The 107,819-nt window shown below is 71.5% G+C and carries 96 protein-coding genes (1 of these 96 only partly in view); 47 read left to right on the top strand and 49 right to left on the bottom strand.

Translation table 11 applies throughout. From position 1 onward, the window contains the following. On the top strand, positions 1-962 hold a 962-nt coding region (locus tag Mam01_RS24605), incomplete at its 5' end, for an alpha/beta fold hydrolase (protein WP_204287565.1). A gap of 30 nt (positions 963-992) precedes the next feature. On the opposite strand, the gene Mam01_RS24600 is transcribed toward Mam01_RS24605, so the two are convergent. Further along, a complete protein-coding gene (locus tag Mam01_RS24600; protein WP_204287564.1) occupies positions 993-1,661 on the bottom strand; it encodes a winged helix-turn-helix transcriptional regulator in 669 nt (222 codons plus the stop codon). Positions 1,662-1,740: 79 nt separating this feature from the next. On the opposite strand from Mam01_RS24600, the gene Mam01_RS24595 reads away from it, so the two are divergent. The 3 genes from Mam01_RS24595 (at position 1,741) to Mam01_RS36890 (ending at position 6,616) form a co-directional block, all read left to right on the top strand. Continuing rightward, complete coding sequence (locus Mam01_RS24595; protein WP_204287563.1) at positions 1,741-3,219, top strand: MFS transporter; 1,479 nt, start codon at positions 1,741-1,743, stop codon at positions 3,217-3,219. 21 nt (positions 3,220-3,240) lie between these two features. Next, entirely contained in the window at positions 3,241-4,923 is a 1,683-nt protein-coding gene (locus tag Mam01_RS24590; protein ID WP_204287562.1) for an MBL fold metallo-hydrolase, read from the top strand. A gap of 292 nt (positions 4,924-5,215) precedes the next feature. After that, a complete protein-coding gene (locus Mam01_RS36890) occupies positions 5,216-6,616 on the top strand; it encodes a lectin (protein WP_239101574.1) in 1,401 nt (466 codons plus the stop codon). Positions 6,617-6,698: 82 nt separating this feature from the next. Here the strand turns inward: Mam01_RS36890 and Mam01_RS24580 are convergent, their stop codons facing one another. Next, positions 6,699-8,033, bottom strand: coding sequence for an aminotransferase-like domain-containing protein (locus Mam01_RS24580; protein ID WP_204287561.1), 1,335 nt, complete (start codon positions 8,031-8,033; stop codon positions 6,699-6,701). Positions 8,034-8,141: 108 nt separating this feature from the next. Here Mam01_RS24580 and Mam01_RS24575 point away from each other — a divergent pair, with 108 nt between their 5' ends. After that, positions 8,142-8,915 (top strand): enoyl-CoA hydratase-related protein, encoded by a 774-nt coding sequence (locus Mam01_RS24575; protein ID WP_204287560.1) that lies wholly within the window; start codon positions 8,142-8,144, stop codon positions 8,913-8,915. Positions 8,916-9,122: 207 nt separating this feature from the next. On the opposite strand, the gene Mam01_RS24570 is transcribed toward Mam01_RS24575, so the two are convergent. The 8 genes from Mam01_RS24570 to Mam01_RS24535 form a co-directional block, all read right to left on the bottom strand. Next, positions 9,123-9,548: an ester cyclase gene (locus tag Mam01_RS24570; protein WP_204287559.1), complete on the bottom strand. Its 426-nt coding sequence runs from the start codon at positions 9,546-9,548 to the stop codon at positions 9,123-9,125. A gap of 46 nt (positions 9,549-9,594) precedes the next feature. Next, complete coding sequence (locus tag Mam01_RS24565) at positions 9,595-10,422, bottom strand: SDR family NAD(P)-dependent oxidoreductase (RefSeq protein WP_204287558.1); 828 nt, start codon at positions 10,420-10,422, stop codon at positions 9,595-9,597. Then, positions 10,419-12,365 (bottom strand): dipeptide ABC transporter ATP-binding protein, encoded by a 1,947-nt coding sequence (locus Mam01_RS24560; protein WP_204287557.1) that lies wholly within the window; start codon positions 12,363-12,365, stop codon positions 10,419-10,421. The genes Mam01_RS24565 and Mam01_RS24560 overlap by 4 nt, the downstream gene beginning before the upstream one ends. Continuing rightward, a complete protein-coding gene (locus Mam01_RS24555) occupies positions 12,362-13,252 on the bottom strand; it encodes an ABC transporter permease (RefSeq protein WP_239101573.1) in 891 nt (296 codons plus the stop codon). Before Mam01_RS24555 ends, Mam01_RS24560 begins: the two co-directional genes overlap by 4 nt. Next, the gene (locus tag Mam01_RS24550) at positions 13,249-14,184 is read right to left on the bottom strand and encodes an ABC transporter permease (RefSeq protein ID WP_239101572.1); all 936 of its coding nucleotides are present in this window, start codon (positions 14,182-14,184) and stop codon (positions 13,249-13,251) included. The genes Mam01_RS24555 and Mam01_RS24550 overlap by 4 nt, the downstream gene beginning before the upstream one ends. Before the next feature lie 4 nt (positions 14,185-14,188). Then, complete coding sequence (locus tag Mam01_RS24545; RefSeq protein ID WP_204287556.1) at positions 14,189-15,901, bottom strand: ABC transporter substrate-binding protein; 1,713 nt, start codon at positions 15,899-15,901, stop codon at positions 14,189-14,191. A gap of 216 nt (positions 15,902-16,117) precedes the next feature. After that, positions 16,118-17,020 (bottom strand): LysR family transcriptional regulator, encoded by a 903-nt coding sequence (locus Mam01_RS24540; protein WP_204287555.1) that lies wholly within the window; start codon positions 17,018-17,020, stop codon positions 16,118-16,120. A 24-nt stretch (positions 17,021-17,044) separates the two neighbouring features. Next, positions 17,045-17,776 (bottom strand): alpha/beta hydrolase, encoded by a 732-nt coding sequence (locus tag Mam01_RS24535; RefSeq protein ID WP_204287554.1) that lies wholly within the window; start codon positions 17,774-17,776, stop codon positions 17,045-17,047. Positions 17,777-17,970: 194 nt separating this feature from the next. Here Mam01_RS24535 and Mam01_RS24530 point away from each other — a divergent pair, with 194 nt between their 5' ends. Further along, positions 17,971-18,642 (top strand): HAD hydrolase-like protein, encoded by a 672-nt coding sequence (locus Mam01_RS24530; RefSeq protein WP_204287553.1) that lies wholly within the window; start codon positions 17,971-17,973, stop codon positions 18,640-18,642. Positions 18,643-18,675: 33 nt separating this feature from the next. Continuing rightward, complete coding sequence (gene cpt, locus Mam01_RS24525) at positions 18,676-19,218, top strand: chloramphenicol phosphotransferase CPT (RefSeq protein WP_239101571.1); 543 nt, start codon at positions 18,676-18,678, stop codon at positions 19,216-19,218. Between the two features lie 94 nt (positions 19,219-19,312). Here cpt and Mam01_RS24520 read toward each other — a convergent pair whose 3' ends face one another. Further along, positions 19,313-19,786 (bottom strand): MarR family winged helix-turn-helix transcriptional regulator, encoded by a 474-nt coding sequence (locus Mam01_RS24520; protein ID WP_204287552.1) that lies wholly within the window; start codon positions 19,784-19,786, stop codon positions 19,313-19,315. Positions 19,787-19,894: 108 nt separating this feature from the next. On the opposite strand from Mam01_RS24520, the gene Mam01_RS24515 reads away from it, so the two are divergent. Beyond that, positions 19,895-20,977: an epoxide hydrolase family protein gene (locus Mam01_RS24515; RefSeq protein WP_204287551.1), complete on the top strand. Its 1,083-nt coding sequence runs from the start codon at positions 19,895-19,897 to the stop codon at positions 20,975-20,977. Positions 20,978-20,982: 5 nt separating this feature from the next. Here Mam01_RS24515 and glpK read toward each other — a convergent pair whose 3' ends face one another. Both glpK and Mam01_RS24505 read right to left on the bottom strand, forming a co-directional pair. Further along, positions 20,983-22,500: a glycerol kinase GlpK gene (gene glpK / locus Mam01_RS24510; RefSeq protein WP_204287550.1), complete on the bottom strand. Its 1,518-nt coding sequence runs from the start codon at positions 22,498-22,500 to the stop codon at positions 20,983-20,985. Positions 22,501-22,514: 14 nt separating this feature from the next. Beyond that, positions 22,515-22,715 (bottom strand): hypothetical protein, encoded by a 201-nt coding sequence (locus tag Mam01_RS24505; protein ID WP_150934992.1) that lies wholly within the window; start codon positions 22,713-22,715, stop codon positions 22,515-22,517. Positions 22,716-22,964: 249 nt separating this feature from the next. Here Mam01_RS24505 and Mam01_RS24500 point away from each other — a divergent pair, with 249 nt between their 5' ends. The 6 genes from Mam01_RS24500 (at position 22,965) to Mam01_RS24475 (ending at position 28,759) form a co-directional block, all read left to right on the top strand. Then, positions 22,965-24,188 (top strand): PP2C family protein-serine/threonine phosphatase, encoded by a 1,224-nt coding sequence (locus Mam01_RS24500; protein WP_204287580.1) that lies wholly within the window; start codon positions 22,965-22,967, stop codon positions 24,186-24,188. Between the two features lie 108 nt (positions 24,189-24,296). After that, on the top strand, positions 24,297-25,184 hold the full coding sequence (locus Mam01_RS24495; RefSeq protein WP_204287549.1) for a sulfotransferase family protein: 888 nt from the start codon (positions 24,297-24,299) through the stop codon (positions 25,182-25,184). After that, positions 25,181-26,350, top strand: coding sequence for a glycosyltransferase family 4 protein (locus Mam01_RS24490; protein WP_204287548.1), 1,170 nt, complete (start codon positions 25,181-25,183; stop codon positions 26,348-26,350). The genes Mam01_RS24495 and Mam01_RS24490 overlap by 4 nt, the downstream gene beginning before the upstream one ends. Positions 26,351-26,392: 42 nt before the next feature. Next, on the top strand, positions 26,393-27,097 hold the full coding sequence (locus Mam01_RS24485) for a hypothetical protein (RefSeq protein ID WP_239101570.1): 705 nt from the start codon (positions 26,393-26,395) through the stop codon (positions 27,095-27,097). Further along, positions 27,094-28,077 (top strand): nucleotidyl transferase AbiEii/AbiGii toxin family protein, encoded by a 984-nt coding sequence (locus Mam01_RS24480; protein ID WP_204287547.1) that lies wholly within the window; start codon positions 27,094-27,096, stop codon positions 28,075-28,077. The genes Mam01_RS24485 and Mam01_RS24480 overlap by 4 nt, the downstream gene beginning before the upstream one ends. Before the next feature lie 91 nt (positions 28,078-28,168). Next, positions 28,169-28,759, top strand: a complete 591-nt coding sequence (locus tag Mam01_RS24475; RefSeq protein WP_204287546.1) for a DUF4291 domain-containing protein — start codon at positions 28,169-28,171, stop codon at positions 28,757-28,759. A 37-nt stretch (positions 28,760-28,796) separates the two neighbouring features. On the opposite strand, the gene Mam01_RS24470 is transcribed toward Mam01_RS24475, so the two are convergent. Further along, positions 28,797-29,333: an NUDIX hydrolase family protein gene (locus Mam01_RS24470; RefSeq protein WP_263641841.1), complete on the bottom strand. Its 537-nt coding sequence runs from the start codon at positions 29,331-29,333 to the stop codon at positions 28,797-28,799. A gap of 106 nt (positions 29,334-29,439) precedes the next feature. On the opposite strand from Mam01_RS24470, the gene Mam01_RS24465 reads away from it, so the two are divergent. Further along, complete coding sequence (locus Mam01_RS24465; RefSeq protein ID WP_204287545.1) at positions 29,440-32,127, top strand: hypothetical protein; 2,688 nt, start codon at positions 29,440-29,442, stop codon at positions 32,125-32,127. A gap of 4 nt (positions 32,128-32,131) precedes the next feature. Here Mam01_RS24465 and Mam01_RS24460 read toward each other — a convergent pair whose 3' ends face one another. After that, positions 32,132-33,109, bottom strand: a complete 978-nt coding sequence (locus Mam01_RS24460) for a patatin-like phospholipase family protein (protein WP_204287544.1) — start codon at positions 33,107-33,109, stop codon at positions 32,132-32,134. 300 nt (positions 33,110-33,409) lie between these two features. Between Mam01_RS24460 and Mam01_RS24455 the strand changes: the two genes are divergently transcribed. Both Mam01_RS24455 and Mam01_RS24450 read left to right on the top strand, forming a co-directional pair. Next, positions 33,410-34,867 carry a hypothetical protein gene (locus Mam01_RS24455; RefSeq protein WP_204287543.1) on the top strand — a complete coding sequence of 486 codons (1,458 nt, stop codon included), beginning with the start codon at positions 33,410-33,412 and terminating at the stop codon, positions 34,865-34,867. Between the two features lie 85 nt (positions 34,868-34,952). Next, positions 34,953-35,543, top strand: a complete 591-nt coding sequence (locus Mam01_RS24450; protein WP_204287542.1) for a GNAT family N-acetyltransferase — start codon at positions 34,953-34,955, stop codon at positions 35,541-35,543. A gap of 27 nt (positions 35,544-35,570) precedes the next feature. On the opposite strand, the gene Mam01_RS24445 is transcribed toward Mam01_RS24450, so the two are convergent. The 3 genes from Mam01_RS24445 to Mam01_RS24435 are packed head-to-tail and all read right to left on the bottom strand — an operon-like array spanning position 35,571 to position 39,043. Next, positions 35,571-36,782, bottom strand: coding sequence for an acyl-CoA dehydrogenase family protein (locus Mam01_RS24445; RefSeq protein WP_204287541.1), 1,212 nt, complete (start codon positions 36,780-36,782; stop codon positions 35,571-35,573). 56 nt (positions 36,783-36,838) lie between these two features. After that, the gene (locus Mam01_RS24440; RefSeq protein WP_204287540.1) at positions 36,839-37,804 is read right to left on the bottom strand and encodes a glucosyl-3-phosphoglycerate synthase; all 966 of its coding nucleotides are present in this window, start codon (positions 37,802-37,804) and stop codon (positions 36,839-36,841) included. A gap of 33 nt (positions 37,805-37,837) precedes the next feature. Then, positions 37,838-39,043 (bottom strand): MFS transporter, encoded by a 1,206-nt coding sequence (locus tag Mam01_RS24435; RefSeq protein ID WP_204287539.1) that lies wholly within the window; start codon positions 39,041-39,043, stop codon positions 37,838-37,840. A 144-nt stretch (positions 39,044-39,187) separates the two neighbouring features. Here Mam01_RS24435 and Mam01_RS24430 point away from each other — a divergent pair, with 144 nt between their 5' ends. After that, a complete protein-coding gene (locus Mam01_RS24430) occupies positions 39,188-39,787 on the top strand; it encodes a TetR/AcrR family transcriptional regulator (protein ID WP_204287538.1) in 600 nt (199 codons plus the stop codon). 28 nt (positions 39,788-39,815) lie between these two features. Here Mam01_RS24430 and Mam01_RS24425 read toward each other — a convergent pair whose 3' ends face one another. Next, complete coding sequence (locus Mam01_RS24425; RefSeq protein WP_204287537.1) at positions 39,816-40,616, bottom strand: inositol monophosphatase family protein; 801 nt, start codon at positions 40,614-40,616, stop codon at positions 39,816-39,818. A gap of 17 nt (positions 40,617-40,633) precedes the next feature. Beyond that, positions 40,634-42,106: a helix-turn-helix transcriptional regulator gene (locus Mam01_RS24420; protein ID WP_239101569.1), complete on the bottom strand. Its 1,473-nt coding sequence runs from the start codon at positions 42,104-42,106 to the stop codon at positions 40,634-40,636. Positions 42,107-42,350: 244 nt separating this feature from the next. On the opposite strand from Mam01_RS24420, the gene aceA reads away from it, so the two are divergent. After that, positions 42,351-43,643, top strand: coding sequence for an isocitrate lyase (aceA, locus tag Mam01_RS24415; protein WP_204287536.1), 1,293 nt, complete (start codon positions 42,351-42,353; stop codon positions 43,641-43,643). Positions 43,644-43,834: 191 nt separating this feature from the next. Here the strand turns inward: aceA and Mam01_RS24410 are convergent, their stop codons facing one another. Together Mam01_RS24410 and Mam01_RS24405 are read right to left on the bottom strand one after the other, a co-directional pair. Continuing rightward, a complete protein-coding gene (locus tag Mam01_RS24410) occupies positions 43,835-44,635 on the bottom strand; it encodes an ABC transporter ATP-binding protein (protein ID WP_204287535.1) in 801 nt (266 codons plus the stop codon). A gap of 62 nt (positions 44,636-44,697) precedes the next feature. Continuing rightward, entirely contained in the window at positions 44,698-46,401 is a 1,704-nt protein-coding gene (locus Mam01_RS24405) for a serine/threonine-protein kinase (RefSeq protein WP_204287534.1), read from the bottom strand. 346 nt (positions 46,402-46,747) lie between these two features. Between Mam01_RS24405 and Mam01_RS24400 the strand changes: the two genes are divergently transcribed. The 4 genes from Mam01_RS24400 to Mam01_RS24385 are packed head-to-tail and all read left to right on the top strand — an operon-like array spanning position 46,748 to position 53,538. Continuing rightward, the gene (locus Mam01_RS24400) at positions 46,748-48,250 is read left to right on the top strand and encodes a DUF3375 domain-containing protein (RefSeq protein ID WP_204287533.1); all 1,503 of its coding nucleotides are present in this window, start codon (positions 46,748-46,750) and stop codon (positions 48,248-48,250) included. Then, a complete protein-coding gene (locus Mam01_RS24395) occupies positions 48,243-48,914 on the top strand; it encodes a DUF4194 domain-containing protein (protein WP_204287532.1) in 672 nt (223 codons plus the stop codon). Before Mam01_RS24400 ends, Mam01_RS24395 begins: the two co-directional genes overlap by 8 nt. 2 nt (positions 48,915-48,916) lie before the next feature. Then, on the top strand, positions 48,917-52,255 hold the full coding sequence (locus Mam01_RS24390) for an ATP-binding protein (RefSeq protein ID WP_239101577.1): 3,339 nt from the start codon (positions 48,917-48,919) through the stop codon (positions 52,253-52,255). Next, positions 52,252-53,538 (top strand): DUF3322 and DUF2220 domain-containing protein, encoded by a 1,287-nt coding sequence (locus Mam01_RS24385; RefSeq protein ID WP_204287530.1) that lies wholly within the window; start codon positions 52,252-52,254, stop codon positions 53,536-53,538. The genes Mam01_RS24390 and Mam01_RS24385 overlap by 4 nt, the downstream gene beginning before the upstream one ends. Here the strand turns inward: Mam01_RS24385 and Mam01_RS24380 are convergent. Together Mam01_RS24380 and Mam01_RS24375 are read right to left on the bottom strand one after the other, a co-directional pair. Next, complete coding sequence (locus Mam01_RS24380; RefSeq protein ID WP_204287529.1) at positions 53,483-54,832, bottom strand: penicillin-binding protein; 1,350 nt, start codon at positions 54,830-54,832, stop codon at positions 53,483-53,485. The genes Mam01_RS24385 and Mam01_RS24380 overlap by 56 nt on opposite strands. Before the next feature lie 145 nt (positions 54,833-54,977). Further along, positions 54,978-55,871, bottom strand: a complete 894-nt coding sequence (locus Mam01_RS24375) for an alpha/beta hydrolase (protein ID WP_239101568.1) — start codon at positions 55,869-55,871, stop codon at positions 54,978-54,980. A gap of 310 nt (positions 55,872-56,181) precedes the next feature. Between Mam01_RS24375 and Mam01_RS24370 the strand changes: the two genes are divergently transcribed. Genes Mam01_RS24370 through Mam01_RS24360 form a run of 3 tightly spaced genes read left to right on the top strand, consistent with a single transcriptional unit; the run spans position 56,182 to position 58,593 of the window. Further along, on the top strand, positions 56,182-56,976 hold the full coding sequence (locus tag Mam01_RS24370) for an ABC transporter permease (protein WP_204287527.1): 795 nt from the start codon (positions 56,182-56,184) through the stop codon (positions 56,974-56,976). A 6-nt stretch (positions 56,977-56,982) separates the two neighbouring features. After that, positions 56,983-57,771: an ABC transporter permease gene (locus Mam01_RS24365; RefSeq protein ID WP_204287526.1), complete on the top strand. Its 789-nt coding sequence runs from the start codon at positions 56,983-56,985 to the stop codon at positions 57,769-57,771. A gap of 21 nt (positions 57,772-57,792) precedes the next feature. Further along, positions 57,793-58,593 (top strand): ABC transporter ATP-binding protein, encoded by an 801-nt coding sequence (locus tag Mam01_RS24360; protein WP_204287525.1) that lies wholly within the window; start codon positions 57,793-57,795, stop codon positions 58,591-58,593. Here the strand turns inward: Mam01_RS24360 and Mam01_RS24355 are convergent. The 4 genes from Mam01_RS24355 to Mam01_RS24340 all read right to left on the bottom strand — a co-directional run bounded on the left by Mam01_RS24355 (position 58,523) and on the right by Mam01_RS24340 (position 62,454). Then, positions 58,523-58,993 (bottom strand): hypothetical protein, encoded by a 471-nt coding sequence (locus Mam01_RS24355; RefSeq protein ID WP_150934971.1) that lies wholly within the window; start codon positions 58,991-58,993, stop codon positions 58,523-58,525. The genes Mam01_RS24360 and Mam01_RS24355 overlap by 71 nt on opposite strands. A 134-nt stretch (positions 58,994-59,127) precedes the next feature. Next, positions 59,128-60,297, bottom strand: coding sequence for an ABC transporter permease (locus Mam01_RS36885; RefSeq protein WP_239101567.1), 1,170 nt, complete (start codon positions 60,295-60,297; stop codon positions 59,128-59,130). Beyond that, positions 60,284-61,288, bottom strand: coding sequence for an ABC transporter ATP-binding protein (locus Mam01_RS24345; RefSeq protein ID WP_204287524.1), 1,005 nt, complete (start codon positions 61,286-61,288; stop codon positions 60,284-60,286). The genes Mam01_RS36885 and Mam01_RS24345 overlap by 14 nt, the downstream gene beginning before the upstream one ends. Next, complete coding sequence (locus Mam01_RS24340; protein WP_204287523.1) at positions 61,285-62,454, bottom strand: LolA family protein; 1,170 nt, start codon at positions 62,452-62,454, stop codon at positions 61,285-61,287. The genes Mam01_RS24345 and Mam01_RS24340 overlap by 4 nt, the downstream gene beginning before the upstream one ends. 135 nt (positions 62,455-62,589) lie before the next feature. Here Mam01_RS24340 and Mam01_RS24335 point away from each other — a divergent pair, with 135 nt between their 5' ends. The 3 genes from Mam01_RS24335 to Mam01_RS24325 are packed head-to-tail and all read left to right on the top strand — an operon-like array spanning position 62,590 to position 66,324. Beyond that, positions 62,590-63,264 carry a response regulator transcription factor gene (locus Mam01_RS24335; protein ID WP_150934969.1) on the top strand — a complete coding sequence of 225 codons (675 nt, stop codon included), beginning with the start codon at positions 62,590-62,592 and terminating at the stop codon, positions 63,262-63,264. 2 nt (positions 63,265-63,266) lie between these two features. After that, complete coding sequence (locus Mam01_RS24330; RefSeq protein ID WP_204287522.1) at positions 63,267-64,808, top strand: sensor histidine kinase; 1,542 nt, start codon at positions 63,267-63,269, stop codon at positions 64,806-64,808. A gap of 34 nt (positions 64,809-64,842) precedes the next feature. Next, positions 64,843-66,324, top strand: coding sequence for a pyridoxal phosphate-dependent decarboxylase family protein (locus Mam01_RS24325; RefSeq protein ID WP_204287521.1), 1,482 nt, complete (start codon positions 64,843-64,845; stop codon positions 66,322-66,324). 40 nt (positions 66,325-66,364) lie between these two features. On the opposite strand, the gene folP is transcribed toward Mam01_RS24325, so the two are convergent. Both folP and Mam01_RS24315 read right to left on the bottom strand, forming a co-directional pair. Then, complete coding sequence (gene folP, locus Mam01_RS24320) at positions 66,365-67,246, bottom strand: dihydropteroate synthase (RefSeq protein WP_204287520.1); 882 nt, start codon at positions 67,244-67,246, stop codon at positions 66,365-66,367. Positions 67,247-67,362: 116 nt separating this feature from the next. Then, a complete protein-coding gene (locus Mam01_RS24315; protein WP_150934966.1) occupies positions 67,363-68,232 on the bottom strand; it encodes a LysR family transcriptional regulator in 870 nt (289 codons plus the stop codon). A gap of 1,522 nt (positions 68,233-69,754) precedes the next feature. Between Mam01_RS24315 and Mam01_RS24310 the strand changes: the two genes are divergently transcribed. The 5 genes from Mam01_RS24310 (at position 69,755) to Mam01_RS24290 (ending at position 75,327) form a co-directional block, all read left to right on the top strand. Beyond that, entirely contained in the window at positions 69,755-70,702 is a 948-nt protein-coding gene (locus tag Mam01_RS24310; protein ID WP_239101566.1) for a neutral zinc metallopeptidase, read from the top strand. Between the two features lie 743 nt (positions 70,703-71,445). Then, positions 71,446-72,891, top strand: coding sequence for an LCP family protein (locus Mam01_RS24305; RefSeq protein ID WP_239101576.1), 1,446 nt, complete (start codon positions 71,446-71,448; stop codon positions 72,889-72,891). A 104-nt stretch (positions 72,892-72,995) separates the two neighbouring features. Beyond that, positions 72,996-74,357, top strand: a complete 1,362-nt coding sequence (locus Mam01_RS24300) for a S8 family peptidase (RefSeq protein WP_204287518.1) — start codon at positions 72,996-72,998, stop codon at positions 74,355-74,357. An 86-nt stretch (positions 74,358-74,443) separates the two neighbouring features. Beyond that, the gene (locus tag Mam01_RS24295; RefSeq protein WP_239101565.1) at positions 74,444-74,716 is read left to right on the top strand and encodes a hypothetical protein; all 273 of its coding nucleotides are present in this window, start codon (positions 74,444-74,446) and stop codon (positions 74,714-74,716) included. Beyond that, positions 74,713-75,327: a P-loop nucleotide/nucleoside kinase family protein gene (locus tag Mam01_RS24290; protein ID WP_204287517.1), complete on the top strand. Its 615-nt coding sequence runs from the start codon at positions 74,713-74,715 to the stop codon at positions 75,325-75,327. The genes Mam01_RS24295 and Mam01_RS24290 overlap by 4 nt, the downstream gene beginning before the upstream one ends. On the opposite strand, the gene Mam01_RS24285 is transcribed toward Mam01_RS24290, so the two are convergent. Next, positions 75,310-75,906, bottom strand: coding sequence for a TetR/AcrR family transcriptional regulator (locus Mam01_RS24285; RefSeq protein WP_239101564.1), 597 nt, complete (start codon positions 75,904-75,906; stop codon positions 75,310-75,312). The two genes, Mam01_RS24290 and Mam01_RS24285, sit on opposite strands and share 18 nt — an antisense overlap. Positions 75,907-76,015: 109 nt before the next feature. Here Mam01_RS24285 and Mam01_RS24280 point away from each other — a divergent pair, with 109 nt between their 5' ends. Continuing rightward, positions 76,016-76,984: a zinc-binding dehydrogenase gene (locus Mam01_RS24280; RefSeq protein ID WP_239101563.1), complete on the top strand. Its 969-nt coding sequence runs from the start codon at positions 76,016-76,018 to the stop codon at positions 76,982-76,984. Positions 76,985-77,024: 40 nt separating this feature from the next. Here Mam01_RS24280 and Mam01_RS24275 read toward each other — a convergent pair whose 3' ends face one another. Beyond that, positions 77,025-77,621 (bottom strand): HD domain-containing protein, encoded by a 597-nt coding sequence (locus Mam01_RS24275; RefSeq protein ID WP_204287515.1) that lies wholly within the window; start codon positions 77,619-77,621, stop codon positions 77,025-77,027. A gap of 613 nt (positions 77,622-78,234) precedes the next feature. Between Mam01_RS24275 and Mam01_RS24270 the strand changes: the two genes are divergently transcribed. From Mam01_RS24270 to Mam01_RS37410, 4 genes are all read left to right on the top strand, one after another. Then, positions 78,235-80,127: a hypothetical protein gene (locus Mam01_RS24270; RefSeq protein WP_204287514.1), complete on the top strand. Its 1,893-nt coding sequence runs from the start codon at positions 78,235-78,237 to the stop codon at positions 80,125-80,127. A gap of 161 nt (positions 80,128-80,288) precedes the next feature. After that, positions 80,289-80,711, top strand: coding sequence for a hypothetical protein (locus Mam01_RS24265; RefSeq protein WP_204287513.1), 423 nt, complete (start codon positions 80,289-80,291; stop codon positions 80,709-80,711). Positions 80,712-80,782: 71 nt separating this feature from the next. After that, entirely contained in the window at positions 80,783-81,019 is a 237-nt protein-coding gene (locus Mam01_RS24260; RefSeq protein WP_204287512.1) for a hypothetical protein, read from the top strand. Between the two features lie 23 nt (positions 81,020-81,042). Next, positions 81,043-81,177, top strand: coding sequence for a hypothetical protein (locus tag Mam01_RS37410; RefSeq protein WP_275409073.1), 135 nt, complete (start codon positions 81,043-81,045; stop codon positions 81,175-81,177). 35 nt (positions 81,178-81,212) lie between these two features. Here Mam01_RS37410 and Mam01_RS24255 read toward each other — a convergent pair whose 3' ends face one another. Next, positions 81,213-82,001, bottom strand: a complete 789-nt coding sequence (locus Mam01_RS24255) for an ion transporter (RefSeq protein ID WP_204287511.1) — start codon at positions 81,999-82,001, stop codon at positions 81,213-81,215. A gap of 196 nt (positions 82,002-82,197) precedes the next feature. On the opposite strand from Mam01_RS24255, the gene Mam01_RS24250 reads away from it, so the two are divergent. Beyond that, complete coding sequence (locus Mam01_RS24250; protein ID WP_204287510.1) at positions 82,198-82,947, top strand: hypothetical protein; 750 nt, start codon at positions 82,198-82,200, stop codon at positions 82,945-82,947. A gap of 82 nt (positions 82,948-83,029) precedes the next feature. On the opposite strand, the gene Mam01_RS24245 is transcribed toward Mam01_RS24250, so the two are convergent. Together Mam01_RS24245 and Mam01_RS24240 are read right to left on the bottom strand one after the other, a co-directional pair. Continuing rightward, complete coding sequence (locus Mam01_RS24245) at positions 83,030-84,475, bottom strand: PQQ-dependent sugar dehydrogenase (protein ID WP_204287509.1); 1,446 nt, start codon at positions 84,473-84,475, stop codon at positions 83,030-83,032. A 442-nt stretch (positions 84,476-84,917) separates the two neighbouring features. Then, positions 84,918-86,069, bottom strand: a complete 1,152-nt coding sequence (locus Mam01_RS24240; protein WP_204287508.1) for an ROK family transcriptional regulator — start codon at positions 86,067-86,069, stop codon at positions 84,918-84,920. 232 nt (positions 86,070-86,301) lie between these two features. Between Mam01_RS24240 and edd the strand changes: the two genes are divergently transcribed. Genes edd through eda form a run of 3 tightly spaced genes read left to right on the top strand, consistent with a single transcriptional unit; the run spans position 86,302 to position 89,815 of the window. Beyond that, complete coding sequence (gene edd / locus Mam01_RS24235; protein ID WP_204287507.1) at positions 86,302-88,155, top strand: phosphogluconate dehydratase; 1,854 nt, start codon at positions 86,302-86,304, stop codon at positions 88,153-88,155. Beyond that, positions 88,152-89,198: a glucokinase gene (locus Mam01_RS24230; protein WP_204287506.1), complete on the top strand. Its 1,047-nt coding sequence runs from the start codon at positions 88,152-88,154 to the stop codon at positions 89,196-89,198. The genes edd and Mam01_RS24230 overlap by 4 nt, the downstream gene beginning before the upstream one ends. After that, on the top strand, positions 89,198-89,815 hold the full coding sequence (eda, locus tag Mam01_RS24225) for a bifunctional 4-hydroxy-2-oxoglutarate aldolase/2-dehydro-3-deoxy-phosphogluconate aldolase (protein WP_111697242.1): 618 nt from the start codon (positions 89,198-89,200) through the stop codon (positions 89,813-89,815). Before Mam01_RS24230 ends, eda begins: the two co-directional genes overlap by 1 nt. A 377-nt stretch (positions 89,816-90,192) precedes the next feature. Here the strand turns inward: eda and Mam01_RS24220 are convergent, their stop codons facing one another. Both Mam01_RS24220 and Mam01_RS24215 read right to left on the bottom strand, forming a co-directional pair. Further along, the gene (locus tag Mam01_RS24220; protein ID WP_204287505.1) at positions 90,193-90,570 is read right to left on the bottom strand and encodes a GntR family transcriptional regulator; all 378 of its coding nucleotides are present in this window, start codon (positions 90,568-90,570) and stop codon (positions 90,193-90,195) included. Then, positions 90,567-91,400, bottom strand: a complete 834-nt coding sequence (locus Mam01_RS24215; RefSeq protein ID WP_204287504.1) for a hypothetical protein — start codon at positions 91,398-91,400, stop codon at positions 90,567-90,569. The genes Mam01_RS24220 and Mam01_RS24215 overlap by 4 nt, the downstream gene beginning before the upstream one ends. A gap of 315 nt (positions 91,401-91,715) precedes the next feature. Here Mam01_RS24215 and Mam01_RS24210 point away from each other — a divergent pair, with 315 nt between their 5' ends. Then, on the top strand, positions 91,716-92,861 hold the full coding sequence (locus Mam01_RS24210) for a hypothetical protein (RefSeq protein WP_204287503.1): 1,146 nt from the start codon (positions 91,716-91,718) through the stop codon (positions 92,859-92,861). Positions 92,862-93,013: 152 nt separating this feature from the next. On the opposite strand, the gene Mam01_RS24205 is transcribed toward Mam01_RS24210, so the two are convergent. Beyond that, the gene (locus Mam01_RS24205; protein WP_204287502.1) at positions 93,014-93,979 is read right to left on the bottom strand and encodes a ketopantoate reductase family protein; all 966 of its coding nucleotides are present in this window, start codon (positions 93,977-93,979) and stop codon (positions 93,014-93,016) included. A gap of 90 nt (positions 93,980-94,069) precedes the next feature. Between Mam01_RS24205 and Mam01_RS24200 the strand changes: the two genes are divergently transcribed. Continuing rightward, positions 94,070-94,639, top strand: coding sequence for a TetR/AcrR family transcriptional regulator (locus Mam01_RS24200; RefSeq protein ID WP_204287501.1), 570 nt, complete (start codon positions 94,070-94,072; stop codon positions 94,637-94,639). A 47-nt stretch (positions 94,640-94,686) separates the two neighbouring features. Here Mam01_RS24200 and ligA read toward each other — a convergent pair whose 3' ends face one another. The 3 genes from ligA to Mam01_RS24185 all read right to left on the bottom strand — a co-directional run bounded on the left by ligA (position 94,687) and on the right by Mam01_RS24185 (position 97,962). After that, positions 94,687-96,774, bottom strand: a complete 2,088-nt coding sequence (ligA, locus tag Mam01_RS24195; RefSeq protein ID WP_204287500.1) for an NAD-dependent DNA ligase LigA — start codon at positions 96,772-96,774, stop codon at positions 94,687-94,689. Between the two features lie 269 nt (positions 96,775-97,043). Beyond that, positions 97,044-97,472 carry a hypothetical protein gene (locus Mam01_RS24190; protein WP_204287499.1) on the bottom strand — a complete coding sequence of 143 codons (429 nt, stop codon included), beginning with the start codon at positions 97,470-97,472 and terminating at the stop codon, positions 97,044-97,046. 313 nt (positions 97,473-97,785) lie between these two features. After that, the gene (locus tag Mam01_RS24185; RefSeq protein WP_191910213.1) at positions 97,786-97,962 is read right to left on the bottom strand and encodes a hypothetical protein; all 177 of its coding nucleotides are present in this window, start codon (positions 97,960-97,962) and stop codon (positions 97,786-97,788) included. 705 nt (positions 97,963-98,667) lie between these two features. Between Mam01_RS24185 and Mam01_RS24180 the strand changes: the two genes are divergently transcribed. Beyond that, entirely contained in the window at positions 98,668-99,489 is an 822-nt protein-coding gene (locus Mam01_RS24180) for a site-specific integrase (RefSeq protein WP_239101562.1), read from the top strand. 121 nt (positions 99,490-99,610) lie between these two features. On the opposite strand, the gene Mam01_RS37720 is transcribed toward Mam01_RS24180, so the two are convergent. From Mam01_RS37720 to Mam01_RS24150, 6 genes are all read right to left on the bottom strand, one after another. Beyond that, entirely contained in the window at positions 99,611-99,745 is a 135-nt protein-coding gene (locus Mam01_RS37720) for an IS3 family transposase (protein ID WP_373868721.1), read from the bottom strand. A gap of 336 nt (positions 99,746-100,081) precedes the next feature. Beyond that, positions 100,082-100,621, bottom strand: a complete 540-nt coding sequence (locus Mam01_RS24170; protein ID WP_204287496.1) for a hypothetical protein — start codon at positions 100,619-100,621, stop codon at positions 100,082-100,084. Continuing rightward, positions 100,618-101,340: a hypothetical protein gene (locus Mam01_RS24165; protein ID WP_204287495.1), complete on the bottom strand. Its 723-nt coding sequence runs from the start codon at positions 101,338-101,340 to the stop codon at positions 100,618-100,620. The genes Mam01_RS24170 and Mam01_RS24165 overlap by 4 nt, the downstream gene beginning before the upstream one ends. A gap of 11 nt (positions 101,341-101,351) precedes the next feature. Beyond that, entirely contained in the window at positions 101,352-102,500 is a 1,149-nt protein-coding gene (locus Mam01_RS24160) for an RHS repeat-associated core domain-containing protein (protein WP_486348220.1), read from the bottom strand. A gap of 254 nt (positions 102,501-102,754) precedes the next feature. Next, the gene (locus tag Mam01_RS24155) at positions 102,755-104,128 is read right to left on the bottom strand and encodes an IS1380 family transposase (RefSeq protein ID WP_204287493.1); all 1,374 of its coding nucleotides are present in this window, start codon (positions 104,126-104,128) and stop codon (positions 102,755-102,757) included. A 480-nt stretch (positions 104,129-104,608) separates the two neighbouring features. Next, positions 104,609-105,520, bottom strand: coding sequence for a carbohydrate kinase family protein (locus tag Mam01_RS24150; RefSeq protein WP_239101561.1), 912 nt, complete (start codon positions 105,518-105,520; stop codon positions 104,609-104,611). Positions 105,521-106,099: 579 nt separating this feature from the next. Here Mam01_RS24150 and Mam01_RS24145 point away from each other — a divergent pair. Next, a complete protein-coding gene (locus tag Mam01_RS24145) occupies positions 106,100-106,513 on the top strand; it encodes a helix-turn-helix domain-containing protein (RefSeq protein WP_239101560.1) in 414 nt (137 codons plus the stop codon). Positions 106,514-106,621: 108 nt separating this feature from the next. On the opposite strand, the gene Mam01_RS24140 is transcribed toward Mam01_RS24145, so the two are convergent. Together Mam01_RS24140 and Mam01_RS24135 are read right to left on the bottom strand one after the other, a co-directional pair. Beyond that, positions 106,622-106,828, bottom strand: coding sequence for a cold-shock protein (locus Mam01_RS24140; RefSeq protein WP_061253952.1), 207 nt, complete (start codon positions 106,826-106,828; stop codon positions 106,622-106,624). Positions 106,829-107,118: 290 nt separating this feature from the next. Next, positions 107,119-107,819 carry the 3' portion of a LacI family DNA-binding transcriptional regulator gene (locus tag Mam01_RS24135; protein ID WP_204287492.1) on the bottom strand. 322 nt of this gene lie beyond the right edge of the window, so the window shows 701 of its 1,023 coding nt (coding positions 323-1,023); its start codon lies off the right edge, out of view — the gene reads right to left on this strand; its stop codon occupies positions 107,119-107,121.

Raw genomic sequence — 107,819 nt, 5'->3', positions numbered from 1 at the left:
CCCCCGAGGCCATCGCGGCGTACCTCGACCGTGAGCTGCCCGGCTCGGCCGAAGGCCCCGCCGGTGCGTCACGCCGTACCGGGACGGCTCCCACAGGCGGGCTCGCCGCGCTGCACCGCCGCATGCACGAGACGGGCAAGCACGACGAGGCGGCGGGGCTGCTGGTCGCGGCGTCGCACGTACGCGAGCACTTCGCCGCGCCGGACAGGGAGCGGTACGCGCTGCCCCCGGTGAGGCTCGCGACCGGGCCCGGCCGGGTCTCCGTGGTCTGCTTCCCCGCGCTCAGCGCGATCTCCGGGCCGCACGAGTACTCCCGGTTCGGGCAGGCGTTCCGCGACGACCGGAACGTGTACGTCGTGCCGTCGCCGGGGTTCACCGACGGGGAGGACGACCTGCTGCCCGACTCACTGGAGACGCTGATCCAGATGAACGTCGAGGGCCTGCGCCGATGCGTGGCCGCCGACGAGCCGTTCGTCGTCGTCGGCCGCTCCATGGGCGGCGCCGTGGCGCACGCCGTGACCCTCGCCCTGGAGGAGCAGGGCCTGCGGCCGGCCGGGCTGGCACTGATCGACAGCTACCCGATCGACGCCTCCGCCCAGGAGGGCATGGAGTGGTGGCAGGGCGCCATGATCGGCGGCATGCTCGACCGCATCGACCGCTTCGACATGACGCTGCACGACACCAGGCTGACGACGATGGGCGCCTACAACCGGTTGTTCATCGGCTGGGGGCCGAAGCCCCTGGACACGCCGATCCTGCTGCTCCGGGCCGTGGAGCCGCTGCGCGGCACCACCGTCGACCCGGCCGACCCCGCGCGCTGGCAGGCGTACTGGCCGGTGTCGCACGAGACGGCCGACATCCCCGGCGACCACTTCACCACGCTGGAGGAGCACGCGGGCACGACCGCGGAGGCCATCCGCACCTGGATCGGCGCACTCCACCTCGAGGAACCCGCGGGGTGAGCCGTCCTCCGGCCGCCGTGACAGGTCAGATCAGGCGGAGGCGATCCCGTCCGCGCCGGCGGCCCTTCCCGCGCGGGGCAGGACACGCTGGACGGCTTCGCGGGAGCCGGCGACCCGCAGGCCCTGCTTCTCGGCGTCATCGAGGGGGACGCTGCCGCTGAAGAGGGCGAGGATGCGCGGTGGCGGGCCGGTGATCGTCGCGTCGGCGGCTGGGTCGGCTCCCAGGCGGAGCGAGACCCGGCCGGCGTCGACGTCGATCACCGCCGTCTCGTCCCCGGCGCGGATCTGGATCGAGGACGCGCGCTGGTCGGGTTCGTGGTCGGCGAGGAACATCCGCACGGGCAGGCGCAGCCATTGCCCGCGAAAGGCGTCCTCGGGCCGGTGGTCGCGCATCAGGGGCACGCCCCAGCGGCCGAGCGCGTCGATCACCGACGCCAGATCGGCGCCGCGATCGGTGAGCCGGAACAAGGTGGTGGCGACCGGAGGCGGGGCGTCCTCACGGTTCACGAGACCGGCGCTCTCCATCTCACGCAGGCGGTCCGCGAGCAGGTTGGTGGCGATTCCCGGCAATCCGGAGCGCAGGTCGGTGTAGCGGGACGGACCGCGGGCCAGAAGCTCCCGCACGATCAGCAGCGTCCACCGATCGCCGACGACGTCGAGGGCTTTGGCCACGGAGCAGTACTGACCATAGGAGCGCACGACCACAGCCTAGCACCCGAGGTTGAGACAATCACGCACTTGCTTGACTTTCTTGTCTAAGCACTTTAGAAGTACGTCTATGCCTAATCTCGACAGGCGGGCGGCCACCGCGGACGTGGTTCCGTCCTCAGGCCCGCCCCCCTTCACCCCGCCTCCGGGCGCCGGTCACCCACGTGCCGTCTTCGCCGTGCTGGCGCTGGCGGTGTTCGTCTCCACGCTCGACGTGTTCATCGTCAACATCGCCGTTCCGGCGATCCAGGCGGACTTCACGCACTCCACCGTGGCCGACGTGTCCTGGGTCCTGAACGCCTACGCGATCGTCTTCGCCGCTCTGCTCGTGCCCGCCGGCAAACTCGGCGACGTCGTCGGCCGCCGCCGGGTCTTCACCTCCGGCCTGATCGCGTTCGGCCTTGGTTCGGCCCTGTGCGCGGCCGCACCGTCCCTCGGGTTCCTCATCGCCGCCCGCATCCTGCAGGGAGCCGGAGCCGCCGCGGTCACCCCGGCCTCACTCGGCCTTCTGCTGCCCTCCATCCCACCGCAACGCCGGGCGGCCGCGATCGGCGCCTGGTCCGCCCTGGGAGCGGTCGGCGCCGCCTCGGGCCCGTCGCTGGGCGGGCTCCTCACCCAGGTCAGCTGGCACTGGATCTTCATCGTCAACGTTCCCCTGACCGCGATCGTGCTCGCCGGCGCATACCGCGTGCTGCCCGAGATCCGCGACCCCGCCCGGCCGCCGCTGCCCGACGGCCTCGGCACCCTCGTCCTGATCGCCGCCGTCTCCCTCGCCAATCTCGGCCTCGTCCAAGGGCACTCGTGGAACTGGGACGGACGGGTGATCGGCTGCTTCGCCGCCGCCGCCGTGCTCGCGGTCGTGTTCGTGGCGCGCTCCCGGCGTCACCGCGCCCCGGTCCTGGAGTTGAGCATCGTGCGCGTACCGGCGTTCGCGCTGTCCAGTCTGTCGGCGGCCCTGTTCTCGGCCGCGTTCTCGGCGATGCTGCTCGCCAACGTGCTCTTCCTCACCGGGACCTGGCACTACTCGATCCTGCGGGCCGGGCTGGCCCTGACTCCCGGACCCGTCGCGGCCGCGGTGTGCGCGCCGTTCGCCGGCAGGCTCGCGCAGCGCGTCGGGCCCGGTCTCGTCGGCGGTGTGGGCGCCCTGTTGTTCGGAACCGGATCGGTGATGTGGGTCGCGTTCATCGGAGCGGAGCCCGCCTACTGGTCCCTGTTCTTCCCCGCCATGCTCATCGGCGGTAGCGGAGTGGGCCTCGCCCTGCCCGCGTTCACGATCGCCGCCACCTCCACCCTCGCGCCACAGACGCTGGCCACCGGAATCGGCGCGCAGACCATGTTCCGTCAGATCGGCTCGGCCCTCGGCGTCGCCGCCTTCGTCGCCGTCTTCGGCACCCCCACCGCGTCCGCCGTGATCGGCGCCCACGACGACGTCCGATGGTTCATGATCGCCACGGCGGCCGGCGCCGCCCTCGCCCTCACCCTCATCCGCCACCGACGGCCCGGCGCGACCGCCGCGCCGGACTCGGCCGGCCCGCACCCGGCGCGCTGACAACACCACAGGAGAAGAGACATGAACGACGAGATCGCGGCGCTCTCCCGGGTGGCCACGTGGCCGAACGCCGACCGGCGCACCAGGATCGTGCTGGCGAACCAGTTAACGGCCGCCGGGCTCGACACGGAAGGGTACGAGTTCTTCTCGGACCTGTCGTCCCGGACACCGGGCGACGGGCTCCTGCTGGCACTCGCCGGCGCCTTCCAGTCCCGTCTGGACGGCCAGGCCGAGGCGGCGATCGCCAAGCTCGACACCGCCACCTCCCTGGACCTCGGGCTGCCCCACTACTACCGCGGAATCTCCCTGGCCGGCCTGCCCGGATGCGCGGGCCGCGCGGAGACCGTGGTCACGGACCTGGAGTTCGTCCTCATGGTCAAGGACCAGTTCCCGCCGGGCTTCATGCGGCCCGTCCACGCCGCGCTGTCACGCGCGTACGACCTGCTCGGCCGCACCGAGGAGGCCGCACGGGCACGCGGCCGCGCCGGTCACCCGATCACCGACCACCTGATCACCGACCACTGGGCGAGTCCCGAAGACGGGTTCCGATTCGTCCCCCGGCGCATGGTCGAACACGCACCGGGCGTCCACGTGGCGCAGGGCTACGACTTCGCCGATATCGGCTTCGTCGTCACCGGCACCGGGGTGGTCGCCGTCGACGCCGGGAGCACACCCGAGCACGCGTCCGCGGCCCTCCGCGAACTTCGCAAGATCACCGATCTGCCCCTCACGCACGTGATCCTCACGCATGCCCACTGGGACCATGTCGGCGGACTCGACGCCCTCACGGCCGGCGGCGCCGAGGTGATCGCCCAGGCGAACTTCCCTCACGAACTCGCGCTCCAGAACTCCGGCCCGCCGCCGCTCGGCTACTACCTCCCGCGCGGGCACGACCGCCGCTCCCAGGTCGAGCCCGATCGGCTCGTGCAGGACGTGGAGAAGCTGACGATCGGCGGCGTGGACTTCACCCTCATCCCGATTCCGGGCGGAGAGACCGAGGACGGGCTGGTCATTCACCTTCCGAGCCTGGAAGTGGCCTTCACCGGCGACATGTGCATGCCCTATCTCGGCGCGCCGACCCTCGCGGAAGGCTCCCCGCAGGGCCTGTTCCGAGCCATGCGGGAGGTCATGGACCTGCGACCGCGCACGCTCATCCACGGGCATCCCGCGCTGACCGAGAACTACACGATCGAGGCGTTCCCCGGACTGCTGGCGGCACTGCGCGACCTGGAGCGGGTCATCACGGCCGGAATCTCGGACGGTCTGACGCTCGCCGAGATCCTCCGGCTCAACCACCTGCCGGAAAGCCTCAAGGACCATCCCGTCTCGGTCATGCCCTATCTGGTCACCCGCGACAACTTCATCCAGCGCGTGCACCGCCAGCGGACCGGATACTGGCACCGGAGCGGTGAGGGCGTCGAGCGCTTCACGTCCGCCGAACTGTCGGCCGCGCTGGATCTGCTGGGCGGCAGGAGCGCCGCCGCCTTCGCCACGGCAGGACTGGAGCTCGCACGGCGCGGCGAGCACCCGCTGGCCCTGCACATCGTCGACCTCGGCCTGGTCAGCCACCCTGGCGCTCCCGAGCTCGTCGGCCTGCGGCAGAGCCTGCTGCAGTCGATGGTCGCGCGTAACCAGCTGCTCAACCCCTTCAAGTTCATGCACTACGCCTCGCTCGCCGGCCTCGAGCTGGAACCGGCCGACTGATCCCGGCGCTCGGGGCGCCGGGCGTGAAAGTTTCCGCCGCCCCGGCCGGGGTGGACGGCCGGGGACGAGGTCACCGGGGGTGGACGGGCCGGTGCGGCGGGCCGGACGTTGCCTCCGTCCCCGGACCGCGCCTATGGTCCAGGACGCCCGAAGCCGAAGATCGACGCTCCGCCCTCCGTGGCCACGCGACGCCGGCACCTCGCCTGGTTCCGCGCCGCGGCTCCTCACGGGCCTGGCCGGTGAGCGGCGCCTGTCTCGGCCCCGCCCGTCCCGTCCACCGAGGTGAGGACCTATGAGACGCATGCGCGCGTGGTTCACGGCGCTCGGCACGGCCGTCCTGACGATCGCCGGGCTGGTCGTGCCCGCTCCGGTCTTCGCCGCCCCCGCGACGCTTCGCCCCGGTGTGCTCTGGTACGACACGGCGGGCAACCGGCTGCAGGCGCGCGGCGCCGGCCTCTTCAAGGTCGGTTCGACGTACTACATGGTCGGCGAGGACAAGAGCGCGGGCGCGACGTTCACGGCCGTCGCCTGCTACTCCTCGACCGACCTGGCCACCTGGACCCGGCAGGGCAACGCGCTCAGCCGGCAGAGCAGCGGCGACCTCGCCGCCGGGCGCATCGTGGAACGGCCGAAGGTGATCTACAACTCGTCGACCGGCCAGTACGTGATGTGGGTGCACATCGACAACTCCTCCTACAGCGACGCGCGGGCCGGGGTGGCCACCAGCCCGACGCCGTGCGGGCCGTACACCTACCGCGGCTCCTCGCGCCCGCTCGGGTTCGAGAGCCGGGATCTGGGCCTGTTCAAGGACGACGACGGCACGGCGTACCTGCTGACCGAGGACCGTGCCCACGGCCTGCGCGTCGACCGGCTGTCCGCCGACTACACCCAGGCGGTGAGCACGACGGCGGTGCTCGCCGACCTGGAGTCGCCGGCGATGGTCAAGGTGAACGGGCGGTACTTCCTGTTCGCCTCGCATCTGACGGGCTGGTCCACCAACGACAACGCGTACGCCACGGCGACATCCCTGTCCGGGCCGTGGAGCGGCTTCACCACGTTCGCCCCCAACGGCAGCCGCACGTTCGACTCCCAGACCTCCTCCGTCGTGCCGGTGTCGGGGACGTCGGGCACCACGTACGTGTACGTCGGCGACCGGTGGAACCCCAACGACCTCAACAGCTCGACGCCCGTCTGGCTGCCGCTCACGATCAGCGGCTCCACCGCCTCGATGAGCGCGTTCTACGACTCCTGGACCATCGACACGGCCACGGGCACCTGGGCGGCCACGCAGGCTCCGCCGCAGCAGAGCTTCACGCTGGTCGGCGCCCAGTCGGGGCGCTGCCTCGACGTCGCCGGCGGCGCCGCGAACAACGGCTCCACCATCCAGATCTACGACTGCAACGGCGGCGCGGGCCAGAAGTGGTCCCTGACCTCCTCCGGGGAACTCCGCACGTTCGGCGGGACGAAGTGCCTCGACGTGTTCGACCAGCGGACCACCGCGGGCGCCCCGGTGGGCATCTGGGACTGCAACGGCGGTGCCAACCAGCGGTGGACGGTCAACTCCTCCGGCACCGTCGTCGGCGTCCAGTCGGGCCTGTGCCTGGACGTGAACGGCAACCAGACGGCCAACGGCACCAAGGTGCAGCTGTGGACGTGCAACGGCGGCGCGAACCAGCGGTGGACCCGCACCTGAGACCCGCACCTGAGCTCCCTGTAACCCCGCGCCTGAGCCCGGAGCCGGAGACCCGGCCCGGGCCCGGACGCGGGCGGGCGCCTCACGGCGGGATCGCCTCGATCGCGGATCTCAGGCGGCGCAACGCGGGCCCGAGGTCGTCCAGGGGTGGCGTGGCCAACGCCAGCCGGATCGCGGGCGGACGCCAGGCTCCGGTGGCGAACGCGTCGGCGGTCGACACGAGGATCCCCTCCTCCGCGAGCACGGCCGCCACGTGGTCGGGACGCTGGTGTGGCTCCAGGCCGAGCCAGACGATGTACGACCCCGGGTGGGCGACGACGTCCATGCCGCCGAGCGCCGCCTGGGCGATCTCCTGCCGGGTGGCGGCGTCCCGCCGTCGGGCCTCCTCCAACCGGGTGACCGTGCCGTCCGCGATCCAGCCGGTGGCGAGCGCGGTGACGATCCCCGGCGCGCTCCACGCGGCCGAGCGCAGGCTCCTGGTGACGGCCCCGGCGAGCCGTCCGGGCACCACGGCGAAGCCGAACCGGAGCCCGGCCGCCACGTTCTTCGACAGGCCGGCGACGTAGCAGGTGCGTTCGGGGGCGAGTGCCCGCAGCGGAGGAGGCGGCGCGGCGTCGAGGAACGCGTACGTGCCGTCCTCGACGATCAGGCAGCCGGCGGCGCGGGCGATCTCGACGACGCGGGCGCGGGCCTCCCGGTCGAGGACCCAGCCGAGCGGGTTGTGCAGGGTGGGCATCGTGTAAATCGCGCGGACGGGCCGCGTGCGGCACAGCCGGTCGAGCACGGCGAGGTCGGGGCCCGCCGGGGTCACGGGCACGGGCGCGAGGTCGAGGCCGTACGCCGCGGCGAGGAGCCTGATGCCGGGATAGCTCAGCGCGTCGACGGCCAGCACGTCGCCGGGCCGGGTGAGCGCGCGCAGCACGGCGTCGAGCGCCTGCTGGGTCCCGCCCGTCAGCAGCACGTCGTCCGGCGCGGCGTCGATCCCGCGGCCGAGCAGGTAGGTGGCCACGACCGCGCGGTCGTGGCGGCGACCGCCCGCGGGGTGCTGGCGGAGCAGTGACTCGACGTCTCCCGACGCGGCGAGGGTCCGCAGGGCCACGCGCAGCGCGCCCGCCTGGTCCGGGTCCAGCGGCTGGTTGAACGACAGGTCGGCGACGCGCGGCACCGGCAGGGCGCGCGACGGTTCCGGCCCGTCGTAGCCGGACCGGTGCCGGACGAACGTCCCCCGCCCCGGCTCACCCACGACCAGCCCCATCGCCGCCAGTTCGGCGTAGACCCGGGTGGCCGTGCCCAGCGCGATCCGCCGTTCACGCGCGAGATTGCGATGCGCCGGGAGCCGGGCTCCCGGCGGGAGCGCGCCGGAGCGGATCGCCGCCGCGAACTCGTCGGCGATCCCCTTGTAGGACGGTGGCCGCATGTGGGTTGAGCCCTGTATCTGGGACGATTTCTGGATCGTCCCAGATTACGGTTCCTAGGCTCGGTGCGACCACCTCCCCCCGCGTATGGAGCGAACGGAGCCCCGGCCATGACCATCCACGTGGAGCGGAACGACCACCTGGCGACGATCACGATCAACCGGGAGCCCAAGCTCAACGCGCTCGACTATCCGGCCGTCGACGCGCTGCTCGCCGCGCTCGACCGCCTTGACGCCGACGACGCGGTCCGCGCGGTCGTGCTGACCGGCGCCGGCCGCAGGGCGTTCAGCGCGGGGGCGGACATCCCCTCCCTCGCGGCCAGCGTCGCGGGCGGGACCGAGCGCGCCCTGCGTGAGATCGTCCGCCGGGGTCACGCGCTGACCCGGCGGATCGAGGAGTTCCCCAAACCGGTGATCGTCGCGGTCAACGGGCTCGCCTACGGCGCCGGCTGCGAGATCGTCGAGGCCGCCCCGCTCGCACTCGCCGCCGATCACGCGACGTTCGCCAAGCCAGAGATCACCCTCGGTTTCCCCCCGCCGTTCGGCGGCTCCCAGCGGCTGCCGCGCCACGTGGGCCGCAAGCGCGGCCTGGAGATGATCCTGACCGGCGACCCGATCCCCGCCGCCAGGGCCGCCGAGATCGGCCTGGTCAACGCCGTCGTGCCCGCCGCCGACCTGCTCGGCGCCGCGCGGGACCTGGCCGGCCGGATCACCCGGCACGCGCCGACGGCCGTCGCGGCCTGCCTCCGGTCGGTCACCCGGGGGATCAACCTGCCGATCGACGAGGGACTGGCGGTCGAGGCGGCCTGCTTCGCCGCCACCGTGCCCACCGACGGCGTGCGGGACGGCCTGCGCCGATTCCTCGACCGCCCCGGCCGCGCCTGACGGCCGGCTCACCGGCCGCCCGAGCCGACCGGCCGAGTCGGCGGAGAGGGCCGACGAAGAGCGACGGCGGAGAGGGCCGGCGGAAGGACCGGTGGAGAGAGCGACGGCGGAGACGGACGCGTCCGGCGCCCCACCTTCACAGCGCCCACTCGGCGCCCCTCCCTGCGCCCATCCCCGCGCCCATCCCCACGGTCCTTCCCGAGTGCCTCAGGCGCTGAGCTGCTGCAGGATGCCCAGGCGGTCGGGCAGCACCTCGTACTCCACGATCCTGCCGTCGCGGAACCGGATCGTGCTGATGCTCTGGCCGCTGAAGCGGCGCCCGCTCGGCGGCGCGCCGAACACCTCGCCGCGCTGCACGCCCTCGATGGTCCAGTAGACGACGACGCGGTCACCTTCGGCGACGGTGTCCGTCACGGTCGCGGTCACCCCCTCGACCGCCGCCCGCAGCCAGGTGATGTGCTGGACGAACCCGGCCCGGCCGAGGTTGCCCCCGGCGGGCACCGCGCCGTCCGTCGCCTCGTCGGCGACGATCTCGTCCAGGACGTCGAGCCGTCCCTGCGAGACGACCTCCTCGTAGAAGCGCCTGGCCACCGTACGGTTGATCTCGGTGGCGGTGGTCTCGGTAGTGCTCATCGGCGGTCTCCTTCTCTTGTCGATGCTTCCTGTTGGTACGTGCGGGTCACGGGCGTACGGGCGGCAGCGGGAGGACGCCGAGGCTCGCGTCGAGGCCGCCGTCGACGACCAGGGCGGTCCCGGTGACGTACGACGCGGCGGGCGAGGTCAGGAACCAGACGGCCTCGGCCTGCTCGCGGGGCTCGGCGAACCGCTGGAGCGGAATGCGGCGCTCGATCTCGGCGGTGAGCACGGGGTCCCGGCGGACACCCGCGTTGATCCGCGTCCAGGTCAGCCCGGGAGCGAGGGCGTTGACCCGGATGCCGTCGGGCGCGTGGTCGATGGCCGCGGCGCGGACGAGGTTGATCAGCGCGCCCTTCGACGCGTTGTACGCCCAGTTGCCGGGGTCGGCGCGCAGCCCGGCCACGGACGCGGTCACCACGACCGCCCCGCCCTCGGCGGCGCGCAGCGCGGGCACGGCGGCCCTGATGCCCAGGATCGGCCCGCGGAGGTTGACGGCGAATATCCGTTCGGCGGCCTCCACCGCCCCCGGGGACTCCCACGGCCGGGTGCCGCCGATGCCGGCGTTGAGCACGACCGCGTCGAGCCGGCCGAACTCGCGGACCGCCAACTCCACCGCGGCGTGGTTGGACTCCTCCCGCGACACGTCACCCGCCAGCGTCAGCACGCTGTCGAGCGCGGCGAGCTCCTTGAGCGCGTATTCGTCGTGGTCCACGGCGAGCACGGCGACGCCGCGCTCCGCGTACAGTTCGGCGGTCGCCCGGCCGATGCCCGACCCCGCGCCTGTCACGATGACGGCGCGCGGGCCGGAGCCGGGCGAGGCCGCGGCTGAGGAGGCGGCCGAGGAGCCGGGTGAGGAGTTGGGTGAGGTCATGGGTGGCCCTCCAGGGTGACGGCGGCGTGCGGGCGTTCTCCCGCCGTGCGTCCCGGGTCGATCCGCGGGACGGCGGCGAGCAGTTCTGCGGTGTAGGCGGCGCGCGGGGCGCGGAAGACGTCGGCGACGGCACCGGTCTCGACCAGCCTGCCGTCCTTCATCACCGCCACGCGGTCGCAGACCTGGCGGACGACACCCAGGTCGTGCGAGATGAACAGCAGCGCCACCCCGGCCTCGCGCCGCAGCCGGGCGAGCAGGGCCAGGATCTGCGCCTGCACGGTGACGTCGAGCGCGGACACCGGCTCGTCGCAGACGAGCACCTCGGGGCCCGGGGCGAGCGCGCGGGCGATCGCGACCCGCTGGCGCTGGCCACCGCTCAGCCGGGCGGGCACGCGGTCGAGCAGGGCCGGGTCGAGCCCGACCTGGCCGAGCAGCGCGGCGGCCCGCTCGCGCCTGCGGCGGCGCGGCATCCTTCCCGGCACCGCCTCGCCGACGACCCGCTCGACCGTGAAGCGCGGGTCGAACGAGCTCAGCGGGTCCTGGTCGACGAGCTGGATCCGGGAGCGCCGCGAGCGCCGGTCGCGTTCGCGCAGCCCGCTCCACGGCTCTCCGTCGAGCAGCACCGTCCCCGTGTCGGGGACGATCTCGGCCAGCACGATCCGCGCCGTGGTGCTCTTGCCCGACCCCGACTCGCCGACCAGGCCGAGCGCCTCCCCCGCGCGCAGGTCGAACGACACGTCGCCGACCGCCGTACGCCGCGATCCGTCCGGGGAGCGGTAGCGCTTGGTGATCCCCCGCACCGAGACGACGGCGCGGTTCTTCACCCGGACCGGCGCCACCGGCGTTTCGAAGGCGGCGGCGGGCCGCTCCCGCCCGGGGTGGAAGCAGCGGACCATGTGGTCCTCCCCCTCCGGCCCGCCCTCCCCGTACGACACCGGGGGCGGCGGCTCGGAGCGGCAGCGGTCGTCGGCGAGCGCGCAGCGCGGGGCGTACGGGCAGCCGGTGGTGGCGGCGGGCCCGGTCCGGACGATCGGCAGCCCGCGCACCGGCCCGCCCGGCCCGCCCGGGCCGCCTCGGGCATCCGAGGCGTCCGGGCCGTGCGGCGCCTCCGGCCCGTCCGTGGCATCGGGGGCATCCGGGTCGTCCAGGCCGGGCACGGCGGCGAGCAGGTCGGCGGTGTAGGGGTGGGCGGGAGACGACAGCAGGGCCGCCGCCGGCCCCCGCTCCACGACCTCGCCCGCGAACATGACGGCGACCTGGTCGGCGAGGCGGGCGACGACCGCGAGGTCGTGGCTGATGAGCAGCAGCGCCGTGCCCCGCCGCCGCCGCTCCTCCAGCAGGCCGAGCACCTGCGCCTGCACGGTGACGTCGAGTGCCGTGGTGGGCTCGTCCGCGACCAGCAGGGCGGGCCCGGCGGCGATCGCCGAGGCGATCAGCGCCCGCTGCCGCAGCCCGCCGGACAGCTCGTGCGGATACTGCAGGAACCTCACCCGCGGGTCGGGCACCCCGACCTCGGTGAGCAGCCGGATCACCTGGTCGTCGAGGTCGTCGCGGCGCGCCAGGCCGTGCACCTCAAGGGCCTCCGCCACCTCCAGGCCGACCCGGCGGAGCGGGTCGAGCGAGGTCAGCGCGTCCTGCAGGACGTAGCCGATGCGGCGGCCGCGCAGCCGCCGCCACTGGCCGCCGCCCAGCGTGCGCAGATCGCGCCCCTCGAAGGCCAGCGTCCGCGCGGTCACCCGGGCGCCCGCGCCGGCGAGACCGAGCAGCGCCCGGGCCGTGACGCTCTTGCCCGACCCCGACTCGCCCACCACCGCGAGGCACTCCCCCGCGCGCAGGGACAGGTCGACGTCCCGTACGGCTCGTACGACGCCGTGCCGGGTGGCGAAGGCGACCGAGAGGCCCGCCACCTCCAGCAGGGGCGCGGAGGGGTGGTCGCCGCTCATCGGGCCTCCCGTCCTTCGTAGCGGTCCTGCAGGGCGCGCCCGGCGACGGTGGCGGACATCACGGTCAGCGTGATGGCCGCTCCCGGGAACAGGGCGAGGGTCCAGCTCACGTCGAGGTAGTCGCGGGACTGCGCGAGCATCGCGCCCCACTCGGGTGCCGGGGGCTGCGGGCCCAGCCCGAGGAAGCTCAGCGACGCCCCGGCGATGAGCGCGGTGCCGACGTTGACCGTGGCCAGGATCAGCAGGGGCGCGACGACGTTCGGCGCGATGTGCCGCAGCAGGATCCGCGCCGGGGCCAGCCCGAGGCCGACCGCCGCCCGCACGTACGACGAGCCGCGCACGACGAGCGCCTGCGCGCGTACGACCCGGGCGAACCCCGGCGCGAGGGCGACGGTGATGGCCAGGGCGGCGTTGCGGGTGCCGGGCCCGAGGACGGCCACGACGAGCAGCGCCATCAGGACGGCCGGGAACGACAGCAGCACGTCGGCCAGCCGCATGGCCGCCTCGCCGGCGACGCGGCCGCCCAGCGCGGCGAGCAGCCCCCAGGCGGCGCCCGCGACTCCGGCGAGCAGGGTGGAGCCCACGCCGACGAGGAGCGACGGCCGCGCGCCGAAGACCAGCCGGGCGAGCACGTCGCGGCCGAGCTGGTCGGTGCCGAGCGGGTGCCCCGCCGTCGGCCCGCGCAGCGCGAGCGCCGGGTTCACCTGGTCGGGCGCGTGGGCGAAGGCGCTTGGAAAGGCCGCGGCGAGGCAGACGAGTGCGAAGAACGCGACGGCCAGCGCGACGCCCGGCCGCGGCAGTCCCACCCGCGTCAGGCACGCCCGGGTGGCCGGCAGCCGCGCCGGCTCGTACGGCCCGCCGGTCACGGCGTCCGGGGCCGCGCTCACGCCGCCGCCCCGATCCGCGGGTCGGCGAGCCCGTAGAGCAGGTCGACGGCGATGTTGATCAGGGAGAAGACGAGCGCGGAGAGCACCACCACCCCCGTCACGACCGGGAAGTCCCGGCCACGCACGGCCGCCACCACGACGTGGCCGAGGCCCTGACGGGCGAAGACCGTCTCCACGACCACGGTCCCGGCGAGCAGTTCCCCGAGCACCCAGCCGGAGAGCGTCAGCACCGGCAGGGCGGCGTGACGCAGCGCGTGGCGCACGCGGATGCGGTGCTCGGTCGCGCCGCGCGCCCGCGCGGTCAGCGCGAACGGCTGGTCGAGGGCGCGTTCCAGCCCTTCCCTGGTGACCTGGGCCAGCACTCCGGCGATGGGCAGCGCGAGCGCGGCGCACGGCAGCACCAGCGCGGCCGGGCCGTCGTCGCCGATCACGGGGAACCAGCCCAGATGGAAGGAGAAGGCGGCCAGCAGCAGGATGCCGATCCAGAAGTTCGGCGTCGAGATCGAGCAGAACTCCACGGCCCGCGACAGCGCCCGCAGGCGCGGCCGGCCGGCCGTGAGCGTGGCGAGCGCCACCGCGAGGCCGAAGCCGAGGGCGGCCGCCCCCGCCGCGAGCGCCAGGGTGGCGCCGATCTGCTCGCCGATCACCCGGCTCACCGGCCGGCCCAGCTGGTAGGAGCCGCCGAGATCGGCGCGCAGGAGCCGGCCGAGGAACCGGGCGTACTGCACGACGATCGGCTCGCGCAGGCCGTACTCGTCGCGGATGGCGTCGAGCACCTGAGGTGTGGCGTTGGCCTGGACCCCGCCCGCGATGACGCGGGCGGGGTCGCCGGGCACCAGCCGCATCCCGGCGAAGGCGAACGTGGCGGCGCCCCACAGCACGAACAGGGTCAGCGCCAGCCTGCGGGTCAACCGGCGGGCGAGCGGCGGCACGGGATCAGGCCCCCAGCCACACGCCGTGGAAGACCGGATAGGTCTGGGCGTCGAAGGCGACGCCGCGCGCCTTGGCGGAGAAGGCGGTGAGCTGCACCGGCGTGTAGAGCGGCAGCACGTACGCCTGCCGGAGCACCTCGTGCTGGACGGCGGCGTAGTCCTTGGCGGCGGTGGCCGGATCGGACGTCTCCGCCGCCTCCTCCACCCACGTGTCGATCTGCGGCGAGTCCACCAGCGCGACGTTGCCGCCGGCCTTGGCGTACGTGTTGCCCGAGGCGAACGCGAAGCGCAGCACGTCGGGCGTGGGCCGGGCGAAGCTGACGTCGACGAGGTCGTATTCGCCGCCGATGAGGTATTTGCTGACGAACGCGCCGGTGTCCACGGCCGGTCGCTCGATCTTGATGCCGGCGAGTTTGGCCTGTGCCTGGATGCCCTCGGCGAGCACGTCGCGCTGTTCCTTGTTGCCCTCCGCCCAGTAGGGCCAGGTGAGGGCGAGGGTCCTGCCGTCCTTGACGCGGTAGCCGTCGGAGCCCTTCTTCCAGCCCGCCTCGTCGAGCAGCCGCTCCGCCGCGGCGAGGTCGTAGGAGGCCAGTTCGCTCTCGGCCGTCGCGTCGTAGGCCGCCGTCGTGCGGCTCAGCGGGTTGCGCGCGACGGGGAACTGGCCGAAGTAGATGTTCTTCACCAGCTCGTCGACGTTCACCGCGGCCGACAGGGCGCGCCGCACGCGCACGTCCTTCAGCGGCCCGCGGGTCTGGTTCAGATAGAGGTTGTAGTTCAGGCCCGGCGTCTCCTGCGCGGTGAAGTCGAATCCGCCGAGCGACCGCAGTTTTCCGGCGTCGACCGGCGGGACACCCGCGATCGCCTGGACCTGCCCGCTGGTGAGCGCGCCGTACCGGGTGGCGTCCTCGGGGACGAACTCGAACACGAGGCTGTCGAGGTAGGCAGCCCCCTGGTGGGACGCGCCGGCGGGCGGCGAGCCGTACGCGGCGTTCCTGCGCAGCGTGACCCGCTTGTCCTTCTCCCAGGAGACGTAGGAGAAGGGGCCGGTGCCGACCGGGCGGTAGTCGGCGACCGGCTTCGCCAGCGCCGCCGGGCTCTGGATGCCGAGGTACGGCACCGAGAGGGCCTGCAGGAACGGGGTGAACGGCCGCTTCAGCGTCACCTCGACGACGTGGTCGTTCACCACCCGCGACTTCTCGTACGGTGCGATCAGCGAGGCGGCGTACGCCGACTTGGTCGCCGGGTCCACCACGTGGTCGAGCGTCGCCTTCACCGCCTCGGCGGTGAACGGCGTGCCGTCGTGGAAGGTGACGCCGTCCCTGAGGGTGAACGTGTAGGTCCGTCCGTCGCCGGACACGGCCCACTTCGTGGCGAGCCAGGGCCCGAAGGTGGCGGGACCGGTCTGCACGACCAGGGAGTCGAAGACGTTGCGGTCGATCAGGCCGGTCACCGCGGTGGCCGCCACCGCCGGGTCGAGCGACACCTGCGTGCCGGCGAGCGCGTAGGTGAGGGTGCCGCCGGCCACCGGGCCGGCCGCGCCGGCCCGTCCGGCGGACGGCTCGTCCCGGCCTCCCGTCGTGACGACCAGGACCAGGACGACGGTCGCGGCCGCGACCAGGGCGGCCGCCACGAGCGCCGGACGCCTGGACCGCAGGCTGCCCCGCCGCCCGGCCGGTTCGTCGTCCACTTGGGTGGCGGTGTCGTCGCTCACTGACATCGGTGACGCCTTTTCTGTCGCGATGGAAAAAGAAGAGAGCGGGGCACGCGGGCACGCCGAAATGGCCGGAACCCGGCGGAACCGGCGGATCGATTGGCGAATTTCCGTCCCGCGGACCAGGAGAATTCAGGACATCGACGGAATCACACCATGCCAAAACGCGACGGTCAACTTATTGCGCCATTGTCGCGGACCCATTCGCGATACCGATCGGAATCAATTCGAATTCCCTATCGCAACCTGCGCGGCGAGCGCGCCGGGGAATTCCGCGACCGAGGAGAAGAATTCACGTAGAGCCGCGCAGGCGCTCGACTCGATCGCCGGATCGAGCCCCCGCCTGCTCAGCAGGCGCAGCCCGACCGGGTCCTGCGCGGGCAGCGGAGCGATCTCCTCCAGGCCCTTCGGCACGCCGAACGCGGTGGGCAGCAGGGCGATGCCGAGCCGGGCGCGGGCCGCCGCCAGCACCCCCTCCAGGTTGACCGCCTCGGTGGTGATCCGCACCGGCCAGCCGAGCCCCTCCAGCACGCTCACGGCCTGCCGCCGCAGGGCACAGGGCTCCTGGAAGGCCACCAGCGGCACCGGCCGGTCCGGCGGCGGGAGATACCAGCCCGGCGCGGCGAGCCAGCGCAGCGGCAGCGTGGCGACCTGCCTGCCGCCGACGTCGGGCACGACGCCGAGGATGAGCGCCATGTCCAGCGTCCCCTTCTGGGTCGCCTCGGCCAGAGGGGTGCTGCGGTCCAGCCGGAAGACGACGTCCCGCGTGGGAAGCGCCGCCATCAGGGCGCCGAGGAGGTCGGGCAGCGTCTGGTAGCCCGCGTGCTCGACGGCGCCGACGGTCAGCTCCGCCGACCGCTCGGCCCCCAGCCGGCAGAGGGCCTCGTCGTGGACGGCGAGCAGCCGCCGCGCCTCCACGAGCAGCGTCTCGCCCGCCATGGTGAAGCGGGTGGACCTGCCGGTCTTCTCCACCAGCGGTTGCCCGACGACGCGTTCCAGCGATCGGACGTGCTGGCTCACGGTCGGCTGGCTGGTCCGCAGCGCGGACGCGGCCCGGCCGAAGCCACCGCAGTCGGCGATGGCCACGAACGTTCGCAGTTGCACGAGATCGAGCAGTGCTCCCATACCCGCGATAATAACCCCTATTACCTACATGAATAAGGGTTCATCGAGGGTAGGGTTACGCCACCATCGGACGGCGGCCGCGGCGACCTCGGGCGGGACCCGGTGCCCGCCGCGGAACTCCTCGTACGTCACGTCGTATCCGCCGTCCCGCAGCTCGGGGACGAGCCGCCTGCTGCAGCGGTCGATCGGCAGCACCCGGTCGGAGGTGCCGTGCGAGACGAAGACGCGGGGCCGCCCGTGCCGGATCATCGGCGCCATGAAGCCGGGAGAGAACGCCAGCACGGCGTGGAACAGGTCGCCGTTGGCCAGCCCCAGCGACAGCGCGTAGGAGGCGCCGTCGGAGAACCCGGCGACGGCCACGCCGCCGAGCTCGACGGCCACGCGGCCGAACGCCTCCTCCAGGGTCGCGTCGATCCTCGACACGTCCGCGCCGTACCCGCCGACGATCACGTCCCAGGTGGCCGAGACGGCCTGCGGCGCGAGCAGCGGCACCCCGAGACGGGCGGCCTCGGGGGCCAGCCACTCCAGCGCCTGCTCCGCCGTGCCGCCGGCGCCGTGCAGCACCACGGCGAGCGGGGCCGGCCCGGCGCCGAGGCCGGGCGGCACGTGCAGCAGGGCGCGGCCGTCGAGCCGGTGGGTCCCGGGCTCGGGAGGCGACGCCGCCCGCGGCACGGCCACGGGACGGGCGGACAGCCGGCCGTGCCGCACGCCCTCCTCGGGCTCCGCGTGGGGACGGCTCCGCTCCGGCGTGGTCATCGGCCTCACCTCCCGCTCACCGGTGTACCCCGGGTCGCGGTGATCACCTCCGCGATCGGCGCGCCACGGGACCAGGTCGCGCGCGGCGGCCGGCACCCGCGCGAAGCGGACGGACGACCGGCTGGAATAGTACCCACCTGCACACTCTCACCCGCTCCACCACCTCCACGACCACCGCGAACGGACGGCCTCACGTGACCGATGCCCGCTTCTGCCTCTTCGATCTCGACGGGACGCTGACCGACCCCGAGACCGGCATCGTCGCCTCGCTGCGGCACGCCCTGTCGGCCGTCGGGTTCCCGGAGGTGGACCACGGACGGCTCCGCGACCTGATCGGCCCTCCCCTCCAGGACGGCCTCTCGATGCTCGGCGTGCCGGAGGAGCGTCTCGACGACGCGATCCACGCGTACCGTGAGCGCTTCGCCGAGACCGGGATGTACGAGAACGAGGTCATCGCGGGCGTCCCCGCCGTACTGGAGGCCCTCGTCGCCGAGGGCTGGACCCTGGCGGTGGCGACGTCGAAACCGGCCGTCTTCGCGGCGAAGATCATCGCCCACTTCGGCCTCGACGGCTTCTTCGCGTACGTCGCCGGGGCGACGCTCGACGGGTCGCGGCGGCACAAGGCGGACGTCGTCCGCCACGCGCTCGACATCCTCGGCGCCCCTCCGGACGCGGCCGTCATGGTCGGCGACCGCGTGGAGGACGTCGCCGGAGCCGCCGCGTGCGGCGTACGGACCGTCGCCGTGACATGGGGGTTCGGCGACCCGGCGGAGTTCACCGGCCCGGAGGTCATCGCCGTCGTGGAGACGCCCGGGCAGCTTCTCGAAGCGCTGACGCGTACGGCGCCCACCCCTCCGGCGGGCTGAACGCCACCGCCGCGTGCCTCTATCGTGTACGGCGTGACGACACAGGTGATCGTTCTCAACGGCGGTTCCAGCGCGGGCAAGTCCGAGATCGCCCGGCACCTGCAGGACGTCCTGCCGCGGCCGTGGCTCACCTTCGGGGTCGACTCACTGATCGAGGCGATGCCCCGAGCCATGCGGGCGTCGGACTCGGGAGTCGAGTTCGCCCCCGACGGCGGGGTGAGCGTCGGGCCCGACTTCATGGCGCTGCAGACGGCGTGGATGAAGGGGATCGCCACGATGGCCCATGCCGGAGCGGGGGTGATCGTCGACGACGTCTTCCTCGGCGGAGCGGCGACGCAGCAGCGGTGGCGGAGCGTCCTCGACGGCCTCGACGTCCTGTGGGTCGGCGTCCGGTGCGACGCCGCGACCGCCGCCGAGCGCGAGAGGGCCCGGGGAGACCGGGTCCCGGGAATGGCCCTGACGCAGGCGGCGATCGTCCACGAAGGCGTGGTCTACGACCTGGAAGTGGACACCACCCACACCGAGTCGCTGGTCTGCGCGAAGACCATCGCCGCCCGCGTGCGGCAGGCCGGCTGACCCGTCCGGGCACCGCCGTCCCCCGGGCACCCGTGCCCCTCCTCGGGGGCCCTCTCCTCGCCGTCCCTCTCGCGGGCCCTCTCGCGGGCACCGGTCAGTGCGGCGGCTCGCCGGGGGCGCCGGTTCGCCGGTTGTGGTGATCCAGCAGCGTCGACAGCAGCTCGGTCAGCCGGTGCCGCTCCTCGGGTGACAGCGGAGCCAGCAGCTCGTCCTGGCATTCGGCCAGCCGCTTCTCCAGCCGCCGCAGCTGCCGCCTGCCCTCCGGGGTCAGCGTGATGATGTTGCGCCGCCGGTCCGAGGGATCCGGGGCGCGCTCGACCAGGTCGCGATCGGCGAGCTCGTTGAGCGTCGCGACCATGTCGCTGAGGTGGATGCCGCTACGGCGGCCCAGCGCGGCCTGACTCGCCGGGCCGAGCTCCTCCAGCGCCGCCAGCACGCGGTAGTGGTAGCCGCGGGCGCCGACGGACGAGAACCCCTCGCCCACCAGGCGCTGCGCGTGACCGGCGGTCTGGCCGAGCAGCCAGCTGGGCAGGCCCTCCCAGCGGGCGGGCTTCTCCTCCGTCTCCATGCGACGAGTCTAACCGTTTGGCACCCTAACGATCGCCTGCTATCGTTCGTGGAGTAAACGTTAGTGACTCAAACGTTTACCTATCCAACGATCCTTGGAGCCGAGACCATGATCGAGCCGTTCCGCATCGACATTCCCCAGGCAGACCTCGACGACCTGGCCGACCGGCTCGCCCGCACCCGGTGGCCCGACGAGATCGCCGGCGCCGGGTGGGACTATGGCTTCCCGCTGGCGCGGCTCAAGGAGCTCGCCGAACACTGGCGGATCGGGTACGACTGGCGCGAGCACGAGGCGGAGCTCAACAAGCTCCCCCACTTCACCACCGAGATCGAGGGCCAGAACATCCACTTCGTCCACGTCCGCTCCGCGAAGCCGGACGCGCTGGCGCTGATCCTCACCCACGGCTGGCCCGGCTCGTTCCTGGAGTTCCTCGACGTCATCGAGCCGCTCTCGCACGATTTCCATCTGGTGATCCCGTCCATCCCCGGATACGGCTTCTCCGGGCCGACCCACGAGCGCGGCTGGGACGTCGTCCGGGTCGCCCGGGCCTGGGCCGAGCTGATGCGCCGTCTCGGATACGAGCGCTACGGCGCGCAGGGCGGCGACTTCGGCGCCGGCATCTCCCTGGCGCTCGGCGCGGTGGCGCCCGAGCGGGTCGCCGGGGTGCACGTCAACTACCTGCCGACCCGGCCGGCGCCGGACGCCGGGCTGGAGCTGTCCGAATCGGACGAGGCCCGGCTCGACAAGGTCAGGCGGCTGATGGCGAACCGCCCGCCGTACCAGGCCCTGCAGGCCCTCACCCCCCAGACCATCGGCTACGCGCTGACCGACTCGCCGGTCGGCCAGCTGGTCTGGATCGCCGAGCGCTTCGCGCAGTGGGCCGACCCCCGCTCACCCGTCAGCGACGACCGGATGCTCACCGACGTCTCGCTCTACTGGCTGACCGCCACCGCGGCCTCCTCCGCGCGGCTGCACCACGAGACCGCGCGGGGGATCGGGCCGTGCCCGGTGCCGGTCGGCGTGGCGGTGTTCGCGCACGACATCACGCAGTCCGTACGGCCGTTGGCCGAGCGGCTGTACGACATCAGGCACTGGTCGGAGTTCGACCGCGGCGGCCACTTCGCCGCGATGGAGGTGCCGGATCTGCTCGCCGGGGACGTCCGGGACTTCTTCCTCACCCACCTTGGGTAGGGCGATCAGTCGACGTCGACCCAGTCGAGCGTCCGCTGGACGGCCTTGCGCCATCCGGCATAGCCGCGCTCGCGCCGCTCCTCGCTCCAGGTCGGCTCCCAGCGGCGGTCCTCGTGCCAGTTGCGCCGGAGGTCGCCGGTGGACTTCCAGAAGCCCACGGCGAGCCCGGCGGCGTACGCCGCGCCGAGCGCGGTGGTCTCGGCGACGACCGGCCGGGAGACCGGTACGCCCAGGATGTCGGCCTGGAGCTGCATGCACAGCTCGTTGGCCGTCACCCCGCCGTCCACCCGCAGCACGTCGAGGACGACGCCGGAGTCCTGCTCCATCGCGGTGACGACGTCCCTGGTCTGGTAGCAGATCGCTTCGAGGGTGGCGCGGGCCAGGTGGGCGTTGGTGTTGTAGCGGGACAGGCCGACGATCGCGCCCCGGGCGTCGGAGCGCCAGTACGGCGCGAACAGGCCGGAGAACGCGGGCACGAAGTAGACGCCGCCGTTGTCCTCGACCTGCCGGGCGAGGGCCTCGCTCTGCGCCGCGCCGGAGATGATGCCGAGCTGGTCGCGCAGCCACTGCACGGCGGAGCCGGTGACCGCGATCGACCCCTCCAGGGCGTACACCGGCTTGGCCGAGCCGAACTGGTAGCAGACCGTGGTGAGCAGGCCGTGCCCGGAGCGGACGAGCTCCGTGCCGGTGTTGAGCAGCAGGAAGTTGCCGGTGCCGTAGGTGTTCTTGGCCATGCCGGGCTCGAAGCACACCTGGCCGACGGTGGCGGCCTGCTGGTCGCCGAGGTCGCCGGCGAGCGGCACCTCGCCGCCGAGCGAGCCGCCCGCGCGGGTCACGCCGTACAGGCCGGGGTTGGAGGACGGCCGGATCTCGGGGAGCATCCGCCGGGGCACGCCGAAGAACGACAGCAGCTCGTCGTCCCAGTCGAGCGTCTCCAGGTCCATCAGCATCGTGCGGCTCGCGTTGGTGGGATCGGTCACGTGGACGCCGCCGTCCACGCCGCCGGTCAGGTTCCACAGCAGCCAGGTGTCGGTGGTGCCGAAGACCGCGTCGCCCCGCTCGGCGGCCTCGCGGACGCCGGGGACGTTCTCCAGGATCCACTGGATCTTGCCGCCGGAGAAGTAGGTGGCGGGCGGCAGTCCGGCCTTTCGCCGGATCACCTCGCCCTTGCCCTCCCGTTCCAGCGCCGCGGCGATGCGGTCGGTGCGGGTGTCCTGCCAGACGATGGCGTTGTAGTAGGGGCGGCCGGTGCGCCGGTCCCAGACGACGGTCGTCTCACGCTGGTTGGTGACGCCGAGCGCCGCGAGGTCGGACGCCCGCAGGCCCGCCGTACGCATGGCCGTCTCGGCGACCGCGCGGGTGCGCTCCCAGATCTCGGTCGGGTTGTGCTCGACCCAGCCCGCCTGCGGCAGGATCTGCTGGTGCTCCAGCTGGTGGCGGGCCACCTCGTTGCCGGAACGATCGAAGATCATGAAGCGGGTGCTGGTCGTCCCCTGGTCGACCGCGCCGACGTAGTCAGCCATGTCAGCGCCGGGCCTCAGGCGGTCGGGCCGATTTCCGGCTCGGCCTCGGGCATCGCCGACTCGTCACCGGTCGGCGGCGGCGTCTCGGCGGCCGGCGTCTCGATGTCGGTCCTGTCGCCGATCAGCTTCTCCAGCCCTCCGTCGTCCGGCTCCGGCGTCAGCGGCTCCGGTGAGGTGCCTCTCGCGTCCCGCGCTCCGGATCTTTCGGCAACCACGTCCGCGTCTCCTCCCACGTGTCCTCTCCGCTGTCCGCGCTGATCGCGCATGACCGCTCACCTGCCCCCGTTGTACGGTCCTCATTCACCTTCTCACAGACCCGTACGGAGCGTGCGTGCGCGACGGCCCACGGGCCCCGCCCGTGCCGGAGCGTCACCTTTTCGCAAAATTCCCAAACCGACCGGCTCGGGACCGGATGAGGGGCAGCATCGAAGGTAGGGACTGAAGGACCCCTGGGGGTGAGCGGAATGGAGCAGGGCATCCCCCCTCCGACCCAGAAACACGATCTGCTGGGCGCGCTGACGAACATGCTGGAAGAGAGCCACCTGACGGCCTTCGAAGGCATTCCGGCGCTCATCGACGCCCACAAACACCTTGCGGGCTTCGACGGCATCTCCGTCTACCTGTGCGACCTGCAGCAGAGTGTGCTGCGCAGGCTGCGGGGGCCGGGCGAGGAGGAGCCCCAGCCGGAGGAACTGAAGATCGACACCACGCTCGCCGGCCGCGCCCTGCAGGAGGTGCGCACGCTGCGGAGCGAGAACCCGGTCCAGTGGTGGGTCCCGATGCTGGACGGCACCGAGCGCCTGGGCGTCCTGCACATGAAGCCCGACGCCGAGGACGACGATCTCCGCGACCGGATGCGGCACATGGCCTCCCTCATCGCCCTGATCGTTGTGAGCAAGCGCTCGTTCAGCGACGACCACGCGCGGCTCGTGCGGAGCCGGCCGATGCACGTGGCGGCCGAGATGCAGTGGAACCTGATGCCGCCGCTCACCTTCGCCACGCCGGCGGTGACGATCGGCGCGGTCCTCGAACCGGCGTACGAGATCGGCGGGGACGCGTTCGACTACTCCACCTCCGGGAACGTGGCGCACGTCGCGGTCTTCGACGCGATGGGACACGACGTGTCGGCCGGGCTGACCGCCAACCTGGCCGTCGCGGCCTGCCGCAACAACCGGCGGCAGGGCCTCGGCCTGGCGCGGACCAGCGAGGCGGTCGAGCGGATCCTGATCGACGAGTTCGGGCGGGGCGACCGCTTCGTCACCGGGATCATCGGCGACCTCGACCTGGGCACCGGCCTGTTCAGCTGGGTCAACCGTGGCCACCACGCGCCGGTGCTGATCCGCGGGGGCCGGTGGATCTCCACCCTGAAGTGCCCGCCCGCCCACCCGATGGGCCTCGATCTCGGCCTTCCCGTCACGCTCTGCCGGGAACAGCTCGAGCCCGGCGACCGGCTTCTGCTCTACACCGACGGCATCACCGAGATGCGCAACCCCGACAGCGGCGAGTTCGGCCTGGGCCGGTTCGTCGAGTTCATGATCAAACAGAACGCCGCGGGGCTGCCGGTGCCCGAGACCCTGCGGCGGCTGATCCGCACCGTGATGGACTACCACGACCACCGGCTGCACGACGACGCGACCGTACTGCTCGTCGAATGGCACGGCGCGGCCCACGAGCGGCTCAATCCCTGAGCCACCGCTCCCCCGTTGCGGCCGGGACATGACGGCGCGGGAGATCCGAGCCGGCCAGGGGGTGGACTCTCAGGGAATTCCCCGGATCCATGGGTAATCTCGCAGGCCATGACATGGCAGCGGAGGATCAACGGCGCACTCGTCAAGTTCACCGGAGTCCAGCTCACCCGTGCCCGGCCCACCGCGACGCCGTCTTCGGAGGGGCAGGCCCCGGCCCCCGCGGCGGAGGAACTGGTGCGCCCGCCGGCCGACCCTCGGGCGGACCGGCTGCTGGTGGCGCCGGTGTTCGTCATGTCTCCCGTACGGTCGGGCTCCACGCTGCTGCGGTCGATGCTGAACGCCCACCCCGAGCTGCACGCCCCGCACGAGCTGCACGTCAGGAGGCTGACAGTGGGGTTCGGCACGGCGCTCTCCCGCAAGGCCATGGAGGCGCTCGGCCACAACCAGGCCGACCTCGAGCACATGCTGTGGGACCGGGTGCTCCACCGCGAACTGGTCCGCAGCGGCAAGCGGACGATCGTGGACAAGACCCCGGCCAACGCCTTCGCCCACGCCCGGATCGCCGCCTGCTGGCCCGACGCCCGGTACATCTTCCTGCTGCGTCATCCCGCCTCCATCGCGGCCTCCTGGTACGAGGCCGACCCCGTCAAGCGCACCCGCGAGGAGGCCGCGTCCGACGCGCTGCGCTACATGAAGGCGGTGCAGCGGGCCAGGAAGGCGCTCACCGGCCTGACCGTCCGGTACGAGGACCTCACCGCCGAGCCGGAGAGGACGACCCGCGCGATCTGCGACTTCCTCGGCGTCCCCTGGGAGCCCGGCATGCTCGCGTACGGCGAGCAGGAGGTCGTGCGGAAGGGCCTCGGCGACTGGAGCGACAAGATCCGGTCGGGCCGGGTCCAGCCCGGACGCGACCTGCCGGACCCGGACGAGATACCCGACCTGCTGAAACCCATCTGCCGGAGCTGGGGCTACCTGCCGAAGGAGGAGGGCCGGTGAAGATCCGCTACATGCTCCTGCACGCCTACGGCATGGGCGGCACGATCCGCACCGTGGTCAACCAGGCGAACGCGATGGCCGCGCTCGGCCACGAGGTGGAGATCGTGAGCGTGGTGCGGCGCCGGGACGAGCCGCAGTTCCGGCTCGACCCGGCCGTCACTCTCCGCACGCTGGTGGACCAGCGGGCGGGCGTGCGGACCGACTCCCTCGGCCGCCGCGTCTGGCGGCGGCTGCGCGGCAAGATCGTGCCGTTCGGCGAGTACGCCGCCGCCTACTTCACCGAGCGCGTGGAGAAGGCCGCCATCGCCTACGTGGCATCGGTCGAGGACGGCGTCCTCGTCACCACCCGCCCGGCGCTGAACCTCATCTCCGCCCGCCGCGCCAACCCCGGCGTCGTACGGGTGGCGCAGGAGCACATGAACCTCGGCAGCTACCCCGAGACGCTGCGCGCGGAGATCGCGCGCTACTACGGCGCGTTCGACGCGGTCGCGGTGCTGACGGACAGCGACCGGCGCGACTACGAGGCGGCGCTGCCCGGCACGAGGATCATACGGATCCCGAACGCGGTCCACTCGGTGAACCAGACGCCGTCCCGGCAGGAGCACCCGGTGATCGTCGCCGCGGGCCGCCTGGTCAAGCAGAAGGGCTTCGACCTGCTGCTCCCGGCGTTCGCCCAGGTGGCCAGGGAGCATCCGGAGTGGCGGCTGCGGATCTTCGGCACAGGCCCGAAGAAGGCGCAGCTCCGCGCGCTGATCGGCGAGCACGGCCTGTCCGCCCACGTGACGCTGATGGGCCGCACCAACCGCCTCGACGACGAGCTCGCCAGGTCCTCCGTCTACGTGCTGAGCAGCCGGTTCGAGGGGTTGCCGATGGTCATGATCGAGGCGATGACCCACGCCCTGCCGATCGTGGCCTTCGACTGCCCCACCGGCCCCCGCGACGTGCTGACCGACGGCGAGGACGGCCTCCTCGTGCCGGCCGAGGACGTGGCCGCCCTCGCCGCGGCCCTCGACCGGCTGGTCGCCGACCGCGACCTGCGCCTGCGCATGGGCTCCGCCGCCGCGGCCACCGCCCGGGCGTACGCCCCGGAGAACGTCATGCCCCTGTGGGACGACCTGTTCACCGAACTCCTCCACACCAGGACGGCCCCCCGCCTCGCCGGGTGACGATCGATCACGACGCCACGCGGGGGCACTAGGGTCGTCGCCATGCGAATGCCCCCCCGCGGCGCGGTTCCGTACACCGGGCACGCCGTCGTCCCGCGACGCGCGGTGCGGGACCGGCCGATGAGCGGGCCGGAGCCGGAGTTCCGGGGCGACTTCGACGTCCACCTCACCGTGGCCGCCGGCGACGCGGAGCGGCTCCGCGCCTGGGCGCGGGAGAACGGCGTCAAGTTCACGCACATCGTGCTCGAACGCGGCGCGGTCCCCTCCCAGCCGATGCTCACCGTCCGGGGCGCGGGCACGCTCAGCGCACGGCGGGCCGCCGCGGCCGCCCTGTCGGCGAGGCTCCGGGACGAGAACTTCAAGGTCGTCCGGGTCAAGATCGAGGCGGCTCCCTGGAACGAGGACGTCCCCCGGACCGACGAGGACGCCGCCCTGATGCCGGGCCGCTACTTCGAGCACCACGTGAAGGTCGCCGTACGGGGCGATCCGGCGCCGCTCGCCGCCGTCGCCGCGGCCCACGGCGCGCACGTGTCGCGCAACGCCCGGCGGCGGCGCGCCGACGGGTCGCACGAGCGGTTCGTCACCCAGCGGTGCCGGGGCGTCGCGCTGTCCACGGCCCTACGGAGGTTCGAGGCGCTGCTGTCCGATCTGGGAAGCCATGGCTATGCCGTGCTGGAAGCCGAACGGGAGTTCGTCGTCCACGACGACAACCCCGGCGCCGACCACGGCTGGATCGAGGAGAGATGACGTCAAGCTGGGAGCAGTTCACCTGTGGGGTCGTCCTCCCCGAGGGTGTCACGGTCCCGCCTCGCGGGACGCCGCGGTTCCCCGCGACGTACGTGCCGGTGACGGACGGGCCGGGGACGCGACAACCGCCGATCTTCGACCCGGCGCTCAAGCAGTTCGAGCGCGCCTTCCGGGCCGGTGAACCGGCCTTCGAGGACCCGGAGACCGGGCGCCGCTGGCGACGGGCCCGGCGCCAGGCGATCGACCACGTGGTCCGGGTCGTCGCCGAGTCGCCGTGGGCGGACCACCTCGTGCTGCGCGGAAGCCTGCTCCTGGAGGCGTGGGCCGGGGATGAGGCGCGCGAACCGGGCGACCTCGACTGGGTTGTCGTCCCGCCCAAGATCGTCCTGCGCAGCCCGCTGACCGTCGCGATGTTCAAGGACGTCATCGCCGGGGTCGTCACCGGAGCGGCCGGCGACGGGGTCGCCTTCGACCCGGGTGACGTCGCGACGGACGAGATCTGGACCTACGACCGCGTCCCCGGGCGGCGTCTGGTGTTCACCTGGCGGGCCGGTGACCTTCCGCCGGGAACCGTGCAGCTCGACTTCACCTTCGGCGAGCGCCTGCCCGTCCCGCCGGAGGTCGCGCTGATCCCCCGGGCCGGCGGGGAGGAGGCCACCCCGGTCCTCGCCGCCACCCCCGAGCTGTCGCTGGCCTGGAAGCTGCTCTGGCTGGCCGACGACCGGTGGCCGCAGGGCAAGGACCTCTACGACGCCGTCCTGCTCGCCGAACGCGTCCGGCTCCCCCGCGACCTGCTCCACGAGGTCCTGCGTGAGCCACTCGGCGAGCGGCGGACCGCCGCGTTCGGCCCGGAGACGATCCGCTCCCTGGAGGTCGACTGGGACGAGTTCCGCACGGAGTACCCGCAGATCGGCGGCGTCCCGGCCGACTGGCTGGACCGCCTGGCGCGGGCGCTCGCCCCCACCTTCGCCCAGGAATAGGACCGGGATCGAGCCGGCGTACTCGGCCGATGTTCGTCCGCCGGCGATAACCGGTTGCCCGCGCCGGCCGGGACTGACGAGACTCGGCGGAATGGAGGTTCCGTACCGGCAGATCCGTGCCGTCTACACCGAGGAGATTGTCACCGTCTACCAGGCGTACGATCCCGCCGTCGCCGACCGGGCGGTCACCGCGCAGCGGTTCGTGCCGCCGTTCAAGCGGGAGCGGATGACCTGGGTCAAACCATCGTTCCACTGGATGATGTATCGCAGCGGCTGGGCCGCGAAGCCGGGCCAGACCCGCGTGCTCGCCATACAGATCAGCCGGGACGGGTTCGAATGGGCGCTTGCCCATTCATGTCCCAGCCATCCCGGCCCCGGCGAGGACCAGAGAGCGTGGGCCACCCGCCTTCGTGAGAGTCCCGTCCGGATCCAGTGGGACCCCGAGCGCGACGCCCGGCTGCACCCGCTGCCGTACCGGTCGATCCAGATCGGCCTGTCCGGGGAGGCCGTGGACCGCTACGTCGACGCGTGGACCGTGTCCATCACCGACATCACCGCCACCCTCGGCGCGATCCGTGCCGGTAGGGCCGCGCCGCCCGCCGAGCGGCCCTACCCGCTGCCGTCCGGGCTCGCCGGCGTCATCGGCGCCTCGCCGGCCGCCGTCCGGGCCGGCCGTCGCTGATCACTCGGGTGGGCGGCCCGGCGCGGCGGCGTCCGCGTCAGGTCAACCGGCCGACGTGGGCGAGGGCCTGCTTGAGCAGCACGCCCTGGCCGCCGGTCATCTCCTGCTGCACGACCGGGGAGGCCGCCTCCTCGGGCGTGAACCACTCCAGGTCGAGCGCGTCCTGCCGGGGACGGCAGTCGCCGCGCACCGGGACGATGTACGCCAGCGAGACCGCGTGCTGGCGCGGGTCGTGGAACGGCGTGACCCCGGGAGTGGGGAAGTACTCGGCCACCGTGAACGGCGCCGGGGAGACCGGCACGCTCGGCAGCGCCACCGGCCCGAGGTCCTTCTCCAGGTGACGCAGGAGCGCGTCGCGGATGCGCTCGTGGTAGTACACCCGGCCGGAGACCAGCGCCCGGCTCACGGTTCCGTCGGGGCCGATCCGCAGCAGCAGGCCGACACGGGTGACGATGCCCGTGTCGTCCACGCGCACGGGCACGGCGTCCACGTACAGGATCGGCATGCGGCCCCGTACGGACTCGATGTCCTCGGGGGCGAGCCAGCCTGGCGTCGTTTCGGTCATTTCGGTCACGGGACGATCGTACTTGCCCAGGCGAGGGGTGGTTCCCCACATCGGCGACCTCATGGCCGCGGGACGCGAACCGATCTTGTCGGTGTGCTCTCCTATGGTGCCGATCATGACGAACCCCTGGGACGCGGTCCGTTCCGGAATAGACGCCGGCGACGCCTCCGCCGTCGCGACGGCCGTGCTGGACCTCGACGACGACGCGCGCCGCGAGGTGGCGCGGGAACTGCCCGGATACCTTCCCGCCGCCCGGGAGGCCGCGGCGCGCGAGGAGAGGAGACGGGAGCAGGCGCGCCAGGCTCGGTGGGAGGAGCTGTGCGAGCGGGCCGCGCGGACGGGGCGATCGGTCCACGAGTTCGCCGAGGCCTACACGGTGGACGGACCGAGCGTTCGGAACCGCTGGATCGAGCCCGTACGGGTCGCCGGCGCCGCGGTTCTCCCCGGCGCCGCGGCCGTCGCCACGTGGCTGAACAGACGCGACTTCGACCGCGGCTGGGAGCCCGCGGACACCGACGACGTCCCGCTCATCGCCGCGGTCGTGGCGGCCCGGCTGCCGGAATGGCGCAGAGATCTCGCCGTACGGCTGGCGCGGCGGTTGCGCGGCGCCCGCCCCCGGCCCGACCGGCGGGTACGGCTCGCCCTGCGGCTGCTGCGCGAGAGCGGAGCCGAGCCCCCCGAGCACGACCCCCTCACCCTCGCCTGGGTCGCCGCGACTCTCTCCGACGACCTGCCCGCGGATCCGCTGCTGGACGCGATGCTGCCGAGGCTGTTCGAGGCCGAGGGCGTGGGCAGACTGCTCCGTACCCACCGGAACTGGCCCGCCGTGCTGACCGCCCTTGCCAAGGACGGCCGGGTCGGGCGCGCGGCTCTGCTCGACGGGTGCCGCAGCCGGTTCCTGCGCGGCGGGCAGGCCGCCGACCAGCGCTTCTTCGTCTTCCTGCACGACCAGCTCGCCCCCTCCCCAGAGGAGATCGCGCCGTACGCGCGGGACTATCTGGCGTTGCTCCCGGCCGCTGCGGCCAACGTGGCCGACCTCGCGCTCCGGCAGGTCCGCCGCCTGGGGCCGATCCCGGCCGAGCAGGCCGGTGAGGCCGTCGAAGCGCTGCTGTTCCGCGCCGAGGGCCGGCTGGTGCGGGCCGGGCTGACCTGGCTCGACCGGTTGCTGAAGGACCCCGCCGAAGACGCCGACGCCTACGCCCCCGCACTAACCGCCGCGCTGGGCAGCGAGTCGGGCGACGCCCGGGAACGGGCCGTGAAGCTGGCGGTCAAGCACGCGGACCGGTTCACCCCGCTGGGCGCGGACATGATCCGGGACGCGGTCGCGGCGCTGCCCGCGCACGAGGGCTCCCGGCTGGCGGCGGTCTTCGGCGGCGAGGTCGCGGCGGCGCCGGAGCCGGAGCCGGAGCCGGCGCGGTTCGTCCCCGTGCCGCTCCCGGCGGTCCCCGAACCCACGCCCATGCCGCCCGCCCCCGAGACGCCGGAGGAGCTGGCCCGGATCACGCTGACGGAGTACGACTGGCGCGCCCACGAGAGATGGCTGGACGGCTTCGTCCGGCTGGCGGCCCGGCACCGGACCGGCGGCGGGCGCGACCGTCTGGTCGGCGCCCTGGCTCCGCTCACCCGTCACTGGAGCCGCAGCCACCCGTGGACACCCTGGTGGGACACCGCCGACTGGGCCGCGGCGATGGCGAAGGAACTGGCCGAGCCGGGCGCGTGGCGCCAGGCGCACCCGCAGGGCACGGAGACCGTCACGGAGCGGGTCCCGGACATGAGGCACGGTGCGGGCGCGAGAGTCTGGACGCTCATGCGGTACGCCGAGGTCTACCAGGCGCAACTCGAAGACCGGCTGCCGGCGTACCTGCTGGGCACGCCCACCCGGGCCAACGGCATCCTCGACCCGGATGCGCTGGTGGAGCGGATCGAGGGCTACGAGCGCGACGGCGTGCAGGCGCTGCCGCTGGACCTGCGGCAGGCTCTGCTCCGGCTCGGCCGCACCGTCCCCGGCGAGGTCGCCACGCGGGCCGCCGCCCTGACGAGCCCGGCGGGGCGCACAGTCGCGCGATGGCTCACGGACCGGCCCGCCGAACCGGAGGTGATTTTGCGCTGGGACACCCACCAGGGCGACGTCCGCGTCTTCTCGGAGTTCGTGTGCGGACCGGAGCACCGGGAGGTGCTGGGTGACCTGCTCACTCCCCGGTTCCACGACGAGGCGTGCGAACGGCTGCTCGCCGTGCTCGCCGGGCACCGCGAACTTGCCGCCGCCCGGTCGGCCTGGACGCTGCGGTCGTTCTGGCCGCTGAACAAGCCCACACCCGCCGACCTCGAACTGCTGGTCACGGCGGACGGTCCCGCCGGGCAGGGCGTCGCGCTGATCATGGCGCACTACCTGCACGCGGGCCCGGTCGGCGGAGCAGTAGGGCCGCTGCTGCGCCTGGCCGCCACCGGCGGCCTGCCCGGCGAGGAGCTCGGCAGGCAACTCGCCGTCCTGCTGGAGCGCAGGCCCGACGGTCTCGCCGGGGTCATGGAGGCGCTCCGGACGGCGGCCGAGCGTGGGGCGCATCGGGAGGTGTGGCAGATCATGCGGGGCCTGCTGCCCGGCCGCCTGCCGCGCCCCGGCGAGCGGGCCACCCCCGCGCACACCCGGCTGATGAGGTTCGCCGCCGACGTGGGCGAATGGGCGGACGCCCGGGGCGACCTCCCCGTCGTCGCCGAACTGGCCGGTCGGCGCCGGGCGAGTGAACTTGTCCGTCAGGCGCGCCGGCTGCACGGACAGCTTTCCGGCGGCGCCTTTACAACGTAGATTTTTAACAACCGGGCGGGTGCCACCCATGGTCCGCTTCGTGCGGGAAGCCGAGCGGGCGGGCGAGAGCGGGGTGGGGTTCGCGCCGCTCCAGCCAGTGGGTGGCCGACAGGGTCGCACGTTCGATCATGTCGGCTGTGGCGCGGAAGTCGACGGGCAGCACCTCGACCGGGCAGAGCGGCGGCAGCACGTGGAGGCGGGTCCGCCGCCTGTTCTGCCTGATCGAGGCGCTGATGCGCTGCTCGCTGAGCAGGTTGTAGCCGTGCAGGGCCATGGCGATCGCCGTCGACGGCGCGGCCGGCAGGTGGCAGGTGAATCCGGGCGCCAGCAGGTACGCCTCGTCGACGCCCGCGTCCACCGCGTAGTCGAGGGTGGTCAGGTCGGCGACGCCGCCGTCCATGAGGACCCGGTCGCCGATCGTCACGGTGGGATACAGGGCCGGGATCGCGGTGCTGGCCAGCAACGCCGGCAGCGCGGGCCCCCGTGACAGGACCACCGGCCGGCCCGTCCGGACGTCCGCGGTGAGCACCGACAGCGGCGTCCGCGTCTCCTCCAGGGCGCGGATCGGCAGGATGCGTTCGAGGAACCGCCGCAGGGCGGAGTTGCCGAACAGGTAGTTGCGGCGGCCCAGCACGGCCGCGACCAGCGTGGCCGGATTGAGCGGGAAGGTGTAGTTGAGCACGCCCAGCGCCTGCAGGGCTCCCCGCAGGGGGTGGAGGGGCAGGTTACCCACCAGTGTGCGGAGCACGTCGGGCCCGCTCACCGGGTACACGTCGTGGCCGCTCACCGACAGCCACAGCCGGGCCAGTTCCTCCACCCCCTCGGCGTCCGGGCGGGAGGCGTAGTAGGCGCCGTTGAGCGCCCCGATCGAGGCGCCCACCACCATGTCGGCGCGGATGCCGTGAGCGGTGAGCGCGCGGAGCATGCCGACCTGCGCGGCTCCCAGGCTGCCGCCGCCCCACAGGATGAACGCCGTCGTCATCGGTCGCTTCCCCACGCTCCCCCGGCCCGATCTCCCTTCCTACCCGTACGTCCTCGTTTCATCCGCTATAGGCAGAGACCCCGGACCTCCGCGAATCCCTCCACCCGTGTGCTTTCCTCTGAACCCTCACGGCATGAAGTGGAACGGGGTATTTCCCCTTGGGATCGTGTTTATCCTGCCGGAGGCGACAGTCGAAAGGCAGGAATCTCCCCCATGGCCTATGCCGATCAGATCTCTCCCATCCTCCGCGCGACCTTCGAACTTCTGCGGGAGGCCGGACGGCCTCTGCCGCCAGGAGAAGTGCGCAAAGAAGTAGAGGAGCGAGTGCCCATCGGCCCGGAACTCCGTGCTCCGAACGCGCACGGCCAGGCGCGCTGGTGGGCGCAGCTGGGATTCCGCACGGGAGAGGCCGCCTCGCTCGGCTGGATGACCAAACGGAACGGCTGGGCGATCACGGAGGCCGGCGTCCGCGCGCTCCAGGAATTCCCCGGCACCGAGTTCTACCGCGAACTGGCACGTCAATATCGGGCGAGGAGACTGCCTCCTCAGAACACAAACGCTCCCTCACCCGTGCCTCCGCGTGACCCGACTCCGGCCGCGTTCGAGCAGTTCCAGCAGAACCTCGAGTACGCCCGGCAGCTCGTCGACGGCGGCCGCAATCTGGAGCGGCTCGCGGTCGGCTCCTTCGACGTCACCGACCTCTACCGCGCCGCCTGGACTCAGGCCGTGGCGGCCCTCGACCACTGGGTCACGCGGGAGATCGTGGATCGGGCGATGGGCCTCGCGCTGACCCCGGAACTGCCCCGGCCTCGCAAGTTCAACAGCCTGAGCATCCCCGTCGAACTGTTCGAGAAGGTTCACCATCACGACGAGCCTCTCGGGGAGACCTTCCGTGCGCACCTGGAGCGGCATTTCTCCTTCATGACCTTCCAGAACCCAGACAAGATCAAGGAAGGGTTCGCGCACGTCAGCGAGGTGAACCTCTGGGTCAGAGTCGCCGAGGTCCTGACCGCCCAGGACACCAGGAACCCGATCACCGCGGACGGCGTCCGCACCAGGCTCCGGGAGATCGCCTGGCGCCGGAACAACATCGCCCACACCGCCGACCACGACCCGGACCGGACCGGGCAGAAGACCCCGATCACCGCCGACGAGGCGGAGGCGACCATCGAATGGCTCGAAACGATGGCCATCGCCATCCAGCTGGCCCTCGGTGACTCCCTTCCGGAAGTGAGTCCCGATGCGATCCGGACCACCCCCTCGGCCACCGAAGCAGGACAAGCTGACCGTTCTCGGGGAAAACGCACCTGGGACGAGCCCAGCTTCCTCCAGGCCGTCGAGCAGTACTGCCCCGCCGACGTACGCGACACACTGCTGGCCGTCTACCGTCACGCCGAGAGCCACCCGTCCTTCCACGAGTACTACTTCGGCGAAGGCGCGTATCCCTCGGTCACCGCCTGGTTCAATCTCGGCTCCGACAAGGCCTCCGTGTGGAGCGTCTACACCGGCCCCGCGAAGTCCGTCCTGGCCGTCAACTTCGGTTCCGTACGCAATCACGGCGCATCACGGGAGCGCATGGCGCGGCTCGCCGAAAGGCTGGCCATTCTTCCGGGGGCGGCCCGTCTCCGCGACCAGCTCGAATCCGCCGACTATGGAAAATACCCGTCGTTGCAGCCGAGCGCCCTCGCGCGCCCGGAGGCGCGGGAGATCATCATCGCGGCCCTGAACGAGTTCCTGGCCGGCGGAATCCTCCTCTGACGCCGTCGGCTGACGAGCCCGGATTCTCGCGCTCCATGGCAAGCTGTTCGCACGCCCAGCCACAGACGTGACCACGGGAGCGGCCTTGCAGCGATATCAGGGCTCGGCGCCCGCCCTGCCCGCGCCGTACACCATCCGCCGGGCCGTCCCAGACGACACCGGCACCGTCCTTGCCCTGCTCAACGCCTCCGCCGCCTGGATACACGAGCGTGATCAGGGCGACGGCTGGCCCAAAGCCGGGTTCGGCCCGGACCGCGTCACCCCCGGCATCACCAGTGGCGCGATCCGGCTGGTCGAACACTCCGGCCGCTGGCCGCAGGCCACCTTGGCCGTCGACCAGTGCCCCGACCCCGAGTTCGGCGCGGCCGGCCTCGACCCCGTCGAGGACAAGGCCCTGATCCTGCACAGGCTCGCCGTCGTACGCCCCCACCCGCACCAGCCGCCCGGCTGGGACGTCCCCACGCCGCCACCGGGCACGCTGGGCCGAATGCTGATCGAGTGGACCATCCACCATGCCCGCCGCCAGGGCTTCCCGTGGGTGTGGCTCAACGTCGCCCGCGAGGCGATCCCGCTGCAGGCGTACTACGCCCGGTGCGGGTTCGAGCACATCGCGACCGTCGCACTGCCCGGCCGCCGGTCCGGCTCACTGTGGCGCCACCCCACCACAGCGCACTGACCGGCGTGGATGACGGCCAGGGTGGAATCAGCGGACGGGGAGGCCGGTGACGGCGCGGCCGATGATGAGGCGCTGGATCTCGGAGGTGCCCTCGAAGATGGTGTAGATCTTGGCGTCGCGGTGGAAGCGCTCGACCGGGTGCTCGCGGGTGTAGCCGGCCCCGCCGAGGATCTGGATCGCCTGCTCGGTCACCCAGACGGCGGTCTCGCTCGCGACCAGCTTGCTCATCGACCCCTCGGCCTGCTGGAACGGCCTGCCCTGGCGGGCCATCCAGGCGGCTCGCCAGGTCATCAGGCGGGCGACGTCCACCCGGGTGGCCATGTCGGCGAGCAGGAACGCGATGGCCTGGTTCTCCCCGATCCTCCGGCCGAACTGCTCGCGTTCGCGCGCGTAGTCGCGGGCGTACTCGAAGGCGGCGCGGGCGATGCCGACGGCCATCGCGGCGACCGTGGGACGGGTGGTCTCGAACGTGCGCATCGCGGCCTGCCCGCCGGCCCGCGCCCCGGCGCGCACCCGGGCCAGCCGCTCGTCCAGCTTCTCCTTGCCGCCGAGCAGGCACCGGCCGGGCACCCGTACGTCCTCCAGGACCACCTCGGCCGTGTGTGAGGCGCGGATGCCGTGCTTCCTGAACTTCTGGCCCTGCGACAGGCCCGGCGTGCCGGGCGGGACCACGAAGGACGCCTGTCCCCGGGTGCCCAGCGACGGGTCGACCGTGGCCACGATGATGTGGACGGCGGCGATGCCGCCGTTGGTCGCCCAGGTCTTCACGCCGTTCAGGACCCACTCGTCCGTGGCCTCGTCGTAGACGGCCCGCGTCCTGATCGCGCCGACGTCGCTGCCCGCGTCGGGCTCGGAGGAGCAGAACGCGCCGAGCCTGACGTCGTCGGGGGTGCCGAACATCTCGGGCAGCCACTCCCCCATCTGCTCGGGGGTGCCGTTGGAGGCGAGGGCCGCGGCGGCCAGGCCGGTCCCGACGATGGACAGGCCGATCCCGGCGTCTCCCCAGAACAGCTCCTCGAACGCCACCGGCAGGCCGAGCCCCGACTCCTCGAACCACTGCTGGGCGAAGAAGTCCAGGGAGTACAGCCCGATCTTGGCGGCCTCCTGGATCACCGGCCAGGGCGTCTCCTCACGCTCGTCCCATTCCGCCCCGGCGGGCCGTATGACGTCCCGGGCGAACTCGTGGACCCAGTCGCGCACCTCGCGGACGTCGCCGCTCAACTCCGGGCAGAAGGTCATCGGGGCCTCTCCTCTCCACAGTGTTACCAACGGTAACACCACCGAGGGAGCGCCGCTCAGCGCAGTCGGGACGCGTACTGCGGGACCGTCGCCATCGGCGGGCGCTCGGCCACCGCGACGTCCCGCGTGACCGCGCGGTGCCCGGCGTGGCCGCGCTCGAACTGCACCATCCGGGACGACGGCTCGTGCAGCGGAATGATCCGATCCTGGCGCTCCAGCCGGGCCCAGGCGGTGTGCATGATCTGCCCGGCCATCCCGCCGAGCGCCTCCGTGGACTGGTGCGAGTGGATCCGGCGCCCCAGGTCGACCTGGGCGAGCGCGTCGAGCCCCACCTGGTCGAGCAGGTCGATGAGAAGTCCCAGCTCCACGCCGTACCCGGTGACGAACGGCACCCGCTCCAGGACCGCGCGGCGGCCGGCGTACTCGCCCGCGAGCGGCTGCACGAACCCCGCGAGCAGCGGCCAGTGCAGGTTGAGCAGCGGCCGGGCGACCAGCTCGGTGACCCTGCCTCCCGCGTTCGGCTCGGCCGCCCCGAGCAGCGGCCGGTCGTAGCACGCCTTGACGTACGCGACCGAGGGGTCGGCCAGCAGCGGCCCGAGCAGGCCGGTCACGAACGAGGTCCGGAACTCGCGCAGATCGGCGTCGACGAACACCACCAGGTCACCGGTGGTCACGGCGAGGGACTTCCACAGCACCTCGCCCTTCCCGTCGAATCGCGGGTCGTGCAGCTCGGGGAGGATCTCGTCCTGCGCGAAGACCTTCGCGCCGGCGCGTAACGCCCGCTCCGCCGTCCCGTCCGCCGACCGGGAGTCGATCACCACCAGCTCGTCCACCAATGGGACGGCCTCCACCAGGTCGCGGCGGACCGCGGCGACGATCTCCCCGACCGTCTCCGCCTCGTTCCTGGCGGGCAGCACCACCGAGATCCTGCTGTCCCCCTTGGCGGCCAGCAGGGCGCGGACCGGCCAGTCCGCCGCCGACGAGGTACGCCGGGCCAGCCAGGCCTCAACCTCAGGCAGCACGCGCCCTCCCCCGTCCGCCACATCCGACAAGGCTCACCTTATGCCGCGGCCCCGCGACGCGATCAGGACGAGCCCCCCTCCCAGCGCGAGCACCCCCGCCACGCCGCACATGAGCGCGGCGAAGCCGTACGGCGCGGCGGCCGAGGCGGCGACCGGGCCGAGGCTCGCCCCGGTGAACAGGAAGAACGTGAACAGGGAGACGGCGGTGGCCCGAGCAGGACCGGCGAGCAGACCCACGGTCTCGATCACGGCGGGGGCCGTGACTCCGATCGCGAAGGCGAAGGCGGCCAGCAGCACCGCCAGCCCCGCGACGCCGGGGGCGGTCACCCCGACCACGAGTGCGATCACCGCGGCGGCGCCGAGCATCACCGCCGCCCGGCGCGCCGGGCGGAACCGGGTGAGGTACGGCGTCACGAACGGGATGACGGCGATCGCCGGGAGCGCGGTGGCCCGCAGCGCCAGCAGCGCGGAGGGGTCGCCGGCGATGCCCGCCGGGCCTTCCAGCTGCAACGCGGTGTAGAGGGCGACGAACGCGCCGAGAACCGTCAGCGTGGCGGCGTACATCAGCACCAGGCGCGGGTCGCGCAGCAGGACCGGCACGGCGGCGTAGGGGTTCCCTCCGGCCTCGCGGGCCGCGTCGGGCAGCATCACCCGCCGCAGCACCACGGTCATGACGGCGAACGCCGCGCCGCCGAGCAGGAAGACCGGCCGCCATCCGAGCAGGTCGGCGAGGGCCTTGCCGGCGAGCTGGGCCACCACGGCCGAGGCGAACAGCGCGCTGACCACGGAGGTCATCGTCACGGCCCGGCGGCGGGGCTCCACGCGCTCGGCGATGTACGCGAACGCGGTGGGGGCGAAGACGGCCGTGGTGACGCCCTCGATCACCCGCAGGGCGAGCGCCGCCCCCGGCCCGGGGCTCAGCGCGACCGACGCCGTGGTCACCGCCGTGGCCGCCATGCCCCAGGTCATCACGCGGCGCCTGCCGTACAGGTCGGACAGCGGGCCGAAGAGCAGGAAGCCGCCCGCGTAGCCGAGGCCGAACGCGCTGACGAGCCAGGTCAGGACGGCGGCGGGGGCGCCCCACTCGGCCGACATCCGGGCCAGCAGGGGGATCACGACGTAAAGGTGCCCGGTGGCGAGGAGCCCGGCCGGTACGAACGCCGCCACGGTGCGGCGCGGCGGCGCGTAGGTCGCGTCGGCGGCAGCGGGTGGACGGAGGGCGGACGTCGATGTGCTCATGGCCGGGAAGGTAGCCAACCAACCGGTTGGATGTCAACCAACCAGTTGGTGGCCGGATCGGTATGCTGGGCGCGTCGGCTCCCGAGAACCGTCACCTCCCGAACCGTCAGTCCCCCGCTCGCTCGTGAACACGGAGGAAGGCCGATGCCGCCCCGCAAAGACGTCAAGGACCCCACCGCCACCACCAAGGCCGCCCTGCTGGAGGCCGCGCGCGCGGAGTTCGCGGCGTACGGCGTTGCGGGCGCCCGGGTGGACCGCATCGCCGATCGGGCGGGGGTCAACAAGGAGCGGATCTACGGTCACTTCGGCAGCAAGGAGAAGCTGTTCGACACCGTCGTCGCGGCGGCGCTGGACGAGGCGACCGAGGCCGTCGCGATGCCCGGCGACGACCCCGCCGACTACGTGAGCAGGCTGTTCGACTACTACGCCGCCCACCCCGACGTCGTACGGCTGATGATGTGGGAGGCGCTGCACTACCGGAGCGAGGACGCCCTGCTCCCCGGCCAGGAGCGCCGGGTGGACAAGTGCCACTCGAAGACCGTCTCCCTGGCCGCGGGGCTCGGCCGGGAGCCCGACGCGGCGATGGCCCGCACGCTGTTCACGCTCATCGGCATGGCCATGTGGCCGAGCGCCATGCCACAGCTCGCGAGGATCACGGCTGGCGAGGACGCGACGACCCCCGAGGGCCGCGAGGCGCTGCGCGGGCACCTGATGGAGTTCGTCCGCGCCGCCGTCCGGGGCTGACCCCGGCGGGTCGGCCTTGGGGCTCTCACTACCGCTCCCGGGAGGCCTGCCTGCCGATGATCTCCAGCAACGCCGCGTGCGTCTCCCGGTCGGCCGCCACGACGAGCCCGCCTGCCCCGGTGTGCGGCGGCTGACCGTGCAAACCGGTCACCACACACCCGGCGGCCCGGCACAATGCGATCCCCGCGGCGAAGTGCACGCTGTCGCGCAGGTGGCCGTCGGTGACGTACGCGGCCCTCCGGCCGGCCGCGACCCACGCCACCGCCAGCGTGGTGGAGACGACGCGCGGGCGGAAACGCCCGGCGAACCCGGCGTCGGCGAGCAGCCGGGCCGCCCGGAAGTCCGGAGCGTTCGGGAACGGCGGATCGAGGTTGACGTCCACCAGCCGTGAGCCGGACGACGGCGTGAGCCGCTGGTCCTCGCCGTCGCGGCGGGCGTAGGCGTCGACGCCGTCCGTCCAGAACACCTCGCCGGCGAACGGGTCCGCCGAGGCCGCCGCCGTCACCTCCGATCCCGCGCGCAGGGCGACGTTCACCGCGACCAGCATGCTCCGGGCGGCGTAGTTCAGCGTGCCGCAGAGGGGATCGACCAGCCAGACGCGCTCCGCGCCGTGCGGGCCGGTGCGTCCGCTCTCCTCGCCGACCACGCCGTCGTACGGCCGGGCGCCGCGCAGGACGTCGAGGATCGCCTTCTCCGCCTCGACGTCCGCCGCCGTCGCGAAGTCGTCCCCGCCCTTGTCGAAGCGCGTCAGCGACGTCCCGTACATGGCGCGCACGACGGCCGCTCCCGCCTGAGCCGCCGTGAGGGCCAGTTCTCCGTCCGTGGTCATCTGTGTGGCGTACGGGCTCAGGTCTGGGTGGCGTGGCGTTCGAGGAACGCGTACACGTCGGCCTCGTCGACGCCGGGGAACGACCCCGGCGGCAGGGCGGCCAGCACGTGGGAGTTGGCGCGGGCCGAGGGCCAGGCGTACCCCTCCCAGCGCTGCGCCAGCTCGGCGGGCGGGCGGCGGCAGCACTCGCCGGTGGGGCAGTTCGACCTGGTCCGGTGGGTGGTCTCCCGGCCGCGGAACCACCGCGACTCCCGGTACGGCACGCCGAGCGTGATGGCGAAGTCCTTCTCCTGCGACGGGTCCACGTGGGCGACGCAGAAGTACGTGCCGGTGGGCGAGTCGGAATACTGGTAGTACAGCGAGAACCGGTCGGGCGAGTGGAACACCTGGCGGCCCGACCACTGCTGGCACAGCCGCTGGCCCTCGATCGCCCCCTGCTCGTCGGCGGGGAAGACGATGCCGTCGTTCTCGTACGCCTTGTAGATGATCCCTCCGGCGTCGTTGCGCACGAAGTGGCAGACGAGGTCGAGATGGCGGGTGGCGAGGTTGGTGAACCGGTGGGCGGCCATCTCGTAGGACACCGCGAAGACGTCGCGCAGGTCCTCGACCGACAGGGCGCGGTCCTGCCTGGCCTCGCGCAGGTACGGCACGGCCGCCGTCTCGGGGACGAGCACGGCGGCGGCGAAGTAGTTGGCCTCCACCCGCTGGCGCAGGAAGTCGGCGAAGTCGCGCGGCTTGTGGTGCTGGAGCGCGATGTGACCGAGCGTCTGCAGCAGCACGGTCCGGGGCGTGTGCATGCCGAGCTGCTGGCGTTTGACGTAGATGCGGCGGTTGCGCAGGTCGGTCACCGAACGGGCCGACCTCGGCAGGTCGGGCGCGGAGTGCACGGTGAACCCGAAGTGGGACACCAGCGCCTGCACGGTGCTCTCGGACAACGCGCCGGTGCGGTAGCCCACCGCCGTCAGCGCGTCGGCGGCGGCCTTCTCGATCTCCTCGAAGTAGTTGCCCAGCTCCCGCTGCATGCGCCGTAGCTCGGCGTTGGCCGCCCGCGCCTCCTCCGGCGTCGCCGTGCCCTTCGCCTCCCGGGCCCGCAGCTCCTCGTACAGGCCGAGGATGTGCTCCAGCACGTCGTTGGGCACCCGCGCGGAGACCTTGAGCCGGCTCAGCCCGAGGCTCGCGTACAGCGGGTCGCGCTGGGCCTCCTCCAGGGCGATCTCCAGCTGCGCCCGCCGGTTCGGCGCCTGCCTGCGCAGCAGTTCCTCCACCGGTACGCCGAGCGCGGCGGCGAGCGACTTCAGCAGGGACAGCTTCGGCTCGCGCCTGCCGTTCTCCAGCAGGGACAGCTGGCTGGGCGCGCGGCCGACGCGGTCGCCGAGCTCGGAGAGCGTCAGGCCGCGCTGCTTGCGCAGGTGCCTGAGCCGCTGGCCGAAGGCCAGCAGATCGAGCTCCTGCGTCAAAGACAGCGGTTCTTCGCCCAGGACGGAGGTCATGCCCAGATCCTACGCGGAAAATCCGCGATTCTTCCACAACTAGGCGATCTTGCGCGGCTGGATTGGTCTAGTCCATACGGAAAACTTGCCACTTCTTCGCAAGAGAATACTCATCAGTTTCATCATAGGAAGAAAAATTCTCACTCTTTCGGCGCAAGTCGCCTTGCCTGGTCTCTTGATATCGACACAAACTCGGAAGCAAGCCCCAGGTGACGACGAAGTACGCAACAAGGGAGTGAACGGGATGTCCGATCGGCTCACCGCAGCCGCCCAGCGGCTACAGCACGAATGGGACACCGACCCGCGATGGCGGGACGTCCGGCGGACCTACTCCGCCGAGGACGTCGTCCGCCTGCGCGGCTCGGTGCGGGAGGAGCACACGCTGGCCCGGCTCGGCGCGGAGCGCCTGTGGAGCCTGCTCCACAGCGAGGACTACGTCCACGCGCTCGGCGCGCTGACCGGCAACCAGGCGGTCCAGCAGGTGAGGGCGGGTCTCAAGGCCGTCTACCTGTCGGGCTGGCAGGTGGCGGCCGACGCCAACCTGAGCGGTCACACCTACCCCGACCAGAGCCTCTACCCGGCCAACTCGGTCCCCGCCGTGGTCCGCCGGATCAACAACGCGCTGCTGCGGGCCGACCAGATCTCCTGGGCGGAGGGCGAGGAGAACGCGCCGCACTGGCTCGCGCCCATCGTGGCCGACGCCGAGGCCGGGTTCGGCGGCGTGCTCAACGCGTTCGAGCTGATGAAGGCCATGATCGAGGCGGGCGCCGCGGGCGTGCACTGGGAGGACCAGCTCGCCTCAGAGAAGAAGTGCGGCCACCTCGGCGGGAAGGTGCTCGTCCCGACCGGCCAGCACGTCAAGACCCTCAACGCGGCCCGTCTCGCGGCCGACGTGGCGGGCGTCCCCACTCTGGTCATCGCGCGGACCGACGCCCAGGCCGCGACGCTCCTGACCAGCGACGTGGACCCCCGCGACCACGCCTTCACGACCGGCGACCGCACGGCCGAGGGCTACTACCGGGTCCGCAACGGGGTCGACGCCTGCGTCGCCCGCGGCCTCGCCTACGCGCCGTACGCCGACCTTCTGTGGATGGAGACCTCCACCCCGGACCTCGACGTGGCGCGCGAGTTCGCCGAGGCGATCAAGCGGGAGCACCCCGACCAGATGCTGGCCTACAACTGCTCGCCGTCGTTCAACTGGCGGGCGCACCTGGACGACGCGACGATCGCCAAGTTCCAGCGCGAGCTGGGGCACATGGGATACAAGTTCCAGTTCATCACCCTGGCCGGCTTCCACTCATTGAACTACTCGATGTTCGACCTCGCCCGCGGCTACGCCGATGAGGGCATGACGGCGTACGTGGGGCTGCAGGAGGCGGAGTTCGCCGCCGAGCGCCGCGGCTACACCGCCACCCGCCACCAGCGGGAGGTCGGCACCGGCTACTTCGACCTGGTCAGCACGGCCATCGCGCCGGACTCCTCCACCACGGCCCTGAAGGGCTCCACGGAGGAGGCGCAGTTCGCCGCGACCCGCTGACCCGGCGGGCCCATCGCCCCGCGACCGGGCGACAGCCGGGGCCCGCCGCGGACTCCGCGCCCACCTCCCGTACGAGCACTCTCGCGAGGGCCCGTACGGGCGGGAGCAGGAGCCGCGGCGGGCCCGACCCCACAGCCTGCCCCACAGCCGGCGCCCACGACGGCGCTGACGACTGGGCCCGCCCACCCGGCTCAGCGCGGCGCGCGGGCGTACCAGCGGCCGTCCAGGGAGTCGATGCGCAGCCGCCGTCCGAAGCACTCGGACAGGTGGGCCTCGGTGAGCACCTCCCCGACCGGACCGGCGGCCAGGATCCGGGCGTCCCGCATCAGCAGCGCGTGCGTGGTGGTGGCGGGCACCTCCTCCAGGTGGTGGGTGACCATCACCGTGGTGAGGGCCTGACGGGCCCGCGCCAGGTCCTCCAGCGCCTCGATCAGGTCCTCCCTGGCCGGCAGGTCGAGGCCCGCGAAGGGCTCGTCCAGCAGCAGGATCGCGGGGTCGGCCATCAGCGCCCGGGCGACGCGCACGCGGGCCCGCTCGCCCTGGGAGCACACCCGGAACCTCCGGTCGGCGAGGTCCTTGCAGCCGAGGTCGGACAGCAGGCGGTGGGCCCGCTCGCGCTCCTCGTCGCCGTACCGGTCCCACAGCGGCGCGCTCGTCCCCGTGTGCCCGGTGAGGACGACGGTGAGCGCCGTCGCGCCCTCCTCCTCCAGCAGCGCCTCGTCCACCAGCCGCTGGCTGGCCGCGACGAGGCCGATGCTGCGCCGCAGCTCCCGCAGGTCGGTGCGGCCGAGCCGCCGCCCGAGCACCGTCGCCGTCCCGGAGGTCGGGTGCCGTACGGCCGCGGCCACCGAGAGCATCGTGGTCTTCCCCGCGCCGTTGGGCCCGAGGATCACCCAGTGCTGACCGTGCTCCACCCGCCAGTCGGCGCCGGCCACCAGGGTCCGGCCGACCACGCGGACGGTCACGTCGTCGAGTTCGAGAGCTGCGTCCATGACCCCAAAGCATGGGGCATGGACGCGCCTGCTCACGACGCCGTCCCAGGAAGTGGACGGCCTCAGGGCCAGGACGGCGCGGGGGTGGCGACGACCCCCGGCGGCTGACCTGCCTGGGTTTGACCTGCCTGGGTTTGACCTGCCTGGGGTTGACCGGCCTGTGGCTGACCGGCCTGTGGCTGGCTCTCCGACGGCGGGCCCGAGCTCGGCTGGGGCGACTCCCCGTCACCCCACTGCGGCTCGGTGGTGATCTCCGGCGACGGCGGCGGAGAGCTGGGCTGTTCCGGCGGAGAGGGCCGCCCGGGATCACAGTCCCCGTGCCGTCCCGGCGCGCAGTGCTCCTCCGGCGGAGGTCGCACGCCCCCGCCGTCCGGCGGCGGAGAGGGCACCGCCGTGGCCCGTTGCTCGTCCGGGGTCGCCGCCGCGGGCGGCGGCATCGTACGCGTGGCCGTAACCGTCGCCCTCGGCTGATGAGCGCTGACGGGCCGCACCGGCGGCCGGGAGGTGCTGAGCACATCCGGCGGCGGCGTGGCGCCGTCCCCGGGGATCACCACGGGCTGCGCCGGCGGCGGATCCGCCGTACGGTCCATGCGGGCCGCGCCGGTGCCCGCCGCGACCACCGTCACCGCGGCGATCGTGACGGTCGCGAGCGCGGCGAAGCCCGCGTGGGACGCCTGCGCCCCCGACCGCGCCTTCGCCTGCTCCCTTGACTGGGCCCGCGCCTGTGCCTTTGACCGGGCCGCCCGCCGCCGCGCCGCCCTGCCCGGCTGCGGGTGCTCGCCGTGCCCCTCCGGCCAGCCGTCCTGAGTGCCGACGGCGGCCCCTCCGCGGGTGTCCGCCGGGTAGGCCACGGGCTGCCAGATCTCCTCCAGCACCGCGGCGACCGCCCTCCGCGGATCGGCGGTCGTGTGGACGCCGCCCGCCGCGAGCAGGGAGGCCAGCAGCCGGGCGGCGTCCGGGCGTTCGGCGGGGTCACGCCGCAGCGCCGCCGCCACGTCCTCCCGCAGCGGCCCCGGCACCGGCGAGATCCGCGGCTCCTCCACCAGGATGCGCCGGGTCAGCGTCTCGGGGTCGCCCGCGCCGAACGGATGCAGCCCGGTCGCCGCGAACGCGACCAGGCACCCCCAGGAGAAGACGTCCGACGCGGGGATCGCGGGACGGCCCCGCAGCCGTTCCGGGGCCACCCACCCCGGGCTGCCCATGATCTGCCCGGCCTGCGTGTGCGACATCGCCACGTCGAGGTCGCGGGCGATGCCGAAGTCGATGACGAACGGCCCGCGCGGGGACAGCAGCACGTTGCCGGGCTTGAGGTCCCGGTGCACCAGCCCCGCCTCGTGGGTCGCCGCCAGCGCGGCGGCCGCGCCGAGGGCCACGCCGTACGCGAGGTCGGGGGTGAGCGGGCCGTACGCCGCGACGACCTGGGAGAGCGCGGGGCCGGGGACGTACTCGGTGACGATGTAGGGGCGGTCGCCGTCGAGGCCGTCCTCGACGAAGGCGGCGGTGCAGAACGGCGCCACCCTCCGGGAGAACTCCGCCTCCTCGGCGAAGCGCGCCCGCAGCGTCGGGTCCGACAGGTGGACCGGATGCGGCGTCTTCAGCGCGACGTATCCGCCGCCCGGATGTTCCGCGAGGTAGACCACGCCCATGCCACCGGCGCCGAGCCGGCCGAGGAGCAGGTAGCCCCCGATGATCACCGGGTCGCCCACGGTCAGCGGGCGCACCCCGGGAGGCATCCCGTTCCGGGGGCCTGTTCCGCCACGTGCCATACGGAAGCTCCCTCTCTCGCGGAAGTGCCGCACAGCCACTGTGGCCGTTTGGAACGGGCCATGCGGTCAACTGACCACAAGCGGCATGAGAGGTAAGCCCAATGGCACCCTAGAGTAAGGCGCGAGCAAAGCTCCAGGTCACGTAGGTCCCATTCGTCACAGAAGCGGTCAGTCAGGGCTCCTCGGAGGCCATCGCGGGACACAGACCGCCACCGGCTCGGGTGTGATCCCGGGCCATGATCGACCAGATTCTCGCCTGGCTGGACGGACCGGCATCCTGCCGGGGCACTCACCACATCTCGGCACAGGCGCCCTGTGTCGTACCCCGGTCGTACGCTACATGGCGATGGGTACACGAGGTGTAGAAGGCGCTTACCAGGGCGCGCTCCGGGCGTTCCAGAATCCGATGCTCGCCCTGCTCCACCAGACGCACGCGCCGTTCGTCGTGACGGTGCTGGCGATGGTCTTCACCGCGGAGCGGCCGAGGGTGGCGGTGGCGGACGCGCACGCGGAGATCAACGACGCTCTTGACCAGTTGCGGGCCGCGGGCTACGGCGACGAGGACAACCAGCCGCTGCCCGCCGGGAACGCACGGGACCTGTGCCGGCAGTGGGTGCAGGCCGGCTGGTTGGTGCGGCAGGTGTCCGATGACGACGTCGAGGTGTACCGGCTGTCCGCGTACGGCGTCGGTGCGCTCGAGGTCGCCGGGCGGGTCGGCGGAGTGCGGACCCGGGTGTCGGAGTCCCGGGTCAGGACGCTGCTGGACGCGATCGAGCGGCTCGCGCAGGACGCCGACCCGGACGTGATGGCCCGGATAACGCGACTCCACGAGGAGATCCAGCATCGCCAGAAGGAGCTGACCCGGCTCGAACAGGGTGGCGTCGTCGAGACCGTCGAGGACGAGCAACTGCTTGAGGCGGCCGAGAACGTGCTGCACCTGGCGCGGGAACTGCCCGCGGACTTCGCCCGTGTCGCGGAGTCGATCAAAGCCATCCAGCGCGACGTCGTCGCGGAGTTGCGGCACGACGTGCGGCCGACCGGTGAGGTGCTTCGCGAGTACCTGGCCCGCGGTCAGCGGATCCTGGACGCGACACCGGAAGGCCGTGCGTTCGCGGGGGCGTTGCGTCTGATCGGCGACCCGGCGCAGATCGACGACCTGTGGAGCCGGCTGCGCACGGTGCTGCGGCACCGGTTCACAGATCTGCTGCCGGAGCAGCAACGGCGGGAGCTCACCGAGATCTCGCGCCGGATCGAGCAGGGTGTCAAGGAGGTGCTGACCGCGCAGCGGCAGGCATCCCATGTGATCACCACACAGGTACGCAACCACGATCCGCTGCGGGATCGGCAGGTGGACGAACTCCTGAGGGACGTGATGTCCGGTCTCCACAAATGGGTTCCCGGTTCACGACGCGGCGAGGCCGTCGAGCCGCTCCGCCGCCTGCCGGTCGCCGACGTCGGGCACCTGCGGCAGCGGATGAGCGACCTGCGGCCACCACAGCCGCCCGCGCCGCTGCGGGAATGGGACGAGGGTGAGGACATGCCGGCCGCGGACACCCGGGCATGGGGCGGCCCACGGTACGCCGAGTTGCGCGCGCACCTGGCGGCGTTCGCGGGCGGCGCGGAGAGCGTGGACGTCGTGGCCGCGTTCCGCGCGGCGGCCGAGGACATCCGGCGTCCGGTCGACCTCCTCGGCCTGCTGGAGATCGCCCATGACGCCGGGATGACCGAGACGGCCGAGGTCGCGGTGGTCGACACGGTCCGGCCCGACCGGACCCGGCGACGGTTCGCTCTTGGCGGTGTGGTGGCGGCGAACCCGGCGAGCGCGGACAGGAGCGGTGGCGATGAGTGAGCCGGACGGCGCCGACGACGGCTGGCCGGCGGACACGCGGGCCGGGTTCATCGAACCGATCTCGATGGAGGACGATCCGGCCGAGTTGTTCGCCGGCGACGCGGGCACCCTGGACGCGGACGTGCGGCGGGTGCTGGTCCAGCTGTTGCGGCGCAAGTTCCTGCTGGCGGAGAAGAACTCCGCGCAGTGGCGCACGCTGCTGGAGAACCAGCAGATCATCGAGTCGCGGATGCACGACCTGTTCGTCCGTCTCGTGGTCGACCACGACCGGGGTGTCGCCTACAAGCAGCAGGTGCGCTCGGTGGAGCTGGACGTGCCGATCCTGCTCAAGGACGACCCCTACACCCGGGCCGAGACCCTGGTGCTGGTGCACCTGCGGACCGTCTTCCAACGGGAACGCGGCACGGGTGAGGCGTCCGCACGGGTGGACATCGAGGAGCTGGAGCAGACCGTGCTGACCTACTTCGATCCGAAGGACCACAATGTGGCCCGCGGCCAGCAGGAGGTCCGCACCGCGGTGCAACGGCTCGTCACCGAAGGTCTGCTCACGGAGGATTCCGCGGGCCGGTACCGGATCACCCCGATGGTGGAGGTCGTGCTGAGCACCGCGAAGCTCGCCGAACTGGAGCAGTGGTTGCGCGAACGGAACGAGGCCACGACGTGAGCATGATCGACACGCTGTTCGGGTTGATCCCTGCGGCGTCACGCGGTCAGCAGTGGGTGGCGCGCGACCTGCAACTGGTCAACTGGGGCGGCTACGACGGATATCACCACCTGCGGCTCGCACCCGGCGCCACCCTGCTCAGCGGTGGTTCCGGATCCGGCAAGTCGACGCTGATGGATTCCTACATCGCGTTGCTCATGCCGCACACGACTCCCTTCAACGGGGCGTCCAACGGCGGTGTCGTCGGCAGGCCACGGGGGAAGGACCAGCGCAACATCCTCTCCTACGCGCGCGGCAAGCTCGACGAGTCCCGGAGCGACGGCGAGACCAAGTCGAGGGTGCTGCGTGGGGACGGCCGCGACACCTGGTCCGCCATCGCGATGACGTGGGCCGACCGCACCGGCGCCGTGTTCACCGCGCTCCGGGCCTGGTACGTCCCGTCAGCCGCCCGCAGCCTCGACGAAGTCGTCCCGGTGCGCGCCACCTGTGACCACTCGTACGATCTGCGCACGCTGGAAGGCCCGGCGAACAAGAAGCTCGCCCGTACCGAGGTCGAGGCGACCGGCTTGAAGTGGTGCGAGACCGACCGTGATTTCACCGCGCGTCTCCACACCGCGCTCGGCATCGGCGCCGCGGGCGACGGGCACAAGGCGGTCGCGCTGCTGGGCCGGATCCAGGCCGGTCAGCAGATCACCACCGTCGACGCCCTGTACAAGACGATGGTCCTTGAGGAGCCGTCCACACTGGCCACGGCGGACGCGGTGGTGCAGCAGTTCGACGAGCTGTCCGGCACCCGGACCAGGATGATCACCGCACGCCAGCAGGTGAAGGCGCTGACCCCGATCCGCGAGCACCGGCGCACCATCGACGAGGCACTGGACCGGTCGCGCCTCATCGACGAGGTCGGATCGTTCACCGACACGTCGTCCCCTGCCGCGTTGTGGCGTCATGAACGCCGGCTCGACCTGCTGCGCGCCGCCGAGAAGGACCTGGCCGATCGGCGCCGCCGAGCCGAGGAGGAACTGTCGGAGACCACCGCCCTGGTCAAGACGACCGAAATACAGCGTGATGGGGTGGCTGACACGCTTCGTGCGTCCGGTGGTGACCGTCTGGACACCGCACTCCGTGAGATCCGCGGCGTGGAGCAGCGACTGGCCGATGTCGAACGCTCGCGGGAGCGGCTGGACCGGACTCTCGCCACGATCGGCGCCGGCGTGTCGACCGGGGAGGACTTCGCCGCACTGGTCGAGACGGCGCGCCGGTCCCTGGCCGACACCGACGCCAGGAGGGCCGTCCAGAACGAGTTCGCCGAGGCGATGGCGGAGAAGAAGGACGCCGACCGCGAGCTGGCCGGGTTGCTCGCCGAGCACAAGGCGGTCAAGAACCGGCGGGGCAACATCCCGACCGAGCTGCATGAGGCGCGCGCGGCGCTGGCCGAGGCGGCCGGGCTCAGCCCGGACGACGTGCCGTTCGTCGGCGAGCTGATCGAGGTGCGGACGGAGTTCGAGCCGTGGCGCGAGGCGTTCAACCTGGCGCTCGGCGGGTTCGCCACGCGGATGCTGATCGACATCGGCCGGCTGAACTCGTTCCGCGAGGCGATCAACGCGGTGCCGACCGCACGGCGTATCCATTTCGAAGGGGTGCGTACCGGCCTGCGCGACGAGGTGGGGCTGGACGACAGAACGCTCCCCGGCCGGCTCGACTTCCGGCCGTCGCCGTTCACCCCCTGGCTCAAGAGCGAGCTCGCCCGGCGGTTCGACTTCGTCTGCGTCGAGACGCCGAGGCTGCTGGGGCAGTACCCCAAGGCACTCACGATCACTGGCCAGACGTCGGAAAGGGGCCGGGGTGCGCACGGCGGCCACGGCCGCGCCAACCTGCTCGGTTTCACCAACACCAGGTTGCTCGCCGACCTTGAGAACCGGATGAGCCTTGCGCGGGAACGCCGTGACGATGCTGTCGCCTGGGTGGCGAAGGCGGAGGAGGGCCTCAACTCGGTCGAAACCAGACGCATGGCCTACCAGACCCTGACCGAGTTGTCCTGGGACCAGGTGGACGTCGACTCCGTCACAGCGGAACGGGACCGCTGGAACCGTGTCGTCGAGGAGGTCCGCGCCGGCAACCCGAAGATCGACCAGCTGCAGGGCCAGTTGGACGAGCTCAAGGAGCGGGTCAGGGAACTGACCGAACGCGTCGGCCGGCAGAAGGACAACGTAAGGACACTCGGTGGGTCCTGGCAGGAGACCGTCGACGAGGTGGACCGCGCACAGCAGGCACTCGACACGGCCGCGGAGACAGGCGCCGATGTCAGTCAGGAGCATCGGGCCTACCTGGAGGCACTGTTCGACAGCGACCCGGACGGCACCGCCCCGGCGGGGGCGCTCGCGGAGTTCGACGCGGCGGTGAAACGGGCCACCGAGCGGCTCCGCGCCGACAGGCAGTCCGCGGCGGAGACGATCGGCAGGTCGAAGAAGGCGCTGCTCGACACGTTCTCGACGTTCGTCGAGCGCTGGCCGAACCCGAACCTCGGCATCGACGCGGACAACTCGTACCGCGACTTCGATCGCCTGCTCACCGACCTGGAGACCAGCGGGCTGCACGAACTGGAGATCGAGTGGCGGGACAGTCTGCTCAAACTGTCCGGCAACGACCTGACCGGCCTGGACAGCGAGCTCGCCGCCGCTGTCCGGGAGATCCGCGACCGGATCGACCCGGTCAACCGCATCCTCGCCGAACTGCCGTTCGCCGACGACAAGCACCGGCTGCGCATCGACCCGCAGGAGAGCCACTCCACGGTGCGTGCCCGGTTCCGCAAGGAACTGCGGGAAGTACGCGCCTTCATCGACCAGGCGGCGACGGACGAGGACCGGGAACGCGCCTATCACCGGATGGCCAAGGTGATCGACCGCATCCGACGCACCGCGCCCGACTTCGCCGACCTCGTCGACGTGCGCAACCATGTCCGGATCAGTGCCGAGAAACGCGATCTCGAGGGTGGACACGTCGCCGTGTACGACCACATCGGCGAGAAGTCCGGCGGCGAATCGCAGGAACTGGTCGCGTTCATCGTCGGGGCCGCACTGCGGTACCAACTGGGCGACGCGGGTGCCGACCGCCCCCGCTACGCCCCCGTCTTCCTCGACGAGGCGCTGATCAAGGCGGACGCGCACTTCACCGGCCGGGCCATCGGCGCGTGGCGTGGTCTCGGCTTTCAGCTCATCATCGGCGCCCCCAACGACAAGCACAGCGCGATCGAGCCGCATGTGGACGCGGAGTATCTGATTCTCAAGAACTCCCAAGGCCGGTCCTGGGCGAAACCTCTGGTCGGTGTTCCGGACGCATGAGCGTACTCGTCACCCCGAAGGACGCCGTCGTGGCCGTCCGCCGCAAGATCGTCCAGAAATGGGCGGAAGCCGTGTGCGCCGGCCTCGGTGTCGGCGACCAGGTCATGTTCTCCGTTCCACTACGCCCCGGCGTGTCGACGGGCAAGGCCGTCGAGCGGCTCGGGCACGCCGCCTGGCACGAGTGGCACATGCAGTGGCGCGAGTTCGCCGGCCGGCTCCCCACCGGTGTGGAACTCGTCCGCAAGGCGGTCACCATCCGAGGAGTCACCGGCGACTTCCCCGCCACACTCATCGCGGACCTGGACGGCGCCGTCTCGCTCATGGCCGACACCCGTACCGGTGCCGAACCTCTGGCCGTGGACATCGACCGTGCCCGTGCGCTCGCGTCGGCGCTGCGGTCCGCCGGAGCGATCCTCACCCCGGCCACGCTCCGGGCTGTCTGCCGTCTTCCGGCCGTCGACATGGAGGTTCTGGTCAGTGCCGTGACCTGGCTACGCCGGCACCCCGACGCCGGCACCTGGACCCTGCGGCAACTCCCGGTCCCCGGCATGCACACCAAATGGCTCGACACACACGGCGCACTACTGCGCGACGTCGCCGGACGCGATGTAAGAGGGGAAGTCCGGCCCCGGCTGACCGTCATGCACCTGACCTACGTCGACCCTGACCACACTGCGTCCGGCCGCCGCAGGCACGACGCCTGGACCACCGGTGACGTGCACGACATCGCCTACCGCCCACGCGTGGTCCTCGTGGTCGAGAACCGCGACTCCCGCCTCTGGTTCCCGCCGGTCAAGGACACGATCGTGGTCGAGGGCGGCGGCAAGGCCGCAGCTTCCCTGCTCGCGAACGTGCCGTGGATCCGCGCGGCGGACCATGTCGTCTACTGGGGCGACATCGACGCGGACGGCTACACGATCCTCGACCAGTTCCGCGCCACACTGGCCGAACCCACCCCCGACGGCGCGCCGCCGAAGCCCGTCACCTCCATCCTCATGGACGCCACCGACCTGCACCACTACTCCGAGCACGGCGTCAACCACGACAAGGCAGGCCGCCCCATCAAGCCGTCACCGGCGAACCTCCCGCACCTCACCGAAGCCGAGAGCCTCGCGTACAACACCATCGCAACCGCAGGCTCCACCCCGTTCCGCCGGATCGAGCAGGAAGCCATCCCTCTCACCCACGCCGCAACCCGACTGCTACAGATCCTGAAAAGCCAGGCGGTCAGTTCGGGCAGGCGTCGTGGCAGCCGCCGAAGCGCCGCATGTCCGGGCGGGTGAAGCGGGTCTCCCGGGTCCCCCGCGCCGCCTCGGTCATCGCCTGTTTCCAGATCAGGCCGGGAACCGACGTACCGTCCACCTGCCGATAGCGGTGGCCGCCCATGGTGACGTCGACCAGGGGATACCGAATAGCGCCGCGAGGGTCGCCGAGGCTGACGGCCGAGGCCAGGTCGGGGGTGTAACCGGCGTACCAGGCGGAGCGGTGCTGGTCGCCCTCGCCGGGCATACCCGCCGCCTCGCGGCCGATGCCCTTGAGCCTGCTGTTCGCCAGGACATCCGACAGCACTCCGGTGACCGCGTCGGCGACTACCGGGTCCAGGACCTGCCGGCACTGCGGCGGGAAGGAGCGCGTGGTGCCCGAGCCGTCACGGATCTCCGTGATCACCATCGGCTCGCAGAATCGGCCACGGGCGGCGAGGCTCGCGTAGGAATTGGCCACCGAGACGGGATCGGCGTCGGTGAGACCCAACGTGAACGGCTCTATCTCCCGGAGCGGTTTTCCGTCGGCGCTCCTGAGCCCGAGCCCTTTGGCCATGCTGACGGTCTCGCACAGGCCGACCTTCTCCTGCAGGCGCAGGTAGAAGGTGTTGACCGCGCCGCGGGTGCCCGACCGCAGGGTGACGAACCGTTTCCCGCCCTTCTCCCGATTGTGGATGACGACAGTCGGTTCGGCGGCGCCCTGGCCCGCGCAGTTCTTGAGCGTCGCGTAGCCCTGGGCCTGGTACTCGTCCGAGACGGCGAAGCCGTCGCCGTACCGCAGGCCGGCGGCGAGTGCGGCTGCCAGGGTGTAGGGCATCGACGTCGTGCCCTGCTGGAAGGCGGGCCCGTCGCCGGCGTCGTGGCTGGCGGCCATGGCCCTGATGACGCCTTCGCCCGGCGCGATCATCACCTGGGTGGCGAGCTGTGGGTCGTCGCGATCGACGTACGCGTCGACGGCCTGCTGGGCCGCCCGCTGGAGCCGCTGGTCGATCGTCGTACGGATCGTCAGGCCGTCACGGGTGAGCAGCCGCGGGTCCTCGGCGAGAAGCCGCTCGCTGACGTACCGGCAGAGGTAGGGGTGCGCGCTGCCCGCGCAGTCGCCGGAGAACTCCTCGATGACGGCGCCTTCGGCATCGAGCAGCACGCTCTTCCGGGTCGGCACGCTCTTCGGGGTCACGGGTGAGGCCACCGCCGTGACGCTGGAGCCCGAGGCGACGGGCACCCGGCCACTGTCCGCCGAGCTTCGTAACAACAGGAGGACCGCGCCGAACGCGCTCACCGCGGCGACGCACAGGAAAACAAGCAATGCCTTCATCGTTGCCCTTCGGCGCGCCTCACCCGACGTACTGATCATCGGGGAACGGGCACGGCTCGGACAACCCGGAATGACTACGACGGCCTTCCGGACGTCAACGGCACGCGTACCTGTACGGCCACTGGAGCCCCTGATCCCTGGTCGGTCAGGCGGCCTCGGCGGTGGTGGTGGCGTGGTGGTCGCGGACGGCGCCGAGGAAGCGGGAGACGTGCTCGAAGAACAGGCGGCCTTCGGGGAGGACGTCGGCGAGGAGGGGGAAGATGTGCGGCATGCGGGTCCACTCCTCGTAGGTCACCTGCACGCCGTTCTCCCGGGCGCTGAGGGCGACGCGGCGGGCCTCGTCGCGCAGGACCTCGGTGGAGCCCGTGACGATCATCAACGGGGGGATGCCGGTGTAGTCGCCGTAGACGGGGGACACGAGGGGGTCGCGGCAGTCGAGGCCGTCGGTCCAGCGGCGGGCCAGCCAGTCGACGCGGCTCGCGGGGAGCATGGGGTCGGACCATACGTTGACGCGGCGGCGGCTCTCGCTGAGGTCGGTCCAGGGGGAGACGCATACACCGGCGGCGGGCAGGGGCATGTCCCGGTCGCGCAGGGCCAGCAGAGTCGCCAGGGTGAGGTGACCCCCGGCGGAGTCTCCTGCCAGCAGGATGTCCTTGGCGGCGTACCCGAGGTCGAGCAGGGACTCGTACGCCTCGAGCGCGTCGGCCAGCGACTCGGCGAGTGAGTGGACTGGCCCCTGGCGGTAGTCGAGAGAGAAGACCGGGCTGCCCGCGGCGGCCGACAGCCGCCAGGTGATCGGGCGGTGGGTGGCCGGGGAGCAGACGAAGTAGGCTCCGCCGTGGAAGTAGAGCACCACCTTCCGCTCGTCCAGGTACGGCCCGCCGTGCACCCACTCTCCGGTGCACGAGCCGAAGCCGTCCGGGATGACGGACACATGGCCGGGCAGGATGCCGGGAACGCGCTCACCGAGGCACATCAGCCGGCTGGCCACCGCCATCCCCGGGTTGTTGCGGACCAGCAGGGCCGAGATCGGTTTCATGGTGCCACGGAGGACGCCGTTGACGGCGGCCGCCTGCCAACTGACTGGATATTCCGGACGAACATCCACATTCAGCTCATGTGTCATGCAAGCCTCCTAAAAGGGATGTTCCCAGTTAGGCAATCAGTTCTACCGGTCGGTAAGTTTCATCCTCCTCACGACGATGTTACGACACGGTAACACCCGCAGGTCATGGCTTTCCCATGCGGAGATCCGAAAACACTCCGCTGCCCCACGCCCAGGCCGCCAGTCCACCGGGATCGCGGACGCCCGGTAAAATTTCGGCAAACGGCGCGGCGTGGAGGCGAGTTTGACGAGCGGCGCGGCGCTTCCCCTCTATCCCCGGCTGGCCTGGTACGGCTTCCGGAGGCACGCCGCCTACTGGGCGGCGGCCCTGGCCGGGGCGTTCACCAACACCGTCTTCGGGGTGCTGCGCGCGTACGTGCTGATCGCGCTGTGGCAGGCCCGCCCGGGCCTCGGTGGGTACGCCGTCGCGGACGCCGTGACCTTCTGCTTTCTCACCCAGGCGTGCATCGGCCCGATGCAGTTGTTCGGCGTCGGGCTCGACCTGCCGCAGCGGATCCGCAGCGGCGACGTCGCGCTCGACCTGGTCCGCCCGGCGCCCCTGCAACTGTGGTGCCTGTCGGAGGACCTGGGCCGGGCGGCGTTCCTCTTCCTCGCCCGGAGCATCCCGCCCGCCCTCGCGGGCGCGGCACTGTTCGGCATCGTCGCCCCGCGCGCCCCGGCCGCGTTCCTGGCGAGCGTGACGCTCGGGGTGGTGGTGAGTTTCGGGTGGCGCTACCTGGTCGCGCTGGCGTCCTGCTGGGTCATGGACGACCGTGGTCTCGCCACGCTCTCGCTGGTGCTCACGACGTTCTTCAGCGGGCTCATGCTGCCTCTGACGATCTTTCCCGGATGGTTCGGCTCACTCGCCCGCGCCCTGCCGTGGGCGGCGATGGTGCAGGCGCCCTCCGACGTCTACCTCGGCACGGCCGAACCGGCGCACGCCCTGGCCTTCCAGGCGCTGTGGGCGGTGGTCCTGCTGGCGCTGGGGGCGCTGCTGACGCGGGCCGCCCGCAGGAAGGTCGTGATCCAGGGTGGGTGAGCGCCGGTGATCAGGACGTACGCACTGCTCGCCTGGGCCTGGACCCGCGCCGCCGCGCAGTATCGCGTCTCGTTCGCGCTCATGACGGCGGGCGCCTTCGTGATCGGCGGCCTCGACATCGCCGTGATCTGGGTGATCTTCGCGAACACCGACTCCCTGGCCGGCTTCGGACCGGCCGAGGTCATGTTCCTGTACGGCACGTCGGAACTGGCCTTCGCGATCTCCGACACACTGTTCGGCAACGTCGACCGGGTCAGTCAGCACATCAGGGCCGGGACCCTCGACGTGATGCTGGTCCGGCCGGCCGCCACCTGGGCGCAGGTGGCCGCCGACCGTTTCGGGCCGCACCGGATCGGCCGGATCGTCATGGCGGCGGCGGTGCTCTGCGTCGCCCTGGCCCGGCTGGACATACCGCTCGGCAGGGCCTGGATGGTGCCCGTCATGGTCGTCTCGGGCAGCGTGATCTTCACGTCGATGTTCACCCTCGGCGGCGCGCTGCAGTTCCTGCTCACCGACGCGCCCGAGGTGGCCAACGCGTTCACCTATGGGGGAGCGATGCTCAACCAGTATCCGCTGAGCGTCTACGACCCCCGAATCGTGATGGGCCTCACGTACGTGCTGCCGCTGGCGTTCGTCAACTGGCGGCCCGGGCTGTACGTGCTCGACCGGCCCGACCCGCTCGGCCTGCCGTCCTGGACGGGCCTGCTGTCCCCCGCCGCCGCGCTCGCGCTGGCCGCCGTCGCCGCGCTCGCCTGGCGGGCGGGAGTCCGCCGCTACCGATCGACGGGGAGCTGACCAGATGATCGAGGTGGACCAATGATCGACGCGGCTGAACTCGGCCGGGTCTTCCGCGTACGCCGCCAGGTCGTGCACGCCGTACGGGACCTGTCCTTCCACGTCGCGCCCGGGGAGTTCGTCGCCTGCCTCGGCCCGAACGGCGCGGGAAAGTCCACCACGATCAAGATGCTGACCGGAATCCTCGCCCCCACCTCGGGCCGGATCAGGGTGGACGGCCTCGACCCGGCCCGGCGCCGTACGGCCCTCGCCCGCAGGATCGGGGTCGTCTTCGGCCAGCGGACCACGCTGTGGTGGGATCTGCCGTTGAGGGACAGCCTGGAACTGAACCGGCTACTTTACAAAGTAGATCGCAAGGTGTTCCGCGACCGGCTCGACGAGCTCTGCGTCCTGCTGGATCTCGGCGGCTTCCTCACGACGCCGGTGCGTCAGCTGAGCCTCGGCCAGCGGATGCGCGGCGACATCGCCGCCGCCCTGCTGCACGACCCCGCCGTGCTGGTGCTCGACGAGCCGACGATCGGGCTCGACGTCGTCAGCAAGGCGGAGGTGCGCGACTTCCTGCGGCGCCGCAACGCGGAACACGGGACGACGGTGCTGCTGACCACGCACGACCTCGGCGACGTGGAGCGGCTGTGCCGACGGGTGCTGCTGATCGACCACGGCAGCCTGGCCTTCGACGGCACGCTCGACGGCCTGCGGGCGCTGGTCCCCGGCCGGACGTCCATCGAGGACGTGGTGGCCGATCTCTACCTCAGTAGCCGAGGGTCTCCTCGTACTCCTCCTCGTCGTCCCGTTCGGGGCGAGACCAGCGGGACGGCATGAGCACCGGGAGGAACAACGCGATGCCGAGCAGGGCGTACACGCCGGTCGAGAGAAGGGTGAGCGCACCCCGGCCGGCCTGCAGCAGCTCCGCGTGCACGGAGGGCCCGGTGGGCACCAGGCTCGCGGCGCGCGACACGTCGAGGAGATAGACCACGGTCCACGCCAGCAGCGCCATCGACGGGACGAACGTCGACAGCGGCGACACCCGGGTGACCAGCACGAGCCCGAGTAACAGGCCCACGACGACCATCACGCCCAGGGCGATCAGCATCCGGGTGTCCCTCACCGGGTCCACGTTCTGCACGGCCCCTCGCACCGCCTCCTGAGACGCCCATCCACCACCGACGAGAAGAGCCGCCGCGACGACAACGCCCAGGAGCAGCCCGAAGAAGTGCCGCATGAACACCACCTTGGGTGAGAGGTCCGCGGCAACACTAGCGACAAAGACCGGTGAAGGTCACCACTTGTGATCCACTTACTCCGCCGATCCACCGATCCGCCGGGCTCGCGCTCGCCTCGTCGCCGCGACTTTGGTCAGGCGGTGACGTCCTTGCTCGTGAAGCGCGCCCAGGCGATCGAGCCGAACACCAGGACGTAGGCGGCGAACGCCAGCAGCCCCTGACCCATCCGGTCGACGTCGACCGGCGCCCGCAGAGCGCCGTCGAAGGCGGTCCACCACGTGGTGAGCAGGTACGGCCGTACGGCCGCGAGCTGCGGGATCGCGCTCAGGACCTGGCTGACCACCACCAGGACGACACTCGCCGCGACCGCGCCGATCGGCGCCTCGGTGAGGGTGGAGACCGCGAGCGCGACGGCGCCGAGTGCCGCCATCCCGGCGGCGGCGTACAGGACGACGATCCCGACGCGCAGCAGGGCGGCGGACGCCGGGACCGTCGTGCCCGACAGCAGCGTCACCGGCCCGGCCGGGAACAACGCCAGCCCCACCGCCAGCGCCGACAGCGCCACCACCGCGCACGCCGCGAGGCAGAAGAGCACCACGTTGGCGTACTTGAGCGCGAGCAGCCTGGCCCGGCCCACGGGGGCGACGAGCAGGTAACGCAGTGTGCCCTGCGCGGCCTCGCCCGCGATCGCGTCCCCGGCCACGACCGCCACCGTGAGCGGCAGCACGATCGGCGTCATGACGGCGAACGCGGCGAACGTCAGCATCAACCCGTTGCCCGCGATCTCACCGATGATCGAGCCTCCCGTGTCGCCCGACGCGAGGCGCACCGCCACGCCGACCAGCACCGGCACGACCGCGAGCACCCCGAGCATCGCGAGGTTGCGCGGCCGGCGGAACGTCAGCCCGGCCTCGGAGGCCAGCAGCCGCGCCACCTGCCGCACGGACGACGGTGGCGGCGCGGCCCCCGATTCCGGCGCGCCGCCCAACGCCGTCCCTGGCCTGGTGCCCGGGTCGCCGCCCAACGCCGTCCCCGGACCGCCGTCCAACGCTGTGCCCGGCTTGGCACCCGGCACGTCGTCCAACGCCGTCCCCGGCCTGGTGCCCGGGTCGCCGCCCAACGCCGTCCCCGGGCCGCCGTCCAACGCTGTGCCCGGCTTGGCGCCCGGCCCATCGTCCAACGCCGTCCCCGGCCTGGTGCCCCGCGCGCCGTCCGGCGTACGGGACGTGGCCTCGCCGGGCGGCGTCCGCTCCTCCGCCGGCCGGGCCTCCGGCGCGGCCGCGCCCGTCTCATGCCTCGACATCGAACCCCTCCCCCGTCAGCCCGACGAAGATTTCCTCCAGCGTGGGACGGACCACCCCGAACCCCCGCACCGCCACGCCCTCTCCGACGAGCAGAGCGCAGATCCGCTCGGGCGGCTGCTCCCCGGCGTGCGCCGTGACCTCGCCGTCCCCGGGTCGTACGCCGTCCAGCCCGGCGCGCGACAGCGCGGCCGCCGCCGCGGCGACGTCCGGGGTCTCCACGCGCAGGCGCGGGGTCGCGCCCGCCTCCCGCAGGGCGGCGACCGGGCCCTGCGCGACGAGCCTCCCGGCCCGCATGACTCCCACGTGGCCGCACATCTGCTCGACCTCCCCCAGCAGGTGGGAGGAGACGAAGACCGTCGTGCCGTCCCCCGCGATCTCCTTGATCAGCGCGCGGACCTCGCGGGTGCCCTGCGGGTCGAGACCGTTGGTCGGCTCGTCGAGCACCAGCAGCTCACGCGGCCCGAGCAACGCGGCGGCGATGGCCAGGCGCTGGCGCATCCCGAGGGAGTAGGCGCGGTAGCGCTTCCCGGCCGCCGCCGTCAGCCCGACCCGGTCCAGCGCGGCGCCGATCCTGGCCCGCGCCGTACGGGGGTCCGCGCCGGGGTCGGCCGCGTCGAAGCGGCGCAGGTTCGCCTCTCCGGACAGGTACGGGTAGAAGGCCGGGCCCTCGACCAGCGCGCCGACCCTCGGCAGCGTACGGGCCAGCCCGCCGGGCATGGGCGCCCCGAGCAACGACCAGGAGCCGGAGGTCGGGGTCACCAGACCGAGCAGCATGCGGATCGTCGTCGTCTTGCCCGAGCCGTTGGGGCCGAGGAAACCGTAGACCGATCCGCGTGGCACGGCGAGGCCGACGCCGTCGACGGCGAGCTGACCACCCCGGAAGCGTTTGGTGAGGCCGGTGGTGACGACGGCGTGCGCGCCGCCCTCCGGAGAGGGCGGGGGCGCCGCCGCGTCCTGCCGCGGCGCCCCCGCGCGCGTGCCTGCCGTCACCGGGCCGCCCGGTAGAGGGCCTCCGGCGTCACCGCGCCGGCCAGGAGGCGGCCGTCGTCGGTGAGCAGGATCGACACGACCTTGGTGCGCAGCAGCCGGCCGCTGCCCCACTCCCCGCTCACCGGCGTGGCCGCGGAGCGGACGCCGCCGAGCAGCGCCGCCACGTCGGGCCCGCCGCCCTTCCGCCCGTTCTGCTTCCCCTCGTCCTGCTTCCCCTCGGCGGCGGCGGGCAGCGGCGCGACGAGCACCCTGTCCCAGCCCGAGCCGACCACGCGCGTCTCCTCGTGTGCGCCGTCCTGTGCGCCGGGGGCCGTCTCGGGACGGCGGCCCGCCGCGGGAACGTCCACCCCCTGCTCGACCTTCGCCCCCGGCGGCGGGGTGAAGGCGAAGTTCTCCGGGGCGGGGCTGGTGAAGGACAGCGTCTCGAAGCCGACCTCGAACGCCGGCTCGGCGGCCCCCTTGGCGTACACCTGGACGCGCAGCGGCATCAGCCTCTCGCCGTCAAGGGCCACCCGCACGTCCTTGATCAGCGAGTCGGGCGACCTCGGGGTCAGCACCAGCTGGTAGGCCCCCCGCCCGGCGACCGTGACGTCGTCGCCGACGCTGATCGCGGTGTCGGTCCCGGCCGCCTTGAGCACCTCCCGCGCGGCCTGTTCCGGCGTCGCCGGCATCGAGGCGGGGCCGGACGGCAACGGGAAGGGGGTGGCCGTCCCGCCGGGGGCCGCCGGGGCGGTGAGGCGGGTCGCCTTGTTGGCGGCGCTGTCCCAGAACCACACCTTGTCGCCGTCGGAGATGAGGTCGGTCTCGCTCATCTCCCCCGGCAGCATGAGGCGGAACCGGTTCTCCCCCGCGTACCAGATCTTGAGCTGGTGCGACCCGGACAACAGGGACACCGGCGTGGCTCCGGACGGCCCCGGCCCGGACAGGCCGGGCAGCGCGGGCAGGCCGAGCGACGCGGTCTCGACGATCGTGCCGGACATCTGCGGCATCGGGCCGTGCTGCCAGGTGCGCGCCACGTCGGCCAGCAACTGCTCCGCCGTCTTGTCGGGCAGGGACGGCTCGCCGCCCACCGCCGCGATCACCGGACCGGCCCCCACGGCCGCGGCCACCACGGCCACCGCCGCCACCGGAATCCCCCACCTCACGACGCGGACTCTCTTCGCCATCTCACATCTCCCACTATGGGCGGAAAACCTGACAACCCGAGACTGCCTGAGGACCCCTGAGCCGACGCTGAGACCGGCTGAGAGCCTTCTCAGGGGCCGCCCACCCCAGCGGGCAAAAGGGTCCACTATGGGGCAATGCGGGTTCTGGTGGTGGAGGACGAGCGGCGGATGGCGGTGGCGCTGCGCCGCGGGCTGCAGGCGGAGGGATTCGCCGTCGACCTGGCGCACGACGGGAACGAGGGCCTGCACCTCGCCCGCGCCGGCGACTACGACGTGGTCGTGCTCGACATCATGCTGCCCGGCATGTCCGGCTACAACGTGTGCAAGCAGCTGCGCGCCGAGGAGAACTGGGTGCCGATCCTCATGCTGTCGGCCAAGGACGGCGAGTACGACATGGCCGACGGGCTCGATCTCGGCGCCGACGACTATCTCACCAAGCCGTTCTCCTACGTGGTGCTGGTCGCCCGGATCCGGGCGCTGCTGCGCCGCGGCGGCGGGCGCAGGCCCGCGGTGCTGCGCGCGGGCGACCTGTCACTCGACCCGGCGGTCCGGCTGGTCACCCGGGGCGACACCCCGGTCGAGCTGACGCCCCGGGAGTTCGCCCTGCTGGAGTACCTGATGCGGCGGCCGGGCGAGGTGGTGTCGAAGCCCGAGATCCTGGAGCACGTGTGGGACACCTACGACACCGATCCGAACGTGGTCGAGGTGTACGTCGGCTATCTCCGCCGGAAGATCGACGCGCCCTTCGGCCGCACCGCCCTCCAGACGGTGCGCGGGGCCGGATACCGGCTCTCCGGCGACGGCGGCTGACCGTGCCCGATCCGTCCGCACACCCGCGCCCGCTCGCACCCGGCCCGTCCGCCGCGGCGACGCCGGTCGCCGCCGCCCAGCCGGGGGAACGGGAGCCCGCGCGGCCCGGGGAATCCGAGCCGGCGGGACCCGGGGAACCCCGGCGGACGGGCGGGCCGGTCGCGTGGTGGCGGCGGCGGAGCCTGCGGTTCCGGCTCACCGCCACCGCGACCGCCGTGCTGGCGCTCGCCCTCGCCGTGTCGGCGTACGTGTTCGTCATGGTGCTCGGCGAGTCCCTGATCCGGAACATCGACGACCAGGTCTACCAGCGGGGCCGCGAGATCGTCGCGCTGTCCGACGCCGGCCGGCTGCCCGACCCGGTGACCTCGGTGAACAACACGATCGTCCAGGTGCTCGGCCCGGACGGGCGGATCGTCGACGCCACCTCGGACACCGACCGCCTGGTCCCGCTGCTGCCGGCGCGGGCGCGGGAGTCGGCCGTGCGCACCGGCGCCCCCCAGTTCGTGAACGGCCGGCCGTACGCGCTGCCGGGACCGCTGCGGGTGCGGGTGCTCAGCGCGGACCACGGCGTCACGGTGATCGTGGCGCGGTCGTTCACCGAGGTGGAGAGCAGCCTGGTGACCACCGGGCACGTGCTGCTGGCCGGGATGCCGCTCCTGCTCGCGCTGCTCGCGGCGGCCTCGTGGCTGGTCATCGGGCGCACGCTGCGGCCGATCACGTCGCTGCGGCGGGGCGCCGCCGCGGTGGGCGGCACGGCGCGCTCGCGGCGACTGCCGGTGCCCGAGGCGCGTGACGAGGTGCACGCGCTCGCCACGACCCTCAACGACATGCTCGGCCGGCTGGAGGAGGCCGAGGCCCGTCAGCGGGCCCTGGTCTCCGACGCCGCGCACGAGCTGCGCAGCCCGCTCGCGAGCATCCGGCTGCAGCTGGAGGTGGCGCTCAGCCATCCGGAGGGGCAGGACTGGAACGAGACGGCGGAGGGCGTGCTGGAGGACACCCTCCGGCTGTCCCGGCTCGCCGAGGACCTGCTCGCCCTGGCCCGGCTCGACGAGGGCCGGCTGAGCCGGCGGGAGCCCGTCGACCTCGGCGACCTGGCCCGCCGCACCGCCGAGCGGTACGACCTCGGCCTCGACCTGGGCTCCGGCGATGGCTCCGGCGATGGCTCGGACCTCGCGCCCGGCCCGCCGCCCGTGGTGCTCGGGGACGCGCTGGACCTGCGGCGGGTGCTCACCAACCTGGTCGACAACGCGCTGCGCCACGCGGCCTCGGCGGTCCGGATCGGCGTACGGACCGGAGGAGCCGCGGGAGCGGGCGTCGCCGAGCTGACCGTCACCGACGACGGGCCGGGCATCCCGCCCGAGGACCGGGAGCGGGTGTTCGACCGGTTCACCCGGCTCGACGACGCGCGCAGCCGCGACGACGGCGGCGCGGGGCTCGGTCTCGCGATCGTGCGCACCACGGTCGAGGCCCACGGCGGTACGGTCCACCTGGAGGACGCCTCCCCCGGACTGCGTGCCGTCGTGCGGCTCCCCCTGGCACGTTGAGACCCGCCCGTGTTGCCCGCCCGATAGGAGACCGATGCTTCCCGACCACGGCAGGCCCGCCGCCGAACTGCTCGCCGAACTGACCGCGCTCAGGGCCGCCGACCTGCCGGTCCGGGGCGGCAGGGTGACGGCCTACGTCTACGACACCGGCCTGCCGGAGGTGCACGAGGCGGCGCACCTGGCGTACGCGGAGATGCTCGAGGTCAACATGCTCGACCCGACGGCCTTCCCCAGCATGGTCGCGCTGGAGCGGCGGGTGGTCGGGGCGGTCGCCGAGATGCTCGGACGGCCCGGCGCGCCCGGGATATTCACCAGCGGCGGCACCGAGTCGATCATGCTGGCGGTGAAGGCGGCCCGCGACGCCCGCCCCGGCGCCACCCGGGTCGTGCTGCCCGTGACGGCCCACCCCGCCTTCCACAAGGCCGCGCACTACCTCGGCATGGAGATCGTGCCGGTGCCGGTGGACCCGATCTCCTACCGCGCCTCCGTCCCGGCGTTCGAGGACGCGCTGGACGAGCGCACGGCCCTGGCCGTGGTCTCGGCGCCGTCCTATCCCCAGGGCGTGGTCGATCCCGTCGGCGAGATCGCCGCGCTGGCCGCCTCGCGCGGCGTGCCGTGCCACGTGGACGCCTGCGTCGGCGGATGGCTGCTGCCGTGGCTGCGCGAGGCGGGGGCCGAGATCCCGCCCTTCGACCTGGCCGTGCCCGGCGTCACCTCGATCTCCTGCGACCTGCACAAGTTCGGGTACGCGCCGAAGGGGGCGTCGGTGCTGCTCTTCCGCGACGCGGAGCTGCGCCGCCGGGCCTACTTCGCCTCGGCGGCCTGGCCCGGATACACGATCGTCAACGCGACCGTGCAGAGCTCACGCTCCGCCGGGCCGCTCGGCGGGGCTTGGGCCACCCTGGAGGCCCTCGGCCGGGAGGGCTACCGGGAGCTGGGCCGCCGGACGCTGGAGGCGACCCGGCGGCTGGCGGAGGGCGTGCGGAAGATCCCCGGCCTGCGGGTGCTGGGCGAGCCGGAGGCCGCGCTGGTCGCGATCGCCGGGTCGCCGGAGGTGGACGTGTTCGTGCTCGCCGACGAGGCGCGCACGCGCGGCTGGTTCCTCCAGCCGCAGCTGTCGTACGCCGGCATCCCGGCCAACATCCACATCACGGTCACCGGCGTGACGCTGGCGGGGGTCGACGCGATGCTGGACGTGATCGAGGAGGCGGCCGCGGCGGCGCGGCGGCGCGGGCCCGCCGAGGTGCCGGAGGGCCTGCCCGAGCTCATCGCGTCCCTCGATCTCGACGCGCTGGACGACGCGACGTTCGCCGAGCTGGCCGCGTCGGCGGGGATCACCCTCGGCCTGCCGGACGGGACCGGCCCCGCGGCACAGCCCGGGGCGGCACCCGAGAAGGCGCTGGAGAAGGCGCCCGAGATGGCGGTCGTGAACGCGATTCTCGACGCGTTGCCGGCGGCGACCCGTGAGGCGATCCTGCTCCGCTTCCTGTCCGTGACCTACTCCCCGCCGGTGTGAGCCGATCGGCTCAGGACGGAGGCGCTCAGGACGGGGCGGCTCAGGAGCGGGCGGCGGCGAGGCGGCGGACCACGGCGAGAGCCGTACGCGCGCTCGCCGCGTCGTGGACGCGGAAGACCCGCGCGCCCTGCAGCGCGGACACCGCGAGCGTGGCCAGCGTGCCGGCGTGCCGTTCCCCGACCGGGAGACCGCCCAGCGCCTCGCCCACGAAGTCCTTGTTGGAGACGGCGACGAGCACCGGCCAGCCCGTGGCGGTCATCTCGCCGAGCCGCCTGCCGACCTCCAGCGAGTGCCAGGTGTTCTTGCCGAAGTCGTGCGCGGGGTCGATGAGGATCGCGTCGCGGCGGACCCCCGCCGCGACCGCCCGCTCCGCGAGCGCCGTCGTGTAGGCGATCACGTCGGCCACCACGTCGCCGTACGCGATGCGGTGCGGCCGGGTGCGCGGCTCCACCCGCCCGGCGTGCGCGCAGACCAGGCCGACGCCGTACGCCGCCGCGACCTCCGCGAGGCCGGGGTCCACGCCGCCCCAGGTGTCGTTGAGCAGGTCGGCGCCCGCCTCCGCGACGACCTTGGCGACCTCCGACCGCCAGGTGTCGACGCTGATGATCACCTCGGGGTGGCGCTCGCGTACCGCCGCGACGACGTCGGCCACCCGGCGGATCTCCTCGGCCGGGTCGACGTCCGTGCCGGGACCCGCCTTGACGCCGCCGATGTCCACGATGTCCGCCCCGTCCGCGATGAGGCGGGAGGCGGCGTCCACGGCGGCGGAGAAGGCGTAGGTCGAGCCCCTGTCGTAGAACGAGTCGGGGGTCCTGTTGACCACGGCCATCACCGCGAAGTCGCCGGGACCGAAGGCACGGCCGCGCAGGCGCAGTACGGATGGCGGGCCGGGCACCGCGGCGGGTTTCGGCGAGTTCGGCATCGTCGTCACCCTACTAAACCGGCCCTCCGGCTTCCGCGCCGACGGCGGGCCGGCGCCGGCCCGCGCGTTCTCTGTTCGGGAAAGGTGGAACGATCCAAACGAAGGAGAAGGCGCGGTCACGCCGCCGAGCCGCCCTCCGCGAGGGCGAGGAAGTCCTGCGCCATCGCGGGCAGCCGCCGCCGCGCGTGCACCACCGCGATGATCTTACGCAACGACGGGTCGAGCGAGCGGACCACCAGCCCGGCCCTGGCCGCCTGCTCGGCCATGCCCCGGTACCACAGCAACGAGGCCCGGCCCTCCCGTACGGCGCGGAGCCAGCCGCGACGCTCGTCGGACTCGACGGCGGGGATCGGGCGTACCCCGTGGGTGGCGAAGATCTGGTCGAACTCCCTGCGGCGCGGGCTGCCGGGGGCGGGCAGCACCAGCCGCATGCCGTTCAGCCGCGTCACCGGGAGGGGATCGGGCAGGTCGAGGCCGGGCGGGGAGATCAGCACGATCTCCTGGCGTTCCAGGGGATGGCTCACCAGGTCGGTGGGCACCGGAAGATCGGTCAGGCCGAGGTCGGCACGCTGTTCGCGGACCGCGCTGACCACCGCCTCCCGGCCCTCGCACCGCACGATCTGCACCCTTATCCCGGGGTGCTCGGCGGCGTACGCGGGCAGCAGGCGCCCGGCGAGGCCGGGCTCCAGGCTCGGAGTGGACGCGATTCGTAACTCGGCCCCGGAGGAGTGGCCCTGGGTCGCGAGCGCCTCGATCTCGGCCACCGCGTCGAGGGCCTCACGAGCCAGCTTCACGACCCGGCGGCCCTGGGCCGTCACGACGACCCCGCGGCCGGAGCGCGCGAAAAGCGTCATTCCGAGTTCACGTTCCAGGTCGCGAATCGCGCGCGACAGAGCGGGCTGCGCGATATAGAGCGAGCGGGCGGCATCGGTCATGGTGCGGTGCTCCGCAGTGGCGACCACGTAACGGAGCTGCTGCAGATTCATGCCAAAAACGCTAGGGCAGACGAGCCCGGCGATTCCGGAACATCGCAGAGATCACGTCGGCCGATTACGGATTGTGCCCGGTATCTGCTACATCCGTGATGGATGAGAAACGAGTATCCTTCTGCCCCAAATCCACGAAGGGGGCAAAGTCGTGGCGCAGCAGTACCCTCCCCAGCAGCCGCCCGGGGGGTCTTCTCCCTATTCAGGGCCACCTTCGGGCCCACCTTTCGGGTCACAACCGGAGGAATCAGCTGGTTGGACGCCCGGACCGGAATCCGGGGCACAAATCGGCGGGGCCTATCCTCCCGGGGGTTGGACCGGGCCAACCGGAACGGGCGATTGGGACGGTCCGCAGCACCCCGGCATTCCCCATCCGGAAGGCGGACAGCGCGACGGCATTCCTTATCCGCAGGGCGAACAGCGCAACGGCATTCCCCATCCGCAGAGCGGACCGCATCAGGGCGTCGCCTATCCACCCGGCGCCTATCCCCCGCCCGGCCCGTACGGCGGTCACCCACAGGCCGGCCCTTCCGGCGGCCCGCCCCAGGGCGTCGCCTATCCCGCGGCCTCGCAGCCCCCGGCCCCCGGCGGGTTTGCTCCGAACGGTTCTTTCCCGACGCCTCCGCAGAACCCGGCCGCGCACGCTTACGGTCAGGACCCGGCCGCGCATGCCTACGGCCAGGATCGGCAGGACCCGGCCGCGTACGCCTATGGCCAGGATCGGCAGGACCCGGCCGCATATGCCTATGGCCAGGATCGGCAGGGGCCCGGAGCGTACGCCTACGGTCAGGGTGAGCAGCCCTACGGGAACCCACCCCAAACGCCGTCCTATCCGCAGCCCTCGACAGCGCCACCGCCGCCGCCACAGGGCGCGGGCCACCATTTCGAGGGCCCGCCGCAGGGACCACCACCGCCCCAGGCATCCCCGCCGCAGGGATCGCAGCCCCAGGGACAGCCTTCCTACCCGGCGCCCCAGGACTACCCCGCTCCCCAGGGCACGCCATTCCAGGGATCACCGCCGCAGGGACAGGCCTCCTACCCGGCGCCTCAGGACTATCCAGGGCCCCTGGGCACGCCGTTCCAGGGAGCACCGCAAGCGGCGGCGTTCCCGGCGGCACCGCCGCAGCAGCGGCCGTTCCAGGCCACGCCGCCCCAGCAGGCACCCTTCCAGGGGGCCCCACCGCCCCAAGGAGCACCGTTCCCGGCGGCACCGCCCCAGCAGGCGCCCTTCCCGGCGGCGCCGCCGCAAGGAGCGCCCTCCCAGGGGTCACCGCCACCCCAGCAGGCCTCGTTCCATGCGGCACCGCCGCAAGGAGCACCCTTCCAGGGGGCGCTTTTCCAGGGAGCACCGCAGCACGCGCCCTTCCCGGCGGCTCCGCCTCAGCAGGCGCCCCGGCAGGCGCCGCCGCCTCCGCCGGGACCGCAGTGGGCGCCGCAGCCTCCGCCGCCCCCGCGCGGGCCCGCCGCCCCCTACCCGCCGCCCGCGTGGCGTCCGCCCCGGCGCAGGTCGTCCGGCGGAGCGGTGATCGTCGCCCTGATGGGCATGCTCGCGCTCGTGTTCGTGCTGGTCGTGGTCATGAGCGCGATGGCGCGGGTCGCGCGCACCGAGGACCCGGTCTCTCCGGTCGCGCTGCCGACCTACAGCCTTCCCCCACTCCCGTCGCGGGAGCCCCGGGAGGACGACACCGCGGCGCCGTCCAGGCCCTCCTCGAAGCCGACGTCGCAGGCCACGAGGCGTCCGACGACGCCGACGCTGAACCGTACGGCCAAGAGCAACAGCCTCTACCGCGCCGGTTCGCCGGCCAGGACGAACTGCCCGGCCGGGAACGCCAGCATCTACAACCACGCCCAGTTCAAGGCCCTGATCCTGAAGACGGGAAGGTGCATGGGCGACGCCTGGGCGCCGGCGCTCACGCGGGCGGGCATCCCCTGGACTCCCCCGCATTACATGATCGCCGCCCGGAAGGGCAGGGGCGCCTGCGGCGACTACCCCTCGCCAGGCAGCAACGTGCCCTACTACTGCCCCAGCAACAGCACGATCTACGCGTCCACCTCGGCGATGGCCCGGGAGTACGGCCCGCTCGGCTCCTGGAACGGGATCATCATCAGCATGATGGCCCACGAGTACGGACATCACCTCCAGAACGTGTCGGGCATCTCCGACTCCTGGTGGCAGCAGACGATCAACTCGAGCTCCCGCAGCGGCAAGATGGCGCTCAGCCGGCGGCACGAACTGCAGGCCACGTGCTTCGGCGGCATGTTCATGCGGTCGGTCGCCGCCAGCTATCCCATCGACGGCTCCCGGCGGAACACACTCCTATGGGCCTACAGCCACCTGGGCGACCCGCCGGGAGGGCCGCGGGACCACGGGAACACACGCAGCAACGCCGCCTGGTTCCGCCAGGGCTACACCCGGCCGATGGCCTACCAGTGCAACACCTGGGTAGTCGGCTCCTCCTCCGTCTCCTGACGGACGGCCCCGACTCCTCTCCCCAGGTTTACGTCTACCTTGTCCGGATATGGTGATTAGAATCCCTAGCCAAGCCACGGAGGAAAGAGCGGTGAGCCATGCGCGGCGGGGGTCCCGCTGACGCGGCCGGGGGTTCCCGGAAGCGTCGGCGCGAAAGTCAGCGTGGCGGGAGCGGGGAGCGCGACGAGAACCCCGGCCCGCCTCGATCACGCGGCGAAACCTCCGGCCCGCCGCGACCCCACGAGGACTCCCCCGGCTCGTCGCGCGACGGCTCTGCCGGCTCCTCGCGCCCGAGCGAAGGCCCTCCGCGCCCGAGCGAAGGCTCCTCGCGCCCGAGCGGGGGCTCTCCCGGCTCCTCGCCGGCCCGCCACGAGGCCCCTCGCGGTTCCTCCGCGGACGACGCCCACGGGGATCGTCACGACGACACCATCCCGAGACGCCGGAACGACGCTTTCCACGCACCCCAGCCAGACCCCCGGGCAGCCGAGCCGGAATCCCAGGACGAGACGGTCCCAGGGCCCCGGAAGGACGCCCCGGGAAGCCCCCAAGCCCCCCAAACTCCCCAAGGCTCCGGAACTCCCCAAGGCCCCGGGGGCCCTGGAGCCCCCAAAACCCCCGGAGCTTTTGGCGCCCCCGGCGGTTCCCACCCGGCTCCGCGACCGAGGCCGCGGGGCCGTGGGCCGCGCTACGGGCCGCCGCTGACCCCCGTCTCCCTCATCGGCTGGACCGCGCTGTCGGCCTTGGTGCCCGGCGCGGCCCACCTGCGGGCGGGCCACCGCCGGACCGGGATCGCCCTGCTCGTGACGTTCGGCGCCGCCCTGGTCGCGCTGGTGGTCGTGGGCCTGCGGCTGATGGGGAACGCGGGCGCGGTGGTGCGCCCCAGCACGCTCACGGCCATCATGGTGGGCGCGGCCGTCTGCGCGCTCGCCTGGTTCGCGCTGGTGGTCCTGTCCTTCGTGGCGCTCCGCCCGCAGCGGCTGTCGCAGACCGGGCAGGTGGTGGCGGGGATCGTCGCCGGCGTGCTGTGCGTGTCGGTGATGGCGCCGTTCGCGGTCACCGCGGGCTATATCAGGACCGCGAGCCAGACCCTCGACGCGGTGATGGCCCCGGTCGAGGGCACGACCCCCTCCCCCATCCGGGCCGAGGACCCCTGGGACGGCCGCAAGCGCGTCAACTTCCTGCTGGTCGGCGGGGACGCGGCGGGCAACCGCGTCGGGGTGCGCACCGACTCGATGACCGTGGCGAGCGTGAACATCGCGACCGGCAACACCGTCCTGTTCAGCCTGCCGCGCAACCTGCAATACGTCCGCTTCCCCGCCACCAGCCCCCTGCACAAGGTGTTCCCCAACGGCTTCAACGACGAAGGTCAGGGCCTGCTCAACTCGGTCTGGTACTACGCCGACAACAACCCGCAGGTCATGGGGGGCAAGAACAAGGGTTCGCAGGCGCTGAAGGACGCCATCGGCTACACGCTCGGCCTGCACATCGACTACTACGCCATGGTCGACATGTTCGGCTTCGCAGCCATGATCGACGCCCTGGGCGGCCTCGACATCCGGGTCGAGCGGGACATCAAGTGGGGCGGCCACTTCGGCACGGCCGGGACCATCAAGGCCGGCTACCGGAGGCTGAGCGGCGAGGAGGTGCTCTGGTACGGCCGTTCCCGGGTCGACAGCGACGACTTCTCCCGGATGTCCCGCCAGCGGTGCGTCATCGGCGCGCTCGCCCAGCAGGCGACCCCGTCCAAGGTCCTCGCGAACTTCACCAGGATCGCCACCGCGGCCCGTCACATGTTCCGCACCGACATCCCCCGCGACCTGCTGGAGCACCTCGTGCCGCTCGGCATGAAGGTGCGCAGCGCCAAGATCACGAGTCTCCAGTTCGTGCCGCCGCTCATCTACACCGGCAACCCGGACTGGGACAAGATCAGGGAGCTCACGAAGAAGGCGATCCGCGAGTCCATGGCCGACCAGGCCCCCATCGCGGCGACGGCCTCCCCCATGGGCACGGCCGGCACGGCCGGCACGGCCTCCGCGTCCGCCTCGGGTTCGCCCGGCGCATCCTCCTCCACGCCCTCGTCCACCCCGTCGCCGTCCCGTACGCCGCTTCTGGCCGACGCGGGCGGCAAGAAGACCCCCACCCCCAACGACAAGGCCGCCAAGAGCCTGGCGGAGCTGTGCGGCTTCTGACCGCGCACTGCTGAGGATTTCCCGCGAAGCCGTGGACGGCGCCGCTGGCATGCAGCAGGGTTGTCACGTAACGTATCCACCCCGTCACACGAAGTGGACCCGTCGTGCGCGTACTCATCCAGTTGCGTCCGTCCCCCGATCTGGTCGCCGCCGTCGCCGACCCGTCGGTCCCGTCCTCGGCCTCCGACGTGGCCGACGATCTGCCCGGGATCGTCATCGACCACGCGTACGCCCCGGTGGCCGTGCCCCGTCCGATGCCCGCGGTCCCCGGCGGCGACCCGCTCTCGCTCAACCAGCCTCTGGTCTTCTCCATGGCGCCGCAGGACGCCTCCGTCGTGGTGCGCGGGGAGATCGCCGACGACGAGCTCACCAGCAGGATCGCGCTGCTGCCGGCGACCCGGCGCGACGTGGTCGCCGTGTACGCCGACCCGGCCATCGAGACCACGCTCACCTGCGCAGGCGACCCTCCCGTGGGCGACTGGCACGACGTCGAGCGGCTGCTGCGCCTGCCCGATCTCGCGGCCGAGGGCCTGGACGGCTCCGGCGTCCCGCTCGCGGTCATCGACACGGGCATCAACGCGGCGTACGTCTCGGCGGCCCGCGGCCGGGAGGTCACCGTCGACCACGAGCGCAGCTGGAACCCCAAGAGCGTGTCCGGGACACCGGGGGCCTTCGCCGTCGACCACGGCTCGATGTGCGCCTTCGACGCGCTCATCGCCGCGCCGAACGCGTCCCTGGTGGACGTGCCCGTGCTGCTGTCGCGACGACAGGGCGGGTCGACGCTCGACGGCCTGCTGTCCGACGCGATCGCCGCCTACGCGCACCTGCGCGAGGTCCTCGACGCCCAGCCGGCCGAGTCCCGGGCGCTCGTCGTGACGAACAGCTGGGGGTCGTTCTCGCCGCGCTGGGACTTCCCGCCCGGCCACCCCGGCAACTATTCCGACAACCCCGCCCATCCGTTCAACCTCATCGTGGGCAGCCTGGCCGAGGCGGGGGCGGACATCCTGTTCGCCGCGGGCAACTGCGGCACGCAGTGCCGCGACAGCAGGTGCGCCTACCCGGACCGGCCCATCGTGGGGGCCAACTCCCACCCGCGCGCCCTGTCGATCGGGGGGATCGACACCGCCGGGTCGCGCGTCGGCTACTCCTCCCAGGGCCCCGGGCGGCTGGCCGCGCGCAAGCCGGATCTCTGCGCCTACACCCACTTCACCGGTTCGGGCGCGCTCGGCGACACCGAGCCCGACTCCGGCACCTCGGCGGCGTGTCCCGTCGCGGCGGGGCTGGTCGCCGCCGTCCGCACCCGGTGGCCGTCGACCACGCTCTCGCCGGCCCAGCTCAGGACCCTGCTGCGGCGAACGGCCGACGACCGCAGTGCCGTAGGGTATGACCACGACTACGGGTACGGCGTGGTCGACGCCGCCGGCGTCATCGCCGCGCTGCGCCGCCGGGCGGCCAAGGCCGCCTGAAAGCCACTCGGACGGCGAAGGCCGCCTGAGAAGCCGCCTGTCGGCTGAGCCGGGCGGCGTCGTACACGACAGGGGAGGGCGGCCCCGTGGCCGATGTGCTCATCACCGTGCGACTGCCCGCACCCGCGACCCTGGAGTCGGCCATGCGGCACCTCGAGCTCGCCGAGGACGAGGTCGACACCGCGTACGGCCTCGTGCCGATCGACCCCCGCAGGAACCTGTACGTCCTGCGGGTGACGGAGAGCGCGGGACGGCGGGTGGGCGACACCGGCGCCGGACCGCGCGGCGGGGACCATCCGCGGGCGGACGGCGGGCCGTACTCCGACCCACCGATCGAGCCCTACGGCCCGCCGCGATGACCGGCGCCGTCTGGATCGTGTCGGGACCGCCGGGGTCGGGCAAGTCGACGGTCTGCGACCTGTTGCTGGCCCGCCTCGACCCCGTCCCGGCGCTGCTCGACAAGGACACGATGTACGGCGGCTTCGTCGAGGCGACCCTCGCCGCGTACGGCAGGCCGCCGGGCGAGCGCGAGGGGCCGTGGTACGACGAGCACGTCAAGCGGTTCGAATACGACGGCATGACGGCGACCGCCCGGGAGATCCGCTCCCACGGCTGCCCGGTCATGCTGGGCGGCCCCTTCACCTCGCAGGTGCACGACGCGGCGCGCTGGCACGCGTGGGTGGAGGCCCTGGGCGGCCCGGAGGTGCGCCTCCTCTGGGTCCGCTCGGACGGCCCCACGCTGCGCGAGCGGCTGGTGCGCCGGGGACTCGCCAGGGACGGGCAGAAGCTGGAGCGGTTCGCCGACTACCTGCGCGCGATCAGGGTCGACGAACCGCCCGTCGTGCCGTACGACGAGATCGACAACCGCCTCGGCGCGCCCCCGTTGGAGGACCAGGTCGACCGGCTCCTCGCGAGGACGCAGGCGGCGTCCTCGCGCGGCGCGCCGGGCGCGCTACCCCGACAGCGGTGATCGCTCCGGAACGGCCTGGAACGCCTGGATCATGAGCCGGGCGAAGCGCCGGGAGGCAGCGACCCGGGCGGCCGCCGACGTGGCGTGAACGCCCCGGTGGGCCAGGAGCATGAGGATCAGGTCGTCCAGGACGAAGTCGGAGCGCAGACGGCCGGTGTCCTTGGCGCGGCGGGCGAGTTCGGCGAGCGCGCTCAGCGTGTGCTGACGGCTCGCCGCGAGATCCACCTCGCCGGGATGGGCCGACATGAAGGCGTCGGTGAAGCCCCGGTTGCGTGCGTGCAGGTCGCAGATCTTCTCGATCATCACGCGGAAGCCGCGCCACGGGTCCGGATCCGCACCCCCCTCCTCGACGATGGCGTGGCACACGCGCATCTCGTCTACGAACGCTTCGACGACCAGCGTCTGCTTCGTCGGAAAACGGCGATACAGGGTGGCAGGGCCGACACCGGCGCGCCGGGCGATCTCCCGCATCGGGACGTCCAGACCTTCGGCGGCGAACAGCTCGCGGGCCGCGCCGAGGATGCGCTCACGGTTGTCCAGGGCGTCGGACCGCAGGATGTGAGGCGGAGGGTCGGTCACCGCTCTCACTTTAGCCAAGCGGACGGCGGCGTCCGTTACGGTCCGGGAGCACGGACGCCTCGCGCGTCGTCGAGCAGGCCCAGCATCGGGCCGGTCCCAGAAGGTGGAGATGACAGTGTTGGCAGTCGAGATCCGGGAGTTCGGAAGTCCGGAAGGCCTGGCGCTCATCGACCGGACCGCCCCGGCGCCGGCCGCCGGGCAGGTGCTGATCGCCACGGAGGCGATCGGCGTCGGCGGCGTCGACGCCGTGATCCGGCGCGGCGCTCTGGCCGCCTACGGCTTCACGAAGGGCCACATCCCCGGCAGCGAGGTGGCGGGCACCGTGATCGCCGTGGGCGAAGACGTCGACACCTCATGGATCGGTCAGCGGGTGTGGGCGTTCACCGGGCTGGGCGGCGGCTACGCCGAGCAGGCGGTCGCCCCGGTCGACGAGATCGTCCCCCTCCCCGCCGGCCTGTCCGCCGCCGACGCGGTGACGCTGGGGAGCTCCGGTGTGGTGGCCCACTTCGGCCTCTCGCATGCCCGCTTCGCGCCCGGCGAGTCGGTGCTGGTGCGCGGTGCGGCCGGCAGCATCGGGATCATGACGGTCCAGCTCGCGGCACGCGGCGGCGCCGGCGCGGTGGCGGTCACGACCTCGTCGGTCGAGCGCGGCGAGCGCCTGCGCGCGCTCGGCGCGACCCACGTGCTGGACCGCTCCGGCGACGGAGGCGCGTACGCGCCCACCGGCTACGACGTCGTCATCGACGTCGTAGCCGGCCCGGACCTGCCCTCCTTCCTCGACATGCTCAACCCGAACGGCCGCATGGTCGTCGTCGGCGTCGTCGGAGGGCAGCCGCCGGCGGACTTCGGCACGACGATGATGGCGGCGTTCCGGAAGTCGACGTCCTTCGCCACCTTCAGCGCCGACACCGTCGCCGCGCCCGACCGGCACGCCGTACGGGCCGGGCAGTTCGCCGCCGTGAGCCGCGGCGAGCTGCGCACGGTGGTGCACGAGGTGCTGCCGCTGGAACAAGCCGTGTCGGCGCACTCCAAGATGGACGCCGGTGAGGTGTTCGGCCGGATCGTTCTCACCCCGTAGTCCTCTCGCCGCAGCTCCCCCGGCGTCCTCGCGCCTCGGGTCAGACGACCTCGTGGCCGTACGCGGCGGCGAGGGGCTCCAGGTCGGGAACGCCGTAGACCGCGCACATCGACGCGAAGACCTCGGCCTTGTCCTCGCCGTACCGGCGGACATGGGCCGCGTAGGCGTCGGCGGTGACGAACCTCGGCGGGTCGGTCTTGCTGTGGAACTTGTCGGCGAACATCACGAGCTCCTCCTCGGCCGACCCCGCGAGGTAGTCGCGGGGCGGCAGCGGCAGCCCCTGTCGCAGCACGTCCTCCCGGCTGATCCCCACACCGGTGTGGTGGGAGCAGAACCGGCACAGGCTCTCGGGCAGTCCCTCCCCTCGGAGCAGTTCGTGCCCGAGGATCCCGTGGCGCACGTAACCCGCGTGATCGAGCCGTCCGTCCTCGTCGTAGAGCCGGTAGACGCCGATGTCGTGCAGGAGGCTTCCGGCCCGCACCAGCTCGGCGTCGACGTCGAGCCCGGCGCGGTCGGCCAGTCGCAGGGCGATCGCGCAGACGATCTCGCAGTGCGTGTGGACGAGCTCGAACGCCTCCTCCGAGGGCGCGTGTCTCTCGTGCAGTGCACGGATCTCCGCGTCCGTCGGAAGCCGCATGCGCGGAGTCTAACCTCGGCGCGCCACCGTTGGAGGCCTGGTCGGGCACGCTTTCCGCCGCTACAGAGCCCATGGAAAGGGTCGGTCGTTTTCATGATTACTTCCCACCCGGATTGACAATCCACCGGTCGGAATGGGACGCGAATCCGGCAAGCGGCTCGACCCGATTACTTGGAGCGGCAGGTCGCCGATCCTCTTGGCGGTGAGCAGAGCGTACGAGAGAATGTGTGAGTGTGTTGTAGTGAATGACCGGGCATTCCGGATGAGCGGTCATGTTTACGAGATGACCACATCGTAAATAATCTTGCTGCCTGAGTCGCCGTCTGTCACCGACGTCAGGGGGAGTCCGGGCTGTATGACCCTTTCATCAGGTGATTCCCGGCCGTCACCGAGCCCGGCATCAGCTCCTGCTCCCCCGTCGGCGTCGGCTCAGTCTTCTCCCAACGCTTCGGCTCCTGTCCCGTCGCCGAGTCCCGAAGCGGCGCCCACGCAGCCGCCGGCCACGCCCACCTCGCCGGCGGGCGCCGTCGCTCCCGGCCGGCCGGAACCCACGCCACCACCCGAGGGCTGGGTCAACCGCGGCGGGGGCTTCGCCGGGATCGACCCCGCCGCGATGGACGACTTCGAGCGCGGACTCGGCCGGGCGCAGGACTCCATCGGCCGCGCCGAGCCGAGGATCCGCGGCATGTTGCAGCGGCTCGACCTGGACACCTCCCGGCTGGGCGCCCTGCGTGAGGCGCAGGGCTGGATCCAGAGCACACGCCCCGACCTGCGGCGGCGCGGCGACACGATCCGCGCCGAGCACGGCGAGTGGGCGGCCTCCTCCGCTCTCCCGGCCGGCCTGGCCGCCTTCGACGAGAAGCTGTACGGCGAAGCCGGCCGGGATCCCGATGTGTACGCGGCGGCCGGCAAGCTCACCGAGACGGCCGGGAACGGCGAGATCGACGCGAAGACCGTGGCGGCACTGGAGAAGCGCACGGGGGATTCGGCCTTCGCCCTGGCGCTGATGACCACACTGGGCGCCGCGCGGCTTCGCGATCTACTGGTGAAAACCGTCGAGCACACCGATGACGCGACCATGCAGCGGTTGCAGAAGGCCCTCGGCGCGACCCTCGGCACCGCGAGCCCACGCCTGGCGCCGGCCTACCGGGACGAGCTCACGGGAGCGCTCGACAAGGCCATCGTCGACTGGCGTCCGGCCTACGCCCTGGCGCTGGCGCTCAAGCACGGCACCTTCGCCTCCGCCTTCCTTGTGGCGGTGGCCAGGCAGATCGACAAGCACATGGCGGCGATGTCCGGCGAACCCGCCATCAGAAAGACCCTCATGGAGGCCCTCGCCCGTGATCCCGTAGCGGCTCAGGATTTCTTCCTGGGTGATCCCAAGGCGCTGGAACGCTACCTGAGGTGGCCGTACATGCCGGACGACGGCGCGGCGCTGGGCAGGGCGCTGGAGGCCGCCATGCTCACCTTCCGCGACCACGACGGCTCGAAGGAGCAGCCTTCGCGCGGATACCTCTCCGCCCTGCTGGCCTCCCGGTTCCTCCACCTGGAAGCCGAGCGGATCTCCAAGGGCCTCCCGCCCTCCGTTCCGCCCACCACCACCGCCAAAATCCTCGCCGGCTACATCCTCGACGTGAATCGCGTTACCTCTGATTCCGGTGACACGATCGTGCCTGGCGTTGGGCATACCGATGATCCCAGCATTCCCGGACCGGTTCCATGGGGCCTACGCGTCACGAGGGAAGCACTCCTTGCGGTGATGACCGAGGCATTCGTCGACCCCACGGCCTTCAGCACAGTCGCGACAGCCCAGACGGCATTCGCCAAAAAACTCCTCGATCACGGCGCCGCCGAGATGGCCCTCAACCAGCGTGATGAGACGCTCTCAACACAGACCCAGTGGATCGGATCTGGCTTCGGCTTGATCACAGATGCGGCCGGGTTGGCCAGAATAGAGCAGGGCAAGGATCTCGACGAAGCTCAGGAAAGGAACCTGAAGATCCTAACCGCCATCGCCAACACCGGCCTCGCGATACCGCAATCAGGGGTATGGCCGGTCGTGGCCGGTATCGCAGGCGCATGGACCGGGCGAATAGAAGACAGCGCGACAGGGGATTTCGAGGACGAGGCCAAACCGAAAGCCAATCTCGCGGTGGTCAAAACCCGGGAACTCCTTGAGGATCTCACCGTGCAGGCGATGCTCAAGCACGAGCTTTTCGGCCCCTCGGACCCGCCCGCGCGGACTCACCCGTGGGCCGCACTCAAGGAATTCAAGCACAGCGAGGATCCGCGCGACAGCCCCAATAATTTCCTCAAGGACGGCCGGACCATCATGAGCAGGGATGAGATGATCGACAGAACAAGTGACGGTACTGCGGTCGGGCAGCAACGACTCGACGCCTACAAACGCTGGCTTCGCGACGAGAATCTGATAGGAAAGCGCTGGAGACAACTCCTCGATCACCTGAACCAGAGTTATACCCAAGCTTTCACCGAGTTCAAATGATAGCAATGTCACGGGCTGTCAGAGCGGTAGGACTCATCTGCTTATTTGCCCTTGCTGCCGCCTGCCAACACGGGGAAGCCAAAGTCGACCGAACGCCACTACCGACAGTCGCCGCCCCGCCGTACATTTGTCATCTGGTTCCGCTCAAGGCCGTCGAGTTGATGACCGGAGAACGCGATCCGCTGGTGAGTGGTTATTTCAACTTCGACCGCCCCAGCGGCCTTGGCGATGGAAACTGCGCCGTGTACCAACGAAACGGCGACCGAATGAAGGTTCTGCAGATCATCTTGGTCCCCATGGGAACTGAAGAAAGAGTCAAAGATCAGCTGCGAATCGGCGCCTCCCCCTTGCCGTCGATCATGCCCGGAGCCATCGGTTACTACGGCAAGGACCCGTTCAGCAAACACGCCTCCGCGCACGCGACCATCGCCCGGGGCACTGCGCTACTCATCGTCAGGCTGGACAGAGGCGTCGAGGGGCGGGACAACGAGGCCGATGTGGTGGCGTTGATGAAGCTGATCGCGCCGAAGCTGATCACCTCGGCCGGCACACCCGCCCCAACCCCGTCCGCCGGAAAGGGCTGACTGGCGTGGCCGAACTCGTGCCCAATCCGCTTTATGTGGCTCTCCGCGAAACGCTGCGTACCGCGGAGCCGATGCTCACGGAGGTCACGAACGACTTCGAAAGGCAGTGCCGCGCCTTCCACTCCGGGCGCGTGTGGACGGGGCCGGCCGCGCAGCGGTTCGACGAACAACTGACCCTCCATCGCACCCGCGTCCGCGGCTGCGCCGACGCCGTCCTGTCCGACCTGCGGCGCGCTCTGGCCAACACCCCGTCCGAGGTCACCACCGAACAGGCCAGGGACATCAGGGCCAGGTACGGCCTCTCCTGAACCAGAACGATCCGCCGTCACCCATGGATTCGGCACCGTCCGACGAGCGCACCGGGCGGGTGCTGATCTCCGTCTGGGCAGGCACCGTGCTGATCGCGGTGATCGTCGCCTTCTCCCACCGACGCGCTGGCACCTCACCCGGCAGACCCGCGCCGTGACGATTATCAGGCGTCGGAACCGCGGCCGGATTCCGTCAGGAGGGGACGCGGTCGGTGATGGCCTGACGCAGGCCCTGGATCTCGGCGCGGAGGGCGGCCATCTCGGCCAGCACCTCTCCGTCCTCCCGCCGCTCGGCCCTGCGCTCCTCCTGGCTCTCCTCCTCCATCGCGCTGACCACGACCGCGATGAAGAGGTTGAGCACGACGAACGTGCAGATCAGCACGAACACCACGAAGTAGATCCAGGCGGAGGGGTGGGTGTCCATGACCTCACGGTTGATGTCCGACCAGCCGTCCCCGGTCATGACCTGGAACAGGGTGAACAGCGAGGTCGGCAGGTCGCCGAAGTATTCGGGTGCGGAGGCGCCGTACAGCTTGGTGCCCATCACGGCGGCGACGTACAGCACGAGGCCGAGCAGGACCACGATCGAGGTCATCCCGGGGATCGCCGTGAGCAGCGCGGAGACCACCCGCCGCAGCGACGGCACCACCGAGATCAGCCGCAGCGCCCGCAGCACGCGCAGGGCCCGCAGCACCGACAGCCCGCCCGCGGTGGGGAGGAACGAGATACCGATGATCAGCGTGTCGAAGACGTTCCAGGGGTCGCGGAGGAAGCGCCACCGGTAGAGGTACGCCTTGGCGAGGATCTCCGCGACGAAGACGTAGAGCGCGGCGTGATCGGCGACGTGCAGGACCGTGCCGTAGCGGGCGACGGCCACGGCCGAGGTCTCGACGCCCAGCGTGGCCGCGTTGAGCAGAATCACCACGGTGATCACCTGCTGGAACCGCGGCGACTCGACCACACGGCGGACACGTTCACGCACGAAGGACTCCTGGAGGGAGGGAAGATCGCCACAGAGCCTAGTGCCACCGGCCGACATCTCCGTTTCCCCGCGGCATGGCCGGGCTGGGACCCTCGCGCGGTGGTCTCGCGGTGCCGGTGCGCGGCGCACGGGAGTGCGCGATGATCACGTAAACCCCTGCCGGCGCGTGCCGAACCGACGGAGAGGACGGAGACGGATGACCCGTCGCGGAGCCCTGTTGCTGGCGGCCATGCTGCCCCTTGGCGCGTGCGCCGCCCCGGCGAACGACGCGGTCCCTCACGGGCCTGCCCCCGGCCCGGCGCGGACGGCCACGGAACCGGTCAACGGCACGCTGGATCTGTCGCCGCTCCGTCAGAGCGGAATGGACTACGACCCGGTGCCTTCTCCCGAAGCTCTCGCCGCGCGACGACCTATCGTCGCGGCGGGCAGTGTGGACGGCTGGCAGCAGGGCCCGGCACTCGACAGCTACCCCGGCGGCCCGCTCGACTATCGCGTCCTCATGCGGGTGCGGATCACCACTCCTCTGAAGGGGGTCAGGTCGGCCGCGTCCATCCGCGACGGCGTCGTCTTCATCGAGTTCGACCAGGGCGCCGTCATCCGCGACGATGCGCTTCCACCCGAGCTGTGGAGGCTGGACAAGTCCGTGGCGGACTTCGAGAGGGCGATCCCGGCGGGAACGCGGGTGCTGGTGTTCCCCCGGGAACGCCCGGCGTACGAGCAGACCGTCCACGCGCCCGGCGATCCGCTTCCTCCGGGCGCGAAGATCATGAGTATTCCTCCTCAGGGGCTCGTCCTCGAAGATCCCGGCCTGGTGCGGCTGGGATCCGAGAGGACTCTCGTCGGCGGGCGGGAACCGCTACGGGGAGGCAGCACGGCCGCCTGGCTCGAACCGAGGACCATGGACGAGATGATCGAACGACTCAGGCGCGCCGGCTTCTCCGAGTGACGATCCCGGGGAGCGGGCTCCGGACCAGGCCGGCCGACACGTGGTCGTCGGGGGCACGGCCGCTGACCGGCCTCTCGGAGCGTCACCTCCACCGGGTCGCGGTCCAGACGGTGTCATCCGCGTGGCGCACGCGCCACACGGTGTCGCCCGCGTCGTCGGCGACCAGCAGGCCCCCGGCCCTGTCGAGGATGACCCCGACAGGGCGTCCGTACGTCATGCTGCCGCCGGGGTCGGGCTTGAAGCCGGTGAGGAAGTCCCGTGGCCTGCCGCTGGGCATGCCGTGGGCGAACGGCACGTAGACGACCTTGTAGCCGACGGGATCGCCCCGGTTCCACGACCCGTGCTCGCTGATGAACGCACCGCCCCGGTAGGCCGGGGGAAACGCGGTGCCCGTGGAGAAGGCCAGCCCCAGGGGGGCGGTGTGGGCGCCCAGCGAGTAGTCCGGGCGCAGCGCCCTGGCCACCAGGTCCGGGCGCGCGGGCGTCACCCGGTCGTCGACGTGGTGGCCCCAGTAGCTCCACGGCCAGCCGTAGAAGTCGCCGTCGCGGACCCTCGTCAGGTAGTCGGGGGACACGTCGTCGCCGAGGACGTCGCGTTCGTTGACGACCGCCCAGAGCGTGCCGGTGGCCGGTTGGAGGCCGAGGCCGTTGGGGTTCCTGATCCCCGACGCGTAGACGCGTGCGCCGCCTCCATCGGGATCGACCTGGAGCACGGCGGCGCGCCCGCGCTCGGCCTCCAGGCCGTGTTCGCCCGCGTTGCTTCCGGACCCGACCGTGACGTACAGCGTGGAGCCGTCGGCGGCGGCGAACAGGTTGCGGGTCCAGTGGTTGTTGTAGCCTCCGGCCGGCAGATCGAGGATCTTCCGTCCCGGGGCGGTGATCCGGGTCTCGCCGAGCCGGTACGGGAAACGCCACACGCCGTCGGTGCCGGCGACGTAGAACGCGACCTCGGTGCCCGGCCGGGCGTCCGGTTCGACCGCGTACGGCGGCGCCGCCCTCAGCAGGGCCATGCCGAACGGCTGGTTGAGGTTCTTTAGGAACGTGCTGCGGAAATCGGCGACGCCGTCGCCGTCGGTGTCGCGCAGCAAGGTGATCCGGTTCGCGCTCCGTTCCCGTGTCGCGCCGTCGTTGCGGCGTAGCCAGGACAGGACGCCCATCACGACCGACTCGGCGGGCTTCGGCGAGGTGGCGGATTCGGCGACGAGCACGTCGCCGCCGGGAAGCCGGTAGAGCCAGCGGGGGTGGTCCAGCCCGCCCGCGAACCGGGTGACGGCGAACCCCTCGGGCGCGGTGGGCGTCACGCCTGCGGGCCAGCCCACGACGTCGGGCGCCTCGACCTTCGGGATCGGGAACGTGTCCGGCGCGTCGAGCCGGGGATCGGCCCCGAGTCGCGCCTCCGTCTGGCGCCGGCCGCCCCGGTTGACGGCGGCGAACGTCCCCACCGTCGCGAGGACGGCGAGCAGGACCAGCGCGAGGAGGGCGCGGACCGCGATCCGCGCCAACCGGCGGCGCCTCACCTCCGGGGACATCTCGCACCCCCGGGCGACGAGGAGGACATCGGCGAGGGCGAACCGCCCGGCGGGCGGCGAAGCGACTCGGCGGGAGATTGCGCGTGTTCCACGGCGTGACCTTTCGACGGCGGTCGCACGACGACTCCCACCGTGGTGGATCAGTGGAGTGCGCGGCCTCCGCCCATGGGCGCGATGTGGTGACCGCTCGGCCCGGCCACTCTCATCTACCGGGGCGGCCGGACGGGCCACCTGGCGGAGCCGTACCGGCCGATCAGAGGAGCCGAACCGGGCGTGCCCGGCTCGAAGCGCCCGCCGCCGTGTCCCGCCCCGGCGGGATGAGGGGAAAGCGGCTTGCTCAACGGGTAGCGGAGCCGGCGTGGCGGCGAGCACACGATGATCAGCGGGCGGGCGGCGGGCCGCGCCGTGGCTCACCGGGTGACAGGAATCAGCGCGGCGGGGCTCAGCGGGGGCCGGCGTCGACGGCTTGGGCGGACAGCACGTGGTCGAGGACCATGAGGGCGCAGCCGGTGATCCCGGCGCCCGGCCCGAGCCGGCCGCGCTCGATGCGCAGGCTGCGGGTGGCGAGCTGGGTGGAGCGCCGGTAGACGATCTCGCGTACGCCCGACACCAGCGGCTGGAACATCTCGGCGACGTCGCCGCCGAGGACCACGACGGAGGGGTTGAGCAGGTTGACCGCGCCGGAGATGACCTCGCCCAGCCAGCGGCCCGCCTGCCGTACGACGGCCATGGTCTCGGCGTCGCCCGCCCGCACCAGGGCGGTCACGTCGGCGAGGGACGCGACGTCGCGGCCCTTGGCGCGCAGGTCGCGGAGGATCGCGGTACCGCTGGCGACCGAGTCGACGCAGTCGAGGTTGCCGCAGCGGCACAGCACACCGCCGCCGTCCCGCACCGGGATGTGGCCGATCTCCCCGGCCGCGCCGAGCGCGCCGCGCAGGATGCCCCCGCCGGAGATCACCCCCGCGCCGATCCGGGTGGAGACCTTCACGAACAGCAGGTCGTCGAGCTCGGCGGCGTAGACGCTCCGGTGCTCGCCCATCGCGATGACGTTCACGTCGTTGTCCACGAGCACCGGCACGCCGAACCTCTCGGCGATGACGGGCGGGATCACCACGCCGGTCCAGCTCGCCATGACGCGGGCGCTTTCGACCCGTCCCGCCGCGAACTCCACGGTGGCGGGGACGCCGAGGCCGATGCCGGCCACGTCGTCACGGCCGTCCAGCAGCTTCTCCCAGGTGTCCATGAGCAGGGGGAGCACGACGCCGGGGCCCTCCTCGACGTCGATGTCGATGTCGGTGCGGTGCAGCACCTCCCCCGCGAGGTCGCAGATCGCGATCTGGGTGCGGCGGGCACCGAGTGAGGCCACCGGGACGACTCCCCCACCGGCGTGGAACCGCAGCCGCATGGGCGGGCGGCCCCCGGTGGACGGTCCCTCGGCGTCCTCCACGATCAGCCCGCGCTGGAGCAGGTCGGAGACGCGGTGCGCGACGGCCGGCCGGGACAGGCCGGTCACGCGGCCGATGTCGGCGCGCGTCACCGCCTCCCCGCTGCGGATGAGCTGGAGGACTTCACCAGGAGTGGCTAAACGTGACATCAAGCAGAAGTGAAGCACACGTGCTCACCGAAGTTCAATGACTTATTCATTCTGAGTTACAAAACTAGGCTTGATAAGTGGCATAACTTCCCGATACTGTCCCTCCTGTGCCAGATCGACGCCTTCGCCCCGACAGCGGGCAAGGGCACGAGATGGACCCGCCGGTGCCAGGGGGCGCCGGCGAAAGCAGGACCCGCCGCAGCGGCCGCGCCCGGCACGAGGAGGACCTTCCGTGACTGACCCCGTGGTTTCCCCCGTGGTTCACCCCGTGGTTTCCGAGGTCACCGACCGTGTCGTCACGCGCAGCCGCGACACCCGCCGGGCCTACCTGGAGCGGGTGCGCCGTGCCGGGGCCGAACTGCGCGAGCGGGGGCCGGCCCGGGGGCGGCTCGCCTGCGCCAACCTGGCCCACGGCTTCGCCGCCGCCCCGGCCGAGGACAAGCTCGACCTGCGGGGCGCGGCCAAGCCCGGCGTCGCCATCGTGACGTCGTACAACGACATGCTGTCGGCGCACCAGCCGTACGAGACCTACCCGGCGGAGCTCAAGCGGGCGGTCCGTGAGGCGGGCGGCGTCGCGCAGGTGGCGGGGGGCGTGCCCGCGATGTGCGACGGCGTGACCCAGGGCCGGGCGGGCATGGAGCTGTCCCTCTACAGCCGCGACCTAATCGCCATGGCGACCGCGATCGCGCTGTCGCACGACATGTTCGACGCGGCCCTGTTGCTCGGGGTCTGCGACAAGATCGTCCCGGGGCTGCTCGTCGGCGCGTTACGTTTCGGCCACCTACCGGCCGTGTTCGTGCCCGCCGGGCCGATGACCTCCGGCCTGCCCAACAAGGTCAAGGCCCGGGCCCGGCAGGCCTTCGCCGAGGGCAAGATCGGCCGCGGCGAGATGCTCGACGCCGAGGCGGCTTCCTACCACTCCCCCGGCACCTGCACCTTCTACGGCACCGCCAACTCCAACCAGCTCCTGATGGAGGTCATGGGGCTCCACCTGCCGGGCGCGACGTTCGTCAACCCGCACACCGAGCTGCGGCGGGCGCTGACCCGGGCGGCCGCGCGGCGGGCCGTGGAGATCGGCCCGCACGGCGAGGAGTACACCCCGCTCGGCGAGGTCGTGGACGAGAAGGCCATCGTCAACGCGGTCGTCGCGCTGCTCGCCTCGGGCGGCTCCACCAACCACACGATGCACCTGGTCACGATGGCGGCCGCCGCCGGGATCACCCTGACCTGGGATGACATGGCCGCCCTGTCCAAGGTCGTGCCGCTGATCACCCGGATGTACCCCAACGGCCAGGCGGACGTGAACCACTTCCACGCCGCGGGCGGCATGGCGGTGTTCATCGGCGAGCTGCTGGACGCCGGGCTCCTCCACGCCGACGTGCTGACCGTGGCCGGGCGCGGCCTCGGCCACTACCGTACGGCTCCCGCCCTGAAGGAGGGCGCGCTGGTGTGGGAGGAGCGGACCGAGCCCAGCTCCGACCCCGACGTCCTGCGGCCGGTCGCCGAGCCGTTCTCCCCCGACGGGGGCATCCACATGCTGTCGGGCAACCTGGGCCGCGCGGTGAGCAAGGTCTCCGCCGTCAAGCCCGAGCACCTGGTCATCGAGGCCCCGGCCCTGGTGTTCGACGACCAGCTCGACCTGCTCGCCGCGTTCGACCGGGGCGAGCTGAACGGGCGGGACTTCGTCGCGGTCGTCCGCTACCAGGGCCCCCGCGCCAACGGCATGCCGGAGCTGCACAAGCTCACGCCGCCGCTGGCCGTGCTGCTCGACCGCGGCCAGAAGGTCGCGATCGTGACCGACGGCCGCATGTCCGGCGCCTCGGGGAAGGTCCCCGCGGCGATCCACCTCTCTCCCGAGGCCGCCGACGGCGGGCCGATCGCGCTGCTGCGCGACGGCGACGTGGTGCGCCTCGACTCCACCGCCGGGACGCTCACCGTGCTCGCCGACCTCACCGGACGCGTGCCCGAGGGCGCGCCCCTGACCGACGAGCAGTGGACCGGCACCGGCCGCGAGCTGTTCGCCTCCTTCCGCCGTACGGTCGGCCCCGCCGAGCGCGGCGCGAGCGTCTTCGGGGGCACCGCGTGAGCCTGCCCTGGCTGGTCGCCGACGTGGGCGGCACCAACGCCCGGTTCGGTTTGGTGACCCGGCGTGGAGGGCAGCCGGAGGCGGTAACCGTACTCGACGTTTCCCAGCATCTCGGCCTTGCCGATGCCGTAGCCGCCTATCTCGCAGAACATGCGGGCGGAGTTCGGCCGGGGGCCGCGTGCCTGGCGATCGCCGGTCCGGTCGACAGGGACCGGTACCGGCTGACGAACGCGGGATGGTCGGGTTCCGTGACCGACCTGGGCATCCCGCGTACGGTGCTCCTCAACGACTTCGAGGCCCTCGCGATCTCGCTGCCGCACCTCGCGGGCGGCGATCTCGTGTCGCTCGGCGGCCCCCCGCCACCGCCCGGCCTGCCGAAGGCCGTGCTGGGCCCGGGCACCGGGCTCGGAGTGGCCGGGCTCGTCCCCGTACAGGAGGGCTGGCTGCCCGTGGCCGGCGAGGGCGGGCACGTGGCGGTCCCGGTGGTGACGGACCTGGAGATGGAGATCGTCCGGGCCCTGCGCGCCGACGGCCTGCCGTACGTGGACGCCGAGCACCTGCTGTCGGGCACCGGGCTGCCGCGCCTGCACCGCGGTCTCGCGCTGGTACGCGGGGTCGCACCGGGCACTCGGTCGCGGACGGCTCCCGAAGAGACCGCCCGCGAGACGGCCCGGACGGCGGATACCCTGACGACGGGAGCCCGGACGACGGCGTCCGGGCTGACGGCGGCGCAGATCACCTCGTCGGACGACCCGTTGTGCGTCGAGACCGTGGAGGTCTTCCTCGCGCTGCTCGGCGGGTTCGCCGGTGGCGTGGCCCTCACGTTCGGCGCGCGGGGCGGGGTCTACCTGGGCGGCGGCGTATTGCCCCGGCTGGCCGCGCGCATCCCGGGCAGCGCGTTCCGGGCCCGGTTCGAGACGACCGCGCCGGCGCTGACGGACTACGCCGCCGCGATCCCGACCTCCCTGATCGTCGCCGAGCAGCCGGCGCTGACGGGTGCGGCCGCCTGGCTCGCCCAACGATTCCCCGAAGTGGAGCTGTGATGAGCAACCTTCTCGACCTCGCGCCGGTCGTCCCGGTGGTCGTCCTCGACGACGCGGAAAGCGCCGTCCCCCTCGCCCGGGCGCTGGTGGCGGGCGGTCTGCCGGTGATCGAGGTGACGCTGCGCACCCCGGCCGCCCTTGACGCGATCCGGCGGATCGCCGCCGAGGTGCCGGAGGCCGTGATCGGTGCGGGCACGGTGCGGTCGCCGGAGGACGTGGAGTCCGCGGTCGCGGCGGGCTCCCGGTTCCTCGTCTCCCCCGGCACCACCCCCGGGCTGCTCGCGGCCATGCTCGCCTCGGGCGTGCCGTTCCTGCCGGGCGTGGCCACGGCCACCGAGGCGATGACGCTGGCCGAGCGCGGCGTGCGCGAGCTGAAGTTCTTCCCGGCGGAGCCGGCCGGCGGTGTCTCCTATCTCAAGGCGCTGAGCGGCCCGCTGCCCGACGTGCGGTTCTGCCCCACCGGCGGGATCACCCCCGCGAGCGCGCTGTCCTATCTGGCCCTGTCCAACGTGGGGTGCGTGGGCGGAAGCTGGCTGACACCGCGTAGCCTGGTGTCCGCGGGCGACTTCGCGAGGATCGAGAAGCTCGCCGCCGAGGCCGCGGCGCTGCGTCCCTGAGCCCCTCCGTCCCCACCGGATCCCCGACCGGCCCTCCGGCCGCGCAGGGACTCCGACCGGGCCGCGGGGCCGGGACCTCCCCGCGCCCGCACAAGCTCGCCGGCCGAGCCACCCTCCCTCGGTGACGCCGGTGGCCATGCTCGTGGACCGTGACCCGGCCACACGTTCATGGACTCCGGGCCCGTGCGCCGCTCACCCGCGGCGTGCGGGCCCTCTCCACGCGTACGGCAACGCGGACGGCTTGCCTGCGTCAGCGACGCCTGTCCGGCAAGGCCGAGACGGACCCGAGCCAGACGTCATCGCACTGACACCCCTTTTCGGCGGACGCTTTCTGATCGGCAGCTCCTTTGGTGACGTGGCCCCACGGCCGGGGCGCGTCATGACGAGGCCGGTGTCACCGTGCCAGAGGTCAGCGCCGCCTGCACGATGCGGATCGCCTCGCCCGTGTCGATGCCGACGCTGGCGACCACGGCCGCGTAGTCGGCGGCGGCCCTGCGGGCCCGCTCCAGGCCGTCCTCGCCGGCGGCCGACACGAACGAACCCGCCCGCCCGCGCGTTTCGATCAGCCCCGCCTCCTCCAGCTCCCGGTACGCCCGGCCGACCGTGTTCACGGCCAGGCCAAGGTTGGCCGCGAGCTGGCGGATGGTCGGAAGGCGGGTGCCCACGGCCAGCGTGCGATCCTGGATCTGCCGGGCGAGTTGGGCTCGCAGCTGCTCGAACGGCGGCACCGGCGAGGCCGCGTCGATGACGATCATCGGACGTCCATCACCCGCCGGGCCACCGTCGCGCTCGACGGCGTCCTGGCTTGGAGCGCGACGCACGCGACCAGGCCCAGGATCAGGTAGGCGACCGCAGCGGCGCTCCACCAGCCGGGCGCGGTGCCGAACAGCAGCACCATGGGCAGCGACCACTGCACGCTCGGCGTGGTGAGGTCGCGGGCGTCCTCGACGCGCATGATGACGTCGGCGGTCAGCGACTCCTCGTCCTCCGCCACGACCGGGCGCCTGAGCAGGTGGCGCAGCTGCATGGCGCTGATGGCTGTCACGCCGAGCAGGCCGATCAGCAGGACGACGGCCAACTGCCGCACGGTGGGGTCGGGAACGGCCAGGGCGCTCCAGGCCAGCACCATCGCACCGGCGAAGGTGGCGACCGCGAAGACGGCGTACGGCCGGCCGAGCACGGCACGCCAGCCGGGCTGGATCGGATGGGCGGCCCTGCGGGACAGCGTCACGCCCGCCCGCTGGTCGACGCGTCGCACCCACCAGTCGAGCAGCGACTGTGCCAGCAGGAGCCCAGCCACCGACGCGGTCAGGGCCAGCAGCGGCAGCGGTCGATGCGGCTGGAAGCCGCCGAAGGCGGAACTGGCGAGCCGGTCGTAGGCCGCGGCGAGCGCGCTCGCGATGATCAGCACGGCCAGGATGAGGTGAGCGGCGAGGCGGGCGCGTCTCCGGACCGCCAGCCGGCTGGCCAGCAGCGGGGTCGGGCGGGCACCGGACAGGCCGTGCCGGGCCAGCCATGCGTCCGCCAGCCGCAGGTCCGTCGCACGCGCCGACGGGCTGGTGTCCGATAACGGTTCATCGGCCATGACTCCTCCTTTGTCGCAAGGTTTGTAGCAGCATCATGAGACATACCTTGAGACAAAGTCAACGCCCCGTAACTCTCGCCGGGATGTTGCCGAATCCACCGGATCTGGTCACCGCAGGAACAATCGCGCGCGGCGAGCGATCCACGCCGCCTGCGAGCGGCGCATGCTCACCGTGTTCACGAGCGGCCGCGACCGTCAGGGCCGTCCTCATCCGGCTCGTACCCGAGATCGCTCGACGCCTGTTGTTCACCTTCGGAGGCGCAACCGGAGGCCGGCGATCGCCGTCTCCTTGATGTGGACGGCTATCGCACCTCCTTGGCCCTCGTACTCGCGGCCAGCGTCGGCCTCGCCCTGGCCCCTTCGGCCGCCGCCGATCCGGCGCCTGGATGGCAGGTGAGCCTGCGCGGCGGGGCCGGCTCGTCCGTCGACGACCTCGCCGCCACCGGGCCCGCCGACGCGTGGGCCGTGGGTGCGCGCAGGACCGGGACGTTGGATCCGAGGAACGGCTCCTACTCCACGGCTCCCCTGATCAAACACTGGGACGGGCGCAGATGGACGACGACCGTGAACCCCGCGGGTCCCACGGGGTTCCCGCTCCGTGAGGTCTCGCTGGTCGATGCCTCGTCCCCGGTCAACGTGTGGGCCGCCGGCACGGCCGTCGCCCCGGGGAGGGGCGACATCTCGGCCGCCACCCGGTCGGTGCTGTCGCGCTGGGACGGCAGCCGGTGGCGGCTCATGGGCTCGGGCCGTACTTCGATCACCGACCTGGACGTCCTGGACGCGGGCACCTGGATCCTGGGCCGTGACGACCGCACAGGGAAGGGATTCTTCAAGCGCTTCCACAGCGGCCGCTGGACGAGCCTGCCCTTCCCCGCCTCTCTGAAGGGCGTCAGCGTACGGTCGCCGGGCGACATATGGGGCTTCGGGCCTTCGTCTGTCAGGCGCTGGAACGGCCTGGCCTGGAGCAGGGTGCAACTGCCCGAGATAGCCGTGCCCACCGCCCCGGCCCCGGCGTACGGGCCCGTGAAGCTCCGGATCGACGCACTGGTCACCTCGGGAACGAAGGACGTCTGGGTCGCCGTGGGGTTTCAGCAGGGCGACTGGTCCCAGCCGGGAGCCGTCCTGCTGCGCTGGGACGGCGCGAAATGGCACCAGACCCGCCTGCCCGGCGACATCATCAAGGACCTCTCCCCCGACGGCCGGGGCGGTGTGCTCGCGGCTGCGTACCGGCAGTCGATCACCGCGACGCCTGACGGGCAGGATCCCTATGCCTACACCACCTTGTCCGTCGACGTCCTGCGCCACACCAGCCGGAAGCTGATCCGCCAGACCGTCACTCCCGCGTCGAGCGGCTTCGAGTGGTCGGACCTCGTCGCCATCCCGGGTACCGGTTCGGCGCTGGCCGCGGGCTTCACCTGGAAACCTCCCCAGGGCCACGTCGTCTTCCGCTACAACGGGTAGGCCTTCCTGGACACTCCGTCGGGCTCCCGTACCGGGGCAGGACGCTTACGGGGTGAACTCCGGGGCGTGCGCATCCGCCGGGGCCTCGTAGGCGGTGGAGCGGCCGATCTTCACGGTTCGGCGGACCACCGGGACCGAAACCATCGGTGAATTCAGGCTCGACTCGTGCCCTCTCGGGCGAAGAGCGGTTCCGCCGCTTCCAGTCGCGGCACCGAGATGCCCAACCGTCGCGCTTCGGCCAGGGTGTCCCGGCAGACCTCACGCGGCTCCTCCGCCTCGGGGTCGGAGTGCGCCGCCAAACTCACACGCGCGAGCGCGACATGAGCAGTCAGCCAGGCGAGCGCGGGGGCCGTCAGCCAGGTGGGCGCACGGAACAGCAGCACACCGCCCCGGTGACGTCGCAGGTCAACGCCGCGCGCCTCAAGGAGCGGCAGAAGCTCGCGGACGGCCAGCAGCCCCTCGCGCAGGTCGCCCGTCGCGCCGACCAGCTTGGACAGGGAACCCGCCCGCAGGCCCTGCGAGAGCAGGCCGGCATCCGACGCGAAATGGACCCACAGCCAGCCGCGGAAGTCGGGTCGCTCCCTGAGCCGGAGCCCGGCCTCGCGAAACGCCTGGCGCACGGCCCGCTCACGGCCGGTCGGGGGCCGGCCGAGCGTGCCGAAGACGACCGACGGCAGCAGCATCCCACGGAGCACGCCGTCCGCCCCGAAACCGCCACCGGCCTGGGGAAAGCCCCAGGCGATCTGGTCGACAGGGAGTGCGCCGATCGCGGCCGTCGGCTCGGTCCAGATGTTGCCGAAGACCAGCACCGTGGCCTGGCCGACACGCGGGGACAGGAAGGCCGTCGCCTCCGCGAGGCGGTGGTGCGGCACGCTGAGCACGATCAGGTCGAAATCGTGGTCCGGCTCCAGCGCCTCGCGGTAGCGCACCGGCCACCTCTCGACGATGCGCCGCCCCCACACCCGGCGCCGCGTATCGATCAGGTCGAGGTCCACCGCGTCTCCGTACGTCGCCGCGCGACCCGGCCGGACGTAGAACTCGACGTCATGTCCCGCCTGTTGCAGGGCCCAACCGTAGACGGTGGCGATCACGCCTCGGCCGAACATCAGGATCTTCACGCTGCACCTCGTGGGGTACGATCAATCTGGAGACCATCTCCACTTTGGAAAATATGGAGGTCATCTCCATTTGTCAACGCGAGGGAGCGCATGGCCGCCGACAAGCCGCTGCGGGCCGACGCCCGGCGCAACCGCGACGTCCTGATCGCCAAGGCACGAGAGGTCTTCGACGCCGGCGACTTCTTCGACCTGCGCTTCGATGACTTCGCCCGCCTGGCCGGGGTGGGCACCGGCACGTTGTACCGCCACTTCCCCACCCGGGAGGCGCTGGCCGAGGCGGTCTACCACGGGGAAGTCGCCGCGCTGTGCGACCGCGCCCGCCATCTACAGGCCACTCTGCCCGCGGCGGAGGCTTTGGCGGCCTTCCTACGCGGCATGGTCGACCACATAGCCGCCCACGAGGGCCTGGCCCGGACGCTGGCCACGCTCATGGCCGATCGCTCGGGCGCCCTCGCCGAGGGCAGCCTGGCGTTGGAGCAGGCTGTCACCGACCTGATGGCCGCCGCCGTGCGGGACGGCGCCGTTCGCGACGACGTGGATGCCGGTGCTGTGATGATGGCGCTGCACGGCATCGGTGCGGCCCATGACCGCCCCAATTGGCGGGCCGAGGCCGACGATGTCATCACCCTCGTACTGGACGGGCTGCGCCGCCCGCTGTGACAAGGTGCGGCACAAGGCCCCAAGACGTACCCGCGCACTCATCCTGCCTACAACAGCTGCGCGACCATCTCGGCGAACTCCTCCGGGGAAGCGATCCGCACACCGAGGGATTCGGCCTTCGCCCTCTTGGACCCCGCGTTGTCTCCTGCGACGACCAGCGAGGTCTTCGCCGAGACGCTGGAGGACGCCCGGCCTCCGGCCTGTTCGATGAGCTCGTTCATCTGGTTGCGGGACAGTGCCGCCAGTTGCCCGCTCATCGTGCCCGTGACCACGACCGTCATCCCGGTCAGTGGCAGCGCACCCGGCTCGTCCTCGCCCGACGCCGGGGTGGTCGTGCCGCCCTGGTCGCCGGCGGGCGCCGCCGCATCGGGCTCGGCCATGTTCACCCCGGCGCGGACGAGCTTGTCGATGAGGTCGGACAGCTCGGCCAGGTCGGCGATGATCACGGGCGCCTTCTCCGGGCCGATGCCGTCCACCTTCTGCAGCCCCTCGACGTCGGCCGCACGGATGGCCTCCATGGTGCCGAAGTGCCGGGCGATGCGGCGGCTCATCGAGCGCCCCGTCCCCCGGACGCCCAGCGCGCAGAACACCCGGCTCAGCGGTCTGGTCCTGGCCCTGTCGATGGCGGCCACGAGGTTGTCGGTGGACACCTCCCCCATCCGCTCCAGGCCCAGCAGCTGCTCACGCGTGAGGAAGAACAGGTCTCCGAAGTCGGCGATCAACCCGGCGTCCAGCATCTGCTGGACGCGGTTGTCGGCCAGCCCTTCCACGTCCAGCTGGTCGCGGCCGACCGCGTACCGGATCGAGGCGATCGCACGGCAGTTCCGGCCTCGCACGCATCTCCACCGCTCCTGGGAGGTGTCGATCTCACCACTGCAGGTCGGGCACTCCTCCGGGAACACGATGGGCTGCTCGTCGCCGATGCGCAGGTGCACCACCGGGGACTCCACCCGCGGGATCACGTCGCCAGCCTTGTAGACGACGACGCTGTCCCTCAGCATCAGCCCACGGCGCGTGATGTCTGAGGGGTTGTGCAGCGTGGCGTACGTCACGACGGAGCCGTCCAGCTCCACCGGCTCCAGAACCGCCCGCGGGGCGATCACCCCGGTCCGGCCGGTGTTCCATTCCACCGTGAGCAGCTTGGTGATCTTCTGTACGGCGGGCAGCTTGTAGGCGATCGCCCACCGCGGTGCCCGGGAGCCGAACCCGGCCTGCGCCTGGTCCGCCGCGTCATCCGCCTTGATCACGATGCCGTCGATCCCGAACGGCAGCTCCGGCCGCGCGGCCGCGATCTCCTCGACCCGCTGCTGCGCCTGCTCCACAGTCGTCGCGACGATGCCGGCGACCGCGGTCCCGGCAGTGGTCTGCGCACCCTGCCCGGCGACCCAGTCCATCACCTGGCTGTGCGGCGATTCCCGGAGCCGTGTGGCGAGGTCGGAGGTGTCGTCAGGCAGCGGCAGCGCGCCGTACCCGAAGAACGTCAGCTCGCACACGTATGGCCGGTCCTGCGCCCTCAGCGTGCCCGCGGCGGCGCTGCGCGGGTTCGCGAACGTGGTCCCGTCATGCGCCTGCCGTTTCGCGCACGCCTCCTCGAACTGCCGGGCGGTCATCATCACCTCGCCGCGCAGCTCCACAGTGACCGGGTCGGCGAGCCGCCCGGGGAGGCCGACGATCGTCCCGATCGCGTGTGAGACGTCCTCGCCCGCGCTCCCGTCGCCGCGGGTGACCAACTGGACGAGGCGGCCGTGACGGTAGCGGGCGGCGACCGCCAGCCCGTCCAGCTTCGGCTCCACGGACCACGCGGTCACCGGGCGGCCGAGCCGGCGCTCCAGCGAGGCGGCCCAGCCGGCCAGCTCCTCGGGCCCGAACACGTTGTCCAAGCTGAGCATGGGCACGGTGTGCGGGACATCACCCACGACTCCGGCGACCTTGCCCGTCGGCGAGGCCTCCAGCACCTGGCCGGGGTGGGCCTTCTCATAGGCGGCGATGCCCCGGACGAGCCGGTCGTAGGCGTCATCGTCCAGCGGGGAGGTGCCGTCACCGTAATAGGCCGCGGCTGCGTCGGCCGCCAGCTGGACCGCCTCGGCGTAGGCGGTCTCATCGGCGATCGCGTCGATCGGGGGCGCTTCAGTCATGCGGCCATCGTGCCCGGAGGGTCCGACAAAGACGTTCGACGCGGCCTACCTGGCCGGGCGCGAGTTCCACGCGCCGAGGCCGAACCTACTGCAGGTTGCCGACCCGGTCAGGATGGGTGGACGCGGCCTTCATCATCGACATGTACTCCCGGATGGTCGTCGAATGGCAGATCGCCCCACCTGCAACGAAGCGATCTACTACCGTCACCAACAGGCCGCACTCACCGCGGTACAAACCAAGCAGCCGAGTCTCATAAACCCGGCGCGGTTCAGTTCTGATAGCAGGCCGGATGCCCGTCCTTCACGCTGCAAACACGCCCCTGGTCGTCGTGGATCCTCTCCCAGGCGCCTGCGCCGAACCAGGTGCTGTTGTTATTCGTGGTCCATGCGGCGTTCTCGACTGTCAGCGCGTCGACGTCCTTGACGCCGATCTGCTTGCTCTTCGTTCCGCTGGGCAGCCAGTACGTCTTGCAGGTGAAGGTCCCCTCTTGGGTCACGCACGTTTCCGAGCCGACCCCGAGCTCCGCGACCTTCACCGTGTACGAACTTGGCAGGTAGTTTTCGACGTAGCCGCAGATGAACCCGAGACTGCATGTCCCCGCGTTCGCTTGCGGTGCTGGCGATAGGACAACCAAGCCAGCTACCGCTGCCGAGAGTGCTGCACCCTTCGACATCCTCCATGCGATCTTGCTTCGCATCGCCGAACCCCTTCATGTCGCTTCCATGACGACTTGCTCGGCCAGTCCAGCGGCCTTGCCGGAATAGTGGTTCAGATGGAGGCCGGCCTACAAGATGACAGGAAAGATGGGATATCCCAGAGGGCTGACCTCGCCGTTTCGCCCACGCATGGGATGGGAGGCCTCTGCCGCTGGGGCACCGCGCCTGACGTCGGGGAACACCGTCTACGCTGGAGTACCAGTTGATCATCTATGGGACAGCCGTGGTTTCAGCCTCCGCATCTGAACCTGCCGAGTCCCCTTGGCCTACATCGTCGAGTTCATACGCTGAGGGTCAATCACTCTTCTCGTCGCCACCGAGGACCTCCGACAGCACCCGCGACATCCTCGTCCGGTAATCCTGCAGCGTCGTGTCCACGAAGAACCGCTGGTAGGCCAGCTCAAGCACCCGCCAGATCACCTCATCGTCGCGGCCGGCCGCCGACCACTCCTGCGGAAGGTCCTCAGGCACGAGCGACCCAGCCTGGTAACACCGCCACCCGGGCACATACGGACAGTCACCCCGCCGCTGCCGATGACCTGGAAACAATGGCTTTGGCGAGTGGTAGTGGATTGTCCTACCTGTCCACTCGCGGAAGCCGGGACTCGCATCGCGATGGCGAGAAAATGACAGTTGGACCCCGCCCAGTGGCCCCGTCAGGAACCAGATACGGTCTCCACCGTTCGGTCGTAAGTCGGTGTCGTCATCCACAGAACGGCTGAATTCACTCACCGACGTCACCGGCCTCGCCAGGGATCGCTCCATGGACTCACGTCAGCGTGCTTGGAGTGGCTCGCAAGTCGCAGCACCCTGGTACCGCTGCCCTCGCCCATCGCGCATCCACCCTTCTGCGATTCGATGAACTTTGATTTCCGATAATGCATGTTATCGGAAATCAGCTTCGAGGATCTTGAGGTCTGCGGACATGCGCGGCGATGTGGCCTTAGACCCGGCCATCGAGGAACGTATCGTCCCGCGCTCGTTGGACCTCGCGGTGGTGGAGGAGTCCTCAGCGACGAAGCAGCCGAACTGCTCCGGCAGGCACGCTCGGAGAACACGCACCGGGCCTACGCCGGAGACTGGGCCAGGTTCTCCGATTGGTGTACCGCCGACGGTGCGTCTCCGCTGCCGGCCACCTCGGCGGCGGTCGTCAACTACATCGCCTACCTCACCACGTTGGGCCGGGCCCCGGCCACGGTCGACCGGGCCATCTCGGCGATCCTGTCGATCCACACCGACACGGGCGCCGAACGGCCGAACACCCGGCCGATCCGAGAGGCCCTGCGCTCCTACCGCAAGCTGCGGGCGAAGTCCGGCTTCCGGCCGCGGTGGTCGCTGCCCATCACCATCGAGATCCTGCGGGCCATGATCGAGACTCAGCCGGAGGATGGTCCCGCGGGGAACCGCAACCGGACCATCCTGACCGTCGGGTACGCGGCGATGACGCGCCGGATCGAGTTGCACAACCTGAACATCGAAGACGTGACCTTCCTGCGGGAGGGCCTGGAGCTCTTCATCCCGATGTCGAAGACCGACCGCGACGCCCGCGGCGTCAGCGTGCCGCTGCCGTACGGCTCCCATCCGGGGACCTGCCCCGTGCGGGTGGAGTCGGCGTGGCTGGAGATCCTCACCGAGCACGGCATCACCAGCGGGCCGGTGTTCCGCGCGATCGACAAGAACGGCCGCATCGCGGGCGCTATCGGCGACGACGGTGCACCTGTACGGAGGGCCGGCCGCGGCGACGGCATCCGCATGACCCTTGAAGCGATCAACCTGGTCGTCAAACAGGCCGCCCAGGCCGCTGGCCTTCCGCACGCCGACCGCTATTCCGCATACGGCCTGCGCGCCGGCGGAGCCACAGACGCCGCCGACTCCGGTGCGACCATGGCCGGAATCTGCCAGCACGGCCGCTGGTCGGAGAAGTCCCCCGTGGTCATGCAGTACATCCGCCATCGCGACAAGTGGAAGAACAACCCGATGCTGCGCGTGGGCCTATGAACCGGCGCCGGCATTGAAGGAGGCTCTGATGTGCCTCGGGTTTCGTGGAGTCGGCTTGATTGGCTGTCATGCCAGCTGGGTGTTTCTGTAGAGCATCGCGTATTCGATCGGGGTGCGCATCTCAGGGCGCTGTACGTCGTTGGCGATTGTGGAAGATCTGCAGGTACTCGAAGATCGCCTTTGCCAGCTCGATGCGGGTGTTCCATCGCCGGCGATTGAGCAGTTCAGTCTGCATTCGGCCCCAGAACGACTCGATGACCGCGTTGTCGAATCAATCGCCGATCGATCCCATCGACGGCACCAGCCCCGAAGCCTTGGCCCGCTCGGTGAACGCACAGGAGGTGTATTGCAAATCGATCTTGGACGCCCTCGCTTCGTGTCCGCAGGCAATTCGCCAACCTCAGCCCTTGGAATCAATCATCTCTGACTACGGCCGCGATTCAGACCCCAGCCGAACCGCTCAGCCAGCCACCGTGATGGGCGTGAAAGATCGAGGCCAGCCACCGAATGAGCACGAAAGATCGAGGTTGGCTTACCGAACATCACCTGCAGATAGTAGTCACGTTTACTTCATTCGAAACAGCTTCGTGATCTAGGGTAGACTATCTGACAGATGAAGCCAGTCTTGAGCGGCTAGCTTGGCCCCTCCGGGAGGAAGCGCCTTCTCGATGACGCGCAACGGCGCGATCATGTTTTTTATGAATCTTAGCTTGCGTATTGTTTGCAAATCCAGCTTTCGCCAGTTTTTCGCCAGAGCATCTGCATCGACTAGTGAGTAAGGCACTTCCGCAAGGAAAAGATCTGCAGCGGATACTGGATTTAACCCAGCCAAACCAGTCTCACCTCTACCGATAAGCACGGCTGCAAGATTTAGCCGCCGAATCACTATTTCCGTGCGATCAAGGCTGCCAGACTCATGTGCAGCATCGAGTATATGCTGCAGAGCCTCGATTGCTTGTAGGTGGCGCGTCACTTTCTCCCGATTAGGAATCGTGACGAATTGAGTCAGGGCTTCGATGAGAGTGAGCCATTCATTGGTGCTCAAGCTCATCCCTTCTGGCACCCCCCCTTCGAATAATTGCACAATTTCATCGACCCGTAGTGCCATAAGTGCTTCTACATCCCACGTCACATGAGCTCCACGAAATGGATGCCGGCTTTCCCGAACGCTTGCTTCCCTACCTCGAGGCTTTCGGGAGAAGGGCGGAAATGACCGCTGTGATTACTGACCTCAAGCCCAAAGTACCCGCTTGCTGCGTTCCCAGCAATCTCCGCCTCTCCCGCTGCCCGTACCGGTGCCCCGCGGCTGAGAACTGAATGAGATACTTCCGTGCCTCTAACGTGTTTCGGCACTACAACCAGTGTCCCATCGTCGAGGACGGCCCACTTTACGGTGCCACTCCCAACAGCCGCATCGAAGCCCGTACTGCCCGGGCTGACGGGCTTGACGCCGAGTGAGTTGGCCGCACCAAGCTCTGCCTGAAGGCTTGAAGGCATTTGGTTGGGGAACAGTCTACGGCCTCCCGGGACGGGAAGCCCGTATTCGATCCCCGCGATTCCCGTAAAGATGTGCGCCGTGTCGCCGATAGCCGAGGTTGGGTGATCATGGTCGGCGTATTCAGGACAGCCGTTCAGTAAGCAATTTGCAAAGGAGCTGTCCCTTTCCTCCGCCTTGCGACGGTCGTCGCGGCGGGTGTTGTCCACTTGGTTCCTGTAGCGAATATGCTCATTGGTGCGGTCGCCGAGACCCTTCTTGTCATTGGCCAGAGCGCGCCGAGCCTTTTCGCGCTGCCGAGCCTGCTCGCGCTCACGTTTGGCGAGCTCTCTCTGCGCTTTACGCTCACCAGCCATGTACTTATTTGTTATTCGCTTTCGCTCTTTGGGAGACTTCTTGCGCCAGTTCGGGTCGTGCCAAGGGCGGGGTTCAATCCGTCGGCATCGAATAGGTTGATGGGATCGCCGCCTGCGTAACCATAAGCATTTGTGAGCCCAGGGCTGGCGAGATTGAGCAGTGGGTCGGGCGACAGGAATTTCGCAATGGCGGGATCGTAAAAGCGGGCGCCTAGCAGGCTCAAACTAGTGGAACGGTCTTCGGTCGCGCCTAGAAAACCCCGATCGGTAAGCAGGAGCTCGTCTTCCCCTCGGCGCTGCCCAAAGGGTAGATAGCGCTCCCGGTAGAAGGCCTGGGTAGTCGTATCAATAGCCAACTGCTCGCTACCAGCCATGCCACTAAGAAGCCAGGTCAGCCCTGCGGGAGTGCGAAGGGCAACCATGGAACCGTCACCTGCCGCGTAGTAGCGCTTACCTGTCACCACACCACTCGACAACTCCAGCTCCATAGAGCCGAGGTAAAGCGTAACCTTGCCATCCGGGGTTCGACGGAGAAGACGCTGACCGCCGGCGTCATAGATGCTGTCGGTGGTTTTGCCATCGACTACGGCCTCGGTTAGCTCACCGAGCTCATCGTAGGTGAATGTCGATTGTTTACCCGAGACGATACGGGATGTCATTTGCCCGGCGTTGTCGTAGCCATAGGTGTCGGTCCCGTTTGGCCGGGTGATGGCAGTCGTGGTGTCCGGATGTACGGGAGCAGAGCCCCCGCCGGGATAGCTATAGGTGGATGTCTGACCATTGGATGTCAGAGAGGTGAGGTTACCTACCGGGTCCCAGGTGTAGGTCTGTGCATAGGGATCGATGCCCAATCCATCGGCTGTTGCGGAGCTAGCGCTGCATGAAGCAGCCGTCGTAGTCCATGCCTGGGTGAGACGGTGCAGGCTGTCGTAGGTGAAGCATTCCGACTGGCCGAGTGATGAACCCGAGGCCGCCGTCTTATCGAGAATTTTGGTGACGGCGTCGTCAATATCGTAAGAGAAGACGTCGTCCTGGGCAGTAACGGGAGCGGCGGTGTCAGCCTTGGTCTTAGTAGTTACGCCGGTCAACCTTCCCGTGCTCTCATCCCAGCTGAACGCGCGGGTGACCTGTCCGTTGGGCCCATAGCGACGGCCAGTCAATCGTGCGGTACCGCTGTAACTTGTACTGTTGACATAGGTGGTATTGCCGTCCAGGTCGGAGGTAGCGGTAAGGGGAAGGTTCAGATCGCTAACCTCGATCTTTCGTGCTCATCCGGTCGCTGGCTGAGCGGTTCGGCTGGGGTGTGAAATCGTGGCCGTGGTCAGCGCGTCGGCCCGGCTGTCGCGCCGGGTGGGCGGGGTTCCACGGGCCCGCAGGGTGTCCTTCCTGGGTTGTCGGGGCGGTCTGGCGCTGGTCAGGTCGGTGCTGAGAGCGCTTGGAGCCGGGTGATGGCGGCGACCAGTTGGCCGGCCCAGGGCCAGGATGCGGCCACGCGTAGGCGTAGTCGTCGTCCTCCGCGGACCAGGCGGGCGGCGACGGCGAATAGGCGCAGCCGCAGGCGTTTGGGCTCGTACCGGCGGGCCGGTCCGTCGAGGGCGAGCATCTGCATCCAAGCCAGGAGTTCGCAGGCCAGCGCGACGATCTCGCACCAGATCTGGTTCTGGGCGAAGTCGTGCAGGGGCAGGTTGCGCAATCCGGTGTCCTTGGCGGCGCGGATACGGTCCTCGCACCGGGCGCGGCGGCGGTGGCGTAACTCCAGGTCGGCGAGCTGACCCCGCTTGGTGTTGGTCACAAAGCACGTGAAGCGGTGCCCGTCGATGTCGGTGAAGCGCAACTGGGCGCCCGGGTGGGGGCGCTCCTTGCGCACGATCAGGCGCATCCCTTTCGGCCAGCCCTCCAGCTTCACCAGGCCGGTCAGCTCGGCCACCCAGGCGCCGGGCCGGACCTGCCCGTCGGCGTCGTAGGCGGGCGTCCACGCGCGGGCGGGTAAGGCCAGGATCGCGGCCTGGACCTCCTCGGTGACGGTGAACCCGATCGAGTAGGACAGCCGCCGGCCGGGCCGGGACAGCCAGGACAGGAACTCGCGGGTGCCGCCGCCGGAGTCGGTGCGGATCAGCACCTGCCGGCGGCGGCGCTTAGGGAGCTGGGCCAGGGCCAGGCGGGTCGCGGTGATGTGGTCGGCGGCGGTGTTGGACCCGGAGTTGCCGGGCCGCAGCGCCAAGGCCAATGGTTCCCCGCCCCCGCCCGGGCCGTGGTCGGCGAAGACCGTCATCGGGTGGAACCCGAAGGTCTTCTTCCAGGTCGGCGTGGCCTGTTGCTTGTCGGAGTGGGCGATGACGATGGTCGCGTCGATGTCGATGCCGATCAGTTCACCGTCGGCGCCGGGGGCGTGGGTGCCCGCCAGCGTCCAGGCCCGCTCGCGGGCGGTGGCGCGGGCGGCGCGGATCGCTTTCAGCGCGCGGACGGGGTCGGCGGCCAGCCGGCCGATCAGCCGGGACACGGTCGGATCGGAGGCCACGGGCCCGAACAGCTCGCTCTGGGCGCGCAGCATTGCGATGTCGGCCAGGCAGTCCCCGCCCAACGCCAGGGTGAGGGCCAGATCGGTGACGACCTTGCCAGGGTCATGGATTGCGCGAGTTGGCCGCCATCGCTCCAGCTGCGCCGGTAGTTCCCTGTCCAGGCCGGTGACCCGCAACGTCTCCAGCAACAGCAGCCCACCGGCCTGCGAGATGAGTCCCGGACCGTCGGCGGACACCATGATCTTGCGCTGGGAGGCGATAGTCTTCACTCGGAAAGTGCCTTCTGAACTGGTGCGGACAGGACTCTAGACAAGCCCGATCCTCCCAGCTCAAAGGCACTTTTCTCATGTAAACGATCAAGCCCGCTCAAACTCGCCGCGAAAGCCCGAGGTTAGTTCAGATCAAAAGCCGATTAATGACTCAGGCAGGAAATCCCACGTGGACAGGTAGCCCGCACCTCAAGGCCAGGATCTCCCACTGCCGCCACAGGGGGCGAACTGGCGGTAGAAAGCAGCGGTCTCGGGGATGGGGATCGCCGTCGGCGTTGACTTCGGCGACCGCGATGAGGCAGCCCTGCCATGTCTCTTGGACGCGGCTGACGTTCTCTTCCCGGCCGGCTTCGTTCTCGGCGTGGATTCGGGGCACAGGTAGGGGCGCGCGGAAGGACGGCGGCGAGATCCCGCCCGATGCTGTGGCGGGGGTGGCGCGGAGTGGCGGCGGGTCTCACATATGTGCGTAGCGGCGCGTCCTCAGGCGCTGAGCAGCGCGTCCAGGCGGATCGGGTCCTCGTGGGTGCCCGGCACCGTGCACGCGTGCGCCCCCGCCACGGCCCCCAGCCGTACGCACTCCTCCAGGGACTGGCCGTCCAGGCGGCCGTACAGGAAGCCCGAGACGAACGCGTCGCCGGCGCCGTTGGTGTCGGCGACCGGCGCGGGCAGCGGCACGGCCGGGAAGTGCCGCAGGCCGCCCCTGGCCAGCACGTGGCAGCCCGCCGCGCCGTCGGTGCAGACGACCAGCGACGCGCGGCCCTGCTCCGCGATCGACCGCATGACCGCCTCGCGCCGCTCGCCCAGCCTGGCGGCGGACAGGAAGACGATGTCGGAGGAGAGGGCGAAGTCGCGGTGGTGCTCGGCCTCCCCGTCCCAGTCGTGCAGGTCGGTCGAGGTCGTCGTTTCTGCGGGGACGTCGGCGTACACGTGCCGGGAGAAGTCCGTGATCGACACGTGGACGTGCCGGGCCGCCCGGAGAGCGGGCAGGTAGAGGTCCCGGGGCAGCCGCTCCCCCGGCACCGCCCGAGGGTCGAACAGCGAGGTGCGCCGCCCGTCGGGGCCGACGAGCAGCACGCTGCGCCGGGTGCCCGCCGCCGTGACCGCGTAGGCGAGGTCCACGCCCCGGGCGGCGAGGTGGTCGCGGATCAGCGCGCCCTGCGGGTCGTCGCCGATCAGGTCGACGAGCGTCACCCGCAGGCCGAGCGCGCGGCAGCCGAGCGCCACCCCGGCGCCGGTGTTGCCGATCCGGTCCACGACGGGCGGCACGGTGTAGGTGTCGGCGTACGGCAGGGGCAGCTCGGGCACGTAGACGGTGGTGTCGACGCCGGCGCCGGCGACGACGAGGACGTCGAGCGGGCGGCCGGCGACGACGCCGTCGTCGTCAGGTGTCACATCGGCTCCGGACGGTCGCGGCGCGGAATCAGGGCGGTACGACGCTGCCACATCACCGAAGCCGACGGAAGGGCTGCAACACCCGACACCGAAAATCTGTGTTCGCCGCAGTAGACATTTGTGCCTGCCGAGGCTACTGTTTCTCGCATCGTAAGGAACGGTTCGACCGGGCAGCGGAAGTACCAGCATCACGACGAACTGCCCGGAGCACGATGAAGTCGGAAGTCGATGGCAGAAGGTCGGGTGTGACGGGCCAGCACAGTGGTGATGCGCCCTGATCGTCGACGCGCTGCCGCAGGTGAAGCCGGACACCGGTCCGGGAAAAAGAGATGAAAGGAGTGCTCACGCCATCGAAGGATCGCCCGTTGCCGGCTGAGTCTCGCCGCTCGGGTACCGCAGTTCCACGGAAAGAAGGTGGTCTACGGTCACGCATCCGCGATCCCCGCGTCACCGCCGGTCAGTACGGCGGACGCGGAAAACAGTAAGCCGGCCGGATACGGCCGGTAGATGGTGTTGAACTCTTCGGGCCCCGGCACGACAGGTGCCGGGGCCCCTGTACGCGCGCGATGGAAGGAATCTATGGATCAACCTCACACGGCTGCCGAGGGTGACACGCTCGCTCGCGGCAGGATCGCGGACACGGCCGGGTCCGGGGCTGGACCAAGGGCCGAAGACCGTTTCGAGGATCGGTTCGACGACGAGGACTACCCCGCCTACAGCATGGGCGCGGCCGCGGAGATGCTCGGTGTCAGCCCCGCGTTCCTGCGGGCCCTGGGCGCCGCGAAACTGATCGAGCCGAAACGCTCCAGCGGCGGCCATCGCCGTTACTCCCGCTATCAGCTGCGGCTGGCCGCGCGCGCCCGGGAACTCGTCGATCAGGGCACTCCCGTGGAAGCCGCCTGCCGGATCATCATCTTGGAAGACCAGCTCGCCGAGGCGCTGCGCGTCAACGACGCGCGCGACCGCCCGGCCGGAGAAGCCGCACGGCCGTGATCGGCGATCCGTGCCGCCCGATTCCCGGGCCGCGGCGATGCGGCGGCCGGAAACGAACCAGGGCTCGCACCCGTGAAGGTGCGAGCCCTGACAAGTGACGCCGATTTGTCAGGCGGCGACGATGTTCTCGGCCTGCGGGCCCTTCTGGCCCTGGGTGACGTCGAAGGCCACCTTCTGGCCCTCGCGCAGCTCGCGGTAACCGCCCTGGGAGACGATGTTGGAGTAGTGCGCGAAGACGTCGGCGCCGCCGCCGTCCTGCTCGATGAAGCCGAAGCCCTTTTCCGCGTTGAACCACTTCACGGTGCCGGAAGCCATGTCGATCTCCTCTTGGTAGGTGTGGCCGGGATCCGCGTCGTCGCGAATTCCGCGTTGCCGACGAGATAGGCCCACACCCGGAGCAGACCGGGCAAACAAAAATGCACCTGAGGCTACATACCGTCAGGTGCACACAAGTTCATCATGGGTACCACAACTGCAACTGACCCCAACTTAGCACATGCGAGGAGGGAAACGCGTACCGCGCCTCCGTCCGCCTCGCCAGATCGCATTCCGCGCGGCGCCCCGCACCCCCTTGCCTTCGGAAAGACTCCCGGGGAGGCGGGGCGTCAGCGCTTGACGAGAGGGCCGGAGCTGGTGGAGCCGCGGACGACGAGCTCGGGCTGGTAGACCAGCTCGACATGCTTCGCGGGGGTGCCGCCGATCTCCTCCAGGAGCGTCTGCACCGCGGCGGCCGCCATGGCGCCGATCGGCTTGCGCACGGTCGTCAGCGGCGGGTCGGTGAACGCCATCAGCGGCGAGTCGTCGAACCCGACGACCGACACGTCCCCCGGCACCGACAGCCCGCGCTCGCGGGCGGCGCGGATCGCGCCGAGGGCCATCAGGTCGCTGGCGCAGAAGATGCCGGTGCAACCCCGCTCGATCAGCGCGCCCGCCGCGGCCTGCCCGCCCTCGACCGAGAACAGCGAGTGCTGCACGAGGTCCTCGACGTCGGTCACGCCGAGGAGCTGGGCCATCGCCTGGGCGAAGCCCTCGATCTTGCGGATGACCGGGACGAAGCGCCGCTGCCCCAGCGCGAGCCCGATCCGCTCGTGCCCGAGGTCCACCAGGTGCTGTACGGCGAGCCGGGCGGCGAGCCGGTCGTCCGGCGAGATGAACGGCGCCGGGATGGCGTCGCTGTACCCGTCGACCAGCACGATCGGCAGCCCTCGGTCGGTGAGCCGGGTGTAGCGGTCCATCCGGGCGTTCGTGTCGGCGTGCAGTCCCGAGACGAAGACGATGCCGGACACGCCCCGGTCGAGGAGCATCT

The organism is Microbispora amethystogenes (assembly GCF_016863015.1).
GTDB classification, from domain to species: domain Bacteria; phylum Actinomycetota; class Actinomycetes; order Streptosporangiales; family Streptosporangiaceae; genus Microbispora; species Microbispora amethystogenes.
This window is presented reverse-complemented; position numbering and strand designations above follow the sequence as displayed.

Bases quoted from the DNA above. Each gene is read 5' to 3' on its own strand.
- Mam01_RS24290 (WP_204287517.1), top strand. From the start codon at position 74,713: ATGACCGGCGCCGTCTGGATCGTGTCGGGACCGCCGGGGTCGGGCAAG.
- Mam01_RS24390 (WP_239101577.1), top strand. From the start codon at position 48,917: ATGATCGACACGCTGTTCGGGTTGATCCCTGCGGCGTCACGCGGTCAG.
- eda (WP_111697242.1), top strand. From the start codon at position 89,198: ATGAGCAACCTTCTCGACCTCGCGCCGGTCGTCCCGGTGGTCGTCCTC.
- Mam01_RS24520 (WP_204287552.1), bottom strand. From the start codon at position 19,786: ATGGAGACGGAGGAGAAGCCCGCCCGCTGGGAGGGCCTGCCCAGCTGG.
- Mam01_RS24315 (WP_150934966.1), bottom strand. From the start codon at position 68,232: ATGAATCTGCAGCAGCTCCGTTACGTGGTCGCCACTGCGGAGCACCGC.
- aceA (WP_204287536.1), top strand. From the start codon at position 42,351: ATGTCCGATCGGCTCACCGCAGCCGCCCAGCGGCTACAGCACGAATGG.
- Mam01_RS24435 (WP_204287539.1), bottom strand. From the start codon at position 39,043: ATGAGCACATCGACGTCCGCCCTCCGTCCACCCGCTGCCGCCGACGCG.
- Mam01_RS24265 (WP_204287513.1), top strand. From the start codon at position 80,289: ATGACCGGAGAACGCGATCCGCTGGTGAGTGGTTATTTCAACTTCGAC.
- folP (WP_204287520.1), bottom strand. From the start codon at position 67,246: ATGCCGAACTCGCCGAAACCCGCCGCGGTGCCCGGCCCGCCATCCGTA.
- Mam01_RS37410 (WP_275409073.1), top strand. From the start codon at position 81,043: ATGGATTCGGCACCGTCCGACGAGCGCACCGGGCGGGTGCTGATCTCC.
- Mam01_RS24380 (WP_204287529.1), bottom strand. From the start codon at position 54,832: ATGAAGGCATTGCTTGTTTTCCTGTGCGTCGCCGCGGTGAGCGCGTTC.
- Mam01_RS24515 (WP_204287551.1), top strand. From the start codon at position 19,895: ATGATCGAGCCGTTCCGCATCGACATTCCCCAGGCAGACCTCGACGAC.
- Mam01_RS24570 (WP_204287559.1), bottom strand. From the start codon at position 9,548: ATGAGCACTACCGAGACCACCGCCACCGAGATCAACCGTACGGTGGCC.
- Mam01_RS24220 (WP_204287505.1), bottom strand. From the start codon at position 90,570: ATGATCGTCATCGACGCGGCCTCGCCGGTGCCGCCGTTCGAGCAGCTG.
- Mam01_RS24595 (WP_204287563.1), top strand. From the start codon at position 1,741: ATGCCTAATCTCGACAGGCGGGCGGCCACCGCGGACGTGGTTCCGTCC.
- Mam01_RS24280 (WP_239101563.1), top strand. From the start codon at position 76,016: ATGACAGTGTTGGCAGTCGAGATCCGGGAGTTCGGAAGTCCGGAAGGC.
- Mam01_RS24250 (WP_204287510.1), top strand. From the start codon at position 82,198: ATGACCCGTCGCGGAGCCCTGTTGCTGGCGGCCATGCTGCCCCTTGGC.
- Mam01_RS24340 (WP_204287523.1), bottom strand. From the start codon at position 62,454: ATGGCGAAGAGAGTCCGCGTCGTGAGGTGGGGGATTCCGGTGGCGGCG.
- Mam01_RS24245 (WP_204287509.1), bottom strand. From the start codon at position 84,475: ATGTCCCCGGAGGTGAGGCGCCGCCGGTTGGCGCGGATCGCGGTCCGC.
- Mam01_RS24165 (WP_204287495.1), bottom strand. From the start codon at position 101,340: ATGGCTGGTGAGCGTAAAGCGCAGAGAGAGCTCGCCAAACGTGAGCGC.
- Mam01_RS24375 (WP_239101568.1), bottom strand. From the start codon at position 55,871: ATGAAACCGATCTCGGCCCTGCTGGTCCGCAACAACCCGGGGATGGCG.
- Mam01_RS24500 (WP_204287580.1), top strand. From the start codon at position 22,965: ATGGAGCAGGGCATCCCCCCTCCGACCCAGAAACACGATCTGCTGGGC.
- Mam01_RS24540 (WP_204287555.1), bottom strand. From the start codon at position 17,020: ATGGGAGCACTGCTCGATCTCGTGCAACTGCGAACGTTCGTGGCCATC.
- Mam01_RS24560 (WP_204287557.1), bottom strand. From the start codon at position 12,365: ATGAGCGGCGACCACCCCTCCGCGCCCCTGCTGGAGGTGGCGGGCCTC.
- Mam01_RS24545 (WP_204287556.1), bottom strand. From the start codon at position 15,901: ATGTCAGTGAGCGACGACACCGCCACCCAAGTGGACGACGAACCGGCC.
- Mam01_RS24575 (WP_204287560.1), top strand. From the start codon at position 8,142: ATGACCATCCACGTGGAGCGGAACGACCACCTGGCGACGATCACGATC.
- Mam01_RS24590 (WP_204287562.1), top strand. From the start codon at position 3,241: ATGAACGACGAGATCGCGGCGCTCTCCCGGGTGGCCACGTGGCCGAAC.
- Mam01_RS24425 (WP_204287537.1), bottom strand. From the start codon at position 40,616: ATGACCACGGACGGAGAACTGGCCCTCACGGCGGCTCAGGCGGGAGCG.
- Mam01_RS24240 (WP_204287508.1), bottom strand. From the start codon at position 86,069: ATGTCACGTTTAGCCACTCCTGGTGAAGTCCTCCAGCTCATCCGCAGC.
- Mam01_RS24475 (WP_204287546.1), top strand. From the start codon at position 28,169: ATGGAGGTTCCGTACCGGCAGATCCGTGCCGTCTACACCGAGGAGATT.
- Mam01_RS24410 (WP_204287535.1), bottom strand. From the start codon at position 44,635: ATGGACGCAGCTCTCGAACTCGACGACGTGACCGTCCGCGTGGTCGGC.
- Mam01_RS24270 (WP_204287514.1), top strand. From the start codon at position 78,235: ATGGACGACTTCGAGCGCGGACTCGGCCGGGCGCAGGACTCCATCGGC.
- Mam01_RS24400 (WP_204287533.1), top strand. From the start codon at position 46,748: ATGGGTACACGAGGTGTAGAAGGCGCTTACCAGGGCGCGCTCCGGGCG.
- Mam01_RS24535 (WP_204287554.1), bottom strand. From the start codon at position 17,776: ATGACCACGCCGGAGCGGAGCCGTCCCCACGCGGAGCCCGAGGAGGGC.
- Mam01_RS24335 (WP_150934969.1), top strand. From the start codon at position 62,590: ATGCGGGTTCTGGTGGTGGAGGACGAGCGGCGGATGGCGGTGGCGCTG.
- Mam01_RS24445 (WP_204287541.1), bottom strand. From the start codon at position 36,782: ATGACCTTCTGCCCGGAGTTGAGCGGCGACGTCCGCGAGGTGCGCGAC.
- Mam01_RS24200 (WP_204287501.1), top strand. From the start codon at position 94,070: ATGGCCGCCGACAAGCCGCTGCGGGCCGACGCCCGGCGCAACCGCGAC.
- Mam01_RS24405 (WP_204287534.1), bottom strand. From the start codon at position 46,401: ATGGCACGTGGCGGAACAGGCCCCCGGAACGGGATGCCTCCCGGGGTG.
- Mam01_RS24385 (WP_204287530.1), top strand. From the start codon at position 52,252: ATGAGCGTACTCGTCACCCCGAAGGACGCCGTCGTGGCCGTCCGCCGC.
- Mam01_RS36890 (WP_239101574.1), top strand. From the start codon at position 5,216: ATGAGACGCATGCGCGCGTGGTTCACGGCGCTCGGCACGGCCGTCCTG.
- Mam01_RS24420 (WP_239101569.1), bottom strand. From the start codon at position 42,106: ATGACCTCCGTCCTGGGCGAAGAACCGCTGTCTTTGACGCAGGAGCTC.
- Mam01_RS24395 (WP_204287532.1), top strand. From the start codon at position 48,243: ATGAGTGAGCCGGACGGCGCCGACGACGGCTGGCCGGCGGACACGCGG.
- Mam01_RS24485 (WP_239101570.1), top strand. From the start codon at position 26,393: ATGCGAATGCCCCCCCGCGGCGCGGTTCCGTACACCGGGCACGCCGTC.
- Mam01_RS24360 (WP_204287525.1), top strand. From the start codon at position 57,793: ATGATCGACGCGGCTGAACTCGGCCGGGTCTTCCGCGTACGCCGCCAG.
- Mam01_RS24140 (WP_061253952.1), bottom strand. From the start codon at position 106,828: ATGGCTTCCGGCACCGTGAAGTGGTTCAACGCGGAAAAGGGCTTCGGC.
- Mam01_RS24430 (WP_204287538.1), top strand. From the start codon at position 39,188: ATGCCGCCCCGCAAAGACGTCAAGGACCCCACCGCCACCACCAAGGCC.
- Mam01_RS24355 (WP_150934971.1), bottom strand. From the start codon at position 58,993: ATGCGGCACTTCTTCGGGCTGCTCCTGGGCGTTGTCGTCGCGGCGGCT.
- ligA (WP_204287500.1), bottom strand. From the start codon at position 96,774: ATGACTGAAGCGCCCCCGATCGACGCGATCGCCGATGAGACCGCCTAC.
- Mam01_RS24480 (WP_204287547.1), top strand. From the start codon at position 27,094: ATGACGTCAAGCTGGGAGCAGTTCACCTGTGGGGTCGTCCTCCCCGAG.
- Mam01_RS24260 (WP_204287512.1), top strand. From the start codon at position 80,783: ATGCTCACGGAGGTCACGAACGACTTCGAAAGGCAGTGCCGCGCCTTC.
- Mam01_RS24215 (WP_204287504.1), bottom strand. From the start codon at position 91,400: ATGGCCGATGAACCGTTATCGGACACCAGCCCGTCGGCGCGTGCGACG.
- Mam01_RS24565 (WP_204287558.1), bottom strand. From the start codon at position 10,422: ATGACCTCACCCAACTCCTCACCCGGCTCCTCGGCCGCCTCCTCAGCC.
- Mam01_RS36885 (WP_239101567.1), bottom strand. From the start codon at position 60,297: ATGTCGAGGCATGAGACGGGCGCGGCCGCGCCGGAGGCCCGGCCGGCG.
- Mam01_RS24275 (WP_204287515.1), bottom strand. From the start codon at position 77,621: ATGCGGCTTCCGACGGACGCGGAGATCCGTGCACTGCACGAGAGACAC.
- Mam01_RS24495 (WP_204287549.1), top strand. From the start codon at position 24,297: ATGACATGGCAGCGGAGGATCAACGGCGCACTCGTCAAGTTCACCGGA.
- Mam01_RS24190 (WP_204287499.1), bottom strand. From the start codon at position 97,472: ATGCGAAGCAAGATCGCATGGAGGATGTCGAAGGGTGCAGCACTCTCG.
- Mam01_RS24325 (WP_204287521.1), top strand. From the start codon at position 64,843: ATGCTTCCCGACCACGGCAGGCCCGCCGCCGAACTGCTCGCCGAACTG.
- Mam01_RS24580 (WP_204287561.1), bottom strand. From the start codon at position 8,033: ATGCGGCCACCGTCCTACAAGGGGATCGCCGACGAGTTCGCGGCGGCG.
- Mam01_RS24460 (WP_204287544.1), bottom strand. From the start codon at position 33,109: ATGACGACGGCGTTCATCCTGTGGGGCGGCGGCAGCCTGGGAGCCGCG.
- Mam01_RS24145 (WP_239101560.1), top strand. From the start codon at position 106,100: ATGGATCAACCTCACACGGCTGCCGAGGGTGACACGCTCGCTCGCGGC.
- Mam01_RS24465 (WP_204287545.1), top strand. From the start codon at position 29,440: ATGACGAACCCCTGGGACGCGGTCCGTTCCGGAATAGACGCCGGCGAC.
- glpK (WP_204287550.1), bottom strand. From the start codon at position 22,500: ATGGCTGACTACGTCGGCGCGGTCGACCAGGGGACGACCAGCACCCGC.